Source organism: Macrococcus brunensis (assembly GCF_004359615.1).
Taxonomy (GTDB): Bacteria; Bacillota; Bacilli; order Staphylococcales; family Staphylococcaceae; genus Macrococcus; species Macrococcus brunensis.
Window position 1 is genome coordinate 1 of sequence record NZ_SCWA01000005.1, and the last position, 114,446, is coordinate 114,446.

The 114,446-nt window shown below is 41.3% G+C and carries 120 protein-coding genes, 3 pseudogenes and 1 CRISPR repeat array (1 of these 124 running past the window's edge); of the genes and pseudogenes, 84 read left to right on the forward strand and 39 right to left on the reverse strand.

What is annotated here, in order from left to right:
- Window positions 1-206 (forward strand): annotated as a pseudogene (locus tag ERX27_RS11465) (IS5/IS1182 family transposase); the annotation flags it as partial.
- On the opposite strand, the gene ERX27_RS03585 reads toward ERX27_RS11465, so the two are convergent.
- Window positions 195-1,892, reverse strand: coding sequence for a M3 family oligoendopeptidase (locus ERX27_RS03585; protein WP_133431470.1), 1,698 nt, complete (start codon window positions 1,890-1,892; stop codon window positions 195-197). The pseudogene ERX27_RS11465 and the gene ERX27_RS03585 overlap by 12 nt on opposite strands.
- Window positions 1,893-2,005: 113 nt before the next feature.
- Between ERX27_RS03585 and ERX27_RS03590 the strand changes: the two genes are divergently transcribed.
- Together ERX27_RS03590 and ERX27_RS03595 are read left to right on the forward strand one after the other, a co-directional pair.
- Window positions 2,006-3,445, forward strand: a complete 1,440-nt coding sequence (locus tag ERX27_RS03590; RefSeq protein ID WP_133431471.1) for a phosphate--AMP phosphotransferase — start codon at window positions 2,006-2,008, stop codon at window positions 3,443-3,445.
- On the forward strand, window positions 3,424-4,227 hold the full coding sequence (locus ERX27_RS03595) for a phosphotransferase family protein (protein WP_133431472.1): 804 nt from the start codon (window positions 3,424-3,426) through the stop codon (window positions 4,225-4,227). The genes ERX27_RS03590 and ERX27_RS03595 overlap by 22 nt, the downstream gene beginning before the upstream one ends.
- Before the next feature lie 35 nt (window positions 4,228-4,262).
- On the opposite strand, the gene mroQ is transcribed toward ERX27_RS03595, so the two are convergent.
- Window positions 4,263-5,021 (reverse strand): intramembrane glutamic endopeptidase MroQ, encoded by a 759-nt coding sequence (gene mroQ / locus ERX27_RS03600; protein WP_133431473.1) that lies wholly within the window; start codon window positions 5,019-5,021, stop codon window positions 4,263-4,265.
- A 167-nt stretch (window positions 5,022-5,188) separates the two neighbouring features.
- Here mroQ and groES point away from each other — a divergent pair, with 167 nt between their 5' ends.
- From groES to ERX27_RS03640, 8 genes are all read left to right on the forward strand, one after another.
- Window positions 5,189-5,473 carry a co-chaperone GroES gene (groES, locus tag ERX27_RS03605; RefSeq protein ID WP_133431474.1) on the forward strand — a complete coding sequence of 95 codons (285 nt, stop codon included), beginning with the start codon at window positions 5,189-5,191 and terminating at the stop codon, window positions 5,471-5,473.
- Window positions 5,474-5,506: 33 nt separating this feature from the next.
- On the forward strand, window positions 5,507-7,129 hold the full coding sequence (groL, locus tag ERX27_RS03610; RefSeq protein ID WP_133431475.1) for a chaperonin GroEL: 1,623 nt from the start codon (window positions 5,507-5,509) through the stop codon (window positions 7,127-7,129).
- A 288-nt stretch (window positions 7,130-7,417) separates the two neighbouring features.
- On the forward strand, window positions 7,418-11,443 hold the full coding sequence (gene cas9, locus ERX27_RS03615; protein WP_133431476.1) for a type II CRISPR RNA-guided endonuclease Cas9: 4,026 nt from the start codon (window positions 7,418-7,420) through the stop codon (window positions 11,441-11,443).
- Window positions 11,440-12,315 carry a type II CRISPR-associated endonuclease Cas1 gene (gene cas1, locus ERX27_RS03620; RefSeq protein WP_133431477.1) on the forward strand — a complete coding sequence of 292 codons (876 nt, stop codon included), beginning with the start codon at window positions 11,440-11,442 and terminating at the stop codon, window positions 12,313-12,315. The genes cas9 and cas1 overlap by 4 nt, the downstream gene beginning before the upstream one ends.
- Before the next feature lie 26 nt (window positions 12,316-12,341).
- The gene (gene cas2 / locus ERX27_RS03625; protein ID WP_133431478.1) at window positions 12,342-12,650 is read left to right on the forward strand and encodes a CRISPR-associated endonuclease Cas2; all 309 of its coding nucleotides are present in this window, start codon (window positions 12,342-12,344) and stop codon (window positions 12,648-12,650) included.
- Window positions 12,647-13,492 carry a hypothetical protein gene (locus ERX27_RS03630; RefSeq protein WP_133431479.1) on the forward strand — a complete coding sequence of 282 codons (846 nt, stop codon included), beginning with the start codon at window positions 12,647-12,649 and terminating at the stop codon, window positions 13,490-13,492. Before cas2 ends, ERX27_RS03630 begins: the two co-directional genes overlap by 4 nt.
- Before the next feature lie 83 nt (window positions 13,493-13,575).
- Window positions 13,576-15,982: a CRISPR direct-repeat array (repeat unit 36 nt; unit sequence GTTTTAGAACTATGATCTTTTAGAATGAAGTGAAAC).
- Window positions 15,983-16,162: 180 nt separating this feature from the next.
- A complete protein-coding gene (locus ERX27_RS03635; RefSeq protein WP_133431480.1) occupies window positions 16,163-17,122 on the forward strand; it encodes a hypothetical protein in 960 nt (319 codons plus the stop codon).
- A gap of 1 nt (window position 17,123) precedes the next feature.
- Window positions 17,124-17,609 (forward strand): DUF805 domain-containing protein, encoded by a 486-nt coding sequence (locus ERX27_RS03640; RefSeq protein WP_133431481.1) that lies wholly within the window; start codon window positions 17,124-17,126, stop codon window positions 17,607-17,609.
- Between the two features lie 117 nt (window positions 17,610-17,726).
- Here ERX27_RS03640 and ERX27_RS11365 read toward each other — a convergent pair whose 3' ends face one another.
- On the reverse strand, window positions 17,727-17,876 hold the full coding sequence (locus ERX27_RS11365) for a hypothetical protein (protein WP_165983074.1): 150 nt from the start codon (window positions 17,874-17,876) through the stop codon (window positions 17,727-17,729).
- Between the two features lie 237 nt (window positions 17,877-18,113).
- Window positions 18,114-18,616: pseudogene (locus ERX27_RS03645) on the reverse strand (anion permease); the annotation flags it as partial.
- A 149-nt stretch (window positions 18,617-18,765) separates the two neighbouring features.
- On the opposite strand from ERX27_RS03645, the gene ERX27_RS03650 reads away from it, so the two are divergent.
- Window positions 18,766-19,125, forward strand: a complete 360-nt coding sequence (locus ERX27_RS03650; RefSeq protein ID WP_133431482.1) for a hypothetical protein — start codon at window positions 18,766-18,768, stop codon at window positions 19,123-19,125.
- A gap of 63 nt (window positions 19,126-19,188) precedes the next feature.
- Complete coding sequence (locus tag ERX27_RS03655; protein ID WP_133431483.1) at window positions 19,189-19,836, forward strand: metallophosphoesterase family protein; 648 nt, start codon at window positions 19,189-19,191, stop codon at window positions 19,834-19,836.
- Here the strand turns inward: ERX27_RS03655 and ERX27_RS03660 are convergent.
- Together ERX27_RS03660 and ERX27_RS03665 are read right to left on the reverse strand one after the other, a co-directional pair.
- On the reverse strand, window positions 19,833-20,993 hold the full coding sequence (locus ERX27_RS03660; RefSeq protein ID WP_133431484.1) for a low temperature requirement protein A: 1,161 nt from the start codon (window positions 20,991-20,993) through the stop codon (window positions 19,833-19,835). The genes ERX27_RS03655 and ERX27_RS03660 overlap by 4 nt on opposite strands.
- A 48-nt stretch (window positions 20,994-21,041) precedes the next feature.
- Complete coding sequence (locus ERX27_RS03665; RefSeq protein ID WP_133431485.1) at window positions 21,042-21,272, reverse strand: hypothetical protein; 231 nt, start codon at window positions 21,270-21,272, stop codon at window positions 21,042-21,044.
- A gap of 93 nt (window positions 21,273-21,365) precedes the next feature.
- Between ERX27_RS03665 and ERX27_RS03670 the strand changes: the two genes are divergently transcribed.
- The 6 genes from ERX27_RS03670 (at window position 21,366) to ERX27_RS03695 (ending at window position 27,149) form a co-directional block, all read left to right on the forward strand.
- Window positions 21,366-22,559 carry an NAD(P)/FAD-dependent oxidoreductase gene (locus ERX27_RS03670; RefSeq protein ID WP_133431486.1) on the forward strand — a complete coding sequence of 398 codons (1,194 nt, stop codon included), beginning with the start codon at window positions 21,366-21,368 and terminating at the stop codon, window positions 22,557-22,559.
- On the forward strand, window positions 22,559-23,461 hold the full coding sequence (locus tag ERX27_RS03675; protein ID WP_133431487.1) for a nuclease-related domain-containing protein: 903 nt from the start codon (window positions 22,559-22,561) through the stop codon (window positions 23,459-23,461). The genes ERX27_RS03670 and ERX27_RS03675 overlap by 1 nt, the downstream gene beginning before the upstream one ends.
- A 105-nt stretch (window positions 23,462-23,566) precedes the next feature.
- Complete coding sequence (locus tag ERX27_RS03680; RefSeq protein ID WP_133431488.1) at window positions 23,567-24,070, forward strand: hypothetical protein; 504 nt, start codon at window positions 23,567-23,569, stop codon at window positions 24,068-24,070.
- 56 nt (window positions 24,071-24,126) lie between these two features.
- Window positions 24,127-26,178, forward strand: a complete 2,052-nt coding sequence (locus tag ERX27_RS03685; RefSeq protein ID WP_133431489.1) for a HelD family protein — start codon at window positions 24,127-24,129, stop codon at window positions 26,176-26,178.
- Window positions 26,178-26,639 (forward strand): DinB family protein, encoded by a 462-nt coding sequence (locus ERX27_RS03690; RefSeq protein ID WP_133431490.1) that lies wholly within the window; start codon window positions 26,178-26,180, stop codon window positions 26,637-26,639. The genes ERX27_RS03685 and ERX27_RS03690 overlap by 1 nt, the downstream gene beginning before the upstream one ends.
- Before the next feature lie 63 nt (window positions 26,640-26,702).
- Complete coding sequence (locus ERX27_RS03695) at window positions 26,703-27,149, forward strand: GNAT family N-acetyltransferase (protein WP_133431491.1); 447 nt, start codon at window positions 26,703-26,705, stop codon at window positions 27,147-27,149.
- Between the two features lie 21 nt (window positions 27,150-27,170).
- Here ERX27_RS03695 and ERX27_RS03700 read toward each other — a convergent pair whose 3' ends face one another.
- Window positions 27,171-27,719 (reverse strand): thioredoxin family protein, encoded by a 549-nt coding sequence (locus ERX27_RS03700; protein ID WP_133431492.1) that lies wholly within the window; start codon window positions 27,717-27,719, stop codon window positions 27,171-27,173.
- 119 nt (window positions 27,720-27,838) lie between these two features.
- Between ERX27_RS03700 and ERX27_RS03705 the strand changes: the two genes are divergently transcribed.
- On the forward strand, window positions 27,839-29,068 hold the full coding sequence (locus ERX27_RS03705) for an aminopeptidase (protein ID WP_133431493.1): 1,230 nt from the start codon (window positions 27,839-27,841) through the stop codon (window positions 29,066-29,068).
- A gap of 33 nt (window positions 29,069-29,101) precedes the next feature.
- On the forward strand, window positions 29,102-29,521 hold the full coding sequence (locus ERX27_RS03710) for a DUF3916 domain-containing protein (protein WP_165983075.1): 420 nt from the start codon (window positions 29,102-29,104) through the stop codon (window positions 29,519-29,521).
- Window positions 29,522-29,543: 22 nt separating this feature from the next.
- Here the strand turns inward: ERX27_RS03710 and ERX27_RS03715 are convergent, their stop codons facing one another.
- From ERX27_RS03715 to ERX27_RS03725, 3 genes are read right to left on the reverse strand one after another with little or no spacing between them, the layout of a single operon-like run.
- Entirely contained in the window at window positions 29,544-30,242 is a 699-nt protein-coding gene (locus tag ERX27_RS03715) for a PepSY domain-containing protein (protein WP_133431495.1), read from the reverse strand.
- A gap of 54 nt (window positions 30,243-30,296) precedes the next feature.
- Window positions 30,297-30,950: an HAD family hydrolase gene (locus ERX27_RS03720; RefSeq protein ID WP_133431496.1), complete on the reverse strand. Its 654-nt coding sequence runs from the start codon at window positions 30,948-30,950 to the stop codon at window positions 30,297-30,299.
- On the reverse strand, window positions 30,950-31,990 hold the full coding sequence (locus tag ERX27_RS03725; RefSeq protein ID WP_133431497.1) for an NADH:flavin oxidoreductase/NADH oxidase: 1,041 nt from the start codon (window positions 31,988-31,990) through the stop codon (window positions 30,950-30,952). Before ERX27_RS03725 ends, ERX27_RS03720 begins: the two co-directional genes overlap by 1 nt.
- A 153-nt stretch (window positions 31,991-32,143) precedes the next feature.
- Here ERX27_RS03725 and ERX27_RS03730 point away from each other — a divergent pair, with 153 nt between their 5' ends.
- The 3 genes from ERX27_RS03730 to ERX27_RS03740 all read left to right on the forward strand — a co-directional run bounded on the left by ERX27_RS03730 (window position 32,144) and on the right by ERX27_RS03740 (window position 34,465).
- A complete protein-coding gene (locus tag ERX27_RS03730) occupies window positions 32,144-32,521 on the forward strand; it encodes a GntR family transcriptional regulator (RefSeq protein ID WP_338041155.1) in 378 nt (125 codons plus the stop codon).
- The gene (locus tag ERX27_RS03735) at window positions 32,521-33,621 is read left to right on the forward strand and encodes a DUF1648 domain-containing protein (protein WP_165983076.1); all 1,101 of its coding nucleotides are present in this window, start codon (window positions 32,521-32,523) and stop codon (window positions 33,619-33,621) included. Before ERX27_RS03730 ends, ERX27_RS03735 begins: the two co-directional genes overlap by 1 nt.
- Before the next feature lie 73 nt (window positions 33,622-33,694).
- The gene (locus ERX27_RS03740; RefSeq protein ID WP_133431499.1) at window positions 33,695-34,465 is read left to right on the forward strand and encodes an NUDIX hydrolase; all 771 of its coding nucleotides are present in this window, start codon (window positions 33,695-33,697) and stop codon (window positions 34,463-34,465) included.
- A 13-nt stretch (window positions 34,466-34,478) separates the two neighbouring features.
- Here the strand turns inward: ERX27_RS03740 and ERX27_RS03745 are convergent, their stop codons facing one another.
- Window positions 34,479-35,516 carry a C45 family autoproteolytic acyltransferase/hydrolase gene (locus ERX27_RS03745; protein ID WP_133431500.1) on the reverse strand — a complete coding sequence of 346 codons (1,038 nt, stop codon included), beginning with the start codon at window positions 35,514-35,516 and terminating at the stop codon, window positions 34,479-34,481.
- Window positions 35,517-35,659: 143 nt separating this feature from the next.
- Between ERX27_RS03745 and ERX27_RS03750 the strand changes: the two genes are divergently transcribed.
- From ERX27_RS03750 to ERX27_RS03785, 9 genes are all read left to right on the forward strand, one after another.
- Complete coding sequence (locus ERX27_RS03750; RefSeq protein ID WP_133431501.1) at window positions 35,660-35,863, forward strand: helix-turn-helix transcriptional regulator; 204 nt, start codon at window positions 35,660-35,662, stop codon at window positions 35,861-35,863.
- Complete coding sequence (locus ERX27_RS03755) at window positions 35,860-36,561, forward strand: DUF3169 family protein (RefSeq protein ID WP_133431502.1); 702 nt, start codon at window positions 35,860-35,862, stop codon at window positions 36,559-36,561. Before ERX27_RS03750 ends, ERX27_RS03755 begins: the two co-directional genes overlap by 4 nt.
- Window positions 36,562-36,579: 18 nt before the next feature.
- Window positions 36,580-36,759, forward strand: a complete 180-nt coding sequence (locus ERX27_RS03760) for a hypothetical protein (protein WP_133431503.1) — start codon at window positions 36,580-36,582, stop codon at window positions 36,757-36,759.
- A gap of 59 nt (window positions 36,760-36,818) precedes the next feature.
- On the forward strand, window positions 36,819-37,409 hold the full coding sequence (locus ERX27_RS11600) for an MFS transporter (RefSeq protein ID WP_341777582.1): 591 nt from the start codon (window positions 36,819-36,821) through the stop codon (window positions 37,407-37,409).
- Window positions 37,406-37,978 carry an MFS transporter gene (locus ERX27_RS11605; RefSeq protein WP_341777583.1) on the forward strand — a complete coding sequence of 191 codons (573 nt, stop codon included), beginning with the start codon at window positions 37,406-37,408 and terminating at the stop codon, window positions 37,976-37,978. Before ERX27_RS11600 ends, ERX27_RS11605 begins: the two co-directional genes overlap by 4 nt.
- Before the next feature lie 85 nt (window positions 37,979-38,063).
- A complete protein-coding gene (locus ERX27_RS03770) occupies window positions 38,064-38,267 on the forward strand; it encodes a helix-turn-helix transcriptional regulator (protein ID WP_133431504.1) in 204 nt (67 codons plus the stop codon).
- Window positions 38,268-38,277: 10 nt separating this feature from the next.
- Complete coding sequence (locus ERX27_RS03775) at window positions 38,278-38,661, forward strand: DUF2178 domain-containing protein (RefSeq protein WP_133431505.1); 384 nt, start codon at window positions 38,278-38,280, stop codon at window positions 38,659-38,661.
- A gap of 11 nt (window positions 38,662-38,672) precedes the next feature.
- The gene (locus tag ERX27_RS03780; RefSeq protein WP_133431506.1) at window positions 38,673-39,044 is read left to right on the forward strand and encodes a DUF2178 domain-containing protein; all 372 of its coding nucleotides are present in this window, start codon (window positions 38,673-38,675) and stop codon (window positions 39,042-39,044) included.
- Window positions 39,045-39,106: 62 nt separating this feature from the next.
- Window positions 39,107-39,910, forward strand: coding sequence for a hypothetical protein (locus tag ERX27_RS03785; RefSeq protein ID WP_133431507.1), 804 nt, complete (start codon window positions 39,107-39,109; stop codon window positions 39,908-39,910).
- 45 nt (window positions 39,911-39,955) lie between these two features.
- On the opposite strand, the gene ERX27_RS03790 is transcribed toward ERX27_RS03785, so the two are convergent.
- A complete protein-coding gene (locus ERX27_RS03790) occupies window positions 39,956-41,473 on the reverse strand; it encodes a M4 family metallopeptidase (RefSeq protein WP_133431508.1) in 1,518 nt (505 codons plus the stop codon).
- A 507-nt stretch (window positions 41,474-41,980) separates the two neighbouring features.
- Here ERX27_RS03790 and ERX27_RS11370 point away from each other — a divergent pair.
- Entirely contained in the window at window positions 41,981-42,142 is a 162-nt protein-coding gene (locus ERX27_RS11370; protein ID WP_165983077.1) for a hypothetical protein, read from the forward strand.
- Between the two features lie 24 nt (window positions 42,143-42,166).
- On the opposite strand, the gene ERX27_RS03795 is transcribed toward ERX27_RS11370, so the two are convergent.
- From ERX27_RS03795 to ERX27_RS03825, 7 genes are all read right to left on the reverse strand, one after another.
- Window positions 42,167-43,339: a hypothetical protein gene (locus ERX27_RS03795; RefSeq protein ID WP_133431509.1), complete on the reverse strand. Its 1,173-nt coding sequence runs from the start codon at window positions 43,337-43,339 to the stop codon at window positions 42,167-42,169.
- Between the two features lie 217 nt (window positions 43,340-43,556).
- Window positions 43,557-43,964 carry a YolD-like family protein gene (locus ERX27_RS03800; RefSeq protein WP_133431510.1) on the reverse strand — a complete coding sequence of 136 codons (408 nt, stop codon included), beginning with the start codon at window positions 43,962-43,964 and terminating at the stop codon, window positions 43,557-43,559.
- Window positions 43,965-44,098: 134 nt separating this feature from the next.
- Window positions 44,099-45,337 (reverse strand): MFS transporter, encoded by a 1,239-nt coding sequence (locus ERX27_RS03805; protein ID WP_133431511.1) that lies wholly within the window; start codon window positions 45,335-45,337, stop codon window positions 44,099-44,101.
- 178 nt (window positions 45,338-45,515) lie between these two features.
- The gene (gene speB, locus ERX27_RS03810) at window positions 45,516-46,367 is read right to left on the reverse strand and encodes an agmatinase (protein ID WP_133431512.1); all 852 of its coding nucleotides are present in this window, start codon (window positions 46,365-46,367) and stop codon (window positions 45,516-45,518) included.
- Window positions 46,351-47,211 (reverse strand): polyamine aminopropyltransferase, encoded by an 861-nt coding sequence (gene speE, locus ERX27_RS03815; protein ID WP_133431513.1) that lies wholly within the window; start codon window positions 47,209-47,211, stop codon window positions 46,351-46,353. The genes speB and speE overlap by 17 nt, the downstream gene beginning before the upstream one ends.
- Window positions 47,212-47,223: 12 nt before the next feature.
- Complete coding sequence (speD, locus tag ERX27_RS03820; protein ID WP_133431514.1) at window positions 47,224-47,649, reverse strand: adenosylmethionine decarboxylase; 426 nt, start codon at window positions 47,647-47,649, stop codon at window positions 47,224-47,226.
- A gap of 2 nt (window positions 47,650-47,651) precedes the next feature.
- Window positions 47,652-49,160, reverse strand: coding sequence for an aminotransferase class I/II-fold pyridoxal phosphate-dependent enzyme (locus ERX27_RS03825; protein ID WP_208001746.1), 1,509 nt, complete (start codon window positions 49,158-49,160; stop codon window positions 47,652-47,654).
- 195 nt (window positions 49,161-49,355) lie between these two features.
- Here ERX27_RS03825 and pglS point away from each other — a divergent pair, with 195 nt between their 5' ends.
- Window positions 49,356-50,378, forward strand: coding sequence for a 6-phosphogluconolactonase (gene pglS / locus ERX27_RS03830; protein ID WP_133431515.1), 1,023 nt, complete (start codon window positions 49,356-49,358; stop codon window positions 50,376-50,378).
- Entirely contained in the window at window positions 50,375-51,145 is a 771-nt protein-coding gene (locus tag ERX27_RS03835; RefSeq protein WP_133431516.1) for a carbon-nitrogen family hydrolase, read from the forward strand. Before pglS ends, ERX27_RS03835 begins: the two co-directional genes overlap by 4 nt.
- 225 nt (window positions 51,146-51,370) lie before the next feature.
- Here ERX27_RS03835 and ERX27_RS03840 read toward each other — a convergent pair whose 3' ends face one another.
- A complete protein-coding gene (locus ERX27_RS03840) occupies window positions 51,371-52,264 on the reverse strand; it encodes a nuclease-related domain-containing protein (protein WP_133431517.1) in 894 nt (297 codons plus the stop codon).
- A 198-nt stretch (window positions 52,265-52,462) separates the two neighbouring features.
- Complete coding sequence (locus ERX27_RS03845; protein ID WP_133431592.1) at window positions 52,463-53,785, reverse strand: aldehyde dehydrogenase; 1,323 nt, start codon at window positions 53,783-53,785, stop codon at window positions 52,463-52,465.
- A 135-nt stretch (window positions 53,786-53,920) separates the two neighbouring features.
- On the opposite strand from ERX27_RS03845, the gene ERX27_RS03850 reads away from it, so the two are divergent.
- From ERX27_RS03850 to ERX27_RS03860, 3 genes are read left to right on the forward strand one after another with little or no spacing between them, the layout of a single operon-like run.
- Window positions 53,921-54,880, forward strand: a complete 960-nt coding sequence (locus ERX27_RS03850; RefSeq protein WP_133431518.1) for a Gfo/Idh/MocA family protein — start codon at window positions 53,921-53,923, stop codon at window positions 54,878-54,880.
- Window positions 54,873-55,208, forward strand: a complete 336-nt coding sequence (locus ERX27_RS03855) for a DMT family transporter (RefSeq protein ID WP_133431519.1) — start codon at window positions 54,873-54,875, stop codon at window positions 55,206-55,208. The genes ERX27_RS03850 and ERX27_RS03855 overlap by 8 nt, the downstream gene beginning before the upstream one ends.
- The gene (locus ERX27_RS03860; protein ID WP_133431520.1) at window positions 55,205-55,516 is read left to right on the forward strand and encodes a DMT family transporter; all 312 of its coding nucleotides are present in this window, start codon (window positions 55,205-55,207) and stop codon (window positions 55,514-55,516) included. The genes ERX27_RS03855 and ERX27_RS03860 overlap by 4 nt, the downstream gene beginning before the upstream one ends.
- A 40-nt stretch (window positions 55,517-55,556) precedes the next feature.
- Here the strand turns inward: ERX27_RS03860 and ERX27_RS03865 are convergent, their stop codons facing one another.
- Genes ERX27_RS03865 through ERX27_RS03875 form a run of 3 tightly spaced genes read right to left on the reverse strand, consistent with a single transcriptional unit; the run spans window position 55,557 to window position 57,344 of the window.
- Window positions 55,557-55,823, reverse strand: a complete 267-nt coding sequence (locus ERX27_RS03865) for a GNAT family N-acetyltransferase (protein ID WP_420844963.1) — start codon at window positions 55,821-55,823, stop codon at window positions 55,557-55,559.
- A gap of 4 nt (window positions 55,824-55,827) precedes the next feature.
- Entirely contained in the window at window positions 55,828-56,745 is a 918-nt protein-coding gene (locus ERX27_RS03870) for a manganese-dependent inorganic pyrophosphatase (protein ID WP_133431522.1), read from the reverse strand.
- 38 nt (window positions 56,746-56,783) lie between these two features.
- The gene (locus ERX27_RS03875) at window positions 56,784-57,344 is read right to left on the reverse strand and encodes a cysteine hydrolase family protein (protein ID WP_208001748.1); all 561 of its coding nucleotides are present in this window, start codon (window positions 57,342-57,344) and stop codon (window positions 56,784-56,786) included.
- A gap of 57 nt (window positions 57,345-57,401) precedes the next feature.
- Between ERX27_RS03875 and ERX27_RS03880 the strand changes: the two genes are divergently transcribed.
- The gene (locus ERX27_RS03880) at window positions 57,402-58,505 is read left to right on the forward strand and encodes a glycosyl hydrolase family 28-related protein (protein WP_133431524.1); all 1,104 of its coding nucleotides are present in this window, start codon (window positions 57,402-57,404) and stop codon (window positions 58,503-58,505) included.
- 3 nt (window positions 58,506-58,508) lie between these two features.
- Here the strand turns inward: ERX27_RS03880 and ERX27_RS03885 are convergent, their stop codons facing one another.
- Together ERX27_RS03885 and ERX27_RS03890 are read right to left on the reverse strand one after the other, a co-directional pair.
- Window positions 58,509-59,540, reverse strand: a complete 1,032-nt coding sequence (locus ERX27_RS03885) for a nitric oxide synthase oxygenase (RefSeq protein ID WP_133431525.1) — start codon at window positions 59,538-59,540, stop codon at window positions 58,509-58,511.
- A 4-nt stretch (window positions 59,541-59,544) separates the two neighbouring features.
- Entirely contained in the window at window positions 59,545-60,711 is a 1,167-nt protein-coding gene (locus ERX27_RS03890) for an MFS transporter (RefSeq protein WP_133431526.1), read from the reverse strand.
- A gap of 107 nt (window positions 60,712-60,818) precedes the next feature.
- On the opposite strand from ERX27_RS03890, the gene ERX27_RS03895 reads away from it, so the two are divergent.
- From ERX27_RS03895 to ERX27_RS03950, 12 genes are all read left to right on the forward strand, one after another.
- Window positions 60,819-62,279: a nicotinate phosphoribosyltransferase gene (locus tag ERX27_RS03895; RefSeq protein ID WP_133431527.1), complete on the forward strand. Its 1,461-nt coding sequence runs from the start codon at window positions 60,819-60,821 to the stop codon at window positions 62,277-62,279.
- A complete protein-coding gene (gene nadE / locus ERX27_RS03900; protein ID WP_133431528.1) occupies window positions 62,276-63,100 on the forward strand; it encodes an ammonia-dependent NAD(+) synthetase in 825 nt (274 codons plus the stop codon). Before ERX27_RS03895 ends, nadE begins: the two co-directional genes overlap by 4 nt.
- A 57-nt stretch (window positions 63,101-63,157) precedes the next feature.
- Complete coding sequence (locus tag ERX27_RS03905; RefSeq protein WP_133431529.1) at window positions 63,158-63,715, forward strand: DUF2179 domain-containing protein; 558 nt, start codon at window positions 63,158-63,160, stop codon at window positions 63,713-63,715.
- Window positions 63,705-63,875, forward strand: a complete 171-nt coding sequence (locus ERX27_RS03910) for an NETI motif-containing protein (protein WP_133431530.1) — start codon at window positions 63,705-63,707, stop codon at window positions 63,873-63,875. Before ERX27_RS03905 ends, ERX27_RS03910 begins: the two co-directional genes overlap by 11 nt.
- 132 nt (window positions 63,876-64,007) lie before the next feature.
- The gene (gene purB / locus ERX27_RS03915) at window positions 64,008-65,303 is read left to right on the forward strand and encodes an adenylosuccinate lyase (protein WP_133431531.1); all 1,296 of its coding nucleotides are present in this window, start codon (window positions 64,008-64,010) and stop codon (window positions 65,301-65,303) included.
- 355 nt (window positions 65,304-65,658) lie between these two features.
- On the forward strand, window positions 65,659-65,895 hold the full coding sequence (locus tag ERX27_RS03920; protein WP_133431532.1) for an LbetaH domain-containing protein: 237 nt from the start codon (window positions 65,659-65,661) through the stop codon (window positions 65,893-65,895).
- 62 nt (window positions 65,896-65,957) lie between these two features.
- The gene (locus ERX27_RS03925) at window positions 65,958-66,254 is read left to right on the forward strand and encodes a YerC/YecD family TrpR-related protein (RefSeq protein ID WP_133431533.1); all 297 of its coding nucleotides are present in this window, start codon (window positions 65,958-65,960) and stop codon (window positions 66,252-66,254) included.
- Window positions 66,255-66,319: 65 nt separating this feature from the next.
- Window positions 66,320-66,991 carry a M15 family metallopeptidase gene (locus ERX27_RS03930; RefSeq protein WP_133431534.1) on the forward strand — a complete coding sequence of 224 codons (672 nt, stop codon included), beginning with the start codon at window positions 66,320-66,322 and terminating at the stop codon, window positions 66,989-66,991.
- Window positions 66,992-67,081: 90 nt separating this feature from the next.
- Entirely contained in the window at window positions 67,082-67,774 is a 693-nt protein-coding gene (gene pcrB, locus ERX27_RS03935) for a heptaprenylglyceryl phosphate synthase (RefSeq protein ID WP_133431535.1), read from the forward strand.
- 5 nt (window positions 67,775-67,779) lie between these two features.
- Window positions 67,780-69,924, forward strand: coding sequence for a DNA helicase PcrA (pcrA, locus tag ERX27_RS03940; protein WP_133431536.1), 2,145 nt, complete (start codon window positions 67,780-67,782; stop codon window positions 69,922-69,924).
- A 3-nt stretch (window positions 69,925-69,927) separates the two neighbouring features.
- Window positions 69,928-71,916 (forward strand): NAD-dependent DNA ligase LigA, encoded by a 1,989-nt coding sequence (gene ligA / locus ERX27_RS03945; protein ID WP_420844961.1) that lies wholly within the window; start codon window positions 69,928-69,930, stop codon window positions 71,914-71,916.
- A gap of 9 nt (window positions 71,917-71,925) precedes the next feature.
- On the forward strand, window positions 71,926-73,101 hold the full coding sequence (locus ERX27_RS03950; protein ID WP_133431538.1) for a CamS family sex pheromone protein: 1,176 nt from the start codon (window positions 71,926-71,928) through the stop codon (window positions 73,099-73,101).
- 42 nt (window positions 73,102-73,143) lie between these two features.
- Here the strand turns inward: ERX27_RS03950 and putP are convergent, their stop codons facing one another.
- Window positions 73,144-74,679: a sodium/proline symporter PutP gene (putP, locus tag ERX27_RS03955; protein ID WP_133431539.1), complete on the reverse strand. Its 1,536-nt coding sequence runs from the start codon at window positions 74,677-74,679 to the stop codon at window positions 73,144-73,146.
- A gap of 151 nt (window positions 74,680-74,830) precedes the next feature.
- On the opposite strand from putP, the gene gatC reads away from it, so the two are divergent.
- Genes gatC through gatB form a run of 3 tightly spaced genes read left to right on the forward strand, consistent with a single transcriptional unit; the run spans window position 74,831 to window position 78,015 of the window.
- On the forward strand, window positions 74,831-75,127 hold the full coding sequence (gene gatC, locus ERX27_RS03960; RefSeq protein ID WP_133431540.1) for an Asp-tRNA(Asn)/Glu-tRNA(Gln) amidotransferase subunit GatC: 297 nt from the start codon (window positions 74,831-74,833) through the stop codon (window positions 75,125-75,127).
- Window positions 75,128-75,129: 2 nt separating this feature from the next.
- On the forward strand, window positions 75,130-76,575 hold the full coding sequence (gatA, locus tag ERX27_RS03965; protein ID WP_133431541.1) for an Asp-tRNA(Asn)/Glu-tRNA(Gln) amidotransferase subunit GatA: 1,446 nt from the start codon (window positions 75,130-75,132) through the stop codon (window positions 76,573-76,575).
- Between the two features lie 12 nt (window positions 76,576-76,587).
- Window positions 76,588-78,015: an Asp-tRNA(Asn)/Glu-tRNA(Gln) amidotransferase subunit GatB gene (gatB, locus tag ERX27_RS03970; RefSeq protein WP_133431542.1), complete on the forward strand. Its 1,428-nt coding sequence runs from the start codon at window positions 76,588-76,590 to the stop codon at window positions 78,013-78,015.
- 39 nt (window positions 78,016-78,054) lie between these two features.
- Here the strand turns inward: gatB and ERX27_RS03975 are convergent, their stop codons facing one another.
- Both ERX27_RS03975 and ERX27_RS03980 read right to left on the reverse strand, forming a co-directional pair.
- Window positions 78,055-79,323: an MFS transporter gene (locus ERX27_RS03975; protein WP_133431543.1), complete on the reverse strand. Its 1,269-nt coding sequence runs from the start codon at window positions 79,321-79,323 to the stop codon at window positions 78,055-78,057.
- Between the two features lie 81 nt (window positions 79,324-79,404).
- Window positions 79,405-80,088 carry a hypothetical protein gene (locus ERX27_RS03980; protein WP_133431544.1) on the reverse strand — a complete coding sequence of 228 codons (684 nt, stop codon included), beginning with the start codon at window positions 80,086-80,088 and terminating at the stop codon, window positions 79,405-79,407.
- Window positions 80,089-80,253: 165 nt separating this feature from the next.
- On the opposite strand from ERX27_RS03980, the gene ERX27_RS03985 reads away from it, so the two are divergent.
- From ERX27_RS03985 to ERX27_RS03995, 3 genes are all read left to right on the forward strand, one after another.
- Window positions 80,254-80,760: a GrpB family protein gene (locus ERX27_RS03985; RefSeq protein WP_133431545.1), complete on the forward strand. Its 507-nt coding sequence runs from the start codon at window positions 80,254-80,256 to the stop codon at window positions 80,758-80,760.
- An 80-nt stretch (window positions 80,761-80,840) separates the two neighbouring features.
- Window positions 80,841-82,247, forward strand: a complete 1,407-nt coding sequence (locus tag ERX27_RS03990; RefSeq protein WP_133431546.1) for a helicase HerA-like domain-containing protein — start codon at window positions 80,841-80,843, stop codon at window positions 82,245-82,247.
- Window positions 82,248-82,283: 36 nt separating this feature from the next.
- A complete protein-coding gene (locus ERX27_RS03995) occupies window positions 82,284-83,246 on the forward strand; it encodes a diacylglycerol kinase (protein ID WP_133431547.1) in 963 nt (320 codons plus the stop codon).
- Between the two features lie 214 nt (window positions 83,247-83,460).
- Here the strand turns inward: ERX27_RS03995 and ERX27_RS04000 are convergent, their stop codons facing one another.
- Window positions 83,461-84,282, reverse strand: a complete 822-nt coding sequence (locus tag ERX27_RS04000; protein WP_133431548.1) for a glucose 1-dehydrogenase — start codon at window positions 84,280-84,282, stop codon at window positions 83,461-83,463.
- Between the two features lie 113 nt (window positions 84,283-84,395).
- Between ERX27_RS04000 and ERX27_RS04005 the strand changes: the two genes are divergently transcribed.
- From ERX27_RS04005 to ERX27_RS04020, 4 genes are read left to right on the forward strand one after another with little or no spacing between them, the layout of a single operon-like run.
- Entirely contained in the window at window positions 84,396-86,174 is a 1,779-nt protein-coding gene (locus ERX27_RS04005; protein WP_133431549.1) for a 5'-nucleotidase C-terminal domain-containing protein, read from the forward strand.
- On the forward strand, window positions 86,171-87,517 hold the full coding sequence (rlmD, locus tag ERX27_RS04010) for a 23S rRNA (uracil(1939)-C(5))-methyltransferase RlmD (RefSeq protein ID WP_133431550.1): 1,347 nt from the start codon (window positions 86,171-86,173) through the stop codon (window positions 87,515-87,517). The genes ERX27_RS04005 and rlmD (ERX27_RS04010) overlap by 4 nt, the downstream gene beginning before the upstream one ends.
- Window positions 87,518-87,521: 4 nt before the next feature.
- Window positions 87,522-88,601, forward strand: a complete 1,080-nt coding sequence (dinB, locus tag ERX27_RS04015; RefSeq protein ID WP_133431551.1) for a DNA polymerase IV — start codon at window positions 87,522-87,524, stop codon at window positions 88,599-88,601.
- Window positions 88,602-88,606: 5 nt separating this feature from the next.
- Window positions 88,607-88,810, forward strand: a complete 204-nt coding sequence (locus ERX27_RS04020) for a hypothetical protein (RefSeq protein WP_133431552.1) — start codon at window positions 88,607-88,609, stop codon at window positions 88,808-88,810.
- Between the two features lie 395 nt (window positions 88,811-89,205).
- Here ERX27_RS04020 and ERX27_RS11490 read toward each other — a convergent pair.
- The 4 genes and pseudogenes from ERX27_RS11490 to ERX27_RS04040 all read right to left on the reverse strand — a co-directional run.
- Window positions 89,206-89,721, reverse strand: a pseudogene (locus ERX27_RS11490) (3'-5' exonuclease); the annotation flags it as partial.
- Between the two features lie 42 nt (window positions 89,722-89,763).
- Window positions 89,764-89,922, reverse strand: coding sequence for a FeoB-associated Cys-rich membrane protein (locus tag ERX27_RS04030; protein ID WP_133431554.1), 159 nt, complete (start codon window positions 89,920-89,922; stop codon window positions 89,764-89,766).
- 10 nt (window positions 89,923-89,932) lie between these two features.
- Window positions 89,933-91,903, reverse strand: coding sequence for a ferrous iron transport protein B (feoB, locus tag ERX27_RS04035; RefSeq protein ID WP_133431555.1), 1,971 nt, complete (start codon window positions 91,901-91,903; stop codon window positions 89,933-89,935).
- Entirely contained in the window at window positions 91,896-92,132 is a 237-nt protein-coding gene (locus ERX27_RS04040) for a FeoA family protein (protein WP_133431556.1), read from the reverse strand. The genes feoB and ERX27_RS04040 overlap by 8 nt, the downstream gene beginning before the upstream one ends.
- Before the next feature lie 168 nt (window positions 92,133-92,300).
- Here ERX27_RS04040 and murT point away from each other — a divergent pair, with 168 nt between their 5' ends.
- The 4 genes from murT (at window position 92,301) to scdA (ending at window position 95,337) form a co-directional block, all read left to right on the forward strand.
- Window positions 92,301-93,611 carry a lipid II isoglutaminyl synthase subunit MurT gene (murT, locus tag ERX27_RS04045; RefSeq protein WP_133431557.1) on the forward strand — a complete coding sequence of 437 codons (1,311 nt, stop codon included), beginning with the start codon at window positions 92,301-92,303 and terminating at the stop codon, window positions 93,609-93,611.
- Window positions 93,611-94,330: a lipid II isoglutaminyl synthase subunit GatD gene (gene gatD / locus ERX27_RS04050; protein ID WP_133431558.1), complete on the forward strand. Its 720-nt coding sequence runs from the start codon at window positions 93,611-93,613 to the stop codon at window positions 94,328-94,330. Before murT ends, gatD begins: the two co-directional genes overlap by 1 nt.
- Window positions 94,331-94,388: 58 nt before the next feature.
- Window positions 94,389-94,517 carry a hypothetical protein gene (locus ERX27_RS11585; RefSeq protein ID WP_275416071.1) on the forward strand — a complete coding sequence of 43 codons (129 nt, stop codon included), beginning with the start codon at window positions 94,389-94,391 and terminating at the stop codon, window positions 94,515-94,517.
- A gap of 142 nt (window positions 94,518-94,659) precedes the next feature.
- Entirely contained in the window at window positions 94,660-95,337 is a 678-nt protein-coding gene (gene scdA / locus ERX27_RS04055; RefSeq protein WP_133431559.1) for an iron-sulfur cluster repair di-iron protein ScdA, read from the forward strand.
- Window positions 95,338-95,362: 25 nt separating this feature from the next.
- Here scdA and ERX27_RS04060 read toward each other — a convergent pair whose 3' ends face one another.
- Window positions 95,363-96,319 carry an FUSC family protein gene (locus ERX27_RS04060; protein ID WP_133431560.1) on the reverse strand — a complete coding sequence of 319 codons (957 nt, stop codon included), beginning with the start codon at window positions 96,317-96,319 and terminating at the stop codon, window positions 95,363-95,365.
- A gap of 84 nt (window positions 96,320-96,403) precedes the next feature.
- On the opposite strand from ERX27_RS04060, the gene map reads away from it, so the two are divergent.
- The 5 genes from map (at window position 96,404) to ERX27_RS04085 (ending at window position 99,952) form a co-directional block, all read left to right on the forward strand.
- Entirely contained in the window at window positions 96,404-97,162 is a 759-nt protein-coding gene (gene map / locus ERX27_RS04065; RefSeq protein WP_133431561.1) for a type I methionyl aminopeptidase, read from the forward strand.
- 82 nt (window positions 97,163-97,244) lie between these two features.
- Window positions 97,245-97,619 (forward strand): hypothetical protein, encoded by a 375-nt coding sequence (locus tag ERX27_RS04070; protein WP_133431562.1) that lies wholly within the window; start codon window positions 97,245-97,247, stop codon window positions 97,617-97,619.
- The gene (liaF, locus tag ERX27_RS04075; RefSeq protein WP_133431563.1) at window positions 97,616-98,305 is read left to right on the forward strand and encodes a cell wall-active antibiotics response protein LiaF; all 690 of its coding nucleotides are present in this window, start codon (window positions 97,616-97,618) and stop codon (window positions 98,303-98,305) included. Before ERX27_RS04070 ends, liaF begins: the two co-directional genes overlap by 4 nt.
- Window positions 98,302-99,321 carry a sensor histidine kinase gene (locus ERX27_RS04080; protein ID WP_133431564.1) on the forward strand — a complete coding sequence of 340 codons (1,020 nt, stop codon included), beginning with the start codon at window positions 98,302-98,304 and terminating at the stop codon, window positions 99,319-99,321. The genes liaF and ERX27_RS04080 overlap by 4 nt, the downstream gene beginning before the upstream one ends.
- 1 nt (window position 99,322) lies before the next feature.
- Complete coding sequence (locus ERX27_RS04085) at window positions 99,323-99,952, forward strand: response regulator transcription factor (RefSeq protein ID WP_133431565.1); 630 nt, start codon at window positions 99,323-99,325, stop codon at window positions 99,950-99,952.
- A 40-nt stretch (window positions 99,953-99,992) separates the two neighbouring features.
- Here the strand turns inward: ERX27_RS04085 and ERX27_RS04090 are convergent, their stop codons facing one another.
- From ERX27_RS04090 to ERX27_RS04100, 3 genes are read right to left on the reverse strand one after another with little or no spacing between them, the layout of a single operon-like run.
- Entirely contained in the window at window positions 99,993-100,568 is a 576-nt protein-coding gene (locus tag ERX27_RS04090) for a beta-class carbonic anhydrase (RefSeq protein ID WP_133431566.1), read from the reverse strand.
- A 9-nt stretch (window positions 100,569-100,577) separates the two neighbouring features.
- On the reverse strand, window positions 100,578-101,582 hold the full coding sequence (locus tag ERX27_RS04095; RefSeq protein ID WP_133431567.1) for a YihY/virulence factor BrkB family protein: 1,005 nt from the start codon (window positions 101,580-101,582) through the stop codon (window positions 100,578-100,580).
- Between the two features lie 37 nt (window positions 101,583-101,619).
- Entirely contained in the window at window positions 101,620-101,889 is a 270-nt protein-coding gene (locus tag ERX27_RS04100; RefSeq protein ID WP_133431568.1) for a YtxH domain-containing protein, read from the reverse strand.
- Window positions 101,890-102,012: 123 nt separating this feature from the next.
- Here ERX27_RS04100 and ERX27_RS04105 point away from each other — a divergent pair, with 123 nt between their 5' ends.
- The 5 genes from ERX27_RS04105 (at window position 102,013) to ERX27_RS04120 (ending at window position 106,921) form a co-directional block, all read left to right on the forward strand.
- Window positions 102,013-102,210 carry a DUF1128 family protein gene (locus ERX27_RS04105; RefSeq protein WP_243715862.1) on the forward strand — a complete coding sequence of 66 codons (198 nt, stop codon included), beginning with the start codon at window positions 102,013-102,015 and terminating at the stop codon, window positions 102,208-102,210.
- 23 nt (window positions 102,211-102,233) lie between these two features.
- The gene (locus ERX27_RS04110) at window positions 102,234-103,469 is read left to right on the forward strand and encodes an aminopeptidase (RefSeq protein WP_133431569.1); all 1,236 of its coding nucleotides are present in this window, start codon (window positions 102,234-102,236) and stop codon (window positions 103,467-103,469) included.
- A 55-nt stretch (window positions 103,470-103,524) separates the two neighbouring features.
- Window positions 103,525-103,698, forward strand: coding sequence for a hypothetical protein (locus ERX27_RS11375; protein WP_165983078.1), 174 nt, complete (start codon window positions 103,525-103,527; stop codon window positions 103,696-103,698).
- 64 nt (window positions 103,699-103,762) lie between these two features.
- Entirely contained in the window at window positions 103,763-104,275 is a 513-nt protein-coding gene (locus ERX27_RS04115; protein WP_133431570.1) for an acyl-CoA thioesterase, read from the forward strand.
- A gap of 102 nt (window positions 104,276-104,377) precedes the next feature.
- A complete protein-coding gene (locus tag ERX27_RS04120; protein ID WP_165983079.1) occupies window positions 104,378-106,921 on the forward strand; it encodes a YfhO family protein in 2,544 nt (847 codons plus the stop codon).
- Between the two features lie 19 nt (window positions 106,922-106,940).
- On the opposite strand, the gene yfkAB is transcribed toward ERX27_RS04120, so the two are convergent.
- Entirely contained in the window at window positions 106,941-108,083 is a 1,143-nt protein-coding gene (yfkAB, locus tag ERX27_RS04125; RefSeq protein WP_133431572.1) for a radical SAM/CxCxxxxC motif protein YfkAB, read from the reverse strand.
- Between the two features lie 132 nt (window positions 108,084-108,215).
- On the opposite strand from yfkAB, the gene ERX27_RS11380 reads away from it, so the two are divergent.
- From ERX27_RS11380 to ERX27_RS04160, 8 genes are all read left to right on the forward strand, one after another.
- On the forward strand, window positions 108,216-108,371 hold the full coding sequence (locus tag ERX27_RS11380) for an SE1561 family protein (protein ID WP_165983080.1): 156 nt from the start codon (window positions 108,216-108,218) through the stop codon (window positions 108,369-108,371).
- Window positions 108,372-108,381: 10 nt separating this feature from the next.
- Entirely contained in the window at window positions 108,382-109,752 is a 1,371-nt protein-coding gene (gene rlmD, locus ERX27_RS04130; RefSeq protein WP_133431573.1) for a 23S rRNA (uracil(1939)-C(5))-methyltransferase RlmD, read from the forward strand.
- 60 nt (window positions 109,753-109,812) lie between these two features.
- Window positions 109,813-110,331 (forward strand): type 1 glutamine amidotransferase domain-containing protein, encoded by a 519-nt coding sequence (locus ERX27_RS04135; protein ID WP_133431574.1) that lies wholly within the window; start codon window positions 109,813-109,815, stop codon window positions 110,329-110,331.
- A gap of 132 nt (window positions 110,332-110,463) precedes the next feature.
- Window positions 110,464-111,174 (forward strand): glycosyltransferase, encoded by a 711-nt coding sequence (locus tag ERX27_RS04140; protein WP_133431575.1) that lies wholly within the window; start codon window positions 110,464-110,466, stop codon window positions 111,172-111,174.
- Between the two features lie 34 nt (window positions 111,175-111,208).
- Window positions 111,209-111,997 (forward strand): recombination regulator RecX, encoded by a 789-nt coding sequence (recX, locus tag ERX27_RS04145; RefSeq protein WP_133431576.1) that lies wholly within the window; start codon window positions 111,209-111,211, stop codon window positions 111,995-111,997.
- Window positions 111,990-112,310 (forward strand): YfhH family protein, encoded by a 321-nt coding sequence (locus ERX27_RS04150; protein WP_133431577.1) that lies wholly within the window; start codon window positions 111,990-111,992, stop codon window positions 112,308-112,310. The genes recX and ERX27_RS04150 overlap by 8 nt, the downstream gene beginning before the upstream one ends.
- A gap of 15 nt (window positions 112,311-112,325) precedes the next feature.
- Window positions 112,326-113,840 carry an ATP-binding cassette domain-containing protein gene (locus ERX27_RS04155; RefSeq protein ID WP_133431578.1) on the forward strand — a complete coding sequence of 505 codons (1,515 nt, stop codon included), beginning with the start codon at window positions 112,326-112,328 and terminating at the stop codon, window positions 113,838-113,840.
- Between the two features lie 9 nt (window positions 113,841-113,849).
- Window positions 113,850-114,446: the 5' portion of an ABC transporter permease gene (locus tag ERX27_RS04160; protein ID WP_133431579.1), read on the forward strand. It continues 162 nt past the right edge of the window; only the first 597 of its 759 coding nucleotides appear in the window; the start codon lies at window positions 113,850-113,852; the stop codon falls past the right edge of the window.

A 114,446-nucleotide genomic window follows, 5' to 3' on the forward strand; every position in this document is an offset into this window, starting at 1 on the left:
TGTCAGTTCGAGGAACTGCCAAAGTAAAAAAAGAAATTGGTATCGCCTTAATGGCAGTAAATATAAGAAAAATGGCTGCCGTAGGCGGTCAGATTATCTGTAAAAATCATAAAAAGACGAAAAAAATGTTGAAATCACATTTTCTTCGTCTTTTTTTACTACCCAGAACTATTTATGTCCCAGACTCTTTTAACTTAGAATTTTGAAGCATCAATCTGATCGATATAGTTCTCAAGGTAGATCATAATATCTTTCAGTGTACCTGTACCAAATGGTGACGCAAGATGGGCTTCTTTAACCAGCGTATTAAATGGCAGAGAGCCACCCAGCTGGCATAAGTGCAGATAATCCTGCCAGGCAGAAGCAAAGTCCTCACGGCTGCGTTTGAAGAACTGGAACGCACACACTTGTGCAAGTGTGTAGTCGATATAATAGAACGGTGAACTGAAGATATGATTTTGGCGATGCCAGAGTGAACCTTCAGCAAGCGGCATGATACCGTCATAATCACGATGCGGCAGATATTTTTCCTCGATGGTTTTCCAGAGTGATTTTCTTTCGGCTGGTGTCATCTCAGGATTTTCATAGACACCATGCTGGAATTCATCCACAGCGACGCCGTATGGTAAGAACTGAATGGCATCCGTTAAATGTTTATATTTAAATTTATCCGCATTCTGGAAGAATAGGTCCATCCAAGGGTAAGTGAAGAACTCCATGCTCATCGAATGAATTTCACAGGCTTCATGTGTCGGCCATAAGTAGTCCGGCACTGTTAAATCTCGTGAAGAATAAACCTGAAACGCATGTCCTGCTTCATGAGTCAGTACCGTGATATCATGGTCTGTCGTATTGAAGTTTGCAAAGATGAACGGTGCACGGCAGCGGTCGATATAAGTACAGTAACCGCCTGCTTCCTTGCCTTTTTTAGCAAGAACATCGAACAGTTCGTGTTCCATCATATATTGATAGAATTCATCTGTTTCAGGGCTCAGTTCACTGTACATTTTGCGGCCATTTTCCAGAATGACTTCAGCATCATCTTTAGGATTTTCGTTACCATTTAAGAACATGACAGATTCATCATAGAAGTTCAGTTTGTCAACGCCAATCCGTTCCGCCTGCTGCTGATAGAGTTTTGTCGCAACAGGCACGACAAACTCTTCTACTGAACGACGGTAATCACGTACCATCTCCTGATTGTAGTCGATACGCTGCATACGCATATAGCCGAGCTCTATAAAATTATCAAAACCTAGTTTCACTGCAATGTCGTGGCGTACTTTTACCAGCTGATCATAAAGCTCATCAAAATCAGCTAAATGTTTGCCCATAAATGACTGGACGGCTTTTGTTGCTTCGATACGGGTTTCACGGTCTGGTGACTGTGTGTAAGGCGACATCTGCGTGAGTGTCAGTTCCTGACCGTCGAACTCAATCAGTGCACTGGCAATCAGTTTTGAATAGTCACTGCTCAGTTTATTTTCCTGATTGATCAGTTCTTCGACTTCTTCTGAGTAAGAATTGACGACGTTTGCAGCCAGATCAAAGAGCTGCTGACCATAGTGAGCCTCTAACTCTTCTCGGAACTGACTATTTAGAAGTGCTTCAAAGTAAGCAGCTTCCAGTGCGACGATCTTAGCACCATTCGCATCAAAATAATCTCTTTCATCAGAATAAAAAGCATCATTGGTATCGATAGATGCACGGATATAGGCTATATTTGAATAAGTGTCAATCTCACGTCTGATGTGATTAAGCTCATCAATCAGCTGGATCTGGTCTTCAGCACTTGCTGCATGTTTAAACTGATTTAACAGCTGATCGGCTTTCTCTCTTGCTGCATTTAAATCAGGGCGCTGATATTCAAAGTCTTTAAATGTAGTTGTCATATGTATCCTCCTTAGGTATGCTTAATTTAATATTACAATATTCTGTCAAATTAAGATACATGAAGCGTTTTGAAAGAGGGAACAGACATTGTAATGAAGAGGAGGAGAAACAGATGACTAAAATCGATGAAACATTAGAACTGAAAGTAGCAGAACTCGTCAGACAGACTCATGAAGCCAAAATACCAGTCATGGTTATATTTGAAGGGGTGGCAGCAGCAGGTAAATCAAGACTGTCCAATGAACTGTTACTAGCGCTTGATGCGAAGTATACGCATTTTTACGCTACAAAGACACCTTCAGAAAAAGACTTAAGAATGCCGTTCTTATTTCCTTACTGGAAGAACTTACCGAAGCACGGTGATTTAACGTTATACTTCCGTAGCTGGTATGCGAATCTAATTGATTACAAGCACCATAACCTGAAACCGGAAATCTTTAAGGACCATCATGTTCTGTTAAGTGAAATCAAAGGGTTCGAGAAGATGCTTCTTGATGATGGCTACCGCATCATTAAATTCAATGTGGTCGTAGATGAGAAGAAACGTCAGGAACATATTCAGCAGACAAAAGAGAACCCGCTGACACGCTGGAAAGCACAGGAGTTTGAGAAAGCAATTCCGGCAGATATTTATCTTGATGAGATGGATGTGCTGATGAAAGAAACAAAGGATATTGCACCATGGCATACCATCAACTATACAGAGCGTGGCCAGGCTGTTAATGATATGTATGAGACCATCATCAAGGAACTGGAACAAGCGCTGAAAGATAAAAAGAAAAAAGAAGACAAAAAAGAAGTAGATGGCAAATTCACAGATCATTTTGAAACAGACTTATTCGAAGATACAGAAGATGAAATGTCGAAAGATGATTACAAAGAGCTGCTGCCGGAGCTGCAGCAACGAATGCGTGAACTGCAGTATGCACTCTATGAACGTAAAATTCCGATGATTTTAGTCTATGAAGGGATGGATGCAGCGGGTAAAGGCGGTAATATCAAGCGTGTCCGTGAGAGCCTGGATCCGACAGGTTATGAAGTCAACGCTATTTCTGCCCCTACAGAAACAGAGCTGAGCTATCACTACTTATGGCGTTTCGCTACACAGATTCCGAGAACCGGTCATATCGAAATCTTTGACCGCAGCTGGTACGGTCGCGTACTCGTCGAGCGTGTAGAAGGATTCGCCTCTACGGAAGAATGGCAACGTGCATACGAAGAAATCAATAATTTCGAGAAGAGCCTGACGCTTGAAGGGGCTATCGTCATCAAGTTCTTCCTCGTTCTTGACAAAGAAGAGCAGCTGACGCGTTTTGAAGAACGTCAGAATACACCGGAGAAACAATGGAAGATTACAGATGAAGACTGGCGTAACCGCGAAAAATGGGACATCTATCTCGAAGCAAGTGAAGACATGATCAAAAAGACATCTAAAGAGAATGCGCCGTGGGTTATTGTACCCGCTAACAACAAGAAAGCTGCACGCATCAAGGCACTGCGCACCATTATTGAGCGCTGTGAGGAACGTTTATGGGGCGTCAAGCGTTACTAACAGTCGCCCATCAGTTTCAGCTGAAACTGGAAGACTTTAAACCACTTGACCAGCGAACTCACCAGTTATACCGTGCAGGTCATCTGGTGATTAAGCTGATTGATAAGACAGAAGCAGATATCTATCGAAAGCTGGGCGACTCGATTGAACTACCCGTCGTCTATCTGGATAATGATGTCATGGTCATGAAAGATTTAGGTGAATCTCTGGCGGGCCGGCACCTGACAGAAGAACAGACGAAGCGGATCATACAAAAACTCATCCGTATACAGCGTGCGCCGGTAGAAGTGCCTGTCTATCCTCTTGATGAGATAGAACGCACGTGGTTGCGTGATCTTTGTGATGAACTGAATATCGATCTGATGACAACAATTGATCGTTACTATGACGAGATGCAGGTCAAGCACTACCAGCTGAAGTTACCGCTTGTGCTGACACATGGCGATCTTCACCGGGGCAATATTTTTGACCGCTCTCATATTCAGCTGATTGACTGGGAGCGAGCAGCTCTATCATCCCCTGTCCGTGATATCACAATGCTGCTGCAGGATTTTGCGACTATAGAAGAAATCAATTATTACCGCGACGCATTCCATCAGATGATGCCCTATGAAATGAATCAAACGGACTATACAACGGAATTTAGTCTCTTCTTATTAGTCAATACTGTCAAAATGCTGGTCTGGGAGCTGTCGAAGTATCAGCAAGGTATGCAGAATCAGGATGAAACGAAGCGTGAAGTGAATAGAAAAATGGATATATTGAAACTATTAGAAACATAAAAAGTGTCGCAGTTTTTAACTGAACTGCGACACTTTTATATTAAGAGATGCCAGATGAACTGTGTGGTACTCTTCATCTGTTTGGCAGCTTCTTCTATTTTATCACCCATTGTAAACTGCATGATGACGACAAAAGAGTTCATCATCATATGGGCAAGAATCGGTACGATAATGCGGCGAGTGGCTGCATAAAGTCCTGCAAAAACAAATGCCATACCCAGATAAATGAGTGTATGGTCGAAATCCATGTGTGCAGCAGCAAAAATCAAACCGCTCAGTGTGCCAGCGATCAGGAATGCTGCCCAGCGTGGTAAACGGATGAATTCATATAATTCGCCGAAAATGACTTTACGGAAGACGAATTCCTCCAGGAACGGACCGGCTAGTGAAATAATGATAATAAAGAGCGGATTCTGTTTTGCGACTGCCATGATGTCTGTCGTATTCTGACTTTCAGCAGGCTGATGCAGCACGTAGATATTAATCATATTCATGATAGCCTGCGCCACTAGCGCCATAAAGAATCCGGCGATAATCCAAATGACTGTATACAGCCATCGCTCTTTAGGCAGACGTTCCAGATGTGTTTCATTCGTGATGCTTCTATTGATGAAATACACGAGAACACTTGCGAGAATAAAAGCTCCAATCATATATGGAATCACCTTCATCATCATTTCAGAAGCTGAAAGATTCTGGTTGGCGTAAATAATAGCAGGGATAAGAGAAGAGATTTGAGCTCCCCCGTAGATAAGGACAATCAAAATATCTGCCCAGAGACGACTTAATTTCATAGCTAACTCCTTCAATTCAATATATTTTCATTGTACAGTAAAAATGATGTTAGTAAAAATTTTATACAGCAAATCAATTGCAATCTTGACCTTCTTTGATTAATATTAAAGTATATTAGCACTTGAACGATAAGAGTGCTTATACATTCCACTAAGGAGGATTTCACATGTTAAGACCATTAGGGAACAACGTGATTTTAGAAGTCAAAGAACAGGAACAGAAGACAGCAAGTGGTATCATCTTAACAGATTCAGCAAAAGAAAAATCAAATGAAGGTATCGTTGCTGCGGTAGGACCTGGCCGCTTACTTGATAACGGCGCACGCGCTGAAATGCAAGTGAAAGTCGGAGATAAAATCATCTATTCACCGTTCGGTGGTTCTGAAGTGAAAGTCGGCGAAGCTAAATATTTAGTGCTTTCTGAAGACGATGTATTAGCAGTAGTTGAATAAAAATCAAGCGATAAAAAATGGAGGTATTCACACATGGCTAAAGAAATTAAATTCTCTGAAGATGCAAGACGCTCAATGCTTGAAGGTGTTGACAAACTTGCCAATGCAGTTAAAGTAACGCTTGGGCCAAAAGGTCGCAATGTCGTACTCGATAAAAAATTCGTAGCACCCCTCATCACAAATGATGGTGTGACAATCGCAAAAGAAATTGAATTAGAAGATCCATATGAAAACATGGGTGCTAAACTCGTCGCAGAAGTGGCGAATAAAACAAATGAAATCGCTGGTGACGGTACAACAACAGCAACAGTACTTGCACAGGCAATGATTCAGGAAGGCCTGAAAAACGTCACAAGTGGTGCGAACCCTGTCGGCATCCGTCAAGGAATCGATAAAGCAGTTGCAGTCGCATTAGAAGAACTTGCTTCAATCTCTAAAGAAGTCTCAAGCAAAGAAGAGATCGCACAAGTCGGCGCGATCTCAGCAGCTGACGAAGAAATCGGTCAGTTCATCTCAGAAGCGATGGAGAAAGTCGGTAACGACGGTGTCATCACAATCGAAGAATCTAAAGGCTTCAAAACAGAACTTGAAGTGGTAGAAGGGATGCAGTTTGACCGTGGATATGCTTCACCATACATGGTGACAGATTCAGATAAAATGGTTGCTGACCTTGAAAGTCCATTTATCTTAATCACAGACAAAAAAATCTCATCATTCCAGGACTTACTGCCATTACTTGAGCAGGTTGTACAAACATCACGTCCAATCTTAATCGTTGCAGAAGACGTAGAAGGTGATGCACTGACAAACATCGTCTTAAACCGTTTACGCGGTACATTCACAGCCGTTGCAGTTAAAGCACCGGGCTTCGGCGACCGTCGTAAAGCGATGCTTGAAGACCTGGCGATTCTGACAGGCGGACAAGTCATCACAGACGACTTAGGCTTAGAGCTGAAAGAAACAACAGTCGATATGCTCGGACAGGCAGCAAAAGTACACGTGACAAAAGATGATACAACAATCGTAGAAGGTAAAGGCGATGTGAACAACATCTCAGCACGTGTCTCTCAATTAAAAGCGCAGATTGAAGAAACAACATCAGAATTCGATAAAGAAAAATTACAAGAACGTTTAGCGAAATTATCTGGCGGAGTCGCTGTCATTAAAGTCGGTGCCGCTACAGAAACAGAGCTTAAAGAACGTAAACTTCGTATCGAAGACGCATTGAACTCTACACGTGCAGCAGTAGAAGAAGGTATCGTTGCAGGTGGGGGAACAGCACTTGTTTCTATCTACAACAAAGTCGCAGCAGTCGAAGCGACAGGTGACGTCGCAACAGGTGTCAAAATCGTCTTGAAAGCACTTGAAGCACCAATCCGTCAGATCGCTGAAAACGCAGGACTTGAAGGATCAGTCATCGTTGAAAAAATCAAGCATGCAGAAACAGGCGTCGGTTACAATGCAGCTACAGATGAATGGGTCAACATGATTGAAGCAGGAATCGTGGATCCGACAAAAGTCACACGTTCAGCATTACAGAACGCAGCCTCAGTTGCAGCGATGTTCTTAACGACAGAAGCAGTTGTCGCAGACATCCCGGAAGAAACACCAGCAGGTGGAGAAATGGGAATGGGCGGCATGCCAGGCATGATGTAAGGATAGAAATTTAACCACTTTTCAGATTGAATCTGGAAAGTGGTTTTTTGTATACAAAAAAACCTCACTGACACAGTGAGGTGTTGGTATGAATACCACTTTTACGCTTAAAGCTTATTTTAACTTATCTATGATCTTTTAGAATGAAGCGAATGCTTCTAAAAATATTATATCAAATATTACTGAAAAAACTAGTATGATAATTAAAAATCTAAATTTTATAAAAACTAATACGCAAATTATTTTAGAAATGATATATTTACATTATTAAACAAAGGAGTGGATTTAATGAAAAAAGGAAATTCTTCTTATATTCTAAGTCTGGATATCGGAGTGGCTAGTGTAGGATACTCAGCGATGGATAAAGAATTTAATATACTAAAATATCATGGCAAAAATGCAATCGGAGTTCTTACTTTTGAAGCTGCTAACACTGCAATGGAAAAACGTCTTCAAAGGGGTGCGAGAAGAAGATACAATCGTCGAATAAAGCGCCTAGGTTTACTTCAGGAAATTATGGCTCCTCTTGTAAAGAATCCTGACTTCTATAAATATGAACAGATTTCGCTATGGAAAAATAGCAATCAAGATTTTCAAGGTGAATCTTTAACAGAAGTACTGAATTATTTAAATATTAATACAAAAGAATACCCGACAATCTATCATTTACAACATGCTCTTTTGAATGAAAAGAAGAAGTTTGCCCCTGAATTAATACATATTGCTTTATATCATCTTGTGAAATATCGTGGTCACTTCTTATTCGATCAACTGGATTTAAGTCAGAGAACAGGTAATGAAGGAGTGAATGATTTAAGAGATTTAATTGAGAGTTTCGAAATATTGAATGAACTAAACTTAAAGATTGATGACTCTGAACTCCAAAAAGTTTATAACATATTGAAACAAGATGATTTAACACGTAATGATCGATCGAAGCAACTTAATAAATTACATAAACCTTTGACAGAAGTCTTTAAAATGTTATTAGGTATGAAATTTAAAGAATTCGATTTATTCGTCGGAATGGATAATTATCAAGAATTAAAAGAAGAAAAGAAATCTTATACATTATCAGATGATTATGCAGCTTCATTGAGTGAACAGTTAATTCAGGAACAACGTGATTTTATTGAACTTGGTAATAAAGTCTATATGTCGTTGATTCTGGAACAGATTTTAAAGAATGCGACATGTATTTCAGAATCTAAAGTCAATGATTACAATAGATTCAAAGAAGAACTGACAAATGTTAAAGATATGATTTACAAGAAAGATAAGACTAGGGAATTGTTTACTGATATTTTTGTGTCTTCTAAGAAAGCACTAAAGAAATATAAAGAATTACCAAATGACGAAAATTACAAAAAATTATGTTTGTTTGATAGATATTTAGAACATCCGAAGACTAAATATGATGAATTGAAAAAAGAGTTAAAAAAACATATAGATGACGCTCATCCTTATGGACAATTACTCGAAGAAGATAAGCTCTTAAGAGTTCTGAATACTGTTGATAATTCAAGTATACCTATGCAGAATAATTTATATGAAGCAGAACGCATCTTAAAGAATCAGCAGGAGTATTATAAGGAAATTACTGATGAAATGATTGATAAGGTTTTAAGTCTCATTAAATTTAGAATTCCTTATTACGTAGGTCCTCTAGTCAAACAACCGGATAATCAGAAATTCGGTTGGATGGTGAGAAAAAATAATGAGAGAATAACGCCTTGGAATTTCGATAAAGTTGTTAACCGTTCTGCTAGCGCAGAAAAATTTATCCGGAAAATGACAAATAAATGCACCTACTTAATAAACGAAGATGTATTGCCGAAAAATAGTTTGATGTATCAAGAAATGGAAGTCTTAAATGAACTGAATGGTATACAGATTCGGCCGGAAAATGCCGTAAAACACAAAAAATATCGACTGGATCCACGCATTAAAAAATACATATTCAATGAAATATTTAAAAAAAATAAAACTGTGACGCATAAGACTCTGTTTGACAAGATGAAAAAAACAGAACACCGTCTCTATTTTCATTCACTTGATGAAAAATTAAATGTATTTGGTACACAAGATGAGGGAAGGTTTACTTCTAAGCTTTCAACTTATCAGGATATGAATAAAATCATCGGTAATGTAGAAGAAAACTATAAAATGATTGAAGAACTTGTTTTGTGGATTACTATTTTTGAGGATAAAAAAATATTAGCTGAAAAAATAGAAAAAAGTTATCCTGAGCTTACGAAAAAGCAAGTAGATGCTTTGAAAAAACTGAATTATTCAGGATGGGGAAGAATAAGTGGAAAACTTTTAACCACGGATTATAAAGGTCATTCAGTTATCGACTTATTAAGAAGAACAGATCAAAACTTTATGGAGATTCTTACGAATAAAGATTATGGATTCAAAGACTTTATAGCTGACGAAAATCAGACAGAACATCAGCAGGTAAGTTATAGCGATGTAACAGCGCTTGCCACTTCTCCAGCTCTTAAAAAAGGAATTTGGAATACGCTGGAGATTGTCAGAGAATTAGTTTCAATATTTGGAGAACCCTCTGAAATTATTATAGAGTTTGCGACAGAAGACGGCGAAAAAGGTAAGAGACAGAAATCAAGAAAACAGATCTGGGAAGACACGATAAAAAATAATGGCTTAAATTCAATTGACGAATATAAAAACGTGATAGAAGAAGCAACTGAAACAGATTTCAATTTTAAAGAAGATAAGCTGTGGCTATACCTTTCACAGAACGGAAAATGTATGTATACTGGTCAACGGCTTGATATTCACAAACTGATGGCCGACAAAGGAAATCATTTATATGAGATAGATCATATATATCCTCAGCGCTTATTGAAAGATGACAGTATTAATAACAAAGTACTTGTGTTAAAAACAGCGAATCAGCATAAATCTGGTGATGCCTTACCTCTTGAAAAGATGAATAAAAATATTAAAAGTTCTATGATTAGCTACTGGAAGAAATTAAATGATAATGGTCTTATCAGTAGTAGTAAGCTTTCTAAACTGATGAAGCCTACATTAACTGAACTGGATAAAGAAGGATTTATACAAAGACAGCTTGTAGAGACCAGACAGATTTCTGCACACGTAAGAGATTTCTTGAAAGAAGAATACCCTGATACTAAAGTAATCCCAATGAAAGCACGTTTTGTAAGTGATTTTAGAAAGAAGTTTGAAATTCCTAAGATTCGAGAATTAAATGACAGTCATCATGCAGTAGATGCTTATTTAAATGGTGTTGTTTATCAGGCTGGAAGAGTTTTATATCCGAAAACAGATTTTTTTGATTTTAACTTTAAGCGTGAAAAAGTCATTGAAAAATGGAAAGCGATGGGTGAAGATTTAAATAAAAATAGAAAAGCAACTGAGTTCTTTTTCTTTAGAGCATTAGAACAATATGAATTATCACCAGGAGAACTTTTAATTTCAAAAATTAAGTTGGATATTGATTGCTTCAAGTTTAACTACGTCAGGAAAACAGGCGGTCAGGAAAGTGCCTTTTATAAACAGACAGCATTTTCTCCGAAAGTAGATTCCGCTAAATATCAATCAGACAAAAATCAATTTATTCTTTATAAAGAAGTGAAGGTACTTAAGTCGCACGCTATATTTTATAAGGAAAAAAATGACAAAGGGAAAATTAAAGAAAAATATAGTATTATTGATGAATTTGTCATTGAAAGTTATCAAAATAAAAACTTATCACGACATGATTTAGCATTATACTTAGCTAAAAGAGATTCTAAATATAACATTGTAACAGCAAAGTATTTATTTGAAGTCAATAAAGGGGATTTAATTTACTTAAATGAACATCCAAGTTATTTTGTATCAAGTGGGGAAGTTATTAATGGCAAACAATTCGAGTTATCACTTAATGAACAACTTCAACTTAAAAACTCATTAAGTGATTATTCTAAATTAAAAGCTGAAGAAATGAATATGATTTACAAAAATATAGCTGAAAAAATGATAATAGCTTATCCGCATCTTCTGCCTAAAAAGAATAAAGAGCAGAAGATAGAGAAAATATTGGGTTATTTTGAATCGACTGAAATGACATTAAATGATTATCAAAAATGTATGAAGGAAATCTTTAAAGTAACTGGGGCAAATGCAGGAAGGTCTGATTATTTAGGTGGTAGAATAAACGGTTTAACAGATAAGACATTCTTCGGTAAGGAGCAAAACGCGAAAATTCAATATCAATCTATTACAGGTCTTAAATCCACAAAACCTAAGTCCCTTTTTAAATTAGCGGAGTCAATGAAATGAGTTTTCGTACAGTAGTAATCACTAAGGAGTCGAAGCTATCATTGCGTATGAATCACCTTGTTGTAAAATCAGATTCTATAGTACAAGTCCCTATTGGAGAAATTTCATGTCTAATTATTGAAAACCCGAACATTACGATTACCGGACATTTGATGAATGCTCTTACTGAAAATAAAATAATGACAATAGTTTGTGGTAGAAATCATCTACCACAGACTTTTCTTCATGCGGTATACGGTCATCACCGTCAATCCAGACTGATTGAACAACAAATAGGCTGGCAGGAAAACTATAAAAAGAGACTATGGCAGCTAATCATTCAAAAGAAAATTAGCCATCAAAAACAATTGTTAAAGCACTATTACCGACAGCTTGATTTAACAATGTTTGATAGTTATATTGCTGACACACAGCTGGATGACCTTACAAACAGGGAAGGACATGCAGCCAAAGTATATTTCAATCTCTTTTTTAGTGATGAAATCACACGTGATACTGAACATGCTAAAAATGCTGCACTAGATTATGGTTATCAAATCCTACTGGCTGTATTTGTAAGAACAATTGTCAGCAAAGGATACTTGAGTGAAATAGGAATCAAACATAGAAATGAGTTTAATCTTTACAATCTTGCTTCTGATTTAATGGAAGTTATGCGACCTATTATTGATCATAAAGTATTAAAAACAATTCATGACCAGTTTGAAAAAGATGAGAAACGAGAAATTGCAGATGTGCTAAATCAAAAAATAGTCATAAATAATAAGATGTATTATTTAGTCAATGCCATTGAAATTTATGTTGATAGCGTATTTAAATATTTATCAACTGGGAATGAGAAATACATTAAATTTCCGAGTTGGAAGTATTAAAGGGGATATTCATGGAGGCGAAATATTTGAGACTTTTTGTAATGTTTGACTTACCGGTGGATACTTCACGGGAAAGACGCGCTTATAGACAGTTTGTTAAATATTTGACCAATGAAGGATACGTTAGAATTCAGTATTCGATTTATAGTAAGTTGATTTTAAACAGAAGTACATTATTACATCAGATGAATAAGCTGAAAAGAGAAGTGCCACTTAACGGAACAGTTCAGACCTTAACTGTGACAGAAAAGCAATTCAGTGACATGACTTATCTTGTTGGAGAAGCACCTCAAGGAATGATAGGACTTCGGACAGATCGGGTGATTGAACTATGAAAATTGCAAGCAATCTTTCAGCAGTTATAGATATTAATGAAAAGAAAATTAATACAATAGCTTTTGAGGATACGTATCAATGCAATGAGTTTATTCGTAACTTATTGAATTATCTTTGTTCCAAAGAAGACGGAGATGATTTATTCAGTGAACTTATCGATGAAGATATTTCCACCGTTAATGTAAAGTCCTTTCATAGTATTGTCATCAACTGCGGCACATTGGATTTGATATCTGAGAAGCAGATGAAAGATGCTTTATTAAAAAGAATCGAGAGTGACTGCAGGGGAAGAGAGGATATAGGACAAGTCTATGAAAAGATTGAACGTGAAATCGGGAGACTAGCTTCATTGGTAAAAATCGATGATGAGCAGTATCAAATAGAGTTGGATGAAACACAATTGCAATTCAAACAATTTTTAAAATTATTTAAAATAGATGTCCATAATAACTTTAGTAATTTAAGTGCAGTACAAGCTAGGAAAGTATGTATTGATTTAATGAAAGATAAGAAGAAAGAAAATATTTTATTCTTACTATTTCCTGAAGCGAATTTAGGTGTAAGAGATATGAAGAATTTTCTTAACATGGTTAGAAGCTATCAGATGACTACGATAATAGTGACAAATCATCCTTACTTTATGGTGGAAGCGGATAATCTAGCGATGAGCAAACGAAATATGACGCTATTTGACCTTAATGAAGTCAGAGAGGAATTTAAATTACTATTTCCTGAAGATGATGTCGATGAAAGAATTATAAAACAGATAGCTATTAATGAATTTATGCAAAGCCATCTTATTAAAGATGAAAGGTACATCAAATTTATTAATTCTTACTAATAATGTATAATAGTAAATAACTATGAAACTACTTCACTATCATTATAAAGATTGTATTAAAGCTGATAAATTCATAATTTGAGGTTTTAGAACTATGATCTTTTAGAATGAAGTGAAACAACCTGATTACGATGCACACGACGGAGACTGTTTTAGAACTATGATCTTTTAGAATGAAGTGAAACTATCTATCTGACGGGCATGTAACTCGTCCGGTTTTAGAACTATGATCTTTTAGAATGAAGTGAAACATGAGGTGATGAATAAGATGCTTGAACTAAGTTTTAGAACTATGATCTTTTAGAATGAAGTGAAACCGAAAATCATGAAATTTGATGAAGATGTACGTTTTAGAACTATGATCTTTTAGAATGAAGTGAAACAAGTGATGTACTTTATATTGAGAGTGTTATGTTTTAGAACTATGATCTTTTAGAATGAAGTGAAACAACAGTAGTCGGTATCATCATCACTTATATGTTTTAGAACTATGATCTTTTAGAATGAAGTGAAACATCTCAATCGTGAAACATGTTAAAGATAAAGTTTTAGAACTATGATCTTTTAGAATGAAGTGAAACAAGGCCTTCTTAAAATGATAATCATAATCAGTTTTAGAACTATGATCTTTTAGAATGAAGTGAAACATCGCTTTAACTTTGGCATCGTGTGACTCCGTTTTAGAACTATGATCTTTTAGAATGAAGTGAAACTAATGACAACAGCAGAGATGCGGAATTATGTTTTAGAACTATGATCTTTTAGAATGAAGTGAAACACCGGAATAAATTCAGTCACACCATTCGACGTTTTAGAACTATGATCTTTTAGAATGAAGTGAAACTAAAGTCATCGTTGATCTGCAGAAAGAACTGTTTTAGAACTATGATCTTTTAGAATGAAGTGAAACTTCGTACATTAACTCCATAACATACTTATCGTTTTAGAACTATGATCTTTTAGAATGAAGTGAAACATGGTGAAGCGCTTGCTGGCGGCTCAACTGGTTTTAGAACTATGATCTTTTAGAATGAAGTGAAACGCATATTTAAAGTTATAAGCATTCATAACGTTTTAGAACTATGATCTTTTAGAATGAAGTGAAACATATAGGATATTGACTTGATGCCATCCACTGTTTTAGAACTATGATCTTTTAGAATGAAGTGAAACCCGATATTGATGAAGACGGCGATATTATAAGTTTTAGAACTATGATCTTTTAGAATGAAGTGAAACATTTGGTGAAGCAGTTATACCATTCAATCGTTTTAGAACTATGATCTTTTAGAATGAAGTGAAACGTTTGAAGTCATTGGTATCGTGAAACTTACGTTTTAGAACTATGATCTTTTAGAATGAAGTGAAACGATTGGATGCGTGCTAATGGCTACTTAATCGTTTTAGAACTATGATCTTTTAGAATGAAGTGAAACTATGAAAAATGACAAACAATGAAATGACAAGTTTTAGAACTATGATCTTTTAGAATGAAGTGAAACATTGTTTTACTCATATCATAGTAGTAATGCGTTTTAGAACTATGATCTTTTAGAATGAAGTGAAACTGGAGTTATGTAAAAGGCATCTTAAATAACGTTTTAGAACTATGATCTTTTAGAATGAAGTGAAACACATTTTTCACTGAAGAGACGAAAAAGATAGTTTTAGAACTATGATCTTTTAGAATGAAGTGAAACTGGTAGGATGACGAATATTGTAGTGCTTACGTTTTAGAACTATGATCTTTTAGAATGAAGTGAAACAAGAACAGATGCGCACTGTGCAAGTGAAGCGTTTTAGAACTATGATCTTTTAGAATGAAGTGAAACTCATTATGATTGACCGTCACAAATTGTGGTGTTTTAGAACTATGATCTTTTAGAATGAAGTGAAACCTCTTCCGTGAAATAGTAGAGTGAGTACTTGTTTTAGAACTATGATCTTTTAGAATGAAGTGAAACTGGTCAAGCTGAAGATGCTGCTAAAGATGCGTTTTAGAACTATGATCTTTTAGAATGAAGTGAAACTGATGACTATATGAACGGTCATAAACGCTGTTTTAGAACTATGATCTTTTAGAATGAAGTGAAACGGAAGCAAGTTCAACTATTACGCTTAGTGGGTTTTAGAACTATGATCTTTTAGAATGAAGTGAAACCCACTTCTTGAATACTGTCATTAACAATTGTTTTAGAACTATGATCTTTTAGAATGAAGTGAAACATCCTAATGCTTTCAGTGTATTAATCTCTTGTTTTAGAACTATGATCTTTTAGAATGAAGTGAAACTGGGGAAGCACTTCTCCGGTCAAAACAATTGTTTTAGAACTATGATCTTTTAGAATGAAGTGAAACGCTCAATTTGAAAAGCGCGGGGACAAGTGGGTTTTAGAACTATGATTTTTTAGAATGAAGTGAAACGATGGAATCCTCTAGGTCTCCGGTGTCCCGGTTTTAGAACTATGATCTTTTAGAATGAAGTAACAAATTTCTTGTTTAATATCGTTAATATTCTGATTTAAAAGAAGATTTTGTAATCATATAATATTCATGAGTCGCATTTTTTAGTGCGGCTTTTTTGTGGTTCTACAACCTCCATTTGACTTTTAACAACTTTTGGAATTATCATGTAATTAATGGTATTGAATACGAAATGAGGGTTGTGCGATGAAACGTGTCTTATTGGGTCTATTAATATTATTTATAGCACTTACTATTTTTCTGGATACACGGGATTATGTATTAGGCACTGATTTGAAAATCGAAGAGATACCTGATGTGTCTGGTGAATTTGAAGACTATACTATGGCATATGATGCTATGGAAAGTTCGCTTGATGGAGTGGGAAATCTTGATTATACAGCTGCTTATTCGAAGCACCTCTATAAGTTATCGGATGGTCACTACTATAGTCTAGAGATGCTTGATGCTAGCTGTAAGTCTGCCTACTATCTTTATACAGGGTTTATTGAAGTTAAGAATCCTTCTGTCAGCGAATTATCGTTTCCCGAGAATAAATTCAATCTCATTCAGGTTGGCGATAAGTTTCAGCAGAAATCCTGGGATTTAAAGAGTAAAGCAGGAGTTCATCATTTTAAAGTAGGTGAATTCAGTCAGAGTGACCGGATTGAAGACAGAGTTTCGATGAATGATAAAGGCACTGCAGGGTTGCTCGTCTCTACGATACCGAATAAAGATGTGATAGTGATTAATCAGGAGGGTCTCTGGCTTGATCGAGGTAATAATAAGGTCGGTATGGATGAGAAGATGAAATCTTTTCGTTCTGAAAGAGCTGCGCTTGCTGCTGTTAAAAAGGATGACTTCGGTCGTCTGGCAGGTGTGCTGAAGACAGGGGATATGAATTTCTATCTTTTCAGTCGTCAGATTGATATATTTCATGAGTATACAGTAGTGCCCGTTCGTCTGGATAAAGGACAAGTAAGTGCGGGTAAGTATGAACGCTTCACTTATAAAAAGGACAATGAGTTCGAAAGTGAATTTGAAGAGAAAGTGGATGATGTCGTCTATAACCTTCACTTTCAGCAAGGCGGTAAAATCACGCACTACCCGCATCATGTGAAGGATGGTACGATAGATATTGCGGTTGAAGTTAGGAGTGAACATTAGCATGACAATGAAAGAAGCAGTTATTGCATTCTGGATGAAAGGCTTTGATTTCTCAGGTCGTGCCAGAAGAAGTGAGGTCTGGCTGAACATTTTAGCGAATGTCATCATTGGCTTCCTGATAGGGATGCTGTCGCTGGTCATTGATGCGGTGACTGGCTGGCGTCTGCATATTGCTGAGCACTTCAGCTTTTTTATGGAGACGATTTTTCCGTCAGTTGTACTGATACCGGGCATGGCGCAGGCTAGTCGTCGTCTGCACGACATCAATCTTGATGGCCGGATTGCGATTGTTATTACAGTGGCAAGTGCTCTTATTGATTTTGCTGTTAAGCATAAATCATTTTTCCCGCTTAACTTTGAGAAGTCCGGCGTAATGATCATATTCAGCGTTATATTAGGTATCGGCGGATTTTGTCTGTTCATTGTGAACTTTATTAAAGGTCATACAGGTGCTAATCAATACGGCCCTGACCCGAAGGTGATATAGATTAAAAGAAGGAGCTGATGGTCAGCCCCTTCTTTTAATAGTCAATTCTAACGGTACTGACATCCGGTCTTCTTCCAACGCTTGTACGATATAATCTTCAAATATAGTTTGCTCGCCTTACTTTTTAGTCTGATATCTGCTGTTGAAGTCGAACAGTATGGCGGTGATAAAGAAAATGAATAAGCCGAACATGGTGTGCTGGTATAAGACGCCGACTATTAGACCGAGTATCATGGCAAAGACTAAATTTATCAGGAATTTATACATAAGAATCCTCCCTCAAGATCAAATACGATTGGTATCACATTTCTGCTTTGATGAGATAAGTATAAGGAGTGAAAAAGAGCAGCAGGAAATACTGTCTGTTTCATGCTTTTACCGTCACTATAGCTTATAGTTAACAGAAATTGTATTTTTTACGGAATGTTTAAGGAAACTTTAAGGTAATGTCTTCTCCAGTTTTAACGACAACCGTAAAAAACAGCCTTTATATGAAGGCTGTTTTTAGTAGATACCTATTATTTTGATCCATAATGAACCGAGACCGGCCCAGATGATGATATAGAAAATGGCGAGTAATGCGTTCATTTTCCACCAGTCACTCTGCTTAACGTAACCGGATGAGAACAGGATAGGGGCAGGCCCGCTGCTGTAATGTGTGGTTGATGCCATCAAGTTGCTGGAGAAGCCGCGTAAAAGTGCACTGAGTAGTGGCGGTGCACCTGCTGATATCGCAACAGCAAGTAGAGCGGCATACATAGCGCTGACATGTGCAGTTGAACTTGCGAACAGATAATGTGAATAGAAATAGAACAGGATGAGCAGTATCAAGACAACTGGCCAGATGAAATGGCCGAGGCTGCTTGAGATAGCTTTACTGAAGCCATATAGATCCCAGAGCGAGTAAGTGAACCCATGGTGTTCAGTTCCTCTTCTGCCCAGAGACGTGCATTCGGCGTTTCCTTGATTTCAGGCGGATATATTTTATATATGATATAAGGCACAAGTTCTGCGACTGGGCGTTTTTTCATTGAGGTATGATGCCTGAATTTCTGATGATTATATGTGACTTTAACCTTAAACTTTCCTTAAAAATCCAGTACTTTATATTAAATGTAAATATAATGATTTATAATGCAGGTAAGGAGGCTTGGAGATGATTAAAAAAATTGAACGTCACCCGTGGTTATTTGTCAGTGCGTGGATAATCCCATATCTCTTATTTGGTCTGCCTTCTTACCAGTCACAGCATGCCTGGCTGAAGATATTCATTTATATTTTACTGTCACTCGTCTTCACGTATTTCTATTTTAACTGGAACGTCGATGAAGTCGAACTGAACGAGGCACTGAACAAAGAGATAAAAAAGACTGGCTTATCTAAGCAGCAGCTCTGGTCTTATACTGGATTGAATGCTTACATTATAACGCCTGCTGAAAAAGAAGGTTATACCTTTTTTATGGATAAAGCTGACAAGAAGCGTCTGCTGAAAAAGTTAAAAGCTTATAATCAATAAGTCATAGTTTTTTTCATTCTTTAAGTGGTAAAATAAAAGCACTACTTTAGAGGGTGATAGACAATGGAATATTTTATCGTGGGTGATGTCCATGGCTGTTTTTATACACTGAAGAGGTTGCTTCAATACTGGGACAGCGATCATCAGAAATTGATTTTTGTCGGAGACTATATCAATAAAGGGCAACATTCCCACAAAGTTGTGGAGCTCATCAGAACGCTGCAGCACAAGTATCCAGGTACAATCTGCATAAAAGGAAATCATGAATATGAAATGGTTCAGTATATTGAGCAACATGTGCCGATACAAGACATAAAAGAAAATTTTCGTCATACGCTTTCTCAGTATGACCTTAAAGATAAGTACCGGGACGATCTTAAATGGATGAAGAGTCTGCCGTTATATTATGAAGATGATGTCGTCTATGTCACACATGCAGGTGTCAATTGGCTCGGGCTGCGTAAGTTTAAGGAAAATTCAGGCTGGAGTGTGCTCAGATATCGCGGACGACTGAAGAATATGAAGAAACTGCAGGTTTTTGGTCATACACCGACTGAGTCCAAACATGCAGAATACAGCAAGAAGTATAACAGTCTTAACATTGATAGTGGGGCTGGTAACTTCGATAACATGACAGCTGTTCTAATCAGTGAATCGGGTAAAATCAAGAAAGTCTATACAGAGAATGTCAAAAAAGAGGACTATCACTAGTCCTCTTTCTGTATGTCTGGATGTTTCTTTTTATAAATATATAAGTAAATGAAGAAGATAAGGGTAGTGGTCACCGCGCCTGTGATGGTCAGCGTGTAAGCCATATGTCTTGTGATATAGGCAATAATAAAGCTGATGATGAGGATAACGGGAATAATGATGCGGAGCGTGCGGTCACTTGTGAACTTCTCATGTGAATACTGAAGTGTCAGAATCATACCTGCATAAAAGAACGCAAAAGCCGCATGCATCAGTTGAATCTTAAATGAATCTTCGACAGGTTCTTTTGCATTCAATACAAGTGATGCATTAAGCATCCCTAAACCGATAATCATCAGAAAATGAGCAATTGTCATCGTCAAACCTGAAGAATAGTTCTCCTGCTGAATTAATCGGTTAGACTTCAGCCAGTAGGCACCGAAAAGTGAGATGATTGTCATAAATAAAATAGGATAGCTGAAATGCAGGTGTTTGATATCAAAGATTTTAGTGAGTCCTATGATAGCTTCACCGAACATAATGATGATAAGTAGTGAATAACGTTCTGACAGATGAGGAACATTCACACCTGACAGCTGAATTCTTTTTCTGAAAGGCATGGGTAACAGACTGGCTGTCAGAATAGCTGCGATAAAGAAAACATACATCAGTGGACCTGATACAAATATAGCGGTTAATGCGAGAGCAGCACTGATAAGCATGTTTATACCGAATAGTTTAGCAGCAAAGCGGTCATGCGGCAGAATTTTATCTTTTAATGCCAGAAAAAACTGCAGGCTGGTACTGAAGAAAAGAATGGCTACACAAATATTAATAGGGTCAAACACTGCATTCATCTCACCTTTTAAGCTGATGGCCAGAAAGATAGCGATGAACATGTTGAACAGCAGGAAAAATATATCTTTCGCACGAATCAGCCCGAAACGATTAGTATAAGTCGTCTGATAAGACCAGACTGTGTAGAAAACGAGCGTCATCATAAAATATTTGATAAAATTTAGCAGAGGAATATCACCGTTTTCTGTATACAGAATGGTGTGGGAAATCTGTGAAATTGCATAGACAAAGACCAGATCATAAAAAAGCTCTGACAGATCGACCGCTTTTTTATCCTCTTTATGTCTATCAGTTAAGTCTTCGAATAATTGTTCTTCCATGTAAGTCTCCTTTAAAAAGTGATAAAAAAAATCAGCCGCAGCTGATTTTTATAGTTCTTCAATGCCTTGTGGTGCAAGTTTGATGATTTTATTGACATTGATAGAAGAGAAATCATCTTGTTCTTTAATGGTCAGGAAACCATTCGCATCGCGACCCAATTTAGCGATAAAGTTATTGAAAGTGATGGTTTCATTTGTTGTCACACGTTCAAAATGATGGACGATCACGTTATCTTCCATCAATACTTCAATCTTTAAATACTGATTGCTTTCAGACATGAGAAAAGCTCCTTTATTAATTGGTTTTATAAATTACTATTCTTTACCCGTCTCACATGTTTTTACACATACTATCAGGAAGAAGGGGTTTTTATGCTGCATAACGGGAAATTATTCTGGCCACAGACGTTTAAGGGGAACGATTATCCATCACTCGACGCCTCTATTCAGTGCGAGGTATTAATTATTGGAGGCGGTATGAGCGGGGCGCTTAGTGCGTATACATTCGCACAGGCCGGCTATCAGACAGTGCTGATTGATAAAGGAAGGATTGCAGCAGAAAGTTCAGCTGCAAATACAGGGCTACTCCAGTACATGAGTGATAAGTCACTCCATGAATGTATCGAAGACTTCGGTGCTGAAGCGGCTTATCATTTCTATCGTCAGTCTTATGAAGGAATGACGCATATTGAAGCGTTATGCAGTGAACTGCCGGGTGACGTGCAGTTTATTAAACGTGAAAGTGTGCTCTATGCATCGAGAAAGAAAGATGCCAAGTTTCTGAAAAAAGAATATATCACGCTCAGAAAATACGGTTTTCCTTGTCAGCTGCTGGACAGACATGAACTGATGACGCGTTATGAAATTGAAGCAGAAGGTGCACTCATCACTTATGAAGATGCAGAGATTAATCCTTATGTCTTCATTCAGCGCCTGCTGGAGAAAGCTGTGAATGAATTCGGTCTACAAATCTATACAGATACTGAATTGTTGAGATGGCGAACGAAGCAGGGAAAAGTGGTCTGCCGAACTGCTGGTGGCACCCGGGTAACGGCGGACCATGCTATCTATGCAGGTGGTTACGCAGACAATCATTTTGTCAAGAAAATCAAAAAAAGAAAATTGATAAGATCATATGCGATCGTCACGAAACCGGTAGAGCAACTCTGGCCGAGAAAGGCGATGCTCTGGGAGACAGCACGACCTTATCTTTATATACGGCATGCACAAGAGAATCGAATCGTTGTCGGTGGTCTGGATGATAATAAGAAACAGGTTCCTGGTAAATGGCGTATTAACCGGAAGACTAGACAGCTGAAACGTGAATTCGAGTATATTTTTCCGCATATTCAGATTGAGATTGATGCGCGATATGGTGCAAGATTCGGTGAGACGAAAGACGGACTGCCATTTATCGGTGAAGTACCAGGTAAAAAGAATTGCTATATGCTTCTCGGATATGGCGGGAACGGCACGGTCTATTCAGCGTTCGGCAGCAGGATGCTGCTGGACATGGTGCGCGGAAGACGCACGCAAATGCAGCAGATTTTCAGGTTGAATAGATAATGATTTTGAAGACAGCTGTTCAGGATAAATTGAACTATTACTTGTCTCTGCAGGAACGTTGTATGCTGGATGAAAGTCAGCGTTCTGATTTCGTGCGGACGGAGCTCGGGTATAGTGGCGAGCAGTCTTTTGTGGAAATGGTCGGTGATTACGGGGTCATTCTATGGGACGCGACTTTGTCTGCACCGTATTTAGGCAGTGCACAGTTTGATGTATTACTGATTACAGGCAGTAAGATTATCCACTATGACATCAAAAATTTTAAAGGACAGTTCAGGTTTGCAGGTGGGCGGCTGGTTTCAAGTTATAACCGACAATATGATAACCCGAAACATCAGCTGGAGCGTGCACATTCTATACTTGAACGGCTCATGCAGCAGTCAGGATATACGGGTAAAGTAGAGAGTTACTTAGTCTTTATCAATGAGCATTTTCATGTGAGTGGTGCTTTAGATGACAGCTGGTTGATGCGAGGACAGTTGCAGGAACATTTTAAAAGATATAAGAAGAGTGTTGTGCAGGAGTATCAACTGGAAATCGGCAGGTTATTGATGGATTATAATCAGCCGTTTGATCATCTGAATCAACCTATTAGAGTGCCTTTTTCAGAAGTGCAGCCAGGGGTGAGATGCCCCGAGTGCAGAAGGCTTGTGCGAATCGACTTTAATGGGAAAATTTATCATGAATGTGAGAAGTGTCGTGAATCTGTGAAGGTGACGGAGATGCTGAGAGCAAGTTTGGACGAATTATATTATGTAAAGGGAGAACCATTTACTTATCGTGAGGCGATGGAGTGGTGCGGTCATCCTTCAAGATCGACACTTCAGCGTCTGTTGAATCAGCATTTTATCAAGTCAGGCCATACAAAAGGGGCGACGTACAGTTTGAGGGAAAAGAAATAGGAGTTGGTGCAAAAACAGCTAATTGCACCAAGTCTCAGGGAAAGCTGGCGCAAAAACAGCTAATTGCACCAAGTTTAAGCCACATCAAAGGAGTCAACGATTGTTATGCCGAACAAACTGCAGAAAGAAGTCAATCAACTTTATTACGGCGAAGGTCTATCAGGAGTAGGATTTCTGCTGCTATGGTTCGGCACGGCACTCTTTAAGCCGGAGACGCGCGTTTTCCTCCTCAGTCCTGCGACGTTTTTTTCTGTCCTCAATATTAGCCTGATACTACTGACAGGGAGTTATTTCTGGGGCATCATGAAGCACCATGTAGATAGGAGGAAGAAGCTTGTTCTCACAGATCATCAGACCCAAAGATTCAGACTCCTTCAAATATTCATCATAGTCATGATAATCATATCGACAATCGCGATCCTCGTCACCCTGCCCCATTCGCATGATATGTGGCTGCTGATTGCTTTAACTTATATCTTTATGTGGCTCGAATATATCAATTACTTTCACATCCGCCTCTCTTATTTGACCTCTAGAGAATTCAAGCAGCTCGTGATAAAACGCAAGCTGACAGCGTCTCATCTCCGCCGTGCTATCAAAAACAAATAGGTTTACATTTCGCGTGGATTCGCTAAACTTATCATACGCGAAAAAAGGAGGACGTTATGGTCTCTAAAAAACAAGAAGCGCTACATTTAGAAGGCGTCAAAAGCCTGATTGATATTATACACAACGAATTATCTGGAGAACTTGAGAAAACGACAGGAGAACTCATTGAGGAGCGTCGTTTCGCACTGGAAGAACTCGGTACAGAAATCTCAGATGACGCACAGATTGAGTACTCACAGGTGCTCCCGTCACTGAAATTTCAGGAGGAACTGCAAGTCAGCAGACAGGATGTCAGAAATAGTCTCGGCAAGATGAAGGACAGACCATACTTTGGCGCAGTGACGATTGATGATGCTGACGCAGGCACTGAGAAACTCTATATCGGTCTGAACAGTCTGAAAGATCCATCAACACGCGACCTCATTATCTACGACTGGCGAACACCTATTGCCTCTGCTTATTACGCGAATCACCTGGGAAATGTGGACTACGAAGTACCGACAGTCGGTATGCAGTCTGTCGATGTTAAAGAGCGCATTCAGCTGGTCATCGAGCACGGAGAACTGCTGGATGTCTTTGACTCGGAACTTTATATCGGTGACGATGCATTGCAGCATCTCCTGGTCGATACAGCGAAAGACAAGATTAAATCCATCGTGACAACAATCCAGGAAGACCAGAACCGGATTATCCGTCAGAATTCAGCGCAGGATCTTCTTGTGCTTGGCCCGCCGGGAAGTGGAAAGACATCGATTGCGATGCAGCGTATTGCTTACTTACTCTATCTGCATCGTCACAAAATGAATGCAGATAACATGCTGTTCATCACGCCGAATGAAATGTTCGGCGATTATATCGCAGAAGTACTGCCGGAGCTTGGTGAAGCGTCTATCAATGCCATGCCTTTTTACCGGCTGCATGATAAGTTAAGACGCAGCTATAAATTTGAGACGCTCTTCCAGCACATTGAACGCATGCGAAAGTCAGACGACACGACTGCCTTTCAATTGAAGTCTTCTCCGCGTCTGCTTGATGCCATCAACATGCATGTCAGTCAACTAGCCGAGAAAGGTATTAAATTCCGGACTATTAAAATTAAGGATGACTATTTTGCGACCTCAGAGGAACTGACAGAACTCTTCTACGGTAAATTTAAAGACTCACCGATTGATACCCGTCTGAAGAAGATTCAAGTGGAGCTCTGGCCGCGTTACCAGGAAGTGCTGAACAAAGCGATTAAAGAACGGACAAAGGCACTGAAGAAAGTGACCCGTTATATCGGAACGGACGAGGAACTTGAAAGACAGGCAAAGCAGGAGAAGACGAAGCAGTTTCGTGTCATCAGAAATTATATTCAGCGTCTGGAATTCGTCAATGTCGAAAAAATCTATCTGGACATTCTGCATAAACTGGATAAAACAGTTCGTCAGATGACGCTCGAGTCGCTTAGGGCGAAACAATTAAACTACGAGGATATTGCACCGCTCTTACTTTTGACGATAAAAGTGAAAGGACTTGAGCGGGAGCCGAAGATTCAGCATCTCATTATTGATGAAGTGCAGGACTACAGTCCAGTGCAGCTTGCTGCAATCTCCGCAGTATTTCCGAACGCACGAAAGACGATGCTTGGTGACCGTAATCAGCTGGTTCATCCAGTTATCAGTAGTCAGGTGACAGGGGAAGCCATTGAACTCACTAAATCATACCGGTCAACGGTTGAAATCACGGATTTCACGAAGACGCTGATCGGCAATGAGACGACTCAGTCTCTCGGTGTACACGGCGATCCGGTTGAGGAGCTCTCTTACAGTGACTTCAAGATGAAGCTTGCTGAACTTAAGTCAGACAGTGTCGCGATTATTGCACGGGACGCAGCCCATGCAAGAGACATAGCAGATGATCTGTCAGCCGTCACATTACTTACTCACGACCAATATACGTTCACAAAAGGGAAGATTTTGATGCCGAACTATATGTCAAAAGGCTTTGAGTTCACGCATGTCTTTATACTGGATTATGACCTTTATGATGCTCACAAAGATCAATATCTTTTATATACTGTGGCATCGCGTGCGACGAGACATCTTTATTTAGTGGAGGCAGAGTAATGAATGAAATCATGAATCAGATCAGCTGGCAGATTGAAAGTCTGAAACAGTTGTTCCGCCGCGTCAGCTTTTTCTCGATGGAACAGGAAATTTATCCGGGGGGCCGCACATGCCAGGAACTGCTCAATCATATCGTCTTACTCCCTGAAGCGGATTACAGACTCAGCCAGGGCGCATCAAAGGAAGAGATAGACCAGTTCACGCATTACTGGCAGAAAGAACTGACATCAACAGAGATGCTTGAAGCACGTCTTGACCTGAGCTTCAGTATTTTAAAGGATGCCTATAAAGAGCTGGAACCAGAAGAACTAATGGTCAAGACAACAAGCTACTGGGGAGCAAAGTATAATCAGAAAGAATGGCTGCTTGTTATTCTGACGCATCTCAGCCATCATCGTAGTCAGCTCTATACGTTTCTGAAGACAGAAGGCGAGCAGATAGACGTGAAACTGTTCGAGTAAAGTTGTGTTTTTTGACACAGTTCTTATCTCATTTGGGTGCTATAATCATGAAGAGGTGGCGCTATGGTATGTGATAAGCTGCAGACAGAACGGCTGATCATCAGGCCGTTAGATCAGAATTTAATCAATGAAATGGGAACAGAATATAATCAGCATCAACGTTTCTTCCAGCACCTGCAGAAACTGGCGATTGATCCAACGTTAAAAGGCTGGGATGCATGGATCGTACAGCTGAAGGACGGGACTTATATCGGGGATATCGGCTTTAAAGGGAAACCGAATCAGTATCAGGAGATTGAAGTCGGATATGGGTTTGAAGAAGCATACCGTGGTCATGGCTATGCGACTGAAAGTGTAGGTGCACTTATCAATTATGTACGCGCCAGCAATCCTGAACTGACGATTAAAGCAGAATGTCTCAAGGAAAATAAAGCATCAATTAAAGTACTCCAGAAGCTAGGATTTCATCAAGTTTATGAAGATGATGTCATGTATTACTGGAAAAAATAAAGCCGGCCCTAGGGCCGGTTTTTATTTTGTAACTTTATTAAGGATTGAAGTGTATACACCTTTCCAGAATGCAGGAGTTGAAAGGAAAGCGTCATGAGCCAGTTTATGCTTCGCTTTGCTTTTTTCTTCAAAAGTCGGATCATCTTTAGCCGGCAGGTCTTTTCGTGAATCTGTGATAAAAGCCTGAACTTCTTCTGCACGTGGACCCCAGACTGCAACTTCATCAAAATTTTCATCAATGAAGACATAGATTGGAATAGAACGTGAAGTTCCATTCGTTAAATACTGGTCAATGAGATCTAGGTTGCTGTCTCGCAGTGCAAATCTGACTTCCATATTCGCCTGTTCAGCGATTCGAAGTAGGATAGCATTGTTCATCATGGCGTCACCGCACCAGTCTTCACTGATGGCAAGCACTCGTAAATGTCTATCTTTCAGGTCGTTCAAACGATCATCCTCAGGTGCATCAAATTGCTCGTAAATCTGCTGCATCTCTTCTTTATTGACTTTCATCTGTGCTTTATAGTCTTCGACGGATAGTGCATTTTCAAAGTATTCTTTTAATGACATATTGATTCATCCTCCTTTTTTATCAGTATATCAAAAACTAGACACATCCTTCAGCTAAAGACTACCTAAACATTTCGGTTTCCGATATAATTATATTATTGAGACAAAGGAGGATGTTTATGGATTACATTGAAAAATTAAAGAAATATGCTGAACTGGTTGTGAAAGTGGGGCTCAATGTTCAAAAAGGACAGAAAGTCTCCATTAGTGCAGATATTGACGCGATTGATTTTGTAAGAGCAGTGACGAAAGCGGCTTATGAAGTAGGGGCAGTAGAAGTCATCCAGGATTTAACCGACGGGCCTTCTACACAGATGAAGTACGAATATGCACCGATAGAAACATTCAAAAAGACTTATGAATATCAGAAACAACGAATTGATACACATCTCGAAGAACGCGTTGCACATCTGCGTATTTATTCTCAGACACCAGAACTCTTAAAGAATGCAGATCCTGAAAAAATCGCAGCTAACGCGACAGCACTCGGTGAACTGAATAAAGATTTTGCACGTGCGGTCGGTCGCTTTGACTTCTCATGGTGTATTGTGGCATTCCCGAACGTAGCCTGGGCAGAGCTTGTGTTCCCGGATTTAAAAGGAGAAGAAGCAAGAACGAAACTCCTTGATGCGATGATCGCGGCAGTGAGAGCAGATCAGGCAGACCCTGTACTTGCATGGGAAGAACACAATCGTAACTTAAACGCACGAGCACGTCTATTGACTGAAAAAGGATTCGATCGTCTGCATTACAAATCAGAACGAACAGATGTTGAGATTGGACTGAATCAGCATCATATCTGGATGGGCGCAAGCGCCGTCAATGCAGAAGGTGTTGAGATACAAGTCAATATGCCGACAGAAGAAGTGTTCACGTCGCCCGACTTCAGACGCGTCAATGGCATAATCGGTAATACACGGCCTTTAAGCTATAACAGTGCCATCATCGATGATTTCAAGCTGACGTTCAAAGACGGTTCTGTTACTGATTTTGAAGCAGGAGTGGGCTACGATGTACTGAAGAATATGCTTGAGACAGATGCAGGCGCGAGACGTCTCGGAGAAATCGCATTAGTGCCGGATGATTCACCTATTTCAAATTCAGGTATCCTCTACTACAACACGTTATTTGATGAGAATGCATCTTGCCACGTCGCGCTTGGACGTTCATTCCCCGGTGCGCTTAAAGAAGGCAAGGCGTTATCAAAAGAGGATTTAGAAGCACACGGTCTTAACCAGTCACTCATTCATGTTGACTTCATGATAGGTGGACCTGATCTCTCTATCGAAGGCATTCACAAGGATGGCACAAAAGAGTTCATATTTAAGGACGGCAACTGGGTCATTTAATGATAGAATGAAAAGAAAAAAGAGGTGTTTGTGATGACAGGACCATCACTTAAACAATTAATGGCACATCGCCAAATTCATGATACTGGACTCGCTTTAGCCGTGGAAATGACAGATGATCTCGTCATGATGCTGAGAGATAATGATGAAAAGCAGATTGTGACGCAAGTCGTCCAGCTAGTGGAGTTCTGGGAATCTCGCGTCATCAGCCATGCAGATGCTGAAGAAGAGGAGAACGGCTTTTACAGTGAAATGGCAGCTAAGTCAGAAGAATTAAGTGAAAAAGTCATCATGCTGAAAAGAGATCATCAGCTCCTGCGTGATCTTGTCACTAAGATCAAAAGCCAGATGGAAGACGAAGGGTTCAGCACGCAGATTATTGACTATTTCAGAACACTGATTATTCTCAACGAGATGCACTCAAGAGACGAAGAAAAGTATTTACTGCAATAAAAAAAGCGCCTAGGCGCTTTTTTTATTTGTCTTCAGTAACTGCTCCGCTGAACGGATCGACATTATATTCATGTTCTGTCGTGCCATCCAGTAAAGTCGCTTTAAAGACAGGTATATTATCTTCTGTATCCAATGACCATTCTTTTACTTTAGCGTTGTTTCCTACTTTATCTTTAACTTTTTTAATGAGATCATCATAGTTCATCGCTTTATCTAAATTAATGGCAGTGTCTTTCTCATTGTCTTCCTCAGTGCTGATCAGCTTACGGCTATCCATGCCGTACGTATATTCCACATGTTTGTTACCTTCGTTCTGACCAATCTTATAAACCCATTCATTGTTCTCTTTTTCAAACTTGATATCTGTGATTTCGCCTTTTTTCTTCTGAGATTCAATCACTTTAATGATATCATCTGGTGTTGACTTGATGTCATCAATAGCTAAAGCCTGCTCGCTATTAGTAGCAGTGCTTGACGAGGTCTGATCTTCATCATCTTTCTCCGCGTCGTTAGAATCATCCATATCATTATCATCTGAGTCTTTCGTCACGTTAGCATCTTCATTGCTTTTCACATCTGATGATTTATTTGTTTCACCAGAATTGACTTCTGACTGAGCGTTATCGTCCGGGCTTGTCTGTTTGTCATTACTGTTATCAGCGTCACATGCAGCAAGTGCCAGACCAGCGGAAAGAATGAGTCCTAATGCTTTGAATTTCATAGAAACAACCTCCAGTTACATATTTATTACTTATTTAACCTAAATTGGAAGCTTTTAAACTTCTGTTCCTAAGAAATATGATTTTAAAGATGCTACATCTGATATAAGTGCAACTGAAGGATAAGACGAAAGTTCTTCTAATGAGCCATAACCATATAAAACACCTATTGCGTCCATCTGATTAAGCTCTGCGCCGGTTAAATCGTGTTTGCGATCACCGATCATGACACATTTTTCTTGATGCAGTTCAAACTCTTCAATCACATATTGAATAACCTCTGCTTTATGGTTGCGTGTCCCATCGAGTTCGCTGCCTGCTATCCCGTCAAAGTATTGACTTAAATCAAAATGATCCAGAATAATTTGAGCATAATCAATCGGTTTACTCGTTGCCACATAGAGATGATAGCCATTTTCTTTCAGGCTATTAAGGAAATCTTCTATTCCTGGATAAACTGCATTTTCATAGAGCCCTCGATCTGCAAAGTACTCACGATAGAACTTTAATGCTCGCACATTATCATCACCGGACAGGCCGTAATCTTTTTCAAAACTGTCTTTAAGAGGGGGCCCGATGAAGTGAACTAATTCGTCATGGTCAGGCGCTGTAATCTTCATCTTATTAAGGGCATGAACGATAGAGTTCGTGATGCCTTCCTTTGGATCTGTAAGAGTGCCGTCCAAGTCAAATAAGAGATGGTTGTACATTAACGAATGCCTCGTTCATACTGTTTCGGTACTTCAACGTCATCTCTTAATGCTTTGACAGCATGAATAGCCCAGTAGGGATCATTCAGCATGCCTCGACCGACAGCGACTAAGTCTGCACTGTTATCCTGAAGCGTCATTTCAGCAACAGCAGGTTCGTCCAGTATACCGACTGCGATGACAGGCACATCCAGCTCTTCTTTGAAACGACGGGCGAAACTGACCTGGTATCCTGGGTAGTTGCCAGGTTTATCCTGCCCTGGAGGGGCTTCACCACCTGTTGAGATGTCAAAGATATCAACGCCTGCTTCTTTATAGCGGCGTCCCATTTCAAGTGCATGGTCAATACCATAGCCGCCGTCCATATATTCGCGAGCTGAAATACGGAAAAGGAGAGGCATATCATCTGGAATAACAGCTTTAACTGCTTTGATGACTTCTACGCCGAATAAAGCTAAATCCTGCCCATACTTATCATCTCTTTTATTGATACCTGGTGAATGGAACTGATGAATCAAGTAACCATGAGCACCGTGAATTTCGATTGTATCAAAACCGGCTTCGACTGCGCGGCGTGCTGTTTCCTGATATTTGATGATCATTTCTTCTGCTTCTTCTGTCGAAAGCGCACGTGGATGGCGGACAGGGCCGAATTTTGTTGGCTCTTCTACTGGTGTCTCTGAAGCACTGACCGGCGTTTCGATATGCGTCGCTTTACGGCCGGCGTGAGCAATCTGTATGGCGGCTTTGCTGCCATTGTCATGGATGCCATCGACTAATCGTTTGTAGGCAGGAATCTGCGCGTCATCCCATAAGCCGAGACAGTTAGCGGAAATACGTCCATTAGGTTCAACATTGGTCATTTCAACGATAATAAGCCCGGTACCTCCTACAGCACGAGAAGCATAATGAACATAGTGCCAGTCCGTTGGCGTGCCGTCTTCTTTAGTAACGGAATACTGACACATCGGTGGCATGACAATGCGGTTCTTCAGTTCAAGATTCTTAAATGAATAAGGTGTATTTAAAATAGTTTTCATGATTGTCATCTCCTTATGTCCATTATAAAGGAGAGTAAACAGTGAAGATAATAATAAGCATTTATTTACAAATACTTTCAGTTTTGATATACTATAAATAGAACAGATATATTTTTTTGATTAAAGTATTGTTATATATTATGTAGAACAGAGGTGAGAACGATTTATATTGAAATTAATGATCAGTCCGAAATTCCGATTTACCTGCAGCTTGCCAATCAGATTATTCAGGCGATTGCGACGGGTGATGCTTTGCCGTATGAGTCACTTCCTTCAGGACGGGCATTAGCCGGTGATCTCGGTATTAACATGCATACTGTGAATAAGGCTTATCATTATCTGGAAGATAAGCGGTTTATTCAGGTATTACCGAAATCTGGAGCTATCATTCATCCGGAAGCAATCAGAACAGCGTCGGATGAAGAAAGAGAAGGAATCAGAGATCGTCTGCAGCCTATTATTGATGAAGCGAAGTGTCTCAAACTGACTGATGAAGAAATCTATCAACTGATAAAAGGGGAGAAGAAATGATGGAAATAATCATATTGAGCCTCATGGTTTTAGCGATTGGATTAATGATGTTATTTTCTGGCCGATGGACTAAAAGAAATTTACTCTTTAGTATTTATGTGCCGGACGAGCAGCAGGACCGGTCTGAAGTAAAAGCGATACAATTGAAGTTCAGAAACAGGACCCTTCTAGCCTCGGTGGTTGCGACCCTCTTAACGGGTTTTATGCTTGCAACACTATCTGATGGCTGGGGGATGGCAGCCTTTATCATTATCATTCATACACTGATTATAGTGGAGCTCTTCATTTATAGTCAGAGCTACCGGTCACTTAAGCATCTGAAAGAACAGGAAGACTGGATGAAAGGCAAGCAGATGGTCCGTGCAACAGATACAGCTATCAGAAATGATGTGCATGTTTTACCGGCTATCGTTTATTTAATTCCGTCGGGTCTTCTCTTACTTGCAACACTTTATACGTTATTTAATTACCCGGAAATACCAGAACGAGTTGCCGTACACTGGGGAATGGATAATAAACCTGACCGCTTTGAAGAAAAGAGTCTGATGACAGTCTTTATGCCGGCTGGAATGGGCTTTTTCACACTTCTTATTATGATGGCTATCTCAAATGCAACAGACATGATGCCACTTAAGCTGAATCCGGCTGCCAGAAAAGCATCTGCTGCGTATGAGGGGAGAACACGGAAGAATAACAGTTATGTGATTTTTATGAGCAGTATGATTATGGCACTGCTGTTTAGTTTTATTATGGTTCAACAGATCATGATGCCGAATGAGGATCTGCCAGCTGCTTTTATGCCAGTCGTTCTGATCGGTACTTTCTTACCTGTGATTGCAGGGATGTACCTTCAGTGGAAAGCAGACAAAGACTATCGCCACGCAGCAGCTGAAAACGACAAAGCACCTTATCATGATGATTCAAACTATGTATTAGGTCTGTTTTATTACAACAAACAAGATCCGAATGTCTGGGTCCCTAAAGTCTCACAGTTTGGCATGACCCTCAATATGGCGCGGACAGAAGCGAAAATACTGGCCATTCTTTTTATTCTCGTGATATTAGGGCCCTTGCTCTTAATTGAATTTTTAAGCAAGTAATCAACCTTCAAATATTAGCAAAATTCTGTTTTTTTACCTATAATGAAGGAAAGTGCAGTAAAGGTGTGAGAAGATGTACCAGGTAAAGACGGAAGTCAAAATCATTCCGGACGGCTTTGAAGCCGTCAACGATTTCTTTCACGACCATGTATTTCGCAGCTATATTGAGCTCGGGGCGCGACTTGTCGGCCGCTGGGTAGATGAAGATTATACTCAGATTACGGAGATATGGGATTTTCAGGATCGTGAACACTATCAGCAGTTCTTTAATCTGAGGAAAGAAACATCACATTATAAGAATAGTCGCCTGCAGAAAATCGCCAATGACAAATGGATTATCTCGAAGAAGGAAACACATATGATGCCGACAGGCAATTATTTCCAGCCGCAGCATAGTGTTTCAGCTAGCGTCTATGTTCAGAATGCTGAGGGTGAGACACTGCTCGTACGTAGTCTGCATCGCAGTGACACACTCGAGATGCCGGGCGGCGCTATGGACAAGGAGGAGAGTCTTGTCGATTGTGCAGTCAGAGAAGTAAAAGAAGAGACAGGGCTGGATGTAGAGATTAAGGGGCTTCTCTGTATCACTCAGAATCTATCAAGTGGCGTCATCAATTTCAGCTTTCACGGCGAAGTCATTGGTGGTGAACTTGCAGATTGTGAGGGTGAGACACAGGACGTCGGCTTTTATGACTTATCTGACACACAGCTGCATGTCCATGTCACTTATCCGCATTTTAAGGAACGGATACTTGAATGCAGCAAACTTAATTACTTACCATTAGATATGTATCAAGTCAGGCCCTATGACCTGACCCAACGATTAAACGGCGCTCAATCATGAGCGCCGTTTATTTTTATTCGCTGGCAAAAGTAATGTCGCTGTCAATCTGTCCGTGGATGGTCTTAATGTCCAGTGCATGACCACTGAGCCATCTGCCGAAATCCAGTTCGACCGGTGACTGATTACCGCCGAGTGCGAAAAGAGCCTTCAGTTCTTTAGGGAAGTAGCAGCTCGTATGGATTGTGCCGCTCCAGCTTGAGTATTTATCGCTGAAGATGCCGGCCTCTGTATTATTCATGACGCGAAATGCCTGGTCAGCTGCGAGTGCATCTGTTACTTGTTCAGTCATGGCCTGCATACGCATTTCGGAATCAGTCAGCACACGTCTGTTTTCATGTGTCAGTACTTCAAAATGATTGGTACAGTAATGATGGTCACGTACCACTACATCACGCGGCGTAATCTCAATGATTTTTGTTGTACCTGAAGGGTCGAGAACGATATATGAGAAGCTTGAACGGTGGGGAATTTCCTGCAGGAGATCAACGACATCCTGGACGGTTGCACAAGTCTCCAAAATCAGACGGCCGACCATATAGCAGACGAAGCCGTCGCCAGGTTTTTTACGATGCATAAAATTATAACCCATCGTCAGCCCTTTTTCGTTGATGCCATCCATGCGGCCGGTAATACGGGACACGGGTGCCATCGTTGCAAGACCACCGTCATTCGGCTGGAAGAATGTAAGCCGGCCATCATAAGTAGCCGGATGATAATCATAGTTACGGACAAGATATGAGTCTGACGTAAAAACAGAACAGCCGCTTTCCTTCGCATAGACCCGGTAATGACCGAAGTTGAGCAAAATCTGTTCAAGACTAAGTTTAAGCCCGTCCTGAATCCCCATCAGTTCCTCCCAGATTTTCGGGGCAAACTGCTGATAGACCTTTTCCGTTTCAACAGAATCAATATCAAAACGAGGCCGACGAAGCCGCCACTCGCGCTCGCGATTCTCCATCATTAAAGTCGATTTCAGCCATTCAGCCTGCTCGAGACCGAAATCATAATGACCGCCCCTGAACTCAGTAATCACACTTTTGACTTGTTGCATATTATCACGCCTTTATCAGTAATAAACATAGTTTACCATACAGACTCATGACAAATAAAATAATCAATATGACTAATATATTTGTCAAAATGAAAAGTATGTATTACAATATAGATATAAAAGTTAATGAAAAAGGTGAAGAGATGAAAAATCGCTTGAAAGAACTAAGAGCTCGTGACGGTTACAATCAGACTGAACTTGCTAAAAAAGCTGGCGTTTCAAGGCAGACCATTTCACTGATAGAGCGGGATGATTTTATGCCCTCTATACTGACAGCAGTGAGAATCGCGAGAATATTTAATGAACCGGTGGAGAATATCTTTATATTTGAGGAGGAAGAATTATGAAAAACACTTGGAAATGGTTTATAATAGGCGGCCTGGCTGGTGGATTAATAGGAATCCTCGGGAGTTTTGGAATAGATATGGTGAAATATCTGAATGCTTATTATCCGCTGCAGCTTAGATTAGTTGTTTCATCTATTCTGCTATTGCTGCTTGTGATTTCTTTGATTACTGCATTTAGTTATTATAAGGAAACTAAGAAACTGTTATCCAAGGAGCAGTCGGATGAAGAGAACATCAGACTGATTGATATTTACAATAAGAGTTCATTATATGCATCACTTGGTCTACCATTAACCCTGCTCTGGTTGACAAGTTCTTTAATGTTTTTCGAATCTTTTCTCCTTCTGATTACAATAGTTGGATTATTTTTTATTTTCTTCACTACTTATCTTTGCCGGGCATTGATAAAATTGCTGCCTCAAATCTATAATGGCGACTATGAATATGACGCTGAACGTAAAGATATGAATCGTATCTGGATTAATTCAATGGATGAGGGGGAGAGACTGATTACCTTACAGAGTTTATTCAATTGTTATGCTTCACTCATCTTTATAGCAGTCTTTTCTATGCTGATTCTTTGCGGCTATTCAGTCGTATCGAATAATAGTCAGTTGCCAGGAATTTTTCTGATAGGAATTATGATTGCTGCTTCATCATTTGTCTACTATCGTACAGCTGCTAAATATAATCGATAATATTAGGAGATGTGATGGATGAATACGAATTTACTACTAACATATGTGATGCTGATAGTAGCTCTTGCTTTTGGTCTATTGACCCTATTTGTTCCGGAAGAAGTGAGAATTGGTAGTGCAATTGCTTCAGTTATTATGTCATTTATATTCTATAGATTATATTTAAGAGATATAGATAAAGAAGAGAACAAGTACTAGTTTCTTGTTCTTTTACTTTTTTTGCGCTAAATCGTCTACAATGTAGATGAGGTGAAGTGATGATTAAAAATAGATGGCTGCTGCTTATCGGGATCATATTTGTAGCTGCGACGCTTAGATCGCCGCTGACCGCAGTTGGTCCGATGATTAATGAAATCAAAGAGACTCTTGCCATCAATGATACGCTGGCTGGTTTTCTCACAACAATTCCTCTGATTATTTTCGGTCTTGTTTCTCCGTTCGTTTCTAAAGTGGTGAATCGTCTTGGGATGTCACAGACCATTTTCTATGCCATTCTGTTGCTTGTGGTCGGTTTGATTATACGTGTGTCTGGTGGGATTGGTATCTTTATGCTAGGTACGATTCTAATGGGTATCGCGATTGCTATCAGTAATGTGACACTGCCCAGTTATGTGAAATGGGCGTTTCCTCTTCAGATTGGACTCGCGACAGGTATTTATAGTACAACGATGAATTTAACAGCTGGTTTCGGAGCAGGGGCAAGTTATCCGTTGTATGAGATGAGCGACTTAGGCATTAAACTCTCACTAGGCTTCTGGGTGGTATTCGCTGTTATCGCCGCTATTATCTGGCTGCCACAGCTGACAGGAAAAATTGAGACAAGGGAATCGTTGTATGTTATAAGATGAGTCGTTCGAAGCTCGCCTGGATGGTCGCAATCATGATGGGATTCCAGTCCATGTTGTTCTCCACGACAGCGGCCTGGTTTCCGGCATTAATGGTGGATAGAGGTATTGATCCTAAGATAGCAGGTTTTTATCTGATGCTCAACCAGTTCGCTCAGGTGCCGATGACCTTTATCTTCCCGGTTATTGCAGGCAAGATGAAAGCTCAGCGTATACTTGTTGTGATTGTTTCATCATTCTTTCTGATAGGATACAGCCTGTTATTTACAGACTATGCTTTAATGGCCATGATTTTTGCGGGACTTGGCAGCGGCTCTGCCTTCAGTATCTGTATGCTTTTCTGCTCACTACGTGCACGTACGAAAGAAGGCAGCATCGCCTTGTCAGGATTCGGCCAGTCGGTAGGCTATCTGATTGCGTCTATCGGACCGTTTATGATGGGCTATCTGCATGATATAACAGACAGCTGGACTTCCGGTATTATCCTGCTGTTTGTGATGGTGGTTATCTTTATGATAACAGGTATCTATGCAGGTAGTAACAGAGTGGTAGAAGATGAACAGCTATCTTAGGATGGTTGTTTTTTTGTATGAAATGTAAAGTTTACTTGACGTAAAGCTAACTTTACATTTATTATAATGATAACGAGGTGAAGCTATGGAAAATAAGTTGGCCGAATACAGACAGGCAAAAGGGATGTCGCAGCAGCGACTGGCTGAAAAGCTGAATGTGTCGAGACAGACAATTATTTCGATTGAAAAAGGAAAGTACAATCCTTCACTGCCGCTTGGACTGATTATTGCTGAATTGTTCGACGTCGATGTTACCGAGATTTTTATTTTAGAAGAATCAGATTACTAGGAGGGAAGCTATGAAGTTAAAGGGAAAGCAATGGGTATTTTTAGCTATAGGTTTATTTTCATTAATATCATGCTGGCAGAGTTTTGAAGTATACGGTTATAAGCAGTTTGAACATTGGTTGATGTCTTTAAGTTTAGCTGTAATGTTTATTGTTTTCAGTATAATAGATATACCAGATAAAGAAGATGAAAGAGACAAGCTGATTAAATATAGAAGTAACTTTATCGCCATGCTATCACTGCTCATTTTTGCTATTATCCTCTTCATATCTCAGGTTATTAGAGGGGGGGTCATCAACCAGTTATTTTCTGCTGAACAGATGTTGATTATCTGTTTATCAATCTTAACTATCAGCTCAAGTGTTAGCCGACTGATTTATTCAAAAATTATGTAGGAGGGATTTTGATGAAGCGTGCGTTTAATCAAAAAGTATTGTTCGGTATGGGAATAATGCTTGCATTATTAGGTGCCTTTATCGGTATAGTAGTTGGAATGCAGAATATGAGTATCTGGGTCATGACATTTGTGCTTGGAATTGTACTGATTCTACGTTCCTTTATTTTTGAGGGTGAACATTTCGATGAACGTGAGCAGCTGATTAACTTTAAGAGCTATAAGTTAACTTTTATGATGACGATTCTTATAGGAATGATGTTCTATTCTCTTTACTATTTTGACTGGCTGCATCTGCCGGGCGAAGATACATTTATCCTCTATATGGCACTCGTTGTTCTGTCCCAAGGCATCTCCAGCTTTTATTATGCAAAGAAAGTGTAATAGCCGTCTTCACTTGACTTATGCATATATTTCCCCTAAGGTGAGTACCGAGGAGTGATAAAATGAGAACGTTTGAACAGGAGAAGGACCTTTTCTTCGTCGACAGTTCAACGTACAAACTTTTAGCTGAACACTTAAAAACGACCGTGGTATGTCCAAAAGATGAGTTCAAAGGACATATTCTGTATAAAAACTTTCATGTGAGTAACTGCCATAGAACATGGCGGATTCAAGACTATGATTACGTGATTGTTGCGCGTCCTGGGTGGTACGAATCTCTTTCAGATGATCTGCAGCAGCTCATATTCCAGGAGCAGCGTCGAACGGGTTCCAGGCTTGTGCTTGGCAATTTATTGATTACTCAGAAGTTCTGGCGTAGTCTTACGTCAACAACGCAGCAGAAACTGATTCACCTTTATGATGAGAAGATTGAAGAGATTGATACCAGGGGTCTGCCAGAACGTTTTCAGCAGCTGCACCATGTGTTTCCGGAGGAACATGGCGGAAACTGCTTTGCAGCTGCACTCTATGGTGTGGCAGATGAGCCGTCCTTGCTGGACGAATGGGTGCATAGTCAGTCATTCCTGGATATGCTGGAACGCAATCATTTCAAGCGGTTCGATCGGGCGACAAAAGACAGTGTGCTGGTATTTGAACATGACGGTGTAGTCGTCCATGCCTGCTATGTCATTGATGATGAATACTGCTTTAATAAATCAGGACAGACTTTCTTCAATCCCTGGCACATTGCACGCATAGGCAAAGTAGTGGAAGACTGGCATGACTGCAAAGTCATGTTCTTCTGTGATCCGTCCAAACTGGATGAATTAGTGAACTTAGGGATTGATGATAAAGTCGTTGCATAAAAAAGAAAGGTGAGAGACAGAAGTCTCTCGCCTTTCTTTTTGTTATTAATAAACGCCGACTTTAGACCATGCATTTGCTACTGTATTCGCATCAGTTGAACCGTAGAGATCCTGTGCTGAGCGGATTAATGCTGCTCGTGCGTCTGAGAACGAAGCATTTGGTGTTAGGTAGTAACTTAATGCACGATAGTAGATTTTCTCTGCTTTAGCTTTTCCGATGACTGTCACTGTATTGTAAAAGGCTTTATTCGGGATACCACTGTTGATATGAACACCGCCGTAGTCACCATCTTCTGTATTTGGCAGGTACTGATACTGGCTCATATGGGCTGGCTGATCATATTGTTCCGGATTCGACATACTGCGCAGTGCGTCACCGGCAATGCCAGGTGTATAAGCATCTTCTCCCATCAGGAAATCAGGGTCAACAAAATAACCAAAGACATCGGAGAAAGATTCATTTAGAGCACCAGATTCATACTCATAAACAAGACCAGCTGTATAATCAGTGACAGCATGTGTTAATTCATGTGCGACGATATCATTGGCACCTGATAATGGTGAGAATGTACGCCCGTCACCATCACCGTAGAACATTGCTTCACCATTCCAATAAGCATTATTATGGTTGTAACCGTAATGTACCACTGAGTAAAGAGGTGCTCCTTTGCCATCATAGGAATCACGATTATGTGTGTTTTTATAATAATCATAAACTTGATCTGCATAATAATGTGCATCTACACCCGCACGCTGTGACGTACTCGTGAATGCATTGTCATAATCAGAAATCAGGTTATAGTTGGATTTTGTGTTATGTGCATCATAAGTTTCAATATTTCCAGTATGAGTCTGGTCGACTAAATAGTACTGACCGCTATCTGCAGTGATATTAAGTGATTTATAATCTCCTTTATTCCCGTAGCCGTAGCCTGTTGTTGCCACTTCTTCAAGAAGATTCTGCTTTTTAACCACTTCTCCCGTCTCTGCATCAATCTGGATGTTCCAGTTTGCCGGCTTCGGCGTGACATAAATGAGTTGTACGTTATAAACATATTTATTTTTTTCCGCATTGATGACAAGATCTGCTTTCTTAACCACTTTTCGACCCATCATATTCTTAACTTCTGATTGTTTAACGCCAGCTGTTTCAAAAGCTTTATCCACGGCATCCGCGCTTGAAAGTTTCTGAGTATTAGTCGGTGCAAGTGTTTTCTGATCAAGATCACCATTGACAAAGACAATCTGTCCTTCTTTATTAACATGAACTTTTACTTCTGAATGAAGAGCGGCCTTACCATTTACTTTTGGTTTCAATGTGTAATGAGTAAACCCCTCGCTATCTGTTTCAGTAGCGACTACTTCATATTGTTTATAGTTCTTTTTCACTGCTTTAGAGCCAGGAAGATTTTTCAGTGCGTGTTTAGCATCTTGCTTGTTGTGAACTTTTTCCATTTTACTAAGTGATTTCGAAGCGTCGGTTTTAGCTTCTGTCACATGGGTAGGAACTAAAGAAGCAAGCATAACCGATGAAAGCAAAGCAGGTGCAATGATTTTTTTCATTTTATAATCTCCTTAGTCAGTTAAGATTTGTGAAGCATAAATTGATTATAATCAGAAAATTATAAAAAAACAATATAAATATTTATAAAAACATTATATATATGCATATTTTTATAAATACTAAAGAGGAGAGAAGAAAAACGTCCTTATCTTCAAGACAAGGACGCTTTTTTTAACTATTTAATGATCGATTAGACTCCTTCCGAAATGAACACGCTAAGTGATTTCAAAACTTCGTTCTTGTGCCATTAAAAAATATGCTCAGACACCTGGATGATTTGGCTGTAATCTTCATATGCCACACGACTATGTCGGTAGAAAAATTCCGCCGTTACATCGGGCTTTTGATTTCCTCGAGGTTCTGATGCTGTTACGCAGCAAGTAGAACAAATCAGCCATTTCTTTTATAAAGATTTTACAATATCATAGCATAGGTTGTTTTAAATATTTCGTAAAGGGAATTTAATATGGTAAAATAAAATTATTATAAAGGTAGAGGTGAAACAAATGAAGGGATTTTTTAAAGCTTTATTCTTTATTGTATTCTTATTAGCGATTGTTGTAACAGGTGGAGCTGCTTTCTTATTTACTCGTTTTAAAGCAGATTTTGAAGATATTGAACGTCGTACAAAGGATATCGTTGCTCAGATTGAAGCACAAAACCTATAAAAACTTGCCATCCGGCAAGTTTTTTTATGTTCTGAATGAACGGCGTGAGAAGATGAGCAGGCTGATGCCGCTGACAGCAAGAATAGAGCTGATCAGTTTTGTAATATCATGTTCTCCTGCCTGAGGCAATTGTAATGATTTTTTCTTTTTAGGACGACTATATTTTAGAGTAGCTATTTCCTCTGTTTTTACTTGGGGACGAGGGTCGACTTGAGGTTTTGTAACAGGTAGTTGTGGTTTAACGCTTATCTTTCGGACAGGCGTCTTTTTGATGACTTTTTGTGTCGTTTTATGGGGGACGATATCTGCTGTTGGATGAGTTGAATGAATTTGCTTAGTTGGATGAGTTAGTTTTGTTGAATGGGTTTGTTTAGTCGGATAAGTTACTTTAGCTATCTTCTCTTTTTCTATATGGACTTTAACTGGTTTTTGGGATGTTTCTATATGTTGTTCATGTATCTTCTTAGTTGCAATTTTCTTAGAGCGTTGTTCTGACGGTTTTTGCTGGATTTTAGGTTGAGGTTTTGGCTGAGGATGAAGAACAGCTGGTTTCAGTGTCTTTATAGATTTCTGAATAGGTCTTTGGATAGGTTTTTGAGACGGTTTCTGGATGACAAGACCAGCTGCAGGTCTTCTTTTTGGTACCCGTTTGTGTATAGGCATCTCTTCTGAGGAACTGCCTACGCTCGAGTTGGCAGATTGCTCTGACTTTGTCTCAATAGTGAAATAGTCTTTTTCACCAGCCTGAAGTGTCATATGCTTTTCATCGTATGATAGCTCATGGTCGCCAGGAGAAAGCTCAAGGAGAAGCTGACCTTCTTCATCTGTCATGACTTCTTCACCGTCCAGCAGAAGGGAATGAGTCGGCAGGGGTTCATTAAGCTGATCGACAACTTGAATGAGTGTTTCATACGGCTGTTCAGTGCTCTGAAGTGGCTCGTCAACTACATCAGATATAACGATTAGTTCCTGTTCTTCATCCAAAGTGAAAGAGTCACCATTGATAATGACTTCATCCGTTTCCACTAGCAGCTGGCCGTCGGATGATGTCTCTGCAGGAATCGGCTGATTATCAATCATCAGAGTAACTGAGTAGTGAGGTAAGGGCTGATTGTTATTATCGACGATTTGAATAAGGTGGTCAGGTGCAGGTGTAGATGCTAGGGCAGCCATAAATAGAATACTGAAGTGTAACATCCGTTATCTCCTTCTTTTTTCTTTCATTGTGACAGTTCGCCGTTATCGAATCTACTGGATTACATATTCTATAGAATCTCTACATCGCTGTTATAAATCATTTGAAATAGGTGCTTTATTCAACAGTTAACCTCTATTTATTTACATTTTAGTCATGATTCATGTATTCATGTAAAAAATAAGTTTAATTAAGTTTACAAAAAACTATCTGAAGAACTCAGATAGTTTCAAGGGTGATATTGATGACATCCATAAATGAAATGAAGCACATCTGCTGATTGGCTTGATTGATTCCGATGATATGAAGAGCCCACATATCAATTCTCTCGATAGTCATTAAGAGGTCATTGATATAGCCTTCACTATAGAACTGAATCAGAACAGGACACTGCTGCCGTTTCGCTTCTCGCAGCTGCATATCCAGCTCCTCAAGACGGTCGTCTGATAGTTCGGGCCGGGCAATCTTGTTCTGATTCTCTATATGCTGTCTGACACTTTGGAACTGCTCAGGCATTGTCGCAAATGGCGCCCATTTAATCATGCCTCGCCCTTTTGGTATGTGCGGATTCAGCTGACTGGGATCAACTTGACGATAATCCAGCTCACCATAGACTGGATGTTCCATAACATCACTTCTTTCACTGATGTAGCTTCATTATACGAACATACGTTCTGTATTGCAACACTATTTATTATTTTTTTATTTTGCAAGCGAAAAAACAGCCTCTTTTTTATAATGAAAAGAGGCTGTTTTCTTAATTATTCGGGTATCGGTTGTTTAAAGATATGGGTATGAACAGCAAGATAGAAGAGCAGCATACCGATAAGTCCCATGATGATGACATAGATGGACATCATCATGCTATTTAAGACAACGCCGATAATCAGACCGGAACTTGCAACAAGACCGGCACCGCTGTAACCGAGAGAACTAAAAGCGATATAACTTGCACGTTTATCCTCTGGCATCAGTTTAGCCTGGAAGACTGAAATAATCGGTGTCTGCATCAGTTCACCGACTGTCGCAAAAAAGATGACAATGACAAGTAAATACCAGGTCGTCAGATAATGAGCCAGGCCATAGCCGGCTGTATAAAGAAAAGTGCCGAGTAGAAGGACATAGACCTGATTTCTACGTTCAGTTAATTTTGAGACCAGAAAAGTGATGGAGACAACAAGCAGTGTATTTTCAATAAGCAGGATACTCATCATACGAACACCGTCGACATGAATGCCGAAGAGATCAATCGGTTTAAAGGTGTTGTGCAGATGCACACCGATATAATTCGTCAATGCAAACTCTGCCGAAAAAACAAAAATCATTGCCGTTGTAAAGACGACGAAACGTCTATCCTTAAGCGCAACGCGATAACTACTGAGCAAATCTCTGACCCAGTGCGTCTCAACAACTTTGCGTACTTTATTGACAGTCGGGTCGATGAGATAGCGCTTAAAGATGACGGTATTGATCAGCATGATAATAATGATACATATAAATAGAAAAATACGGTAGTCTTTGTAGAACAAACCGCCGATTGCTGTGCCGATTGCTGTCGCCAGATTGTTTGTCCAGTAAGTTGTCACATACACAGACTTCCTCATTTCTTCGGTTGTCGAGTCAATGATAAGGGCTTCCAGTGCAGGGAATATCATTGCATTGCTGACAGCGGTCAGCATAAAAAAGAGTGTGACCAGCCACGGCTGATTGATGGCCGGATGAATGAAAATAGTCATCATCACAATTAGCACAGCAAACAAAAGCTGTCCTGCGACAAGCTGTCCTTTTCGACTGAAGCGGTCGGCAAAATAACCACCGCAGAGACCGCAGATCAGACCGAAAATGACGTTAAGACTCAGTAAAATACCAGATGCCACCTTACCAAGTTCATCAGCGATATAAAGAACCATGAAAGGCATGACGCTCATACCGGCTGCATGATCAAAGAAACCACAGATGATTCTGAGTCTGACATTGGAGGGAAATTGTGAAAATTTCATTGTTGTATCCTCGTCCTTCTATAGAATAAATATATTATACCTATATTGATGATGAAATAGTTATATTTTATAACATTATTCACTAGTCGGATGAGATAAAGCATAAGGCTTGATGAGCAATTAACAGGAATCAGTTGTCCAGTGCAAAAAAACCTCACACATCAGTGTAAGGTTTTGTCTATTTGGTGATCGCAAGCATGAGCTCGCGTGCGACTTTAGCTGCAACGGCATTTGATACACCTGATGCATCATAGGGTGGAGAGAGTTCCACAATATCGGCTGCCACAACGTTCAGCTGCTCGAATATTTTAAACGCTGGTTCCAGTTCCTTATAAGTCAGACCGCCTGGTTCTGGTGTGCCGGTACCAGGGAAGATGGAAGGATCGAGACAGTCAAGATCAATCGTGACATAGACCGGTGTATCTTTCAGTATATCTGGCAGGTCCTGCAAAGTATCGATAGAGAATTTTTCTAGCGTCGTATGCGCATTGCTCCAGTCGAATTCTTCTTTAGTGCCTGAACGGATGCCATATTGGAAGATACGGCCATCGCCTGTAATGTCATGGATACGACGAACGACTGTCGCATGGCTTAACGGCTCGCCCATATAGTCGTCGCGTAAATCTGTATGGGCATCAAGCTGGACGAGTACAACTTCAGGATATTTTTCGTGGACTGCACGGAAGGGGCCGAGCGTTACTAAATGCTCGCCGCCAATCATAAAAGGCAGCTTACCCGCTGTTAAAATCTCGCGTGCTGTCGCTTCCAGCTCATCCAGTACTTTCACTTTGTTGCCGATCGTGATATCAACGTCTCCCGAATCCATGATGTTGACATCTTCCAGATCTTTATCTAAATAAGGACTGTAGGTTTCTAAGCCATACGACTCAGAACGAATCGCATCTGCTGCAAAACGTGTCCCTGGACGATTTGAGACAGTGCCATCAAAAGGTGCACCGTAAATAACGGTTGAGGCCTCGTCGAAAGTCGACTCACAGGCCATATAGACATGTTTATTCGGCTGCATCATTCAGCATCTCCTTGACGAATGTCGGAAGGGCGAATGCGCCTGTATGGATATCTGTATTGTAGTATTTCGTTTTAAGTCCAAGTTTATTCCATGCTTCTAAGTCGGCATCTTTTAATGGATCGAACTTCTTAGACGCGAAGCCGAAGAGCCAGTGGCCTGACGGATAAGTCGGCATATGGAACTGATAGACACGTGTGATAGGGAAGAGACCTTTGATTTTTGAATGAGCACGTTTCATTTCATGTGCGTAGCTTGGATAGTACGGTGATTCGTGCTGATTGATTAAAATACCGTCGTCTGTCAGTACACGGAAACAGTTGTTATAGAAGTCATGTGAGAACAAGCCTTCACCAGGACCGATTGGATCTGTAGAGTCAACTAAGATGAGGTCATAATAACCATCTTCTTTGTTCTTGACATAAGCAAGGCCATCTTCGAATAACAGTGTCACACGAGGATCTTCTAATTTGCCGGCAGTAATCGGCAGGTATTCCTGAGACAAGCGGACCACGCGTTCATCGATTTCGACCATATCAATCTGTTCGATAGACGCATAACGCGTTAATTCACGCACAGTACCACCGTCACCGCCACCGATAACTAATACTTTTTTGATATTAGGATTTGTTGCCATCGCTACGTGTGTAATCATATCGTGATAGACGAATTCATCTTTCTCATTCACCATCATTAAGCCGTCTAATGTGAAGAATGTACCAAATTCATCAGACTCAAAGAAGTCAATCTGCTGGAAATCAGACTGCTCAGAGTGGATATGTTTATTTGTTTTGATTGAAAAACGAACGTTATCTGTATGATTTTCTGTGTACCAAAGATCTAACATGGATAATCCTCCTTATTTTACGTCGACTTCGACAGGTTTGAATGATTCTACGACGATTTCACCTTTAGAATACTTATGGATTTTGTCAGCCATACCGCGGCCGATTTCATATGAATCAGAGAGCTCAGCTTTTAATGCTTTTTCAAGGAAGTCTTCTGCTCTCCATGGGTCTACTGTATCACCACATGTGAAGACGTCAACTGATGCGTAACCATATTCAGGCCATGTATGGATTGTTAAATGAGATTCAGAGATGATGACAGCCCCTGATACACCGTAAGGATTGAAAGTATGGAAGCAGCTTTCAACGATAGTTGCACCTGATACGCGTGCCGCCTCGTTCATGATTTCTTCGATTTTATCGTGGTCTTTTAAGATGTCTTTGTCACAGTTATAGTATTCGATTAAAACGTGTCTGCCTAAAGTTGTTAATTTCATTATTAATTGTCCTCTTTTCTATTCATAATATAAACTTGATTTGAATTTTCAGTACCGATTTTGATGATAGGCTGGTTGTTGATGAACTGCCAGTAGTCAATGACTTCCTGTGAAATGCGTTCACCAGCCATCAGTATAGGAATACCCGGTGGATAAATCATTAATGATTCTGCACAGATTTCACCAAGTGCTTCTTCAATGGAGACGGGATGTTTCTCACCGTACAGAACTTCACGAAGGCCCATCGCCTGCTCCGGAATGGCAAGCTGCTTGAGCACCGGTGCATAGACTTCACGTGCTGCGTCATGGTGTTTATGACTAATATCCATGAGCGCATCTCTTAAACGTTCAAGGACATAGGCATTATCTGCTGCAGTCACAATCCCCATAACGACGTTAGGTTCAGCGAGCTCCATCTGAATGTTGTAGTCATTGCGTAACAGTTTATAGATCTCAAAACCTGATAGATCGATTGATGAGTCGACATAGATGGTCAGTTTTGTTTCATCGAGGTCCTGATTATAAAGTCTGTTGAAATCATGGCCATCCAGCATATGAAACCCTGGGACAGCTGTGACTGCTTCTTTGAATTGACGGACATGCGGCATCAATGCCTGAATCCGTTTCTCGCCGTGTAAGGCCAGATGTTTACGAGCGATATCGAGTGAAGACATCAGCAAGTAAGAAGCAGAAGTAGATGTCAGCATATTGATGACACTCTTCACTTTATGCGGGTCTACCCGGTGTCCTTTAACGAGCAGGACACTCGACTGTGTGAACGAGCCGCCTGTCTTATGAAGACTTGTTGCAGCAAGATCTGCACCTGCTTCCATGCTGGAAATAGGCAGTTCAGGCGAACATCTGAAGTGTGCACCGTGCGCTTCGTCGACAAGAACCGGCATATCATGCGCATGGGCAAGATCCACGATTGCTTTCAAGTCACTGACAGCACCGAAGTAAGTCGGATTCATGATGAAAACAGCACGTGCATCAGGATGCTCTTCAATGGTTTTTCTGACTGTTTCTACACTTAAGTTATGAGCGATGCCGAACTCTGTATCAAATTCAGGCAGTACATAAATTGGTGTGACATCAGCAAGGGCCATCGCATTCAGCACAGATTTATGGACATTGCGCGGTAGAATCAGTTTGTCACCAGGCTTACAGACAGAGAAAATCATAGCCTGAATGCCTTCAGTTGTGCCATTTACAAGGAAATGGGCCTGGTCAGCAAGGTATAAGTCAGCCATTAAATCCTGTGCTTCTTTGATGACACCTTTCGGGTTATCGTAATTATCCAGCTGCGGCATCGAGTTGACGTCATGACGCAAAGTAGAGCGGCCGTAGTAATGAAGGTCTGTTTCACTATCGAGACCACGCTTATGTCCCGGTACATCGAAGCTGACGACATCCTGTTCTTCATATAATTTCAGTGCATCAAACAGAGGCGTCTGATTGTGCAATGTCTGATTGATAGGGGTTAAAGTCTTAAGTTTATAGGGTTTGAGCAATCTCACACCTCCAAGATACAGAATTGTAAAATATAGTATGACTTAACTTGAGGTTTTATATAACTACTAATTTATTTTTACCAAACAAATTGTAATGTATTACTAAACTGTTGGCAAGAAAAAAATTTGAATTTGCATATGTTTTTTTGAAGGGGGAATAGTCTGTTAAGATAAAAGAAAAAAGGAGGCAATAGGATGATTGGATACATTGGCTCATATACTAAAAAAGAAGGTAAAGGCATCTACCGTTTTGTATTAAATGCGGAAGAGAAAAAAATCGAAACAGTTGAAACGGGCTACGAGGTGCCCGCATCAACATACGTCGTACAACACGGCGACTTTTTATATGGTATTAAAAAAGAAAACGATAAAGCAGGTGTCGCAGCTTATAAGATAGGGGAAGAAGGACAGCTTGAACTGATCAATGACTGTCTGGAATCAGCAGAATCTGGCTGTCATATCTCAGTCAGTCAGGACGGTAACTATCTGTTTGAAGCCGTTTACGGGGCAGCAGAAGCGCGTCTTTACAAGTTAGATACAGAAAGCGGTGCAATTCAGAAACTGATCAATGTAGTCGTGCAGGAGGGGCTTGGACCTAACGAAGATCGTCAGGATAAAGCACACACGCATTTCATTAAAGAAACACCGGACGGTAAAGCAGTGGCTGTCGACCTGGGGGCTGATGAGATTATCACCTTTACATTTGATGAAGACGGACTGAAGCGTGAACAGGCACTGAAAGTTCCGGCAGGCGCAGGTCCGAGACATCTCGTCTTCAATCAGAATGGCAGATACGCTTACGTCATGACAGAACTAAGCAATGAAGTATTTGTACTCAAATACGATAATGGTGAGTTTGAACTATTGGAGCAGCATTTAGCAATTCCTGCTGATTTTAAAGAGAATACGCAAGGTGCAGCCATCCGCATGAGTCATGACAACCAATTTGTTTATGCTTCAAACAGAGGTCACCAGAGCATTGCAGTCTTTAAAGTAGAAGAAGACGGTGCTGCACTGTCACTTGTAGAAATCGTCGACTGTGGTGGCGACTGGCCGCGTGACTTCAATATTTCAAATGATGATCAGTTCTTAGTCTGTGCACATGAAGTGAGCGGTAACGTTGTATTATTTGAACGTGATGCGGAGACAGGCAGACTGACGCTTCTCGAGAAGGATCAGCAGGCAGCTGAAGGTGTCTGCGTACAATTCCTGTCATGAGAATCGCACTCTATCAGATGGAAGTCGTGCCAGGCAGGCCGGACCTCGCAATGGAGAAAGTAGCCAGCTGGCTCCGCGGACTGGAAGGAATAGATATTGCTGTCCTGCCTGAAATGTGGAATACTTCTTACGAGTTAGAACGATTAGGTGAACTTGCTGATGAAAAAGGCAGACGTGAAATTGACTTTTTAAAAGGTCTGGCGCAGGAAAAAGGGATTCATATTGTCGGCGGATCAATGGCGGTGTCAGAGGAAGAAAAGCATTTTAATAGAAGTGTCATCGTCAACAAGCAGGGAGAAGTGGCCTATCAATACGATAAAATACACTTAGTGCCGATGCTGGATGAACCGCGCTATTTATCAGCAGGAGAACAGTTTAAAACATTTGAACTCGCCGGAGAGAAAATGGGCGTCATCATCTGTTATGATTTAAGATTCCCCGAGCTGACACGCCGACTTGCTTTAGAAGGTGCAGAAATCATATACGTCGTCGCAGAGTGGCCGGAAGAACGAATGGATCATTTTACTGCACTGCTTAAAGCACGTGCGATAGAAAATCAGTGTTACATCGCAGCTTGTAATGCAGCAGGTGAATGTAACGGTACAGTCTTCGGCGGGCAATCGATGATTATAGAGCCGACTGGCCAAGTGCTCGCTGCAGCAAGCCAGAAAGAAGAAACAATCATCGCAGATATAGACATAGAACGTTCAACAGCAATCAGACAGGCAATACCGGTATTTGAATCACGCCGACCAGAGTTATACTAGAGTTGGAAAACCGCTCCTCACGCGAGGAGCGGTTTTTTGGTGGGAATGGAGAGGGTGACTTACCAGCGATAAACGTGAAATATCGCTGGTAAGTCGGGTGAAAGCAAGGAAAATTATGAGTTATCAGCGATAAAAGAGAAATATCGCTGGTAACCCGGGTGAAATCGATAAAGTTTATGAGTTACCAGCGACAAATGAGGAATATCGCTGGTAACTACTGACTCACTATTTTAATTGATAGGTTCTATTTTTATTCGCGCCTTCTTTCGTACAGATTTTCTGTATGATTTCTCGTACCGTTGACTTAGGAAAACCGCTCCACTCACTGACTTCAGTTGATGTCAGTGGAGCATTTTTCAGCAGCGACATTTCTTTCATTAAATATATCAAAGCTGTCTGATTGTCACTGCATTGCTGGCAATGTTGACATGTTACATATCTCTTTTTCTGCTGATGCACCATAGTTAATCTCCTGCACTTCGGACATCTCATACCTCGTTTATATTCTTCAAAAGGATAGTAATGAATTCTATCAAAATGCGCGCCTGAGTAATGAAATGACTTCATTTTCTCAGCATAAATAGAATGAGCAGGCTGCGGGACAATACTGGAAATAAATTCTACGAGCTTTTCTATCTGATATGGAAGAATAACATGATCTGGCACAAAATCTGCAGACAAATTAAAACCAGGATTGATAAAAACGGTCTTACTGACAACTTTAGTCTTAATCTGCTGGTTCTTCAGAAAAGTCTCAAGCTTATAATGCGCCTTATTCAACTGGGACGTCACATCTGTATGAACATAGTCACGCTCAGACACGAACTGATAATTGATGATTTTATAATGGCCGGCAAAGTTCTTGATGTCAAAATGAAACAGAGTCTCCTTATGCCAGACCAGAAAGTCATATTGGCTGTTTCCTCGATACTTCAAATTAAAATCCCATAGTTTAACGCATTCGGAATGATTGATGAGTTCATAAAATAGAGTTTCTCCTTCAACTCCGCGCAAATAAGTGGATAGTTTCATATCATCATGGTCATTCAAGATTAAACGTTGTTCAGCAGCCAGCAAGAACTTCTGATAATCTGATGGTTCATGTATTTTAATAAACATATATCACCTCAGCCTTATTCTAGGCGATGGTCAAGAAAACTCAAAAATACAGAAAAAGACGAAATAGCATATCAAAGCATGCTGAAATTGATAAAATGCTTTCTTTTCGTCTTGTTCTGCTAAAAATCCATGCTATTTAAAGAAATTCTACAGTCATAAAAAAAGACTGCTGATTACGCGCGTCAGCAGTCTTGTCTTTTATTTATATAACTGTCTAATGTATTTGAACTTCCCTTTGTAAGGTGGGAACATCAGTCCCGTTTCAAGCTTCGTTCCTTTTGTCATATAGGATTTCTGATGACTGAACAAATCGAATGAATACTTCCCGTGATAGTGTCCGATGCCTGATGCACCGACACCGCCGAATGGCAGGTAGGGGTTAGAGACATGCATCAGCGTATCGTTGATGCAGCCGCCACCAAATGATAGGCGTTTAAAGACTTTTTTAACAAAGTCTTCATCTTCACTGAAGATATATAACGCGAGCGGTTTATCATAGCTCTTGATAATCGGGAAGATTTCCTCGCGGTCGTCAAATGTGACAATCGGCAGCAGAGGCCCGAAGATTTCTTCTTCCATGATTTTGTCATCAAGCTGCACGTTATCAATCAATGTTGGCGCGATATAGCGCTCTGTTCGGTCTGTTTCACCGCCGATGACGATATCATTTTCTGCGCTTTGTCGCAGTGCATCCAGTCGGTCGAAATGACGTTCGTTAACAATGCGACCATAGTCCGCAGATGTTTGAGCATCCTTGCCGTAGAAATCTTTCAGTGTCGAACGCATCGCTTTGATAAACTGTTCTTTTACTTTCCGGTCGATCAGAACATAGTCAGGTGCGATGCAGGTCTGACCGGCATTCATAAATTTACCGAACGCGATACGCTCAGCAGCGACTTTGATGTTAGCCGTCTCATCGATAATCGTCGGACTTTTGCCGCCTAGTTCAAGTGCAACGGGTGTCAGATTCTTACTTGCTGCTTCGTATACGATCTGGCCGACTTTAGTACTGCCCGTGAAGAAGATGAAATCAAATTTCTGTTCCAGTAATTCTGAAGTGACTTCTTTCTCTCCTTGAACGACTTTCACGTAATCAGCCGGAAAGACGGCAGAGATGATTTCTTCGATAATGGCGCTTGTATGTGGCGTCTGCTCAGAAGGTTTTATAACAGCACAGTTACCTGCTGCAATGGCACCGATTAAAGGCTCCATGACGAGCTGGAATGGGTAGTTAAAAGGTCCGATGATCAGGACAGTCCCAAGTGGTTCACGCATGATATAACTTTTTCCTGGGAACTGCATCATCGGTGTTGAGATGGATTCTACTTTACTGTAATTCTTCGTTTCCTTTATAAACATGGAGATGGATTTTAAGATAAAGCCGATTTCTGAAGCATAAGCCTCTACTTTACCTTTACCTAGGTCCGCAGCTAGGGCATTCAGAATATCTTTTTCCCGTTCCCTGATTTCTTTCTTCAGTGCTTTGAGATGTTTTTTGCGAAACTTTAGATCTTTTGTCATGTCTGTATCAAAAAACTCATTGATTTCATCTAAAACGGATTTATACAAAACGGTCACCTCTGCATATATGATGTAATTAGTGTACAATAGATTGTTGCCTGATAAAATCAATTGAACTTAAACGAGGTGAAGGAAATGAGATTGGGTATAGTGGGCACGAACTGGATTACCGATCGTATGATTACTGCCGGCAGAACAATTGAAGGCTTTGAAGTGACGGCAGTCTATTCACGTACCGCTGAACGAGCGACAGCCTTCGCTGCTACGTACGATATCAAACACCGATTTACAGACTGGCAGGCTTTTATAGTGAGCGACAGCTATGATGCTGTTTATATTGCAACGCCTAATTTATTGCATGCGGAACAGACGATGGCCGCGCTGAATGCTAAGAAACACGTGCTCTGCGAGAAACCACTCACATTAACTGCAGCAGAAGGACAGGCGCTTTTTGACTGTGCAAAGCAAAATGATGTTATCTTAATGGAGGCGATGAAGTCGACTGAAGCAGCTGCATTCAATCAGCTGGAGAAATGGCTGAATGACATTGGCACCATCAGACGTGTCAACTTTCACTATAATCAGTACTCATCACGTTACGATAAACTGAAAGCAGGTGTTGTAGAGAATGCGTTCAGACCGGAGCTCGGCAACGGTGCATTGACGGATCTGGGTGTCTATACGATTGCACCGCTTGTCAGGTTGTTCGGCCTGCCTTTAAGCGTCAGCGCTGAACTTCATCGATTGTCGACTGGGGCGGACGGTCAAGGGACAGTCATTGCTAAATACAGCGAAATGACAGCTGTTCTTAGCTTCTCAAAAATCATCAACAGTTATCTGCCGTCTGAAATCATCGGTGAAGATGGGATCTTGACGATAGATAAGATATCAGCACCTGCCATCATTAAAAAGTACAATCGCCAAGGTGAAGAAATTGAGCGGTTTGAGCACCATGCACAGCCGATGTCCTATGAAATCAAGACGTTTATGGATGCTTGTCAGTCGGGCTCAATCCATTCGAGTAAAGAGCAGATGAGTATGGATACACTGCGCATGCTGGAAATCATAAAAAGAGAGGCAAAGATACATGAATAAATCATGGCTTTATTTAATTATCGGCGGACTGCTGGAAGTTGTCTGGGCAGTCGGACTCAAGTATTCACATGGCTTTACAGATATTCCGTGGACCTTGTTCACGGTAGTCGTCATGGCATTATCATTTTACTTTTTTGCTTACTGCCTGACGCATATGGAAGTTGGAATGGCTTATGCGATCTACACAGGTATTGGAGCAGTCGGAACAGTACTCTATGGCTACTTTTTCCTCGATGAACCGATGAGTGTTCTGAAGATATTTTTCCTCGCACTCTTGATAGCATCCATCGTCGGACTGAAATTTGTGGAAGGGGCTGAGGAGTCATGAGCTGGATTGTATTAATCGGAGCCGGTCTAATGGAAGTCCTGATGGTTGTGGCTTTAAAAAACAGCGACAGTTTTAAAAATAAAAAGTGGACGGTCATCTGGTTTCTGCTGAGTATGTTAAGTCTCTTTTTACTGTCAGTGGCGATTAAGTCACTGCCGCTCGGTACTGCCTACAGCGTCTGGACTGGAATAGGCGCCATGGGTAGTGTTATTGTCGGCATTGTCTTCTATAAAGACAGTTTCAATCTGAAAAAAGTGATTCTGATTACATTGATTATCATCGCTATCGTCGGACTGAAGCTGGTATAAGAAAAAGGACGTTTTATCTTTTTGATAAAACGTCCTTTTTTTATTTCAGTACATCTTGTACAGATGCATCATTTTTCATTGCAGTCACTGCATAGGAGCAGAGGGGCACGATTTTTAAGTTGTTTTCTCGTGCATAGTCAATGACACGGTTCAGTAATTGTTTAGCAATACCTTGTCCGCGAAGCGAAGGATCAACGAATGTATGATTGATGACAATCGTGTCTTCACCTTGTGTGTAGAATGTAATCTCAGCTTTGTCATCGATATAAAATCTGTTTCCTGACTGCTGGATTTCCATAGGGAACACCTCCTTATGATAAAACGTCAGTTAATTGAGGTACCACTTGTTTCTTACGTGATACAACGCCTTTAAGTAAAGCAGTGTTTTTATCTAAAGCAACGTTGAATGCTTTATTGACCGCTTCTTGTTCTTTACCCAGTGCGAGGATCTTCGAATCAGAATGAATGATATCTGTCACGACAAGGACAAATAAGTCGTAACCATTTTGTGCTGTCTCTGCATTGATAGCATTCTCAAGTTCTTCCTGGCGTGCGAATACTTCATCGATATCGACAGTGTTGACTTGTGCAACACGGACTTCTTTTTCGCCCATAGAGAATGATTTCGCATCGATGTTCAGTAAGTCTTCTGCAGATTTGTCTGCTGTAGAAGCACCTGCTTTAAGCATTTCAAGGCCATATTCTTCTTTGTTGATACCTGCAATTTTTTCAAGTTCTTCTGCTGCTTTGACGTCTTCGTCTGTACAAGTAGGAGATTTGAAAAGTAATGTATCAGAGATAATAGCAGATAACATCAGCCCTGCAATCTCAGGTTTCACTTCGATCTGATTTTCTTTATACATTTTATTAAGAATCGTTGCTGTACAGCCGACTGGTTCTGCTCTGTAGTATAAAGGTGCTGCCGTCTCAAAATTAGAAATACGGTGGTGGTCAACAACCATCAGAATGTGAGCAGATTCGATGCCAGGTGCTGACTGCTGGAACTCATTGTGGTCAACAAGAATGACTTCCTCACCGTCAACTTTTTCGATTAAGCGAGGTGCAGATACGTTGAATTTGTCAAGCGCATATTGAGTCTCAGCACTTACTTCACCCAGTCTTACTGCTTCAACTTCTTTGCCGGCAGCAGTCTGCAGGTCTGCCATTACAAGTGCTGAAGTGATTGTATCTGTATCAGGATTTTGATGTCCGAAAGTTAAAATAGTCATGAATTCTTCTCCTTTTAATATGAATATCTTTTATTTTATCATGATTGACCGGTAATCGTCATGCCGAGTGAATGCTCAAAATGAGAAAGCGCGAACTGGTGTCCTTCCTGACTGAAGGATTGAACAGCATCTTTATCGACCATCATCGTATAACCGAGATTATAACCATCTACTGCTGTATGAAGAACACAGATATCCGTACAGACACCTGTCAGTTCAATGATCTTGATCTGACGTTCTGTTAAATACTGATGAAGCGGTGTGCCCGCAAATGAGCTATAGCGTCTCTTGTCAATCCAGAAGACAAGAGGATGATCCCGGAACTCTTCATAAACTTTTTTAACAGCGCCATAAAGTTCACGGCCTTCGGTCCCGCGGATATTATGGGGCGGGAAGAGCTTTGATTCAGGGTGTGACATATCATTTAAGTCATGCAGATCCATCATGATGAAAACAGGGTTGCCTTCGGTGAGATAAGCTTCAAATTTACGGGCGATGGCCTGATCAATAGACTGACCAGGTTTACCGCAAGTCAGTTTTCCATCATCAGCAACAAAATCATACGAATAATCAATAATCAGTAATGCTTTATCCATAATGAGCCTCCTAACAGGGTATAGTTAATCAAAGTATAAATGATAATAAGGATGAACTAAATGAGAAAAATCAATGTAATCGATTATGGTGCACGCGGACATCACATTTTGATGGACAGTATCGGTTTTCAGCGTGCCTTAAATCAAGCTAAAAAGACACCTGTCGAAATCTATGTGCCGGCAGGAACGTACTATATCGCAAAAGAATTAGTGATCTACCATCATACTACCCTTATTCTACATAAAGATGCAGTCATCAGAAGGATGAGCAATAGCGCCCTCCTCAAAAATGGTCGCAAACCAGGCTATCATGGATATGACGGCAATGGTTATATCACCATTAAAGGCGGCACTTTTGACCAGTATGGCCATGTTCTCAATTTCAACAATACCATTATGTCGCTTGGACACGCAAAAGAGATAAAGATTGAAGATGTGACTTTTAAGAATGTCGTCGGCGGTCATGCCATCGATGCGTGCGGACTAGATGGTTTTCACGTGAAAAACTGCCGTTTCCTGGGCTTCAGAGATGATTCAGGAAAAAGGCAGTTCAGTGAAGCGATTCAGATTGATCTCCAGCTGAAAGATTCATTTCCGAAGTTCGGCTATTATGACGGTACATCAACTCGCAATGTCATCATCGAAGATTGTTATTTCGGTAACTCCGGGGAACCGATGATGAAAGCATGGAACCGGGCAGTCGGTTCTCATGCCAGTCAGTATGATATTTTCTACGAGAATATTTTTATCGAGAATAATACGTTTGACGGCATGAATGACTATGCGGTCACACTACTCAAATCAAAGACAGTTAAAGTCTCAGGCAATCAGTTCATAGACTGCAAGGGTGGTATCAGATATCTTGCAGTCAACAAAGGCAAGTATTCGACATCGCTTGCAGGAATTGACAAAGGTGTGCAGGCCGGGGAGACAGTCATCATAGCAAACAATGATTTCAAATCAATCCGCCAGGAAGATGTCATTTTAATTAAAGGCTATAACGGTGTTAAAAACGAGGGCATCTATGTCTTCAACAATACATTTAATCAGCAGGACACGTGTGCGGTCCGTCTGATTGAAGCGGCAGATGTTTACTGCCATTGCAACAGGCATTTAAATACGATTCATCAGAAGCATGTTGACAAGCTTTTCAGTGACCTTTAATGATTATCCGGAAAAAGGATAGCCTTTTTTACGGTAATAAAAGTTCGGGTCGCGATAAGTATTATCGTAACCTTTATGGAAGTTGTGCACGAGTGAAGGAGAGATAGGCGGGATCAGCCAAGTCCAGTCGCCCGTGATATGCCGACCGGCAGCGTTCTCCTGTTCTTCGAATTTCTCGAACTGCTTACTCGCAGTGTAGTGGTCGACAACTGCAACACCTTGTGACTTATATGAATGATAGACGGCATAGTTCAGTTCGACGAGCGTCCGGTCACGCCAGTAAGTAGCAGTCGTCTTTCGGTCAAAACCGAAACTGTCGGCAATCTGCTCTATCAAGTTGTAGCGGTAGCAGTCCAGCAGATTGCGGGATGCAATCTCTGATTCCATATACCAGCCATTAAAAGGCGCACATGGATAAATGATGCCGCCTATACGGAGTTCCATACCTGAGATGATTGGCACGGCATACCAGGCCAAATTCAGGTCATCGAATGCCGGGTGACTTGGATGACGAAGGGATACTTCGAGCACTTTTTCTTCCGGCAGCTCAAAAGTATGAAGTTGTCCGTCGTGCTGATAAACAATAGGTAGAAACTTGGATGTGATGCCCGGCTTAATAGCTTTAACGGGATCTGCTAACGTGTCACTTGTGTAGCGGATCAGCTGGTCATTCAGAATGGTAAACGGTGTGTGATGACCATTACGCGGCGGAAAAACAGTGATGCTCGGTCTGATTTTGCCGTTGTTCGTTGCATAGTCGATATGGTGAAGCAGCGCTGCCTCAAATTCCGCGGGTGTTTGGACGCTCCGTTTATCTATTAAATTCAGTTTGTCCCAAAAGAGACGACCGATACAACGGTTGCTGTTACGCCATGCGACGCGTACACCATATTCAAGTTCTTCAGTCGTATGCTGATAAGTGCCGGTTTGACTGATTTCTTCTTCAATGACCCGTAATCGTGCTTTGGTGGCAACGTCTGAGATATTGAGTTCCTGGTGCATGTTTCTGATAAAAGACTGGGCTAGTTCTAACATTTAATCACTCCTCTGAAAATTTGCGGTTGTTCAGAATAAAGATATAAGTCGCGACACTCGTCAGTAGGATGAGAACGCTGATAGCAATAAAGAAAAACTGATTATCTGTTACAGAGATAACAGTGCCTCCAATAATAGGACCGAATATACTGCCGATGCTGAAGACGATACCGCACATCAGATTGCCTGCCGGCAGTAAGTATCTAGGTGTGAGTTCTGTCATATAGGTGACACCGAGAGAATAAAGAGAACCTGTAAAGACGCCGGCAATAAAGAAGATGGCCATCATGCCGTAATGATGTGCGATAAAAAAATCGCCTAAAAGAAAGATACCTGCACCTATTAAGGTCAGTAACAGCATTAAATGACTTCTATTCATACGGTCAGACAGACTGCCGATTGGTACCTGGAAAATGATGGTACCGAGACTGAACATCGGGAGTATCCAAGTGATATCGATTAAACTTAAATCATGTTTCAGTGCGAATACCGGGAAGTTGCTATTCAAAGAGCTCTCCATCACACCGAAGACCATCGGAAATAAGAACGCGATCCAGGAAGTATGGATGACTTTCCGGAAGTTGATGAAAGTAGAAGAAAGAGAGACTTTTTCTTCAGACGGCTCAGGAAAACTATTTTTCAGTGTAAAGACAAGTGAGAACGCAATGAACGTTAAGCCGGCACTGATTAAAAAGGGCAGTGACTCATGAATATTAACAAGCGGCACTAGAATAGGTCCAAGCATAAAACCGAGTGAGAAGCTCAGCCCGTAATAAGCAAGTGCACGTCCGAGCTGATTGCGCGGCGTCACATGCGTGAGCCATGACTGCGTTGCGAAATGCAGCATATTGTCGCCGACACCGACAATCAGGCGCAGCACAAACCAGATAGACATCGCTTGAAGAACGGGAAAAAGCAGGAACGATAAACAGACGAGGACACCACCTGTAATAATGAGTGGCTTAAAACCCCACTTCCTGAGAAGTCCTTCAAGAAAAAGCGACGTCAGGAACACGCCGATATAAAGAGAAGTGGCATGGAAACCATTGACGATACTCGGCACATGATCCCGTTCAAATATAAAGGAAATAAGCGGCAGCAGCATGCCTTGAGAAAAGCCGGATATGGAGACAACAGCTGAAAGGATAAAGACAAATTGTTTATTTTTCATATCATGACCTCTTCTATAAGTTAGTTAAATTGTAGCATTATTGCTTCACTTAAAGGTATGTTAATATGAAAGAGAAGACGTTAATAAAGGGAAAAAGAGGGATTAAGATGTTCAAAAAAACTGATGACAGCTTGATGCTGCATACGGATTTATATCAGATTAATATGGGAGAAACTTACTGGTTTGACGGCATACATGAGAATATGGCTGTCTTTGATGTTTATTTCAGAAGTATGCCGTTTGACGGTGGTTACGCAGTATTTGCCGGCCTCGAGAGAATCATCGAGTACGTGAAACGTTTTAAGTTTACGGACAGTGACATCGAATATTTACGTGAGCAAGGCTATCAGGAAGATTACCTGAGCTATTTAAAAGAGTTGAGATTCACTGGGAACATCGTCTCTATGCAGGAAGGTGAAATCTGTTTCAACAATGAGCCGTTACTCCGAATAGAAGCGCCGCTCATTCAAGCCCAGTTTTTAGAGACAGCTATCCTGAACATCGTCAATTTTCAGACGCTCATTGCGACGAAAGCAAGCCGCATTAAAAATATTGCACCGGACGAAATCTTTATGGAATTTGGAACACGTCGTGCGCAGGAGATGGATGCTGCTATCTGGGGTGCTCGCGCAGCTTATATTTCAGGTTTTGATTCAACGAGTAACGTCCGCGCCGGCAAACTGTTTGGTATGCCGATTTCAGGGACACATGCACATGCAATGGTTCAGGCATATGACGATGAGTATACAGCGTTTAAGAAATACGCTGAGCGTCATAAGAACTGTGTCTTTTTAGTCGATACTTTCCATACACTGAAAAGTGGGGTGCCGAATGCGATTCGTGTGGCGCAGGAGCTTGGCGACCAGATTAACTTCATCGGTATACGCTTGGATTCAGGAGACTTAAGCTATCTGTCAAAAGAAGCGCGCAAGATGCTCGATGCTGCAGGGTTCCCTGATGCGAAAATATTTGCTTCGAATGACCTGGACGAGGCGACTATCATCAACTTGAAGCAGCAAGGATGTAAAGTCACTGCATGGGGTATCGGCACAAAACTCATCACGGCCTACGATCAGCCTGCTTTAGGCGCAGTCTATAAACTGACAGCGATAGCTGATGATAACGGCGTACTGCAGGACCGTATTAAAATTTCTAACAATGCGGAGAAGGTGACAACACCTGGTAAAAAAGATTTATATCGCATTATTAACAATAAAACGGGTAAATCAGAAGGAGACTACATTACACTCGCCCATGAAGATCCTCAATCAGAGGAAGTCTTGAAGATGTTTCATCCCATCTATACATACAAACAGAAATGGGTGAAAGACTTCACTGCTAAAAAATTGCTTCATCCTATATTTGAAAACGGCGAGTTTGTTTACGACCAGCCTTCACTTGAAACAATCAGACAGTATCATCAGGATAATCTTGAACTGATCTGGGAAGAAACGAAGCGTTATATGAATCCTGAAGAGTACCCGGTGGATTTAAGTACAGCATGCTGGGAAAATAAAAACCACAAAATTCATGAAGTGGCAGATCGCATAAAGGAGTGGGAATCATGACATTACAAGATCAGATTATCGCAGAATTAAAAGTAAAACCTTCTATAAACGTTGAAGAGGAAACAAGAGTCATTCTTGATTTTATGAAGAATTATCTGAAAAGCTATCCATTTATGAAATCGATGGTGCTTGGTATTTCTGGCGGACAGGATTCAACACTTGCCGGTAAACTGGCGCAGATGGCTGTTGATGAACTGAACGCGGAAGGTGGAGATTATCAGTTTATTGCTATCCGCCTGCCTTATGGTACACAAAAAGATGAACAGGACTGTCAGGATGCCTTGGACTTTATCAATGCATCTAAAGAATTGACTGTTAACATCAAACCGAGTGTGGAAGCAAGTCTTGAAGCACTTAAAAATGCCGGTATACAGCTTACAGATTTCCAGAAAGGGAATGAAAAAGCGCGTGAACGTATGAAAGTTCAGTATTCTGTTGCTGCAGCAAACAGTGGTATCGTGCTGGGTACCGATCATGCAGCTGAGAGTATCACAGGTTTCTATACAAAATTTGGTGATGGAGGCGCAGATATTCTGCCGCTTGCCGGACTGAATAAACGTCAGGGGAGAGAGATTCTAAAATATTTAGGTTGTCCTGAACATCTCTATAATAAAAAACCGACGGCAGATTTAGAGGAAGATAAGCCGCAGTTACCAGATGAAGTGGCACTCGGTGTGACTTACGAAGCCATTGACCATTATCTTGAAGGACAGGAAGTTAATGAACAAGATAGAAAAGTAATTGAAGGACATTTCCTGAAAACGCAGCATAAGCGTATGATGCCTATTACAAGATTTAGCGTGCATGAACTCATCCGCTAGTCTTGTGCTACCTCTTAATCTCTGATAGAATGCCTATGAATTAGGAGGTGCTATTGAATGGATAATCCATGGATTATGGTTGCTGTTATCTTTTTTATTAATATTATTTATGTCACATGTCTGACCATGCGGACGATCCTGACTTTAAAAGGTTATCGTTACCTGGCAGCAGGTGTCTCAGTCATTGAAGTTCTGGTCTATGTTGTAGGGCTTGGACTTGTCATGAAGAATCTGGATAATATCTGGAATGTGCTGGCTTATGCATTCGGTTTTGGCGTAGGGATTATAGTAGGGATGAAACTAGAAGAGAAAATCGCGCTCGGTTATATCGTTGTCAATGTGACAACTGCTGAATACGAACTTGATATCCCGCATACACTCCGCGACTTAGGCTATGGCGTGACGCATTACGCGGCGCACGGACGTGATGGTCATCGTATGATCATGCAGATTTTAACGCCACGTAAATATGAAATCAAGTTGACTGAAACAATCAGACTGCTTGACCCGAAAGCGTTTATCATCGCTTATGAGCCGAAGAATATTCACGGTGGATTCTGGGTGAAAGGTGTCCGCAGTAAAAAACTGCGTGCATATGATACAGATGAAATTTGAGGTCGCTGAAAATGAGACAATTGCTGAGTGCCTCGCACGCATGAAAAAAGAGGGTTTTACGCCCGTGAAACGAATGGAGAAGCCTATCTTCCATGAGACAGATAAAGGCATTGAAGTTCTGCGTCAGCAGATCATCTTTGTCGGCAAAAAAATAGATTAACAGACCTATCTGCTTAGCAGATAGGTTTTTTGCATTAAATTCCGTACATTTAATTATTTTTAATATTTAATGTACGTATCTAATAAAATTTGTTATACTTGAGGCGACTACTAATCAGATAGGAGAATACGGATGATTGAACGTTACTCAAGAAAAGAAATGGCTGATATTTGGAGTGAGCAGAACCGTTTTGAAGCATGGCTGGAAGTAGAAATCTTAGCATGTGAAGCTTGGAGCAAGTTAGGTGTGATTCCTGAAGAAGACGTCAAACTGATTCGTCAGAATGCACGCGTAGATGTTGAACGTGCAAAAGAAATCGAACTTGAAACTCGTCATGATGTGGTTGCTTTTACGCGTCAGGTCAGTGAAACACTCGGAGAAGAACGTAAATGGGTACATTACGGTCTGACAAGTACAGATGTGGTTGATACAGCACTTAGCTACGTTATTAAGCAGGCGAATGACATCATCGAGAAGGATCTTGAACGCTTTATCGAAGTGTTAAGAGTCAAAGCACTGAAATACAAGAATACGCTTATGATGGGACGTACACACGGTGTGCATGCAGAACCTACAACATTCGGTCTGAAAATGGCACTCTGGTATATGGAAATGCAGCGTAACATGAAACGTTTCAAAGAAGTTCGTAAAGAAATCGAAGTGGGTAAAATGAGCGGCGCAGTCGGCACATTTGCGAATATCCCGCCAGAAATTGAAGCGTATGTCTGCAAAGAACTGGGCATCGATTTTGCTGAAATTTCAACACAGACATTACAACGTGACCGTCATGCTTATTATGTTGCAACACTTGCTTTAATCGCAACATCACTCGAGAAATTTGCTGTTGAAGTTCGTAACCTTCAGAAAACAGAAACACGTGAAGTAGAAGAAGCATTTGCTAAAGGACAGAAAGGTTCTTCAGCAATGCCGCATAAACGTAATCCGATCGGTTCAGAGAACATCACAGGTATCGCACGTGTTATCCGTGGCTATGTGACGACAGCTTATGAAAACGTACCATTATGGCATGAACGTGACATCTCACATTCATCAGCAGAACGTATCATGTTGCCAGACGTGACGATTGCACTTGACTACGCATTAAACCGTTTTGCTAACATCATCGAGAACTTAACGGTTTACGAAGAAAACATGAAACGTAACATGAATAAGACATTCGGTTTAATTTATTCACAACGCGTCATGCTGACATTGATCGACAAAGGCATGGTACGTGAAGAAGCATACGACTTAGTACAGCCGAAAGCAATGGAATCATGGCAGACAGAAACACCATTCCGTGAATTAATTGAAAAAGAAGATAAAATCACAGAGCTGCTCTCACCAGCAGAACTGGATGAATGTTTCAATGAAAACCATCACCTGAACCAAGTGGACACATTGTTCAAGCGTGCAGGATTAGAATAATCAATCATGAAGACCCTTGTGAACATTGAGTTCATAAGGGTTTTTGTCTGTTCTGAATAAAACAAAAAGATACTAAATAAAAATGGCTCACTTCTAAATTTTACTATTTTTAACATTTTAGTTGTGGTACGCTAAACTTAATACTAGCAATGATGTATTCTTTTTTAGAGCAAGGAAGATGAAAGAAACAGTTTAGCGATAAATGGACGACTAAAAAAGGTCAGTTGTAATTAGTAAAAAGTTGACCTCTGGCACTGCTGCAGAGGTCTTTTTTCATCTGCACTTACTATATTTTTTAGACATTTTAATGTATTATACTTATTAAATGAAATGATATATGAGTGAGGTGAGAGCAGTGAATCAGGAGAATGTTGAAACAATTCTGAACCATATTGATAACAATGAACCAGTGACAACGAGTGGACTGAATTTAGAGCGCGAAGAAGTGGGAGATGCGCTTTCTTATATTAAAAAGAATAAGCTGGCAGAGGATATTCTGCTTAGAAAAGTAGAAGATACTTATACGATGATGGATGCGAGTACAGCTTACTTAACACCGAAAGGTAAAGAGCACATAACTGACCATGAATAATACTGTACTTCAGTCCAGTAGTGCGTTAAACTTAGACTATATCTTTCAAGGGGATGAACGGAATGCAAATTGAAAAATTAAGAGGGAAGCGTCTTGATGATTTATTCGATGCAATTCTTGCTCTCGAAAATCGTGAAGAATGCTACCAGTTTTTTGATGACTTATGTACGGTGAATGAATTACATTCATTATCACAACGTATGCAGGTCGCTAAGATGATCAAGCAAGGTCATACTTATGCAACAATTGAAAAAGAGTCAGGTGCGTCTACTGCGACTATTTCACGGGTGAAACGCTCATTACAATGGGGAAATGATGCGTACACGATGGTGATGGAACGTCTGGGCGAAGAACAGTAAAAAAATGGTACTGAATTGATTCAGTACCATTTTTATTTTATAATGAAGTCGAAATGAGGGCTATCATGAAAAGATTATTAATCGCAGGATTGGCTGCTTTTTTGCTCGCAGGTTGCAGTGAACAGTCTGAACAGCATCTGTCAGTGATCGACAATATTAAACAAATCAATCCACTGGAAAAATGGCTGTCTTCAAAAGAGAAATCTGTTGTAGACGGTGTCACTTATTATGGCGATACGATTATCGTCAATAAATCAATCAGTCTGCCGGCAGATTATGCTCCAGGTGAGAATGCTGAGGCAAGAGCGGCACTGGATAAGCTGATGACAGCAGGAACTGCGGAAGGGCTGAATTTTGCCATCAGAAGTGGCTTCAGAAGTTATGATGAACAGGATGTGCTGTATCATAATTATGTTGCACGAGACGGTAAGGCCGCTGCGGATACTTATAGCGCAGAGCCCGGCCACTCTGAACATCAGACCGGCCTTGCTTTCGACCTCGGTAGCCGTGAGTCTGTCAAAGATTTCACGATTTCTTTCGGTGACACACCAGAGGGAAAATGGCTCCAGACTCATGCGCAGAACTACGGTTTCATCATACGCTATCCAAAAGGAAAAGAGCATATTACCGGTTATCAGTATGAGCCTTGGCATATCCGTTATCTGGGTGATGATCTGGCGCAGGATGTCTATAAAAGCGGATTAACGTTAGAAGAGTATTTTGGGTTAGTCAAGTAAGAGAAAGTCAGTCAGTCGGACTGGCTTTTTTTCGTTATCGTTTCTTTAAAATGCTATAATTATAAATATGTCTTTAAAAGGAGTTTCTATATGTATGAGATAAATGACTGGCAGCATGTCTTCAAACTTGATCCTGCTAAAACAATTGATGATGAGTCGTTGCAGCGTCTATGTGAATCAGGAACAGATGCGATTATCGTAGGCGGAACAGATGATGTGACGATGGATAATGTGCTCGATTTAATGGCACGTGTCCGTCGCTACACAGTTCCTTGTGCGCTCGAAATCTCTAATCTTGAGAGCGTGATTCCAGGCTTTGACCGTTATTTGGTGCCAACTGTTCTTAACAGTCCGAACGTCCAGTTTCATAATGGCCTGTTGATTGAAGCGCTGAAAGCTTATGGTCACATGCTGAATTTTGAAGAGTTCACGATGGAGGGGTATATCGTTCTGAATCCTGACAGCAAGGTCGCAAAGCTGACAGCAGCAGATACGACCCTGAGTGGTGAGGATCTCTATGCTTACGGGCAGATGATTGAACACTTTTACCGATTGCCGGTCTGTTATGTTGAATACAGTGGTACATATGGAGAGGTGAAGAAGCTTGCCGAGCTGAAATCAGCGCTTGAGAATACGCGTCTTATTTATGGCGGTGGTATTGAGTCACTGGCACAGGCTGAAGAGATGTTCCAGTATGCAGATACAATAGTTGTCGGTAACATCATCTACAGCGACCTGAAGAAGGCCCTCGAGACCGTTAAAATCAAAGGAAAGAAAGGATAATTCCTGTGAATGAATTACTGAATAGAATGAACGAAGAACAGCGTGCAGCTGTCAAAGCGACAGAAGGCCCCCTGCTGATCATGGCAGGTGCGGGTTCAGGCAAGACGCGGGTGCTGACGCATCGCATCGCCTATCTGATACAGGAAAAAGACGTTAACCCTTATAATATACTCGCGATTACGTTCACGAATAAAGCAGCAAAAGAAATGAAGGAACGTGTGCAGCATCTGATCGGCGAAGAAGCTGAAGCGGTGTGGATTTCAACATTCCACTCGATGTGTGTCCGCATACTGAGACGTGACAGCGATAGGATTGGTATTGAACGGAACTTTACGATTATTGATCCGACAGATCAGCGTTCCGTCATGAAAGAAGTACTGAAGCAGGAGAACATCGATCCGAAACGTTATGAACCGCGCTCATTACTTGCACAGATTTCAAATCTGAAAAATGAACTGAAGACACCGGAAGATGCTGAAAAAGAAGCGAATGATTTTATGGCACAGATTGTTGCAAGAGCCTACAAACGCTATCAGTCTATTCTGCTGAAAAATCAGGCGCTGGATTTTGATGACCTCATCATGACAACAATTGAGCTCTTTGAACGTGCACCAGAAGCCCTGAGCTATTATCAGAATAAATTCCAGTATATTCATGTCGATGAATATCAGGATACGAATAGAGCGCAGTATCTCTTAGTGAAGATGCTCGCAGAAAAATTTGAAAATATCTGCGTCGTCGGTGACTCTGACCAGTCCATTTACGGCTGGCGTGGTGCGGACATCTATAATATTCTGAGCTTTGAAGAAGACTATCAGAATGCCCGTACCATCTTCCTCGAGCGTAACTACCGCTCCACGAAAAACATTCTGCATGCGGCGAATGAAGTCATCAGACATAATTCAGAACGTAAACCTAAAGCTTTATGGACTGAAAGTGATGAAGGCAGTAAGATCAAGTACTTTAAAGCGCAAAGTGAGCGTCATGAAGCAGAATATATCATCTCTGAAATACAGAATAAACAGCGGGAAGGCTACCGTTTAGACGACATGGCTATTCTTTACCGGACGAACGCACAGTCCCGTGTGCTTGAGGAGACACTGCTTAAATCGAACATCAGTTATACGATGGTCGGCGGTACGAAGTTCTACGACCGTAAAGAAATCAAAGATATTTTAAGCTATCTGAGACTGGTCGCGAACAGCAATGAAGATATCAGTTTTGCCCGTATCATCAATACACCGAAGCGCGGAGTAGGACCAGGTGCGCTTGATAAGATCACAGTATATGCAGAAATGAACGGCCTCAGCTACTTTGACGCGCTTGCAGAAGTGGATTTCATCGGCCTGCCGAAGAAAACGACTGAAACACTCGTCAAATTCTATGATATGATGGACGGCTTTATGAAGCAGCAGGAGTTTCTGTCCATTACAGAACTGACGGAACAGATTATGGAGAAGACAGGCTACATGGATATGCTGAAAGCAGATCGAACACTTGAATCACAGTCACGCCTTGAAAACTTGGAAGAGTTTCTCAGTGTGCCTAAGGACTACGAGAAAGATACGCAGATTGAAGAACAGTCACTCGTCAATTTCCTGACCGATTTATCACTGGTCAGCGATGTGGACAGTGCAGATTTAGAAGCGGGTATTACACTGATGACTATTCACTCTGCTAAAGGTCTGGAGTTTAAAGTCGTCTTTATCGCAGGTCTGGAAGAATCTATCTTCCCACATTCGAGAAGTCTGTCAGAAGAGTCAGAAATGGAAGAAGAGCGTCGTTTAATGTATGTGGCCATTACGCGCGCTGAAGAGCACCTTCATGTTACACACGCTGACTCACGGACACTCTTTGGACGTAGTCAGGCCAACCGCCGTTCTCGTTTCCTGGATGAGATTCCTGAAGATCTGCTGGAAGGTAAGAAAACGGTCATCCAGAAAAGAGGATTCTCAAGACGAACAACAAACAATCAACCTGCACCAGGCGAATATAAAATCGGGGATAAAGTTATCCATAAAACATGGGGTGAGGGTCTTGTCAGCAATGTAACCGATAAAGACGGTTCGCAGGAACTGGATATTATTTTCAAATCTGTCGGTATGAAGCGTCTGTTAAGTCAGTTCGCACCGATTCAAAAGAAGGGGTAAATGATGCAGCAAAGAGTAGATGAATTACACCGTTTATTGCACCAGTATAATTATGAATATCATGTACTGGATAACCCGTCTGTCCCTGACAGTGAATACGATAAGCTGCTGCATGAGCTCATCGCGATAGAAGAGGAATATCCTGTTCTGAAGACAGCAGATTCGCCGACTGTCCGAGTCGGCGGAACACCGTTGTCATCATTTGAGAAAGTCAGACATGATACACCGATGCTCAGTCTCGGCAATGCATTTGACGAAGAAGACTTGCGTGCATTTGACCGTCGTGTCGTGGAAGGTGTCGGTCAAGTGGATTATATGGTAGAACTAAAGATAGATGGACTCGCCGTTTCCCTGAAATATGAAGAAGGCCGCCTTGTTCAAGGATTGACGCGCGGCGATGGGACGACTGGAGAGAATATCACTGAGAACATCAAGACAATCTATGCCGTGCCACTTGTCATCAAAGAGCCTCTGACGTTTGAAGTGCGCGGCGAAGCCTATATGCCTCGCCAGTCGTTCATCAATCTCAACAAAGAAAAAGAGAAGAACGGTGAACCGCTTGCAGCGAATCCGCGTAATGCGGCAGCAGGTTCACTCAGACAGCTGGACTCCAAGCTTGCTGCTAAACGCAAGCTGGACATCTTTCTCTATAGTGTGAACGATTTACGTGAGCTGGATGTGCCGTCACAGAGTGCCGCACTTGATAAGCTGGATGATATCGGTTTTAAGACGAATCACGAACGAAAATTATGCAAAAATATCGATGAAGTACTGGACTATATCCAGCACTGGACAGAAGAACGGAACAATCTGGCATATGATATCGACGGAATCGTCATTAAAGTCAATGATCTTGCAAAGCAGGAAGAACTTGGCTTCACTGCTAAATCTCCTCGCTGGGCGATTGCCTACAAATTCCCGGCAGAAGAAGTCATGACGAAGCTGAGGGATATTGAAATCTCAGTAGGACGTACAGGTGCAGTGACACCAACCGCTATTCTTGAACCTGTTAAAGTTGCAGGGACGACAGTCGGCCGTGCATCCCTTCATAATGAAGACCTCATCCGGGAAAAAGATATCCGTATCGGTGATGAAGTTATTATCCGTAAAGCGGGTGATATTATTCCCGAAGTCGTCAGACCTGTCCTTGACCGGAGACCTGATGATGCCGTGCCTTACCATATGCCTGAACATTGTCCGGCCTGTGGTCATGAACTAGTACGTATTGAAGGAGAAGTAGCACTACGCTGTATCAATCCGGCCTGCGAAGCGAAACTTGTTGAAGGTGTGATTCACTTCGTGTCACGCCAGGCGATGAATATTGACGGACTCGGTGAACGTATCGTTGAACAGCTGTTCCAGGCAGAGCTGATCCGCGATGTCGCAGATATTTACTATTTGAAACGTGAAGATCTACTGCCGCTTGAGCGCATGGCGGACAAGAAAGTCGATAAACTGCTGCAGGCGATTGAAGCGTCTAAAGCTAACTCACTGGAGCGTCTGCTCTTTGGACTCGGCATCAGACATCTAGGTGCAAAAGCAAGCCGTATTATAGCAGAGGAATACGGTTCTATGGAAAAACTGGCAGCAGCTACAGAAGAAGAACTGACAGCAATCCATGAAATCGGTCATAAGATAGCACAGTCAGTCGTCACGTATCTGCATAATGAAGATATGAGAGAACTGCTTCTGAAACTGAAAGAAGCTGGTGTCAACATGACTTATACTGGCACAAAAGTTGAAGTGGTCAGCAATACAGAATTTATGGATAAGACCATTGTACTGACCGGTAAGCTTGAGATTATGACAAGAACAGAAGCATCTGAGAAACTGACATCACTCGGTGCCAAAGTGACGAGCAGTGTGACGAAGAAGACGGATCTTGTTATTGCAGGTGAGGAAGCTGGCAGTAAACTCGCTAAAGCAGAGTCTCTCGGCATTGAAGTCTGGAGCGAAGAACAACTCATCAACAAACTACAGGAAATAGGTTAAGGTGAACGTATGAAAAAAGCATCATTACTACTGTTATCCGCCCTGCTACTAGCAGGCTGCAGTGATAACGGTGACCATAATAATAGTAAGACCAATCAGACAGAAGATGAAAAACAGATTGCGACAGATGCTCAGATTTCAAAGGAATATTACCGCACACTTCTTCCGTTTAAGGAGAGCCAGGCACGTGGTCTGACGAGCACGAATATGGCAAGCGCTTATAACGGTGAAGCATTTGAAGATGGGCTACTGAATATCAGTCAGAAAGTCTATTCACCAGACGAATACTTCTTCCGCGACGGTCAGCTGCTCACTAAAGAAGCTGTGCAAAGCTATCTTGAACCCCAGTTCACGAAAGAAGAAATTGATGCGATGGATGAAGATACACGAATCGAACGAAATGCTTACGCGAATTTCGGGTTAAACCCATCTCACAAAGGTGAAACGGATCCCGTTAAAATTGCTCAGAACTCACCTGCTTACTTATCTCACATTCTGGAGCAGGACTTCTATACTGAAGAAGATGCGAAGAAAGACAAACTGTCTGGCATGACGATTGGTCTCGCGATGAACAGCGTCTATTATTATCAGAAAGAACAGTACGGCGAAGTATACAGCCAGAAGCTTGATCCGAAGATCAGTGCCGCAAAAGGAAAAGAGATGGCGGATGAAATATTGTCACGTCTAAGAGTGAAGTCGGAACTGAAAGACTTGCCGATTACTTTTGCAATATTTGTTCAGTCATCAGCGGAAAGCATTACGCCAGGTCATTTTGTCGCATATGGAACGAGCGATAAAGGAGATAACATCAAGAAGTGGACAAGTATAGACGAAGACCATATGCTCTTGCCTTCTGCTGAAGCTGAAAAGATTGATGAAGGTCTGAATAATAACTTTAAACAGTTTAATGAGTCGCTCAGTAACTATTTCCCGAACTTCACACAGGCGATAGGCTCTGCACATGTAGTGGATAAGAAAATCAGTTCACTGACTATCAGTATCCCGCTTGATTACTTCGGCAAAGCTGAAGTAATTGGTGTCACTCAGCATATTGCAGACCAGTCTAAGAAGTATTTTGATGGCCTGGATAGCTACGAGATTTCTGTTGTCGATAACAACAAACCACTTGCCCTGATTACGAAGGAAAAAGGCAGTGACCAGAATATTCATATTTACCAGCAATAAAAAAAGTCTTGTCCCCGGTTTGGGGACAAGACTTTTTTTGTATTAACTTTTAACGATACGAACCATTTCATCGAATTCATCAAGAATACGTTGTTCTGGCTTTCTTGTCATCATGCTGACAAGAACTGTTGAAATCAGACTGATTAAGAAGCCTGGAATGATTTCATATAAATCAAAAATAGCAGCGTGTTGTTCTGGTGCTTTCATGATGATCCAGAAGATGACTGTAAGAGATCCTAGGATCATACCTGTAATGGCACCTTCTTTTGTCAGGCCTTTCCAGTACAATGACAGAAGGACTAATGGACCAAATGCAGCCCCAAAGCCTGCCCAGGCATTACCTACTAAGTTTAAGATTGTATCATTAGGATTCCAGGCAATTGCACCTGCGACAATCGCAACGAGTAATACTGACAGACGGCCGACAAGAACAAATTCTTTCTCGCGAGAAGTGTCCTGAATATTTGTTTTACGGAGTAACATGTAAAAATCCTGTGTTAACGAACTGGATGTTACGAGTAATTGTGAAGAAATCGTACTCATAATCGCTGCCAGGATAGCTGCTAAGAAGAAGCCGGCAATCAGCGGATGGAATAAAATCTGACTCATCACAACGAAGATAGTCTCTGGATTATCCAGCTTCTGACCAGATTCGTGGATGAATGAAATACCGACTAAACCGGTCATACAAGCACCGATTAATGAAACGGCCATCCATGAAATACCGATACGGCGTGCAGCCGGCAGCATTTTATGTGTTTTAATCGACATGAAACGAACGATAATATGAGGCTGACCGAAGTAACCGAGACCCCAGGCTACGAGTGAGATAATACCGATAGTCGTAGTCCCTTTGAACCAGTCGAGGTTTGTCGGTTCAAGTGTTGCCACGTCTCCTAATGTATCAAGACCATTTAATTTAAGCATGGCTACAATCGGCACCATGACTAAAGCAATCAGCATGATGACCCCTTGGAAGAAGTCAGTCAGTGATACAGCGAGGTAACCCCCAAAAAGCGTATAGATGATAACAATGCCTGCTGTTAAGATTAAGCCCCAGTGGTAGTTAAGACCGAATGCACTTTCAAATAAGACACCACCGGAAACCATACCGGCCTGTGTATAAAGCGTAAAGAAGATGATGATAACTAAACCAGAAATAATTTTTAAGATACGTGTATGGTCACTTACGCGTTTCTCAAAGAAATCTGGAATTGTAATCGCGTTATCAGCTAACTCTGTATATACACGAAGACGTGGTGCAACTAAGATATAGTTTAACCAGGCCCCGATAGTCAGTCCGATTGCAATCCATGTAGCTGATAGACCTGTTGAATAAACAGAACCAGGTAATCCCATCAGCATCCAGCCACTCATATCAGCTGCGCCGGCAGAGAGGGCAGTAACAAGAGGGCCGAGGCTACGGCCACCAAGCATATATTCATCGAGCGTACTTGTCGATTGCTTATATGCATAATAACCAATACCTAGGAGAATTAAGAAATAAACGGCAATCATGACGTAAGTCATCCAAGTGGCTTCGATTTTGACGTTTTGAAAAGTATGTCCTAAAATCATTTGTTTTCCTCCAAACTTATGAATATTCTATTACATGATTAATTATATATTGCGTTAAAGCGTTTTCATATAACTATTTTTAGTTTTTTTAGATTTTTTGCAGTAAATTTGATAAAATTTATAGATGCTATACATGCTTAGGAGGATAAAAATGACAACGATTACAAATGATCAGGTTAAACACGTTGCCCATTTAGCACGTCTTGCAATTACTGAAGAAGAAGCGGCTAAATTCAGCGGACAGCTTGAGGCGATTCTGAACTTTGCCAATCAGCTAGAAGAAGTGGATACAGAAAACGTTGAACCGACTTTCCACGTGCTGGACCTGCAGAACGTTCTACGTCCTGATACAGCGGAACAAAGTTTAAGCCAGGAAGAAGTACTGAAAAATGCACCGGTTAAAGAAGATGGTCAGTTCCGTGTGCCTTCAATCTTAGGAGGAGAATAAGAATGTCATTAAGATATGAATCAATCGAATCATTATCCAAGATGATTCACAACAAAGAAATCAAACCATCAGAACTGATCGCAGATACTTTCGTAAACATCGAAAAAGAAGATGGTATCATCAATTCATTCCTCGCACTTGATAAAGAGAATGCGATGAAAAAAGCAGAAGCACTTGATAATCAGTCACCAGAAGGTAAACTTTTCGGTATTCCGATGGGGATTAAAGATAACATCGTCACTAAAAATGTTGAGACAACTTGTGCCTCTAAAATTCTGACAGGCTTTGACCCGGTTTACGATGCTACAGTCATGCAGAAACTGAATCATGAAAATGCTGTACTTGTCGGTAAACTTAACATGGATGAGTTTGCGATGGGTGGTTCTACAGAGAACTCTCACTACAAAAAGACAGTCAATCCATTCGACCACACAGCAGTACCAGGTGGCTCTTCAGGTGGTAGTGCAGCAGCAGTTGCAGCAAGCTTAGTACCTTTCACTTTAGGTTCTGATACAGGTGGTTCTATTCGTCAGCCTGCGTCATACTGTGGTGTTGTCGGGATGAAGCCGACTTATGGCCGTGTTTCTCGTTTCGGCTTAGTTGCCTTCGCTTCTTCACTAGACCAAATTGGACCATTAACACGTAACGTCAAAGATAATGCGACAGTACTTGAAGTCATCGCAGGTCATGACAAGATGGATTCAACAAGTGCACCAGTTGATAATGTGGACTTCACGTCTAACATTGACAAAGATTTAACAGGTCTCCGTGTGGCAGTGCCTAAAGAATATTTAGGCGAAGGTGTTTCACCGGAAGTGAAAGCTTCTATAGAAAAAGCCATTCAGGAATTAAGCAATCTGGGTGCGACGATTGAAGAAGTGTCCCTGCCGAACGCTAAATACGGTGTCGCGACGTATTACATCATCGCGTCTTCAGAGGCATCTGCTAACTTGGCACGATTTGATGGTATCCGTTACGGTTATCAGGCAGAAGGTGCTCAGAACTTAGAGGAACTCTACAAGAAGACTCGTCAGGAAGGCTTCGGTGACGAAGTGAAACGTCGTATCATGCTCGGTACATATGCCCTGAGCTCTGGTTATTATGATGCCTACTATAAAAAGGCACAGAAAGTCCGTACACTAATCAAACAGGACTTCGAAAAAGTCTTTGCTGACTACGATGTCATCGTTGGACCTGTTGCACCGACACCTGCATTTAATATCGGTGAGCAAATCAATGATCCACTGACAATGTACGCGAATGATATCCTGACAATCCCTGTTAACTTAGCGGGTCTACCTTCTATTTCTGTACCATGTGGTGAAGAGAACGGACGCCCAATCGGATTGCAGATCATCGGTAAACCGTTTGATGAGCAGAAGCTTTACAATGTTGCTTATCAGTATGAACAAAAATTCAACTTACACGACCGTTATCAAACATTATAAGGAGACGATGAAATGCATTTCGAAACAGTAATCGGACTTGAAGTCCACGTTGAACTGAAAACTGAATCTAAAATGTTCTCAAGTTCACCTGCCCATTTCGGTGCAGAACCGAATACAAATGTTAGTGTCATCGACCTGGGTTATCCTGGAGTGCTGCCAGTCGTCAACCGTACAGCAGTAGACTGGGCGATGCGTGCAGCGATGGCGCTGAACATGGATATTAGAACAGAAACTAAATTTGACCGTAAAAACTACTTCTATCCGGATAATCCGAAAGCTTATCAGATTTCACAGTTTGATGAGCCGATCGGTGAAAACGGCTATATTGACATCGAAGTAGGCGGCGAAACAAAACGTATCGGTATCACGCGTCTTCACATGGAAGAAGATGCCGGTAAACTGACCCATAAAGACGGTCATTCACTAGTGGATTTAAACCGTCAGGGGACACCGCTTGTTGAGATTGTCTCTGAACCCGACATCCGTACACCGGAAGAAGCTTATGCTTACCTTGAAAAGTTAAAAGCAATCATCCAGTATACAGGCGTCTCTGACTGTAAGATGGAAGAAGGTTCACTTCGTTGTGACGCTAATATTTCACTTCGTCCAGCTGGCCGTGAAGAATTCGGTACGAAGACAGAACTTAAAAACCTGAACTCTTTCAACTACGTTCGTCGTGGTTTAGAACATGAGGAAAAACGTCAGGCAGAAGTTCTGCTTGCGGGTGGAGAGATCCTTCAGGAGACACGTCGTTTTGATGAGTCTACAGGTAAAACGATTCTGATGCGTGTCAAAGAAGGATCAGATGACTACCGTTACTTCCCAGAGCCTGACTTAGTGCCTCTCTTCATCGACGAAGGATGGAAAGCACGTGTCCGCGAATCTATTCCTGAATTGCCGGATGCGCGTAAAGAAAAATATGTAAATGAATATGGTCTGCCTGCATATGATGCACATGTCCTGACACTGACTAAAGAGATGTCTGACTTCTTTGAAGAAACGCTGAAGCTCGGTGCAGACGCTAAATTGTCATCTAACTGGCTGATGGGCGGCGTTAATGAATACTTGAACAAAAACCAGAAAGACTTAGGCGAAACAGCTTTAACACCTGCTAACCTCGCTGAAATGGTGAAACTGCTTGCTGATGGTACAATCTCAAGTAAAATCGCGAAAAAAGTCTTTGCAGATACAGTTGAGACAGGTAAAGCACCGAAAGTCATTATGGAAGAACAAGGGCTTGTACAAGTGTCTGATCCAGAACAGCTACGTGCATTTGTCACTGAAGCACTTGATACGAATCCACAGTCTATCGAAGACTTTAAGAACGGTAAAGGTAAAGCAATGGGCTTCCTTATCGGTCAGATCATGAAGATCTCAAAAGGACAGGCAAACCCGCAACTCGTTAACCAGATTCTGAAAGAAGAACTGGAAAAAAGATAATATGAAAAGCTGATATGACTCAGGTCATATCAGCTTTTTTTATACGTGGGATGATTGTTTATTCAGCGTGAGTACGCCAATGAATGAGATACTCGCAGCAATAACAAGATAAATCGCAACGGGATAAGTACTGTGATAATGACTGGTCAGATATTCTGCTATCAGTGGCGCAGTCCCGCCAGCAAGTGCTGCACCGACCTGGTAGCCGAGTGACACACCTGTATATCTGACTTCTTTAGAGAAGGCTTCAGAGAACAGTGTACCTTGAACAGCAGCGAGAGGAGACCAGATGACGCTTAAACCGATGAAAGTCGCCAGGAATAACAGGAGAACGGACCGCTGATCAATCAATAAGAAATATGGAAATGCAAACAGAATAATACCGGCGCTGCCTGCCAGATACAGTTTTCTACGTCCCATACGGTCACTCAGACGACCATACAGCGGAATAATGAAGACTGTTATACTTGCCGTTGTCAGAACGATGAGCATAATCGTATCAAAGGAAAAACCGAGAGTTTTGGTACCGTAACCGACAATAAATGTTGAAAACAAGTAGAAAGGTGCTGTTTCCACAAATTTAGCGCAGCAGGTAATAATGACTTCTTTCCAGTGGTGCTTAAACGTATAAAGTAACGGAATACGCGGGACAGAACCATTTTTGACAGCTGCCTTATAATCGGGTGTTTCTTCAAGACCTGTTCTGATCCAGAGACCGAAAGCGACAAGAAAGCCGCTCATGATAAAAGGAATACGCCAGCCGTACAGTGTAAACTGATCATCATTCAGAATAGATGTCATAATAAAAAAGGCGAGTGATCCGAGTACAAGACCAATCGGGACGCCGAGCTGTGGAAAGCTGCCGTAAAAGCCGCGACGGTCATGCGGTGCATACTCTGTTGCGAGCAGTAATGATCCACCGTATTCACCGCCGATACCCAGTCCCTGCACTAAGCGAAGGAGCAGGAGAAGGACCGGTGCCCATATACCAGCTGTTTCATATGTAGGGAGCAGACCGATACAGACAGTGGCAACACCCATCATGGTCAACGTCATCACCAGTGTTTTTTTACGGCCCATTCGGTCGCCGATATGCGCGAAAATAACGCCGCCTAAGGGACGAATAAAGAATGAAATCGCAATACCGAAATAGGAAATCATGGTCGAGACAGCAGGATCACCTGTCACAAAAAAGTGTTTATTGAAGATCACGCTTGCTACTGAAGCATAAAGAAAGAAATCAAACCATTCTATTGATGAGCCGACAAGGCTTGCTGTCAGTACTTTTCTTTGCAATTTTTTATCCATTATTGTTCTCTCCGCTCTTTAATACAAAAAAACTACCCGTTAAAATAAGATTTAATCGGGTAGATGCAAAATATATGAAATTTACTTTTTGAAGAGATAGTCTGTGAGATTGGCATACCAGATATCGAGACCTTGATCAGTCAGAAGTTCTGTTTTAGCGTCATAGCTTTCTTCGAGGTCATCTTTTGCCCATTTTTTCGACTGTGTATAATAAGTTTTAGAATCCTCGAAATAGTTTTCTTCTTCTTTCTGATAAGTCTTGAATGCTTTATCCGTTGAAGGACGAGTGCCAATCACTCGGACTTCGATATGATCTGATTTAAGGTCATCGACAATTTTAGAAAGCTGTTTATTGTGCGCTTGAGCAGGAACTTTCTCTGTAAAATCATTGAGTGTCATGGCATCAAGTATAACAACATCAGGCTTTGCATCTTTCAGTTTGTCCACATCAATCTTATCACTCGCTGTCTCGATCATTTGTTCATTTATCTTCAGTGATGGATAGTGATCACGAAGCGTCTGAGCTAAGCTTTGATTATCATCTGTGACTTGGTAAGGTGTAGAAAGAAGAGTGATATTCATCTCTTTATTTTTATTATAAATATTTTGAAGTGACTTGTCTTTAAAAGCTGTTTTTTTCATTTCTGTTTGATTACTTTTACTGTCGGAATGGCTGGGCGACACGTTTGATTGCCAGTAAATATAACCGAAACCGATTAATAAGACTGCTAGTACTACATAAAGCCAGAAGAGTATATTTTTCATCTGAATCCTCCATGATTTCAATACTATTATTTTAACATAAATATGAAATTGCTAGTAAGAGAGAACTAAAATGTTTATAATTTATAAAAAATGGTAATATGTTTTGAATATGTATCTATATTTAAAGAACTACAAAACGAAATGAGATACAAGTGAGGGCATACTATGATTAAAAATACACCTCGCAGTTTCCTGGAGTACAGAACCTTGTTTATTGAAGAGTCGAAGCAGCTGATTGAAATTCTGGGAAATGCGATTACTGAAATACATCAATACGGCAGTTCAGCAGTTGAAGGATTACCATTCATCGATGAAATCAATATCATGCCGGTCGTCAAACACTACCGTCATGTTGAGAAGCAGATGGAGGCTATTGAAGCACAAGGCTTCACATGTGTAGAACAGTCATCTGACTGCATCATCCATGAGAAAAAGAGTGGCGGACAATCTATACAGATTAGATGGGTTGAGCAAAATGATATGAAACAGGTCAAGTCACTCCTGCTTTTCAGAGATTACTTAAGACAGAATGTATCAGCGAAAGAACAGTATATTCATTTTCTGCTGAAAAATAAGCAGCAGGCTAAAGACGAAATGGAATTTCAGTTAAAAGAAATCGAATATATGCTGCAGTTGAAAAAAGAAGCAGAAGAATGGCAGAAAAGATTCTGAAAAGAATCTTTTTTTTGTGTAATCTTATAGAATAAGCTAAATTAGAGACAGTGAGATTATTGATAAAGTGGGGATGAAAGATGACGCTAGAAATTGCCAAGAATATCGGTATAGAAGAAAAAATGGCGAACCGCCACGGTCTGATTGCCGGCGCAACAGGTACAGGTAAAACCATTACACTTAAAGTCATGACAGAACAGTTCTCAAAAGCTGGGATTCCAGTCTTCCTATCAGATATTAAAGGAGATTTAACCAGCCTCGCCGAACCGATGGAAATGAATGATAAGATCCAGGAACGTCTGACTTTACTGGATCTGACAGATTATCAACCGCAGCAGTTTCCGGTCAGAATGTGGGATATTTTCGGCAAAATGGGGACGCCGATACGTGCGACAGTGACTGAAATGGGTCCACTTCTTCTGTCCCGCTTAATGGGACTGAATGAGACGCAGACGGGCATTCTGAATATGGCGTTTAGAATCAGTGACGATGAAGGCCTGGCACTCCTTGACCTCAAGGATTTGCAGTCACTGCTCAATCATATGGGTGATCATGCAGCAGAGTATACGACGAAATATGGCAACCTGACGAAGCAGTCTATTGGTGCGATTCAGCGTAAGCTGCTCGAACTGGATAGTCAAGGTGCGGGTCATTTCTTCAGTGAGCCTGCTCTTAAACTGGAAGATTTCCTGCAGCAGGAGAACGGTAAAGGGGTCATCAATATTCTGCATGCAGTTGAACTGTATCGCCAGCCCCTCCTTTATACGACATTTCTGCTCTGGCTGCTGACTGAACTGTTTGAGATTCTACCCGAAGTAGGCGATGCGGATAAACCGAAGCTTGTCTTCTTCTTTGACGAAGCTCATCTTTTATTCAAAGACGCCAATTCGGCATTTATCACGCAGATTGAACAAGTCGTGCGCCTTATCCGTTCTAAAGGGGTCGGTGTTTATTTCGTGACACAGAACCCAATCGATTTACCTGACGAAGTACTCGGTCAGCTCGGTAATCGTGTTCAGCATGCGTTACGTGCATTCACACCGCGTGATCAGAAAGCGGTGAAGAGTGCAGCGGAGACATTCAGACAGAACCCGGAGCTGGACGTAGAAACAGTTATCGGCGAACTGAAAACCGGTGAAGCGCTTGTTTCTTTTCTTAATAGCGACGGACAACCTGGTATCGTTGAACGTGCATGGATCAGACCACCTGAAAGTAAAATCGGTGTCTTAAGCAAACCGATTGCCCTCGAATCGAATCCGTTCTATGCGACTTATAAAGAACAACTGGACCGTGAGAGTGCCTACGAACTGCTTCAGCAGAAACTGACTGAGCAGCCTGAAATAAAAGAAACAAAGCAGCCTGCCAAGAAAGCGACGAAAGAAAAACCGTCTGAACTGCAGAAGATGGCAACTTCTGTACTGACATCTGTCGGCAGACAGATAGGACGCGAAATTGTCCGCAATATATTTGGTGGGCGTAGACGCTAGCAAAATCAAGGGAATCTTCCGAAAGAGTGAATAGATATGAAAAAAAGAGCGAGAATTATTTATAATCCAACTTCTGGTCGAGAATTGTTCAAAAAAACATTGCCGGATGTCCTGATCAAATTGGAACAGGCAGGTTACGAGACGAGTGCGCATGCGACAACTGCGGCAGGTGATGCGACTGTTGCGGCCCGTGCAGCAGTGCATGACAAGTTCGATATCATCATCGCAGCAGGCGGTGACGGCACGCTTAACGAAGTAGTCAATGGAATTGCAGACCTGCCGGATCTCCCTAAAATAGGCGTTATTCCTATGGGGACTGTCAATGACTTTGGGCGTGCGCTCATGATACCAAAGGATATCATGGAAGCGGTGGATGTCATCATTGAAGGAACTACAGTGCCGGTTGATATCGGCCGAATGAACAGTCGTTACTTCATCAATATTGCAGGCGGCGGTAAAATCACTTCAGTATCTTACGAAGCTCCTAGCAAACTGAAGACAGTGATCGGTCCATTAGCTTATTACATTAAAGGGCTGGAAATGCTGCCTGAGATTAAACCGACTGATGTCCGTATTGAATACGACGGGCAGGTTTTCACAGGGGAAGTCATGCTGTTCCTGATCGGTCTGACAAATTCTGTCGGCGGCTTTGAGAAACTAGTACCCGATGCCTCTATTAATGATGGTTACTTCACGCTGTTGTTTCTCGAAAAAGTGAACCTGGCAGAGTTCGGACATTTACTGACCCTTGCCTCACGCGGTGAACATCTGAATCATCCGAAAGTCCATTACATTAAGGCGCGGGAAATCAAGGTCTCTTCATATGAGATGATGGACTTGAATGTCGACGGTGAATATGGGGGCGTGTTACCCGCTCATTTCGTCAATCTTGCAAGCCATTTAGAGATTTTCAGTCCGCTTGATGATATTACTCGTTCGAATAATATTGAGAAGATGAAGAAAATCGATAATCAGTATACAGTCACAGACGTTGAATAAAAGATTAGTCGAATTGAGAAGTCTAGCATCACGTAAAGTCCCGCAGATCCCATTAGCGGGACTTTTCTCTTAGGAAATAGCAGTATAGCACTACGTAAAGTCCTGCAGATTCCATTAGCGGGACTTTCCTCATATAATAAATAATATGAAAAACCACGAAACAGCGATAAATTTAGAGTTTATCGCTGTTTCGTGGTTTCTATAGAAATCCTCTCTATTTAATTTCGTCTGTAAATGATTCTGCCAGTTCATCATATTCCCAGTTGCGGTGGGATGGATAAAGAGAGAGTCCGCCATCTGCCACAATCGTCTGTCCTGTTATATATTTAGATTCTTTACTTGCCAGAAATGCGGCAATGCTTGCGATTTCTTCCGGCTCAGCGACATAACCCATCGGTACAAAACCGTCTGCTTCTTTTTTCTTCTCTTCAGTAGAGAAGTTCTCAGCATTGATTGGTGTATTGATTGAACCTGGTGCGATATTATTGACGCGAATCTGTACACGGGCATATTCAAGTGCTAAGCTCTGTGTCAGAAGCTTGACGCCACCTTTACTTGCACAGTACTGAGCATAATGCGGCCATGGAATGATTTCGTGTACACTTGAGACATTGATGACAACGCCTTTATATTTCTTCTCCATATAATGCTTGATCGCTTCACGAGAGCCGATGAAAGTGCCACGCAAGTTGACGTTCATCACTTTATCAAATTCATCTGTCGACATTTCGTGACTGACGATATCCTTCTGCATACCTGCATTATTGACCATAACATGGAGAGCGCCATATGTATCGATTGTTTTTTGGAATAGACTGAGGAATTCTTCTTCGTTAGTTGTATCAGCTTTAACGGCAACTGCTTCGCCGCCTTTAGCTTTAATAGATTCTACTAGTTCACTCGCTTCGTCTTCTCTTGAATGATAATTGATGACAACTTTCATACCTTCTTCGGCATAACGTTCAGCAATCGCTTTACCGATACCAGAAGCACCGCCTGTGATGAGTGCCACTTTATCTTTTAAATCGTTATACATGATTGTAGTCTCCTTTAAATTAGTTTAATAGACTATACCCATATCGTTTTTAAGTAATCTATGTGACAACGAACTATCAGTGGAATAAAATAGAAAAGAAAGGTGGAGGACAGATGACTTATCAACTAACAATACTCAGCACAACGGATATGCATGCTCATTTAAGTTTATATGATTACTTTTTAGGAACTGAACAGGAGACAAATGGTCTGATTTTAGCAGGAAGTAAGATCAAGGCGCTTGTCGAAGAGAATCAGCAGAAAGAAACACAGACTGTTGTACTGGATAACGGTGATATTCTGCAGGGCAATCTGATTGCAGATTACGCAGCCGATAAAAGACCAGAGCGGCACCCGGTGATGCAGATGATGAATGCAGTCGGATATGATGCGATGACACTTGGTAACCATGAGTTCAACTATGGTCTTGATTATCTGAAGTCCACGCTCGCCCAGGCAGAATTTCCGGTCGTCAACTGCAATATCAGGACTGTAGAAGGTGACTATCTTTTTAATCCTTATACTGTCATTGAGAAGACATTCAGTGACGGTGAAACAATCAGAGTTGGGGTGACAGGCGTCGTCCCTGAACAGATTCTGATGTGGGATGATAAATGGCTGCATGGTAAAGTTGTGGTTCAGGATATGTATCAGACTGCCAAAGCATGTGCAGCTGAACTGAAGAAGCATTGTGACGTTGTGGTCTGCCTCTGTCATACAGGATTTGATGCCTCACTGCCAGACGAAGATGGGCTTGAGAACCAGGTTCACCGTATCAGCACGATTGATGATATCGATGCGATTATTTTCGGTCATACACATCAGCTCTTCCCCTCTGATACATTAACAGCTGACTATATTGATGGAAGTCGTATTCATCACGTTTATGCGGTACAGCCGGCTTCTTTCGGCAGCCATCTCGGCCGGATTGAACTGACGCTGAAAAAGACTGAGAATGGTTTTGAAGTCGAGTCTGGACATTCTGAAGTCATCGAGCTGAAAAATAATACGGTGATTGATCCGGCCCTTGTTGAACTCAATGAGACGACACATCAGGCTATATTCGATTATATCAATGAAGAAATCGGTCAGACAGAACACTATATCGATAGCTTCTTCAGCCAGCTGGCGCCGAGCAGAGCAGTTGAAATAGTGGCAAGAAGCGGTAGAAGAGCATATGAGAAGTTGCGTGGAGATATACCTAACCTGATTTCTACTTCTGCGCCCTTAAAGGCAGGGCGAGATGGTGCGAGTGATTACGTTATGATTTCACCAGGCTCTCTGACGATTAAAGACGCTATCAGTATTTACCGCTTTCCGAACAAGCTTGCAGCAGTTAAGGTAACAGGAAAAGTATTGAAAGAGTGGCTCGAATGGAGTGCTTCTGCTTTTAATTGTTATAGTGATGAGCTGATTGTCAAAGATAATCAGTCTATTGCACCGGGCTTCCCGAGCTACAACATGGATATCTTCTACGAGCTTGACTACCAGATTGATCTGAGTGTGCCGGCACGCTATAACCATGCAGCGGTGCAGGTGACAGACAGCGTGCGTATTCAAGGCCTGACATTTGAGGGGCGGGCTGTAGAACCGGATGATGAATTTACAGTGCTGACCAATGATTACAGGCTGAACTTCACGCCATTTCTAAAAAGTCTGGAAGGCGAAGTGCTCGATGTTGATGTCAGAGAAACTGTGATAGAATATATCAAGGAAGAAGGCTGTGATTTCAAGGCGGCATGGCCGTTCAGATTCACTGAGGACGGGACTTACCGCATGAAAACGAGTCGACATGCTGAAGACGTCTTACTTGGGTATCCGGCACGAAAAGTGGCAGATGCGGCAGATGACTTTATCATCGTCGAACTTAATATGAAAGAGAGAAATGAATGAAGAAAAACGATATATTAACAGGCACAGTTATCGATTATACACACGAAGGTAACGGTGTTGTCAAAATAGAAGGTTATCCTATTTTTATCCCAAAGACTGTGAAAGACGAAACGGTCACTTTCAAGCTGATCAAGCAGAATAAAGGATTTGGTATCGGCAAAGTGATGTCCATTGAAACAGAAAGTCCGGACCGCGTGGTGCCTCCTTGCATCTATTATCAGCAGTGCGGAGGATGTAATATACAACATCTACGCTATAGCGCGCAGCTCACTATGAAGGAAAACCAGGTAAAAAACTTAGTTCATAAGATGACGAAGCTCAATATTCCGGTTCGTGACATTATAGGGATGGACAACCCTTGGCGTTACCGCAATAAAAGTCAGCTGCCTGTCCAGTATCAGGATGGCATTGTAACAGGCTTCTACAGACCGCGTTCACATGATATTGTGCCGATAGAAGAGTGTCTGATTCAGAAAGAAAGCCACGATGAACTGATGAACACGATTCGACAGCTGCTTACGAAGTACAATGTCAGCATTTATGATGAACGCAAGCATAGAGGGAACCTTCGGCATATCGTGCTCCGCAGCGGAACGAAAGTGAACGAAACGATGGTCGTCTTCGTGACGAAAAGCAAGCAATTGCCGGAACTTGAACAGATTGCGGATGAACTGATGACACGTTTTCCTGATGTGACGAGTATCAGACAGAATATCAACAGTGAAAAGACGAATGTGATTCTCGGCAGACAGTCAAAGACGATTCGGGGCAATGACTTTATCCATGACCAGCTGGACACGCTGACTTTTGAAATTTCAGACATGAGTTTCTATCAGGTGAATCATGAGCAGACAGAGAAACTGTACCGAAAAGCTCTGCGATATGCAGAACTGGAAGAGAAACAGAATGTCATTGATGCTTACTGCGGCATCGGCACAATCGGCCTATTTATGGCGACACATGCTGAACGTGTCTACGGTGTCGAAATAGTAGAGAAAGCGATTAAAGATGCGAAGCGGAATGCTGCTCTCAATCACTTGTCAAATACACATTTTGAAGCGGGCAAAGCAGAAGATGTTATTCTGAAGTGGCGTGAAGATGGCATCAGACCAGACGTCGTTATGGTTGATCCGCCGCGTAAAGGCTGTGATTCTGTCTTTGTTGAGACGTTACTGGAGCTTGAACCGAATCGTATCGTCTATGTATCCTGCAATCCTTCAACCTTGATGCGTGATATACAGCTGCTGGAAGAGAAGTACCATATCGATGAGATTACACCAGTCGATATGTTCCCGCAGACGACGCATGTTGAAGCTGTCTGCAAGATGACCTTAAAGGGGTAAGCAGATGGAGAAAAGAATCATTCATGTCGATATGGATGCATTCTATGCGCAGATTGAGCAGCGTGATAACCCGAAGCTTAAAGGGAAACCCGTTATCGTAGGCGGTAAATCGAGTTCCAGAGGTGTCGTCTCAACAGCGAGTTACGAGGCAAGGAAATTTGGTGTTCATTCAGCGATGCCGATGAGTCGGGCGCATCAGCTCTGCCCGGATGGTTATTATGTGACACCGCACTTCAATGTCTACCGGGAAGTCTCTGCCACGATTATGGAGATTTTCAAAAGTTATACCGAGTTTGTTCAACCCGTTTCTCTAGATGAAGCTTATCTTGACATCACCCATCTTGTCAGACGAGATATGCCGGCTTCACAAGTGGCCCGTTATATTAAACGTGATGTGCTGGAAGCAACACAGTTGACTTGCTCAGCTGGTGTATCTTATAATCGTTTTCTCGCTAAAATGGCATCCGGTATGAATAAACCGGACGGGCTGACGATTATTCATCATGGTAATGTGCATGATATTCTTATGCCGCTGCCCATCGGAGATTTTCCGGGTGTCGGTAAAGTCACTGAAGAGAAGATGAAAACACTCGGTATTGAAACAGGACAGGATTTATTCAACCAGACAGAACGCGACCTCATCAACTGGTTCGGCAAAAGAGGCCCGAAGTTATACCGCTATGCGCGTGGCATAGGTGATGATACTGTAAGTTCTGAAAGGACACGTAAATCGATAGGTAAAGAGACGACATTTGAAGTGGATAAAAATGATGACGAAGAAATACTAGCAGTTATTCGAAAGCTCGCTAAACAGGTCAGCGACAAACTGAGTCAGCATCATTTTGCAGGAGATATTGTAACTGTTAAAATTAAGGAATTTGATTTCACTACGGTGACGAAACAGCTTAAGCTTCCAGAACACATCACTGAAGCAGATGCAATCTATAATATCGCCTACCATCTTTATACCGAAGTGAAATCGACGGAACGACCGATACGTTTAATCGGTGTCACAGTGGGGAATTTAAAGGAGAAGCGTTTCGAAAATATGACGATATATGATTTTATACAACGGAAAGAGTGAGTAAGATGAAATTTAAATTTTCTATTATTGGTATTGTCGCCTTGTTATTCGCCCTCTTTGTGATGGATACATGGAATAATGGCTTTGACCTTTGGAAACTACTAGGGATTATTGTACTTGCAGTGTTCCTGTTCTGGGTAGACCACAAACTGGAGAGACCGGTATCACGAGACAGCATCAGACAGAATATTAAATATAGACGCAAATAAAACCATGTCCATAGGACATGGTTTTATTTATAGAACTCGATCAATTGTTTTAACTTGTCGTCACTGATCAGCTGAACCTCTTCACCGCGGGCTATCCGGTTAGTGATCGCATTGTCTTTAGCGGAAGGTTTATTGTTCTTTTGTTTGCCGAAGAGATAGATATCAGCCTGCTCGACATCAGTCTCATACTGTCCGCCGTGATCCACGATATACTGGACGATATCTTTTCGTTTCAGATGCAGGGTCCCCGATATTGCAATCTTTTTATCATGAAAAGGATGAGTCAGATCAAAATCTTTCGTCGACGGTTTAATGGCATTCAGCTCTGCATTATAGCGGCTCATCTGCTGGCTTTTCTTGTATTTCATACCGGACAAATACGAACGGTGACGTTTGAGATAGTCTTCCAGTGAATCATAGTGTTTCAGCAGGCGGAGCGTGATCATAGCGCTTGCTTTAGCGTCGTTCAAAGCATGGTGATGCCCGTGAAAATCGAGGTCATAGAACTTCATCATATTTTTCAAGCTGTAGCTGTGATTTTTGACTGTTTTGCGCGCCATGTTACATGAACAGAAGTAAGGCATAGTCGGCAGCTCAAGATTATAGCGTTCAATCGACTGATAGAGCACACTCATATCAAAACGCGCAAAGTGAGCGACGACAGGCAGATCACCAATGAAATCCATCATATGCGGGAAGACGTCAGGGAATATCGGTGCATCTACTACGTCTTCCGGCTTAATGCCGTGTACAGCAATATTGCCTTTAGAGAAGTATGTCTCAGGGTTGACGAGTGTATAAAACGTCTCCGTCATCATATTGCCCTGCACTTTCACCATACCGACGCTGCAGACACTTGCCGGCTGACCATTTGCTGTCTCGAAATCGAGTGCAATAAACTCATTCATCATACGTCCCCCTTTTGTTTCAGTATACAAAAAAAGAGACAGAACCTATAGAGGTTTGTCTCTAGGTATGTCACAGCCGCAGTCATGATTGACAGAGCAGCTGTTACATTTACCTTCTTTGGATTTTTTGAAGAATTTGACCAGTGTAAAAGCAGCATATCCAAATATGAGTAAGGCGAGCAGAATATTGATGAATAATGACATAAGAGCCTCCTTAAATGAACAATTGGCCGAGCTGATAGACAGCAAACGTTAAGAAATAGGCAACTGCGATAGGATAGAGCATTGCGAGAAATGTCCATTTCCATGAACTTGTTTCTTTACGAATAGCAGCGACTGTTGACAGACAGGGGATATATAACAGGATGAAAAGCATGAACGCATAGGCAGTCAGCGGCGTGAACTGGCTATGAATCACCTGTATCAAGGCATCATCACTGACCGCATAGATGATAGCCATCGCACTGACGATGACTTCTTTAGCTAAAAAGCCTGGAATCAGTGTAGCACCCGCCTGCCATGTACCAAAACCAAGAGGGGCAAGGAGCGGCGCGATTACGCCGCCAATCATCGCAAGGTAACTGTCGCCGATCCCTACATTGAGGCCGGCTGGCCCTGTGTAGTTTAAGAGCCAGATCAATACAGATCCTCCGAAAATAAATGTCCCCGCCTTTTTGACGAACCCTTTTCCTTTTTCCCATGTGCTACGCCATAAAGTTTTAATCGATGGTAAACGATAGGGCGGCAGTTCTATCACGAAGATTGAAGTGTCATTTTTCAGGAGTGTCTTCGATAGAATAAAACTCATGAATAAAGCAACGACAACACCGATGATGTACAGGCTCAACACAATTAAAGCCTGATTCTCCTTGAAGAATATACCGGCAAAGAGTGCATAGACAGGCAATCGTGCAGAACAGGACATGAAAGGTGCGATTAAAATAGTCGTCAGACGTTCTTTCTCTTCTTCGATACTACGTGCAGCCATAATACCTGGCACATTACACCCGAAGCCGATAATCATCGGGATGAATGACTTGCCGTTCAGTCCGAAGAACTCCATTAAACGGTCCATAATCACTGCGATACGCGCCATGTAACCTGAGTCCTCGAGCAGTGAGATGAAGAAGAATAAGACTAGAATCTGAGGGACGAAGACTAGGACACCGCCTACACCCGCTATAATACCGTCAGTGATTAGATTCTGCAGAAATTCGACCACACCGAGCTTTGTCATGATGGTGTGTGCCCAGTCTGTTAATGGACCACCGAAAAATGCATCCAGCTGATCTGAGAGCGGTGTACCGATCCAGGTGAATGTCGTCTGAAAAATCAGCCACATTAACAGCAGGAAAATAGGCATGCCGAAATATTTGTGTGTGACAATACTATCGATTGTCTCTGTCAAAGGTGTCTTATAGACTTCAGGTTTCGTCACGACACCTTCTAGGATTTCAGTGATTTTATTCTGACGTGCTTTTAAGATGAGTTCTTTGACAGGGAAATCAATCTGTTCTTTTAATTGTTCTCGCGTCGCATCATAACCCACATATTCAATGACAGCTGGATTATCCATCAGAAACTGGACAGCGAGAAAACGATGATGACGCCTGTTGAGCGTAAGTCCGCTGAATGTCGGCATGATTTTCGTGATAAGCGCCTCTATTCTGTCATCATAGCGAAGCGACAATCGGGCAGCTGACAGATGACGGTCATTGACAGCCTCCAGTATTTCATGCGTCCCTTTGCCTGTGCGTGCTACGACAGGAATGACAGGAATCTTCAGACGACGCATCAATAAGTCTATATCAATACGGTAGCCACGTTTAGCTGAGACGTCAACCATATTGAGACCCATCATCATCGGTGCTCCGTATTCCATCAGCTGGATAGTCAGGAGTAGATTTCGGCGCAGCTGCGAGGCATCAACGATATTGATCATGCCTTGGAAAGATTCCTGCAGCAGAAATCGTGTGACGACGGTCTCGTCTTTTGATATAGGGAGCAGGTCATAAGTACCCGGCAGATCCACAAGGTTACCATAGTTCTTCTTGAGCTTACCGATTTTCTTTTCAACCGTTACACCACTCCAGTTGCCCACGTATTCATATGAACCGGTCAGTGCATTGAAGAGGGATGTTTTCCCGACATTCGGATTGCCGAGAATACAGAACGTGTTAGTCATGAGCGGCTTCCAGCATGATCTTGCATGCATCGCAGTTCCGTATACAGATATACTGTCCTTCTATATCAAAGACGCACGGACCTTTAAAAAGGCTTTTACGCTGAACTTTCAGCATGCTGCCGACTGACAGGCCGAGCGCATTTAGACGGTGCTGTAACACCGGATTATCAAAACTGATAGATTTAACAAAATAAGTACCGCCGATTTCGGCATTAGCTGCATGAATCATTTAGACACCTTCTTATTTGATTGTGATAATCATTTTCAATTAAATATTAGCATGGTAATTCTAGTTTAACAAGATGTATTAGATGAACATTCCATGAAAATCATTTTCTTAATCATGTGATTTATATCCATCAAATGGTATAATAAATTGTTAATCAAGGAGGTCATTATGAGAACTTTTACAGCTAAATTAATGGCAAAACTGTCGAGACAGGCAAGTATCGCTGCCGGTAAAAGAGGCACTGATTTACCAGGACAGTTAGCCAGAAAAATAGATCCACAGATTTTAAGAAAAATGGCATCAACTGTAGATGATGTCGTCTTTATCTCCGGTACAAACGGTAAGACTACCACTTCTAATCTAATCGGTCATACATTAAAGGAAAATGGCATCAACATCATCCATAATACAGAAGGTGCGAATATGGCGGCGGGTATCACATCGAGCTTTATCGTACAGTCTAACAAGAACACAAAGCTCGCTATCATCGAGATTGATGAAGGTTCTATTCCGCGTGTCTTGAATGAAATGACACCGACGATGATGGTCTTCACGAACTTCTTCCGCGACCAGATGGATCGTTTTGGTGAAATCGATATTCTGGTCGACCGTATCGCTGACCATATTAAGAATAAAGGGATCAAGTTGATTTTAAATGCCGATGATCCGTTTGTCTCACGACTGAAAATTGCGAGTCGAGATGTTGTCTATTACGGTATGAAAGCGGGTATTCATCACTTCGAAGAAAGCACGATGATTGAAAGTAAATACTGCCCGAACTGCGGACGTTTACTTCACTACGAGGCAATTCATTACAACCAGATTGGGCACTATAGCTGTGAATGCGGCTTCAACCGCAGTGAACCTAAATATGAGGTGGAAGCACTTTCTGAGAACCCGTATCTTGTACCGGTGATTAACGGGGGTACATTTAATATGAAGCTTGCTGGAGACTTCAATGTCTTTAATATCATCGCGGCCTACAGTGTCTTGCGCGAACTCGGTCTAAATGATGAATCCATCAGAAACGGCTTCGAGAGCTATGCATCAGATAATGGTCGGATGCAGTATTTCTCTAATGACAGAAAAGAAGCGATTATTAATCTAGCCAAAAATCCAGCGGGTCTAAATGCGAGTCTGTCAGTTGGCGAGAAAATCCAAGGTTCTAAATCATATTTGATCAGCTTGAATGATAACGGAGCAGATGGTCGCGATATCTCCTGGATCTGGGATGCTGACTTTGAAAAGCTGTCGAGACAGACAATCGGTCATATCATCTGTACAGGAAACCGCGCGGAAGAACTGGCAGTACGACTGAAATATGCAGAGATACCTGCGCAGATTACAGTTGAACGCTCCATTGAACAGGCGACACTGCAGGCGATGGCACTTGATGATTATACGGTCTGTATTCCAAACTACACATCGCTTGAGCCGATGCATACGACACTCACGACTTATTTCAAGGAGGATAAATAATGACAGCGATTAATATTTATCACTTCATGCCTGATAAACTTAACCTTTACGGCGATATCGGTAATATCATCGCCTTATCAAAAAGAGCGAAATGGCGCGGCATTGATGTCGATGTCACAGATGTGAAGGAAACAGCAGGGCTTAAATTATCAGATGCCGATATCCTCTTTATCGGTGGTGGTAGTGACCGCGAACAGGCGATTGCCACTAAAGAACTCTTCAAAATCAAGGATGAGTTCAAAGCTGCGATAGAAGACGGTGTACCTGCACTCACTATTTGCGGAGGATACCAGTTCCTAGGTGAAAAATATGTGACACCGGATGGTCATGAACTAAAAGGACTCAATATCCTGGATTTCTATACAGAATCTAAAACTGACCGACTGACGGGTAACATCGTCATTGAATCAGAGACGTTCGGACAAATCGTCGGTTTTGAGAACCACGGTGGCCGCACCTATCATGACTACGATACACTGGGCCATGTCGTTTCAGGGTTCGGTAATAACGACACTGATAAAAAAGAAGGTATCCATTACAAAAACCTCCTCGGCACTTATCTGCACGGACCGATTCTGCCGAAGAATCATGAGATCACAGACTATCTCCTAAAGGCAGCCTGCGAACGTAAGAATATTGAATTCAGACCGCTGAATGATAACACAATTGAAGAGAACGCAAAGAAAGTTATCATCGACCGGTTACTTTCAGATAAATAAAGATTAATGAGTCTTCTGACGGGTAAAGTTAACTATCTAACTGACAGGAGGGTTTATCATGACTAAAGAAGATCCTAAAACAACGTCACAGCGTATGACGGACGATACTCCAGGTCTCGTCGACGGAAAAGTAAGAGAACAGCTGCAGAATGAACCTGGCGACAGAAAAGAAGACGATAAGAAATAGTTCAACGAGCATTGTATCATCTGATACGATGCTTTTATTTTTGACAATAATAAGAACACTTTTAAAGATGTATTTAAAATATATCTTTTAAGTGTATAATATAAGATGTTAAGAGATAAAAGTAAAAACAGGAGGCTACACCATGATCACAAAAGAAATGCTAGTCGCAGATATCGTTAAAGAAATTCCGAAAAGTGCAGATATATTCAGAAGTAATCGTATTGATTTTTGCTGCGGTGGTCAGATTCCATTAGCAGAAGCGATCAGTGATAAAAGTGCTCCGCTTGAAACACTGCTTGATGAAATTAATGGTCTTCAAAAAGGTAATGCTGGAGAAGGTCTTGATGTTCAGTATTTGGATAATGCGAGTCTGATCAATTATATTCAAAACAAATATCATGTGCCGCTGCGTGAAGAAATGAAAAACCTGACGCCTTATGTCACTAAAGTCGCGAAAGTTCATGGTGACAACCATCCTGAATTACTTGAAATCAAAGAAGTCTTTACAGCACTGAAAAATGAACTGCTTGATCATACACAGGATGAAGATGACAATGTTTTTCCGCTTGTTGTAGAGTATACGAACAGTTCAACAGATGAACTACGTGCACAGCTGCAACCGCATATTGATGAACTGGAGACAGAACATGAAAATGCCGGTCATGCACTCAAAAAATTAAGAGAGCTGACTCATGATTTTACACCGCCACTTGAAGCATGCGGGACTTATCGTCTTGTCTTCGCTCGTTTAGAGCAGCTTGAAAAAGATACTTTCAATCATGTGCATTTAGAGAATAACGTTTTATTCAAACGTTTCTAGATTAAACTTTGAAAGACCACCCGACTTAAGTCAGGTGGTCTTTCATTAGTTTCTGGATCATAAGAAGCTCATATATATAATGGCTTTTTAACTGATTGTCATCGAATTCGTTGAGGTGTTTGACGCTGGATTTAAAGACTGAAAGTGCAGGTGCCGGTACTGGTCTTCTCTCAGTCATGGCTTCAAGTATCTGGACGTATGCTTTACGTTCAGTGAGAGAAAAGTCAAAGTACTGGTGATCTGGCATATAGATCATATTGGATAAATGAAGAATAATGAGCTGGTCAACTTGCAGACGTTTTTCTATTTTCGTCATGTCACGTTTTCGATTCATATCACGATGGTACTGATATTCCTCATGCTCATACTTGATCAGCTGGTGGACTTTGCTGATTTTGGAGTTGATGGCTTCCAGCAGATGCATGCTTTCTTCAGAAGTGAAGTTTCCGATAAGTACTTCTTTGCTGCGTCTGATAAAAAGGGCAGCGCTGTCTTGTTCGATTGAGCCGATGATATTCTGAATCTGCTGCTGATATTTCGGTGGCAGTACCAGATAATTGACAAGTCCAGCAGTCGTCAGACCGATTGTAGTCGTTGCGAGTCGTGAGAAGAAGTTATACGCGAATGCATCATGAATATTGGGCACCATAGCGACAGCTGTCAGACTGGCGACAAGCATGCCGTCAAATAATTTCAGCTGATGACAGACTAGAATAGTGACTGTCGCTGCGAGACTATAGGCAAGAGGTGAATCACCGAGAAAATAGGTGCTCATCACCGCAATAAAAGAACCGATGATGGAGGCCGGAAAACGAATATAGGCTTTTTTCAGCGATGCTTTAGCAGTCGGTTCAATCGAGACGATAGAAGTGATAACTGCAAATATCGCAGGAAGGGTTAAGAGCTGACAAATAAGAGCGGTCAGAAATGTCGCGAGACCTGTCTTGATAATCCGCGGACCGAGTATATGTTTTAAGTTCATCCTTATCATTCCATTTTTTAAATTTAGTATACCATTAAATGTTTGTTATAATATAGGAACAATCCAAATGAAAGAAGAGATATGATGATTATTAAATCTAACGAGGAACTTGAAAAATTAAAAGCGATTGGACAGATTGTCGCTGAAGTCAGAGATACGCTAAAAGAAAAAACAGTGGCAGGTATCACAACGAAAGAGCTTGATAATATCGCTGGTGAAATGTTTGACAAGCTCGGCGCGAAGTCAGCGCCTATCACTGAATATGATTTCCCTGGATATACTTGTATCAGTGTGAATGAAGAAGTAGCACACGGTATTCCGGGTAAACGTGTCATCGAAGAAGGCGATCTCGTCAATATAGACGTCTCTGGCTGTAAAGACGGTTATTATGCGGATACAGGTATTTCATTTGTGGTCGGTGAGAGCGCTGATCCATTGAAACAGAAAGTCGTCGATGTAGCACTTATAGCTTTTGAAGAGGCAATGAAAAAAGTGAAACCAGGTACAAAACTCAGTCAGATCGGTCGTGCGGTTAATGCGACAGCACGTAAGAATGATGTGACAGTTATCAAGAACTTAACAGGTCATGGTATCGGAACAAGTCTGCATGAAGAGCCGCAGCATATTCTGAACTACTACGATCCACACGACAAAGTACTGCTGAAAGAAGGAATGGTCCTGGCAGTTGAGCCGTTTATTTCTTCTAAAGCAACGATTGTCGGCGATGGTAAAGATGACTGGGCATTTGAAACAAAAGATAAAAGTTATGTTGCTCAGATTGAACACACGATTGTGGTGACTAAAGAAGGTCCGCTCCTTTTAACAGAACGCGTCTCAGACTAAAGTCTGAGAGATGAATCGTTCCTCAGACGTTTTACGTCCTGAGGAACTTTTTTTATAATGAGGATAATAAGGAGAGGATGTTATGAGCCGAATTACATCTGTATTAACCAAAACGGTCAAAAAAGCAATCAACCATAGTCTGTTCGATAAAATAGCCGAACTGCAGCACAGACTGACAGATTTAAATGTTCAAAAAGCAGTTAAATCGAATGAGCAGGAATCTTTGCTGAAACAATACGACCATTATAACTTCAAATTAACGGTGAATGATTCAGAAGACGGCAGTCAGCGTGAGTTCCGTTCTAATCGTGTGATGCATATTAATAAGCTGAATCAGCTGGACAGTGAACTCCATGAAATTGAAGTGTCACTTGCTATGATTGAAAGTATGAAAGAAGAAGTGCAATATGAGATAATGATGCTACAGAAGATGAATGAAAGAGAAGTGAGTATGTGAAACATTTAGTTTCAACTGAAATCTTAATTACATTTATAATTTTACTCATTATTTCAAACCTGTATTATTTATTTTTTATGAAGACTGGAATGATACTGGTCCTGCTTGTCGGATTTCTACTCGTCTACAGTAGCCAGTTCTATAAAAAAAAGCTGAGGGGATTAGTGCTGCTCTGGATAGGGATTGCGCTGATCGCTTTTGGCATGCTGTCAAATCCTTATACATTGATTCTGCTCTTCAGTTTCCTGATTATACTGTCACTCAGATACTTAATCGCGAGACGACAGCCGTCGGTCATCACTGTCGAGAACAATGATCTAAGGGTATCCAGTCAGAACTGGTTCAATACGAAGAAAACACCGGATGAGGTCTATAAGTTTGATGATATACACCTTCAGCATGCCATAGGAGATATCTTAATCGATCTGACGACAGCAGCGAACTTGCGACAGGAAAATGTCGTTGTTGTTCATCAGCTTCTCGGTAAGACAACGATTATTGTTCCGCACCATTATCAGGTCAAAGTAGATTATTCAGCTCTTTATGGACAGCTGACTGTCGATGACTTTACGAAGCGGTCTAAAAATCAGCGGCTGACTTATTTAACGCCTGACTATCCTAATGGTGTCCTGATTAAAGTGATGGTCTCTTCAATTATCGGTGACTTGGAGGTCATTCATCGATGAATAATTATACACGTCATATAGGCGTCATGCTGATACTTATCTATAGTCTGTTATTTACTTTCTATATTTTAGATAGGATTTTCACGAATATCATCTATTTCCAGGGCATGCTGACTTCTTATATCATGGGAGTACCTGCCTGGCTTTTTCTCAATGTCATTGTGATTCTATCGTGTATCATTATGGGATCGCTTGTGGCTTACAAGCAGAATGAGCAGTATGCCTGGTTAAAAGATCAGATTCGAGCGTTAGATGACGGTGAGAACGTCCGGTCATCTAATGAAATAGAATTACATCCGGAGGCAGGAGAGCTCTTCAATGCCATCATCAAGCTGAACGAGACAATCCGGACGATCAAGCACCAGAACCAGATTGTGACAAGTGGTGTGAACGAGCAGGTCGTCAAAAAAATCGTTGAAGAAGAGAGACAGCGTCTGGCACGTGAACTGCATGATTCAGTCAGTCAGCAGCTCTTCGCAGCAAGTATGATGTTATCAGCGGTCAAGGCCCGGGAACTCAGTGACGATATGACCAGACAGATGAATCTGCTGGAACGAATGCTGCACGAAGCGCAGCAGGAGATGCGCGCTCTTCTGCTGCATTTAAGACCGCTCGCGCTGCAGAACAAATCCCTGGTAGATGGTATTACAGACTTGACGATGGACCTGAAACAGAAGACACCGCTTGATATACAACTGGATATGACACCGATAAAGTTGTCCAAAGGAATAGAAGATCAGCTGTTCCGTATCACTCAGGAAGCCATATCTAATACACTGCGTCATGCAAGAGCGCACAAACTGACGGTAGAGCTGTTTCCGATTCCAGAAAGTCTCATGCTTCGTATCACTGACGATGGTCGAGGGTTTGACCTGGAAACGAGAGATGAAACACGTTACGGTATTAATACCATGAAAGAGCGTGCACTTGAAATCGGCGGAACATGCCAGATTATTTCAGCACCTGACAGCGGTACACGTATAGAAATAAAAGTTCCAATCAATGAGGAGGGGTAATATGAAAGTGTTATTCGTAGATGACCATGAGATGGTCAGAATAGGGATTTCCAGCTTTTTATCGACGCAGCCGGATATAGAAGTAGTCGGCGAAGCGAGCGACGGGCAGGAAGGAATCGAACAAGCGAAATCGTTGAAACCTGACGTCGTCCTGATGGATATGGTGATGGATAAGATGAACGGGATTGAAGCAACAGCAGTTATCAAAAGCTCCATGCCAGAAATAAAAGTAATCATGCTGACCAGCTTCATCAACGATAAAGAAGTTTATGCGGCTCTCGATGCTGGTGTGGACAGTTATATCCTTAAGACATCAAGCGCTGACCGTATCGCGGATGTCGTGCGGAAGACGTTTAACGGTGAGACAGTCTTTGAAGCAGAAGTCATGACAAAGATGCGTAATCGTCTGCAGCAGAAAGCGGAGCTCTATGACATGCTGACAGAACGCGAAATGGAGATTCTGCTCCTGATAGCGAGCGGTATGTCTAACCAGGAAATTGCGGACGCCAGTCATATTACCATTAAAACAGTCAAAACTCATGTAAGTAACATCCTCAGTAAACTGGAAGTACAGGATAGAACACAAGCGGTCATCTATGCATTTAAACATCATCTGATTGATGGTCAGTAAAAAACCCCGATGCCTCAGGCATCGGGGTTTAAATATGATATTAGTTTTTTACTACTTTTTCATAGCCATTCTGAATCAATTCTACTTCTCCAGTATGTGGATCAATGACTAACCCATGAACAGGTACGTTTTGATCGAAGAGTGGATGGTTATAGACCAGGTCAATATTGGCACGTACATTTTCTCTGACATCAGAAAATCCACCTAAGAAGTGGTCTAAATCAATGCCAGAATGTTTTAAAATTGAAATAGTCTCTTCTTTGATACCGCGGTCTTTCATTGTGTTTAGCACTTGCTCTACATTGATACCGCCCATGCCGCAGTCTTTATGACCCATAATGATGATTTCTTCAGCACCTAAAGCATAGATACCGACAAGCAAACTTCTCATCGTAGAGCCATATGGATGTGTGATTGTTGCACCGGCATTTTTAACGAGTTTAACATCACCATTCTTAAAACCGAGCGCTTTTGTAGACAGTTCAACAAGACGAGTATCCATACAAGTCAGCATAACAGCTTTCATTGTAGGTACTTTTGAAGTTTCGTAGTTCTCATACGTCTTATCTTCAACGAATTTCAAATTGTAGTTCAGAATCTCTTCTAATAATGTCATGATTGTCTCCTATCGTTTAGTAGGTAACTGACCTGTCTTCTTCTGGTGCAAGATTGCATTGATCTGCGAACCAATGATGATGATGAAGCCAGTTAAATATAACCATATCATCAGAACGATGACACCACCAATACTACCATATGTTTTAGAGTAATTCGCAAAATTATTGACATAAAGTCCGAATAAATAGCTGGCACCTAACCAGGCAACTGTTGCAAAGAGAGCCCCTGGTAATACGGATTTCCATGCTAATTTGATGTTTGGAGCAATAGCATATAACGTTGTGAACACAACAAATGTCAGAATTACTGGAAGCAAGATTTTAACGAGGTTAAAGACCCAGACAAACTGATCGCCGAGACCAATCTTACCGAATAATAAATTACCGATCTGTTCACCAAATACAGGTAAGGCGAGGGTAATCGCTACAACTAAAATCATGATAATAGTGAATAAAACACTGAGCAGTTTAGCAACTACCGGGTTACGGGCATCTTCTACTTCATAAGACACATTAAATGCATTCATTAAAGCAGTCATACCATTTGAAGCAGACCATAATGCAGCAATTAAACCGAATGACAGTAAGCCGCCAGATGAATTCGCCATAATATCACTTACAATTGTATTGATAGTGTTCGCTGTATCACCGGGTGCGTTACTAGCGATAAAGTTCGTAATAGTCTCAGGTTTTAATTTAAATAAAGGTAAAAGAGTCAATAAGAAGATAAGCAGTGGGAAAAGCGCCAGCAGGAAATAGTAGGCAAGCTGAGCAGCTAAGCCGGATGCGTCATCTTTTCCGATACGGTAAAGGAGACGTTGCAGAAAATTGCCGTCTTCTTTATATTTAACAGGTTTATTGATTTTAGATACATGAAGTTCCTCATCTGCTTTTTTTGCATCCTTAGATTGGAACTTCTGTGTTTTAACATAACTCTCATCTAAATTTTTTGACCCAGACGGATTAGCCGCCTGAGTCAAAAATTTAGAAGAGCTCTTCTGCTTTTCAGCCATATGAATCACTCCTCAGAATATAGGTAAAAAGTATTTCTTATTTTTTAGTCAGCATATCTTTAGTATCAAGAATTGCTTTTTCAAGTTCTGGATTGTTACGACGAATTTCTTCAATCTGATCTTTCCAGTACATGATTTCATCTTTGATGCCTGCTACTTTATCTTTAGCATTAGATGGGTTTTTACGTAATTCATTCACGTTACTTACTTGATTTTTTACAGAAAAACGAGTATTTCTGTCGAGCATTGCAACAGCTGCACCTACAGCAGCGCCAATCAGCATACCAGGAATTAATTTGTTATTCATGATGATTCCTCCATTAAGTTAGTGTGTTGATAATACTATTATATATCCTAATATATTATATGGTAAACTTGTTACAGATGAGATTTTTTCAGAATTTATGCTAAAAGACAGTGGAGGACAGTAATGAATAAAGAAGCCATGTTAGAAGATATTATGTCAAAATTGAAATTAATCAATAAAGGGGTCATCAATGCGGAAGATATCGATGATTCTAAAGAAGAAGATTTAAAAGATCTTCATACGATGGTCATGAAGCGTGATAATGTATCACCAAGTGAAATTGCAGCGATTACAGATGCGCTTGGCCAGCTTAGAAAATAACTTTAAATAAAGGGGATTAAAACATGATTGCAAACCAAGAGGAAAAATTAAGATTATACGCTCAGCTTCTCGTTCATGTGGGGATGAATGTACAGCCGAAGCAGAGAGTATATATTCGCACGACAATTGATGCAGCTGAATTTGTACACTTAGTTGTAGAAGAAGCCTATAAAGCAGGTTCTGAAGATGTTAAAGTCATCTACGGAGATGACCGTCTGGCACAGCTCAATCTTCAATATCGTCCGCAGGAAGCGTTCGAGTCAGTGCCGCAGTATATCGTCGACGAGCGTATGGATTATGCAAAAAGCGGTGCTGCTCAACTAGCGCTGATTTCTTCAAGTCCGGAGAACTTAAAAGAAGCCGATCCAAATAAAGTGAGCGCGATGATGCGTGCAAACGGTAATGCATTCCGGGAATATATGAAAATGATGCAATCTGATCAATTTCCATGGACTGTTGCTGCATATCCATCAAAAGCATGGGCAAAACTGGTCTTCCCGGAATTAACTGAAGAAGAAGCGGTCGATAAACTGCTTGATTTAATGCTTTATACAGTTCGTGCCAATGAAGAGGACCCGGTTAAAGCATGGGAAGAACATAATCACAATCTTCATATCAAAGCAGATTACTTAAATAAAAAAGCCTATAAAGCGCTGAAATACAGTGCGCCGGGTACAGATCTGACGATTGGTCTGCCGGAAGGACATATCTGGTGCGGTGCTTCTTCAGTAAGTGCTGAAGGCATTGAATTTATGGCGAATATGCCGACAGAAGAAGTATTTACTGTACCTCATCAGGATCAGGTCAACGGTACAGTGAAAAACTCTCTGCCACTGAGCTACGGCGGAAATATTATTGATAACTTCACTTTGACGTTCAAAGACGGTAAAGTGATTGAGTATCACGCTGAAGTGGGTCATGATATTCTGAAAGGTCTGCTTGAGTCTGATGGAAATGCTGTGCAGCTGGGTGAGGTCGCGCTCGTGCCGCACGATTCTCCTATCTCGAACAGCCAGACACTTTTCTACAATACGTTATTTGATGAGAATGCATCTTGTCACTTAGCCCTTGGTTCTGCTTATCCATTCTGTTTGGAAGGCGGAAAAGAGATGTCAGATGCTGAACTTGATGCGGCAGGTCTGAATCAGTCCATTACGCATGAGGACTTCATGATTGGTAATGCTGAGATGAATATCAGCGGGATTACAGCAGATGGTAACGAAGAACCTATTTTCGTAAATGGTAATTGGGCGTTTTAATTTTGGGCATATAATGATATGATAATTCTATATTGTTAAGAGCAGGAGGCTGAACATGTCAGTAGCTATGATGTGGTTTGTTGTTATCGCCTTTCTTTTCTCGATTTTCGCTTTCGGTGGCATGCTAATGTTCTTCTTAAGACACGCTTTCGATTCTAGAGAGGCCGACATTATCGATACGCCAGAAGAAGCACTCGAGAAGAAAGTCTTTGCAGATGACTTACACTAAATAAGTACAACAGGGGAGATAGGAGACTATCTCCTTTCTTGTAGAAAAAATGAGGAGAAAACGGATGAGAGAAAGAAAATCAATGTCTGAGTCGAGAACAGTGAAAACACAGCAGGTCTTTCCGTCTGATACGAATCATCACAATACGCTGTTCGGCGGCAAATTGATGGCGATGATAGATGATGTCGCTTCTATTGCGGCAACGAGACACTGCGGACATTCAGTGGTGACTGCCTCGACAGATTCAGTGGACTTCGTCAAACCTATCCGGCCAGGTGATATTGTATCACTTGTTGCGCTCGTCACTTATACAGGCAACTCTTCAATGGAAGTATTTACAAAAGTGATTGCAGAGAACATCCTGGAAGAAAGAAAGGAACTGGCTGCTGTCAGCTTCCTGACATTTGTTGCACTTGATGAGCAAAATCATCCTGTACAAGTCCCGGAAGTCTATGCAGAAGATGATGATCAGAAATGGCTGAATCAGTCTGGCGCTGAACGAGCGATTAATCGAAAAGAACGTTCTGTCTACAGCAAAGAACTGCTGAACTTCTTTTCCACTAAACTTTATACGTAAGAACACACCAGTAAACAGTCGTTTACTGGTGTCGTTTTGTTTATAGGTTATTTCTTGTTATAATGACAAAGGAAAAAATAGACAGAACCAGAGGGCCAAATGATGTTAAAACGTTTTATGACGATATCCGCTATCGCATTAGTCATGAGTGTGATTTTTTATCTGCCGGATCTATATCGATATGTAGTACACGGTGTACTTTATATCGGTAAAGGCGACGGCATGAAGCAGATGATACCGTTTCAGGTATATCTCTATGAACATTTCAAGGAGTCGAGAACTTTCTATGATGTTTCTTTTGGACTGGGAGGTGATTACTTTACCAGTCTCAGCTATTACTATGCGACATCACTCGTGTCTTATGTAACCTTTATACTGCTGGCAATTTATCAGCTGTTTAATCATGCAGATGTCATTACGCAGATGATTCATATGCAGTATGTAACAGCAATACTGAAATGCAGTTTTGTCTTTATCGCGATGTATTACGCTGCAAAGGAAATAGGTCTTAAGTCGAAGTCTGCTATACTCGCTGCCATTCTTTACAGCTGGTCAACCATATTCTATTACTTTACTTATACATGGTCATTTTTCAGTGATGTCATGATTTACCTGCCGCTTTCTATATTAGGACTCGAGCGTTTACTCAGAAGAAACAAGCCGTTTATCTTTATCATCAGTATCGCAGTGACAGTATTCTCGAACTTCTATCTTGCTTACTACGAAATGATAGCAGTCGGCATCTATTTCCTGTTCAGGATTATACGCCGTCATCCTGATGACCAGTTGACGAGACAGCAGGCCGTGTTAAAAACAATAGTTGCGGCAGTTCTCGGATTTATGGTCGGTAATATCGGTTTCATATCGGGGGTCACGTCATTCTTCAATAATGACCGCACGCTTGAGAAACTTCATGTGCCGCTCTTGATTGAATGGTCGTCCAATAATAATATTTTTTACGGTGGTTTTCACCTTGTGGTTATATTTGTGGCCGTTATAGCGCTTTTTACCTTTAAATTATATCGACATTATTACTATAAATTGTTTGCAGTAGCGACATGGATTTTGATGCTCGGCTCACTGACACCTTATGTCGGCAGTATGTTCAATGGCTTTTCCATGCCGCAGCGCAGATGGGTCTATATTCTAGCGTTCTCGACAGCGATACTCTCAGCACTGTTTATTCAGCATCTCGCTGAAATTTCTACTCGTGAACTGTTACTAGCTGCAGTGCCTGTTATTCTGGTTGTTTTCGTTTCAGCTCTTGTTCTTATGCAGTTTCATTACTGGATTCTTTATATTCCGCTTATTCTGCTGATGATGGTGCTCTATTTAAAAGAACCAGGTAAAAAATGGCTGATGATGATTATATTCGGAATTGCGCTCTGTCAACTGACACTGATTCAGGATTATCATTATGGTGTCCAGCATCAGTATTTTAAGACAGATGATTATTTCTACAGTGAAGTTTATAACAATAAGATGCAGCAGCAGATTGATAAGCTGAAAAAAGAACAGCAGGATGATTTGAGACGTATCAGTCTGAATGATGATTCATCTGTTAATACACCGATGTATTACGGCTACAATGGCACGATGCTGTACTCAAGTATTTTTGATAAGAAGATCCTTGAATTCTATGAAGATGACCTGCAGATTGCACAGGATAAACAGAAGAACAGTTATTATGCACGCCTATCAGGACGTGAGAACCTGGCTAGTCTGTTGAACGTCGATGACTATATCACGGCAGAGCAGGACGCCTCTCCTTTATTTAACAAGACAGGCGGATTCACATCGACTAAACATTATGATGTACTGAGCAATCCTTATCCTCTGCCGAGTGTCAGAGTAGCTGACAAGACATATGCTGCCTCCTCTCTCCATAATGCGCTTGAACGAGAACACGCGATGCTGGAAGGGGTAGTAAAAGAAGAGGGCGCACCTGGCCATTTCCAGGCACCTGATTTACTAGGTCAGGCTCAAATTTCGACTGAACAGGCGAATTTTAAAGACAACACACTTGATGTAAAAGAAGATGGTGGTGGTCTTGTCCTGTCGTTCGATTCTAAAAAGATCCAACCTTATACAGAACTCTATCTGACAATGAAAACAGATATTATGGCGCCTGAGGATCAGGATTTCTATGTACAGGTGAACGAGAAGAAAGTCATGAAGCCGAAGAAGAACTATAAATATAGACGTCAGGCTAAAGATGCTGTTATGAATGTGAAAGCAGCCAATGAAATACGTATCACATTCCCTGAAGGCAAATATCACATTGAACTTAAGTCTGTACAAGGTGAAGATTATCAGACGTTACGACAGGCGTACGCAAAATATAAAAATAAACCATTAACATTCAAGCAGCAAAAAGAAGGGTTCTCAGTAGATTTACAAGGTGACAAGGGTACACTTGTACTGCCGATGCCTTATACGAAAGGTCTGACTGCATACGTTGATGGTGAAGAACGTCCAGTTGAGGCGGTCAATTACTTGATGACCGGCGTAGAGGTTGATAAGCATGATAAGCATGTCATCATTAAGTGCACACCGCCTTACTTAAAATGGGGCTTAGTGATGATGATTGTCGGTCTGTTTTTAACTGCCTTATGGATGTGGCGTTCAAATCAAAAAACGAAGTGAAATCTTTTCACTTCGTTTTTTATTTGAGATGATTAAATTGTTCATGCATGGTCTGTTCACGTTTCTTGAAATCAACGCCCGGATAATACATGTTTTTGACCAGCAGGTTAGGACCTAAACATTTAACAGGCGCGCAGTGACAGTTCAGTTGTTTATTCAAAGCACTTGCCTGCCATTTGTCATAAATGGACTGCAGGGAATGTGTTTTAATGTTGTTGATAGTACCTGTCTCATCACCGAAATCTGTAACGATGACATCACCTGTAAAGACATTGACATTGAGTCGTGAGCGACCGTCAGGATCGTTTCTGATGGTGATGCTCGGGTCCATATGTAATGTCTCCTGCAGCTTCAGATCATCGTCATCCATTGAACAAGGGAAGAAAGGTAATGTACCGAAGAGCATCCATGTGTCTTTATCACGGAACGTCAGCAGATGGCGTATGGCTTGTTTCATCTCGTCCAGCGTCAGGATGTTCATATCAGATGCAAAGTCAGAAGGGTACATCGGATGAATCTCATGACGCGCGCACTTCATATCCCGTACGACTTCATGATGGATTTTCTCCAGATGAGGCAGTGTATTTTTGTTCAGCATGGTCTCTGCAGAGACGAACATGCCTGCTTCTGATAGTTTGCGGGCGTTCTCGATCATCTGTTCATAAAGTTTATATCTTGCTGCAAGAGGCGGCTTTTTATCCATGACATGGAAGCCAACTTCAGCAAATTCATCAATCGTTCCCCAGTTATGCGAGATGTGCATGACATCCACAAGATCGAAGACATCTTCATAGCGGTTGTAGGGCATCGTCAAGTTGGAGTTCATCTGCGTATAAATGCCGCGGTTCTGAGCGTACTGGAGAAGTGGTTTGACGGTTTCTTTAATCGATTTTTTTGAGAACATCGGTTCTCCGCCTGTTACGCTGATTGTCGAGAGATGGGGGATTTCATCGAGTCTTTTTAAAATGAGGTTCATATCCATGACTTCTGGATCTTTAACTTGAAGTGTGTAGCCGACCGCACAGTGCGCACAACGCATATTGCATAAAGTTGTCGTTGTGAATTCGATATTCGAGAGTTTGTTTTCGCCGTATTTCTCTACTTCATTATAAGCTTCCCAAGGATCGAACTGAGGGGTAATACGTTGTTTTGTTACTAACATAATTGTCCTTCTTTCCGGAAATAATCCTTACCATTATCTTATCTTGATATAAGTTGTCAACGACTATAGATTGAAAGTTAGCCACTTCTCGTTCATAATAAAGGGCGATATAAAGCGACGAGGAGGATAAATATGGCGAACGAATCATTAAACGAAATTAAAGAAAAATTAAGTGATTTCATCGAAACGATTGATAGTGTAAATCCAGAAACCACTGATATGGCAGATATAGATGAATGGATTGAAATTTTGAATCAGTTAGAAGCAAAAGTCAAGTCGATCAAGTAGGAGGACTGGAATGAAAGATGTAGAAGTAAAAATAGGACAGAAATTCCCTCTGACTATTAAAAGGCTGGGAATCAACGGTGAAGGTATCGGTTATTTCAAACGTAAAATCACGTTTGTACCGGATGCTCTTCCAGGAGAAGTAGTGCTCGTCCGGGTCACAAAAGTCAGCAATCGCTTTTTAGAAGGTAAGATGATGAAAGTAAGGGAAAGTGTACCGGAACGAGTAAACCCACCTTGTCCTGTCTTCTTTCTCTGTGGCGGCTGTCAGCTTCAGCACATGAGTTATGACGCACAGCTGAAGTTCAAACAGCAGATTATTATCGATTCAATGGAAAAGTATGCCGGACATGTTAAGGCTGATAAAGTGAAACCGACCATCGGCATGGATAAACCTTTCCGTTACCGCAGTAAGAATCAGTTTCCTGTTGAGAAGTCTGGACGCAAAATCCGTGCCGGCCTTTATAAAGAACAATCGAATACATTGATTGATCTGGATGAGTGTATCGTTCAAGATAAACGCACAATGGAGACAACACAGTCCATTAAAGCGATCATGAGTGAATTAAATATCGATGTGGCGAAGAACGTCAACAAAGAAGAAGGCGTGCGCTACATCATGACAAGAGTAGCTGAAGATAGCGGCGAGATTCAGGTGATTCTTGTGTCCACAACGCCTGATTTAAAGAAAGCAGATTTACTCAGTGAACGTATTATGCGTCTGCCACATGTGACGAGCTTCGGGCTGAACATCAATGATGACCGCGACTTACTAGTTGGTGAGGAAACTATCATTTTAAGCGGTGACGAAACCATTCACGAAAAAATTGGCATGACAGAATACGATGTGACAGCAGTCAGCGCCTTTCCTATCAATATCAAACAGACGAACGTACTATATGAGGCGGTTGTCGAAGCTGCAGAATTAACAGGTAAAGAGAATGTCGCTGACCTATTCTGTGGAGCAGGTGGCAGTGCATTGAAACTTGCGGCTCATGCACGTGCCTTAAAGGGCGTAGACCTCAATGAGCAGGAAATCATTAATGCGACTTATAGTGCATCAGCCAATGCTATCGACAATGTGACATTTGAACATGGTGAGCCTGCCGATAAGCTGGAAGAATGGATTCAGGACAGATTCTATCCGGATGTTATCACGATTAATCCAAACCGTTCAGGCCTCACGGCAGATGAAATAGATGCCATTAATGAGATTAAGCCTCATCGTTTCATCTATATCAGCCGGAATCCTTCGACACTGGCGAAAGATCTTGCGCATCTGACGAAAGCATTTACAGTGGATTACATTCAGCCGATAGATATGTTTCCGCAGACAACTCAAGTAGAAGCTGTCGTTCGGTTGTCCCGCAAAAGACGCTTATAATGTTTTAACATGTAAAAGGCGGGTAAACTATACTATCACTACTTAGGAGGAATTTTAATAATGACTAAAAAAGTAGCAGTAGTTTTAGACAACTTATTTGAAGATGTAGAATATACGAGCCCAGTAGAGGCGATTAAAAATGAAGGCCATGAAGTAACAGTAATCGGTAAAGAAGCCGGTTCAACTGTCAAAGGCAAAAAAGAAGAAACAGAAGTAAAAATCGATAAAGCAATTGGTGACGTTAATGCAGCAGACTATGATGCATTACTGATTCCAGGGGGCTTCTCACCTGACCAGTTACGTGGCGACGAAGAAGGCCGTTTCGGTAAATTCGCTAAAGAATTTGTAACTGCAGACAAACCTGTATTTGCAATCTGCCATGGTCCACAAGTATTAATCGATACAGATGAATTAAAAGGTCGTAAACTGACAAGTTATTTATCAGTACGTAAAGATTTAGAAAATGCAGGCGCTACAGTAGTAGATGAATCAGTAGTTGTAGACAATAACCTGGTTACTTCAAGAACACCTGATGACCTGCCAGACTTTAACCAAGCAATCGTTAAAGCACTTCAATAAAAAAAATCACCGCTTCGGCGGTATTTTTTTTTATCTCGGTCCCGAGACTGATTTATGTAAAAATGAGCGTATAATCATATTACGCGCCTCCTTAATCTGCTAAACTGTTGATTAAAGATAAGGAGGCCATATATGAAGAAAATAGGATGTGGGCTACTAATCGTCATCATCGTATTGGTACTTGCTGTCAGCGGCTTCTTCTATTTCAAGACGGCCAGTGCTGATATGAACAACATTAAGTCCCTGCAGGCTAACCGTTATTATGTTTCGGCTGAAAATATGCCAAACTATGCACCCGCTGCATTTATTGCGGTTGAAGACAAAAGATTCTATCGGCATGACGGCATTGACTGGAAAGGGACAGGGCGTTCGATAGGAATCGCCCTTAAAAATCAGTCGGCTTCACAAGGCGGTAGTACGATTACGCAGCAGCTGGCTAAAAATTTATACTTATCCAGTGAAAAAACGCTTAGCCGTAAAATCAGTGAGATGATGATTGCAAAGCGAATCGAAAATAATTACTCTAAGTCAGAAATCATCAGCGCTTATTTGACGACGATTTATTTTGGTAATGATATCTATAATATAGAAGAGGCTGCCAATACATATTTCGGTACGACGACAGATGCCAGCTATACAGGCATGCCGCAGATTACAGTACTGCAAAGTGCCATTCTCGCAAGTACTATCAATGCGCCAAGCACTTATCATCCTGATCAGTTTCAGACTGATACAGCACTGCAGGCACGAACGCGTTCAACACTTGATAAGATGCACGATCAAAGCTTGATCACAGATGCACAGTATAATGAGGCTATTGCAGGCATACCCACTACTAACTAACGCTAAGGCGTTAGTTTTTTTGAGGAGTGAATAAATGAAAATTACAAAGATTGAAGTACAGAAGAATAACAAAGATCGATTCAATCTCTATATTGATGGTGACTTCAATATGGGAATTGACAGTGCAACATATGTTAAATTTAACCTGCGTAAAGATGATATACTGACTGAAGAAAAGCTGAAAGCAATTAGAGAATATGATGACTATAGACGAGCGATTAACTCAGCAGTCGTCTATCTGTCCTATAAGAAAAGAACAGAGAAAGAAATCAGGGAACATCTGAAGAAGAGCGAAATAGCAGAAGATGTGATTCAGGATGTCATCAAGTACTGCTATGACAATCGGTATATTGACCATGATGATTATGCAAAGAGTCTGATGAATACGATGCTGAATACGACAGATAAAGGTCCGGACATCTATCGTCAGAAATTATTTGAAAAAGGCATTGAGCGGCCGCTGATTGATCAGTACTATGATCTATACACAGAAGAAATCACTGCTGAGCGCATGCAGAAACTGGTTCAAAAACAGCTGAAAAGACACCAGGGTAAAACATCCAGTCACATGGCCAGTCAAAAAACAATTCAAACACTGGTTCAAAAAGGTTATAATTTGAATAACATCATGCCTTATCTGGAAAATAATATACAGGACACAGAGGCGCTTCAGAAAGAACTGGAGAAACAAGTCAATAAATGGTCCAGGAAAACAACGGGCTTTGAGCTTCGGACAAAAGTGATTACAGCATTGATGCGTAAAGGATTTAAATATGACGAGATCAATGCTGCCTTAAAGGAAAGTGGTATAGAAGATGAGTGAAGATAAAAAATTAGTGGAAATGTCGGCAAACGAATTACGAGAAGCTATTGCCATGTACCGGGAGAAGGCTCGTAAAGCGGAGATGCTTGGCGTGATCAATGAGTATGAAGTCTATCAGCGAAAAGCACTGATAGCAGAGAGTTATCTTGTTGATCCTGACCGAATTGTGATCGGTAAGGTCTATCGTTTAATAGGTGCTGATGCTGCTTACTTCAAAGTAGAAAGAATAAAAGGTGTCTTTGCCTGGGGATTCAGACTGAACGGGGACGCTCATGAGGAAGGTATTCCTCTTTCACTGCTGCAATTAGATTAATAAAGGAGTTTGAACATGTCTGGTGATATTCTCGCAAGATTAGTAGATGTAACTAAATATTTCCGGCAGAGTCAGACGGAGCAATCATTCTTAGAACGTATACAGGGAACAGGGAAAAATAAATTTACAAGTATCAAGAAAGTAACCATTCATCTTTATAAAGGTGAAACACTCGGAATTACTGGGATAAAAGGTTCCGGGAAGACAGTGCTGGGTCAGCTGATCGCTAAAGTAGTTGAACCTAGCAGCGGTAAAGTCAGAAACAATGTCAGTACTTTTCTCGCAAGTGATAGTACGACAACGCATTCAGTCAGTCAGTTTATAGAATCAGTGTTATTAAGCTATAATGTTCCGCTCACTGAATATTCTGAGCTGAAAGCGGATATTTTAAAGTTTGCTGAACTGTCCGAAAAAGAGAAGGCAAAAGTCAGTGGCTTAAACGAGGCAGAACGAGCGCAGCTTCTTATAGCTCTGACGTATTTTCTTGAGCCTGAAGTCGTGATTTATAACGATTTAACCCGTCATTTATCAGCTTCTTTCAAGAAAAAATTTGCGATGGTCATTGATGCGCTGACAGAAGTAGAGAGTGCCGTCGTGCTGATGGAAGAGAAACCTGAACTGATCCCTTACAAAGCCCATTACGTCAGCTGGTTAAGCCACGGACAGCTTCGAAAGTCAGGTGACACGACCGAGGTGCTCGCTGATTATGTAGATTATTATAAACGCTTTGAAGCGGTTCAAGGAACTCAGAAAGAAGACCTTTTCGATTTGGATTATAAAATTCAGAGACAGTCCGACCAGCCTGAAAACTATAAACGTATTAATAGACATATGCGTTCGTATATGGACAGTGACCTGAAGAAGTGGTTGCTGACATCACTTGTTTTGCTGGTGCTAAGCGCACTGTTCTTTATTCTGATTCTTAAGGACGTGCAGTATACCCCTGAAGTAGACGAGAAACCGACAGCTATCAATCAGCAGCGGGTCGTCTATACCGATAAATATGCCCTTGCTGTCGTCCGGAAAAATAGTCCTATTACTTTTAAAGGACAGACTGTAGCCCAGTTACCTGAAGGCTCACTTGTTGAAATCACAGGTATTGGCACAGATGATTACCGTATCTCTTTTGAAGATAAGGAGATGAAGATGGCAAAGAAAAATCTGCTCTATATCAATCCGGCGGCACTCTATGACGAACGAACTTTTGATGAACTTAATCCTTATATGTACAGTAACTATGTCAACTTTCATCAGTTCTTCAATGGATTTCTTGGGGCGAGCCGCTCAAAAGTAGAAGAAGGACTTTATCCTGAAAAACGTCAGCGTTATGTCATTAAGCTGACGAAAAATGATATATATCTGCAGTTCAATAATCAGAACCAGGTGAGCGGGCTCCGTTTTCCGATGAGAAATGCTGACAAACTGAAAAAGAAATTTGGAATTAAAGATAACAACTGGATTGTTAAAGTGGATAATGGCTATGCTGTTGCTGATTTTGAATCAGACATGTGGCTTTATTTCCGGAGATAGGTGGATGCAATGAATGAATTAATTACATACTTCCCTTATATGATAAAAAATACGATTATTGAACTACGCTATAATCTGAAACAATATGTCTGGTGGCTGCTATTTAATTTAAGCATTATTTTTCTGAGTGTGTTTCTGATGAATCTTTTTTCGCCGACAGAAACAGACAAATCACGGCTTTTATTTCAGCTGAGCGGCTATCTTCTGTTCTTTTGGGTGGCTGGTGCCCTTTATTTTTCGAGCTCTATTTTGTCGAGACGTGGCTTTATTCTTAATATCACGAGTCTGCCGCTTTATGTACTGATCAATGTACAGATCATTAATTTTTTGCTGCAGTTTATGATGTCTTTCGTCTTCTTGTTGGTCATTGCTCTTACTAACCATATTCATATGACACCCAGTACACTCGGTGTTTTTTATTTCTTGGTGCTGACCTATCTGATTCTGATTCCAGTTGGTCTGATACTTAGTCTGCTGAAATACTACAGCCGGAATATGAAGCGAAACATGATTCTGATTTTAACAGTCCTCATGATATCAGTCTCCATCTTATGGGTACCGACACAGCTGCCGGCACTTGCGATCAAAGTGCTCAGTTTGAATCCG

Excerpts from the sequence above, each read along its gene's own strand:
- yfkAB (WP_133431572.1), bottom strand. The coding sequence starts at position 108,083 with ATGTTAGTAACAAAACAACGTATTACCCCTCAGTTCGATCCTTGGGAA.
- ERX27_RS11585 (WP_275416071.1), top strand. The coding sequence starts at position 94,389 with ATGACTAAAGAAGATCCTAAAACAACGTCACAGCGTATGACGGACGAT.
- ERX27_RS03950 (WP_133431538.1), top strand. The coding sequence starts at position 71,926 with ATGAAAAAAGCATCATTACTACTGTTATCCGCCCTGCTACTAGCAGGC.
- ERX27_RS03660 (WP_133431484.1), bottom strand. The coding sequence starts at position 20,993 with ATGGAAGAACAATTATTCGAAGACTTAACTGATAGACATAAAGAGGAT.
- ERX27_RS03670 (WP_133431486.1), top strand. The coding sequence starts at position 21,366 with ATGCTGCATAACGGGAAATTATTCTGGCCACAGACGTTTAAGGGGAAC.
- rlmD (WP_133431550.1), top strand. The coding sequence starts at position 86,171 with ATGAAGAAAAACGATATATTAACAGGCACAGTTATCGATTATACACAC.
- ERX27_RS04030 (WP_133431554.1), bottom strand. The coding sequence starts at position 89,922 with ATGTCATTATTCATCAATATTCTGCTCGCCTTACTCATATTTGGATAT.
- rlmD (WP_133431573.1), top strand. The coding sequence starts at position 108,382 with ATGAAAGATGTAGAAGTAAAAATAGGACAGAAATTCCCTCTGACTATT.
- ERX27_RS03725 (WP_133431497.1), bottom strand. The coding sequence starts at position 31,990 with ATGAAAACTATTTTAAATACACCTTATTCATTTAAGAATCTTGAACTG.
- ERX27_RS03855 (WP_133431519.1), top strand. The coding sequence starts at position 54,873 with ATGAATAAATCATGGCTTTATTTAATTATCGGCGGACTGCTGGAAGTT.
- ERX27_RS04120 (WP_165983079.1), top strand. The coding sequence starts at position 104,378 with ATGTTAAAACGTTTTATGACGATATCCGCTATCGCATTAGTCATGAGT.
- cas1 (WP_133431477.1), top strand. The coding sequence starts at position 11,440 with ATGAGTTTTCGTACAGTAGTAATCACTAAGGAGTCGAAGCTATCATTG.
- speD (WP_133431514.1), bottom strand. The coding sequence starts at position 47,649 with ATGAAATTAACAACTTTAGGCAGACACGTTTTAATCGAATACTATAAC.
- pglS (WP_133431515.1), top strand. The coding sequence starts at position 49,356 with ATGATTGGATACATTGGCTCATATACTAAAAAAGAAGGTAAAGGCATC.
- ERX27_RS03780 (WP_133431506.1), top strand. The coding sequence starts at position 38,673 with ATGAAGCGTGCGTTTAATCAAAAAGTATTGTTCGGTATGGGAATAATG.
- ERX27_RS03720 (WP_133431496.1), bottom strand. The coding sequence starts at position 30,950 with ATGTACAACCATCTCTTATTTGACTTGGACGGCACTCTTACAGATCCA.
- ERX27_RS03805 (WP_133431511.1), bottom strand. The coding sequence starts at position 45,337 with ATGAAATTTTCACAATTTCCCTCCAATGTCAGACTCAGAATCATCTGT.
- ERX27_RS03640 (WP_133431481.1), top strand. The coding sequence starts at position 17,124 with ATGACAATGAAAGAAGCAGTTATTGCATTCTGGATGAAAGGCTTTGAT.
- ERX27_RS04060 (WP_133431560.1), bottom strand. The coding sequence starts at position 96,319 with ATGAACTTAAAACATATACTCGGTCCGCGGATTATCAAGACAGGTCTC.
- ERX27_RS03695 (WP_133431491.1), top strand. The coding sequence starts at position 26,703 with ATGGTATGTGATAAGCTGCAGACAGAACGGCTGATCATCAGGCCGTTA.
- ERX27_RS03770 (WP_133431504.1), top strand. The coding sequence starts at position 38,064 with ATGGAAAATAAGTTGGCCGAATACAGACAGGCAAAAGGGATGTCGCAG.
- ERX27_RS04100 (WP_133431568.1), bottom strand. The coding sequence starts at position 101,889 with ATGAATAACAAATTAATTCCTGGTATGCTGATTGGCGCTGCTGTAGGT.
- ERX27_RS03980 (WP_133431544.1), bottom strand. The coding sequence starts at position 80,088 with ATGAAAAATATACTCTTCTGGCTTTATGTAGTACTAGCAGTCTTATTA.
- gatD (WP_133431558.1), top strand. The coding sequence starts at position 93,611 with ATGACAGCGATTAATATTTATCACTTCATGCCTGATAAACTTAACCTT.
- ERX27_RS03590 (WP_133431471.1), top strand. The coding sequence starts at position 2,006 with ATGACTAAAATCGATGAAACATTAGAACTGAAAGTAGCAGAACTCGTC.
- recX (WP_133431576.1), top strand. The coding sequence starts at position 111,209 with ATGAAAATTACAAAGATTGAAGTACAGAAGAATAACAAAGATCGATTC.
- ERX27_RS03835 (WP_133431516.1), top strand. The coding sequence starts at position 50,375 with ATGAGAATCGCACTCTATCAGATGGAAGTCGTGCCAGGCAGGCCGGAC.
- ERX27_RS03700 (WP_133431492.1), bottom strand. The coding sequence starts at position 27,719 with ATGTCATTAAAAGAATACTTTGAAAATGCACTATCCGTCGAAGACTAT.
- ERX27_RS03680 (WP_133431488.1), top strand. The coding sequence starts at position 23,567 with ATGCCGAACAAACTGCAGAAAGAAGTCAATCAACTTTATTACGGCGAA.
- ERX27_RS03750 (WP_133431501.1), top strand. The coding sequence starts at position 35,660 with ATGAAAAATCGCTTGAAAGAACTAAGAGCTCGTGACGGTTACAATCAG.
- ERX27_RS04020 (WP_133431552.1), top strand. The coding sequence starts at position 88,607 with ATGAAATTTAAATTTTCTATTATTGGTATTGTCGCCTTGTTATTCGCC.
- groL (WP_133431475.1), top strand. The coding sequence starts at position 5,507 with ATGGCTAAAGAAATTAAATTCTCTGAAGATGCAAGACGCTCAATGCTT.
- ERX27_RS03975 (WP_133431543.1), bottom strand. The coding sequence starts at position 79,323 with ATGGATAAAAAATTGCAAAGAAAAGTACTGACAGCAAGCCTTGTCGGC.
- ERX27_RS03740 (WP_133431499.1), top strand. The coding sequence starts at position 33,695 with ATGTACCAGGTAAAGACGGAAGTCAAAATCATTCCGGACGGCTTTGAA.
- ERX27_RS03925 (WP_133431533.1), top strand. The coding sequence starts at position 65,958 with ATGCAAATTGAAAAATTAAGAGGGAAGCGTCTTGATGATTTATTCGAT.
- ERX27_RS03880 (WP_133431524.1), top strand. The coding sequence starts at position 57,402 with ATGAGAAAAATCAATGTAATCGATTATGGTGCACGCGGACATCACATT.
- ERX27_RS03895 (WP_133431527.1), top strand. The coding sequence starts at position 60,819 with ATGTTCAAAAAAACTGATGACAGCTTGATGCTGCATACGGATTTATAT.
- ERX27_RS03885 (WP_133431525.1), bottom strand. The coding sequence starts at position 59,540 with ATGTTAGAACTAGCCCAGTCTTTTATCAGAAACATGCACCAGGAACTC.
- ERX27_RS11600 (WP_341777582.1), top strand. The coding sequence starts at position 36,819 with ATGATTAAAAATAGATGGCTGCTGCTTATCGGGATCATATTTGTAGCT.
- ERX27_RS03870 (WP_133431522.1), bottom strand. The coding sequence starts at position 56,745 with ATGACTATTTTAACTTTCGGACATCAAAATCCTGATACAGATACAATC.
- ERX27_RS03630 (WP_133431479.1), top strand. The coding sequence starts at position 12,647 with ATGAAAATTGCAAGCAATCTTTCAGCAGTTATAGATATTAATGAAAAG.
- ERX27_RS03845 (WP_133431592.1), bottom strand. The coding sequence starts at position 53,785 with ATGACAAAAGATCTAAAGTTTCGCAAAAAACATCTCAAAGCACTGAAG.
- ERX27_RS03850 (WP_133431518.1), top strand. The coding sequence starts at position 53,921 with ATGAGATTGGGTATAGTGGGCACGAACTGGATTACCGATCGTATGATT.
- ERX27_RS04005 (WP_133431549.1), top strand. The coding sequence starts at position 84,396 with ATGACTTATCAACTAACAATACTCAGCACAACGGATATGCATGCTCAT.
- speE (WP_133431513.1), bottom strand. The coding sequence starts at position 47,211 with ATGTTAGATCTTTGGTACACAGAAAATCATACAGATAACGTTCGTTTT.
- ERX27_RS03910 (WP_133431530.1), top strand. The coding sequence starts at position 63,705 with ATGAAATTTGAGGTCGCTGAAAATGAGACAATTGCTGAGTGCCTCGCA.
- ERX27_RS03735 (WP_165983076.1), top strand. The coding sequence starts at position 32,521 with ATGGAAATAATCATATTGAGCCTCATGGTTTTAGCGATTGGATTAATG.
- dinB (WP_133431551.1), top strand. The coding sequence starts at position 87,522 with ATGGAGAAAAGAATCATTCATGTCGATATGGATGCATTCTATGCGCAG.
- ERX27_RS04080 (WP_133431564.1), top strand. The coding sequence starts at position 98,302 with ATGAATAATTATACACGTCATATAGGCGTCATGCTGATACTTATCTAT.
- map (WP_133431561.1), top strand. The coding sequence starts at position 96,404 with ATGATTATTAAATCTAACGAGGAACTTGAAAAATTAAAAGCGATTGGA.
- ERX27_RS04115 (WP_133431570.1), top strand. The coding sequence starts at position 103,763 with ATGAGAGAAAGAAAATCAATGTCTGAGTCGAGAACAGTGAAAACACAG.
- ligA (WP_420844961.1), top strand. The coding sequence starts at position 69,928 with ATGCAGCAAAGAGTAGATGAATTACACCGTTTATTGCACCAGTATAAT.
- ERX27_RS11375 (WP_165983078.1), top strand. The coding sequence starts at position 103,525 with ATGTCAGTAGCTATGATGTGGTTTGTTGTTATCGCCTTTCTTTTCTCG.
- ERX27_RS03890 (WP_133431526.1), bottom strand. The coding sequence starts at position 60,711 with ATGAAAAATAAACAATTTGTCTTTATCCTTTCAGCTGTTGTCTCCATA.
- mroQ (WP_133431473.1), bottom strand. The coding sequence starts at position 5,021 with ATGAAATTAAGTCGTCTCTGGGCAGATATTTTGATTGTCCTTATCTAC.
- ERX27_RS04040 (WP_133431556.1), bottom strand. The coding sequence starts at position 92,132 with ATGATTCATGCAGCTAATGCCGAAATCGGCGGTACTTATTTTGTTAAA.
- ERX27_RS03775 (WP_133431505.1), top strand. The coding sequence starts at position 38,278 with ATGAAGTTAAAGGGAAAGCAATGGGTATTTTTAGCTATAGGTTTATTT.
- ERX27_RS03755 (WP_133431502.1), top strand. The coding sequence starts at position 35,860 with ATGAAAAACACTTGGAAATGGTTTATAATAGGCGGCCTGGCTGGTGGA.
- pcrB (WP_133431535.1), top strand. The coding sequence starts at position 67,082 with ATGTATGAGATAAATGACTGGCAGCATGTCTTCAAACTTGATCCTGCT.
- putP (WP_133431539.1), bottom strand. The coding sequence starts at position 74,679 with ATGATTTTAGGACATACTTTTCAAAACGTCAAAATCGAAGCCACTTGG.
- ERX27_RS03790 (WP_133431508.1), bottom strand. The coding sequence starts at position 41,473 with ATGAAAAAAATCATTGCACCTGCTTTGCTTTCATCGGTTATGCTTGCT.
- ERX27_RS04090 (WP_133431566.1), bottom strand. The coding sequence starts at position 100,568 with ATGACATTATTAGAAGAGATTCTGAACTACAATTTGAAATTCGTTGAA.
- ERX27_RS03840 (WP_133431517.1), bottom strand. The coding sequence starts at position 52,264 with ATGTTTATTAAAATACATGAACCATCAGATTATCAGAAGTTCTTGCTG.
- ERX27_RS04135 (WP_133431574.1), top strand. The coding sequence starts at position 109,813 with ATGACTAAAAAAGTAGCAGTAGTTTTAGACAACTTATTTGAAGATGTA.
- murT (WP_133431557.1), top strand. The coding sequence starts at position 92,301 with ATGAGAACTTTTACAGCTAAATTAATGGCAAAACTGTCGAGACAGGCA.
- ERX27_RS04085 (WP_133431565.1), top strand. The coding sequence starts at position 99,323 with ATGAAAGTGTTATTCGTAGATGACCATGAGATGGTCAGAATAGGGATT.
- ERX27_RS11370 (WP_165983077.1), top strand. The coding sequence starts at position 41,981 with ATGAAGGGATTTTTTAAAGCTTTATTCTTTATTGTATTCTTATTAGCG.
- ERX27_RS03905 (WP_133431529.1), top strand. The coding sequence starts at position 63,158 with ATGGATAATCCATGGATTATGGTTGCTGTTATCTTTTTTATTAATATT.
- ERX27_RS03595 (WP_133431472.1), top strand. The coding sequence starts at position 3,424 with ATGGGGCGTCAAGCGTTACTAACAGTCGCCCATCAGTTTCAGCTGAAA.
- ERX27_RS03930 (WP_133431534.1), top strand. The coding sequence starts at position 66,320 with ATGAAAAGATTATTAATCGCAGGATTGGCTGCTTTTTTGCTCGCAGGT.
- ERX27_RS04155 (WP_133431578.1), top strand. The coding sequence starts at position 112,326 with ATGTCTGGTGATATTCTCGCAAGATTAGTAGATGTAACTAAATATTTC.
- ERX27_RS03795 (WP_133431509.1), bottom strand. The coding sequence starts at position 43,339 with ATGTTACACTTCAGTATTCTATTTATGGCTGCCCTAGCATCTACACCT.
- ERX27_RS03635 (WP_133431480.1), top strand. The coding sequence starts at position 16,163 with ATGAAACGTGTCTTATTGGGTCTATTAATATTATTTATAGCACTTACT.
- ERX27_RS03800 (WP_133431510.1), bottom strand. The coding sequence starts at position 43,964 with ATGGAACATCCAGTCTATGGTGAGCTGGATTATCGTCAAGTTGATCCC.
- ERX27_RS03675 (WP_133431487.1), top strand. The coding sequence starts at position 22,559 with ATGATTTTGAAGACAGCTGTTCAGGATAAATTGAACTATTACTTGTCT.
- ERX27_RS03655 (WP_133431483.1), top strand. The coding sequence starts at position 19,189 with ATGGAATATTTTATCGTGGGTGATGTCCATGGCTGTTTTTATACACTG.
- ERX27_RS04110 (WP_133431569.1), top strand. The coding sequence starts at position 102,234 with ATGATTGCAAACCAAGAGGAAAAATTAAGATTATACGCTCAGCTTCTC.
- ERX27_RS11380 (WP_165983080.1), top strand. The coding sequence starts at position 108,216 with ATGGCGAACGAATCATTAAACGAAATTAAAGAAAAATTAAGTGATTTC.
- ERX27_RS04150 (WP_133431577.1), top strand. The coding sequence starts at position 111,990 with ATGAGTGAAGATAAAAAATTAGTGGAAATGTCGGCAAACGAATTACGA.
- ERX27_RS03650 (WP_133431482.1), top strand. The coding sequence starts at position 18,766 with ATGATTAAAAAAATTGAACGTCACCCGTGGTTATTTGTCAGTGCGTGG.
- ERX27_RS11365 (WP_165983074.1), bottom strand. The coding sequence starts at position 17,876 with ATGTATAAATTCCTGATAAATTTAGTCTTTGCCATGATACTCGGTCTA.
- scdA (WP_133431559.1), top strand. The coding sequence starts at position 94,660 with ATGATCACAAAAGAAATGCTAGTCGCAGATATCGTTAAAGAAATTCCG.
- feoB (WP_133431555.1), bottom strand. The coding sequence starts at position 91,903 with ATGACTAACACGTTCTGTATTCTCGGCAATCCGAATGTCGGGAAAACA.
- cas9 (WP_133431476.1), top strand. The coding sequence starts at position 7,418 with ATGAAAAAAGGAAATTCTTCTTATATTCTAAGTCTGGATATCGGAGTG.
- ERX27_RS03860 (WP_133431520.1), top strand. The coding sequence starts at position 55,205 with ATGAGCTGGATTGTATTAATCGGAGCCGGTCTAATGGAAGTCCTGATG.
- ERX27_RS04140 (WP_133431575.1), top strand. The coding sequence starts at position 110,464 with ATGAAGAAAATAGGATGTGGGCTACTAATCGTCATCATCGTATTGGTA.
- ERX27_RS03995 (WP_133431547.1), top strand. The coding sequence starts at position 82,284 with ATGAAAAAAAGAGCGAGAATTATTTATAATCCAACTTCTGGTCGAGAA.
- ERX27_RS04105 (WP_243715862.1), top strand. The coding sequence starts at position 102,013 with ATGAATAAAGAAGCCATGTTAGAAGATATTATGTCAAAATTGAAATTA.
- ERX27_RS03710 (WP_165983075.1), top strand. The coding sequence starts at position 29,102 with ATGACAGGACCATCACTTAAACAATTAATGGCACATCGCCAAATTCAT.
- gatC (WP_133431540.1), top strand. The coding sequence starts at position 74,831 with ATGACAACGATTACAAATGATCAGGTTAAACACGTTGCCCATTTAGCA.
- ERX27_RS03685 (WP_133431489.1), top strand. The coding sequence starts at position 24,127 with ATGGTCTCTAAAAAACAAGAAGCGCTACATTTAGAAGGCGTCAAAAGC.
- gatA (WP_133431541.1), top strand. The coding sequence starts at position 75,130 with ATGTCATTAAGATATGAATCAATCGAATCATTATCCAAGATGATTCAC.
- ERX27_RS11605 (WP_341777583.1), top strand. The coding sequence starts at position 37,406 with ATGAGTCGTTCGAAGCTCGCCTGGATGGTCGCAATCATGATGGGATTC.
- ERX27_RS04000 (WP_133431548.1), bottom strand. The coding sequence starts at position 84,282 with ATGTATAACGATTTAAAAGATAAAGTGGCACTCATCACAGGCGGTGCT.
- ERX27_RS03690 (WP_133431490.1), top strand. The coding sequence starts at position 26,178 with ATGAATGAAATCATGAATCAGATCAGCTGGCAGATTGAAAGTCTGAAA.
- nadE (WP_133431528.1), top strand. The coding sequence starts at position 62,276 with ATGACATTACAAGATCAGATTATCGCAGAATTAAAAGTAAAACCTTCT.
- ERX27_RS03990 (WP_133431546.1), top strand. The coding sequence starts at position 80,841 with ATGACGCTAGAAATTGCCAAGAATATCGGTATAGAAGAAAAAATGGCG.
- ERX27_RS03985 (WP_133431545.1), top strand. The coding sequence starts at position 80,254 with ATGATTAAAAATACACCTCGCAGTTTCCTGGAGTACAGAACCTTGTTT.
- ERX27_RS03705 (WP_133431493.1), top strand. The coding sequence starts at position 27,839 with ATGGATTACATTGAAAAATTAAAGAAATATGCTGAACTGGTTGTGAAA.
- gatB (WP_133431542.1), top strand. The coding sequence starts at position 76,588 with ATGCATTTCGAAACAGTAATCGGACTTGAAGTCCACGTTGAACTGAAA.
- groES (WP_133431474.1), top strand. The coding sequence starts at position 5,189 with ATGTTAAGACCATTAGGGAACAACGTGATTTTAGAAGTCAAAGAACAG.
- purB (WP_133431531.1), top strand. The coding sequence starts at position 64,008 with ATGATTGAACGTTACTCAAGAAAAGAAATGGCTGATATTTGGAGTGAG.
- ERX27_RS03585 (WP_133431470.1), bottom strand. The coding sequence starts at position 1,892 with ATGACAACTACATTTAAAGACTTTGAATATCAGCGCCCTGATTTAAAT.
- ERX27_RS03665 (WP_133431485.1), bottom strand. The coding sequence starts at position 21,272 with ATGTCTGAAAGCAATCAGTATTTAAAGATTGAAGTATTGATGGAAGAT.
- ERX27_RS03760 (WP_133431503.1), top strand. The coding sequence starts at position 36,580 with ATGAATACGAATTTACTACTAACATATGTGATGCTGATAGTAGCTCTT.
- ERX27_RS04095 (WP_133431567.1), bottom strand. The coding sequence starts at position 101,582 with ATGGCTGAAAAGCAGAAGAGCTCTTCTAAATTTTTGACTCAGGCGGCT.
- ERX27_RS04070 (WP_133431562.1), top strand. The coding sequence starts at position 97,245 with ATGAGCCGAATTACATCTGTATTAACCAAAACGGTCAAAAAAGCAATC.
- ERX27_RS03785 (WP_133431507.1), top strand. The coding sequence starts at position 39,107 with ATGAGAACGTTTGAACAGGAGAAGGACCTTTTCTTCGTCGACAGTTCA.
- speB (WP_133431512.1), bottom strand. The coding sequence starts at position 46,367 with ATGATGCAGCCGAATAAACATGTCTATATGGCCTGTGAGTCGACTTTC.
- ERX27_RS03745 (WP_133431500.1), bottom strand. The coding sequence starts at position 35,516 with ATGCAACAAGTCAAAAGTGTGATTACTGAGTTCAGGGGCGGTCATTAT.
- ERX27_RS03715 (WP_133431495.1), bottom strand. The coding sequence starts at position 30,242 with ATGAAATTCAAAGCATTAGGACTCATTCTTTCCGCTGGTCTGGCACTT.